A 113689-nucleotide genomic window follows, 5' to 3' on the forward strand; every position below is an offset into this window, starting at 1 on the left:
ATTTTCTTTCGCGGCACTGAACCCGTCAGCGCGACGGCACATTCGGATATTTCAAATACACCAGTTCCTAGATCGGTTTGCGATGGGACTGACAGTTGCCGTTGTTGCTCTCGCTTTGACGGACCGTGGCATGGACCTTTTTCAAATGTCGCTTCTGTTTGCCGTCTATTCGCTTACGACGATGACGATGGAACTGCCATTTGGTGGTCTCGCAGACAGCATTGGCCGCAAGCCGGTCTTTTTGGCAGCGGTCGTCGCGAGCTTGATTTCGCTCGCGCTGTTCCTTTCCACGAGTGAATTCTATGTGCTGGCGCTTTCATTTGCTTTCATCGGCTTTGGGCGCGCGCTCCGATCCGGGACTCTTGACGCGTGGTTCGTTGAAACCTTCAAGTCCGCAGCACCAAATGTGGACGTCCAGCCCGCACTGGCCAAAGCGCAATGGGCGAACGCCATAGGGTTGGCCATGGGTGCCGTCCTTGGGGGGCTTCTGCCTGACCTCTTCGGGGGGTTGCGATCAGCCTGGGGTTCAGCATCTATGACGCGTCCTACGTGGCAAGCTTTGCTGTGATGTTAGGCTTATTTGTTTTCACTACGGTGGCGATTATCGAAGAACCGCGCCCCAAGGACGTCACCGCTCTGCTACACAGCTTTGCGAATGTCCCAACGGTGATCAGGGACGCGAGCCTTTTAGCCCTGAAGCACCCCACGCTGTCGATCCTTCTGGCGGCGTTGGCCTTCGTTCTGATGGGCACAAACCCGGTCGAGGTGATCTGGCCGACCCACGCAAAACCCATGTTGGATGAGGGCTACGCAAACACTGTCATTGGTATCGTGACGGCGACCTATTTCTTCTCGATCGCCTTGGGCGCATCATTATCTGCCCACATCAGCCGAATGTTCAAGCGACAGCACGCCATAACGTTGGCCGCGAGTTTTGCGTGCTTGGCCATCATTCAGATCGCACTGGCGTTGCAAGGCAGTATCACCGGCTTTGTGATGGTATTCGTCCTGTATTCTGTAATGCTTGGTGTCAGCGAAACGCCAGCCAGCAGCATTCTGCATCGTTGTGTCGAGGATCGTCAGCGATCCACCGTGCTGTCCCTGCGATCGCTGCTACAACAGTTGGGGGCCGCATTGGGTCTGATTTTGGCCGGAACGATCGCCGAGATTTACGCCACACCTATCGCATGGATTGTTGGTGCGGGGCTTCTTTCCATTGCGGTGATACTGACCTTGGTTTTGGTGAGCCGGTTGGCCGCAAAGGTGGAGTAACTAACACTCTTTTGCCGTGAAGTATCAGTCAAATCAGGTGCGTAAACCAGATATTGGCTCCCAATCCCTACTTCGCCCCGAACAGCCGATAGTACATCCAGTCAGGCATAAATTGCGACAGGCGGAAGACCCACGAGAACATCAGCGGAAAGCTTTTCTTGAAAGTGTCGGTGTTCATATGTTCGAATACTTCTTTCGCAGCATCCTCGGGCGACATGATGAACGGCATGTTGAAGTCATTCTTTTCTGTCAGGCGCGTTTTGATGAAACCGGGATTGATCAGTTGTACCTCGATGGGGGACGTGCGCAGGTCTGCTTGCATGGATTCCGCGAGTGACATCATGCCCGCTTTGGACGAGCAATACCCAATCGCACCGGGCAATCCCCGGAAGCCTGACAATGATCCGACAAGCACGATGTGACCGGCATTCTTTGCGACCATATCCTTGATCACCGATCCGACGACGCGGGACGCCCCTAGAAAGTTGACCTCGCCCATCATGTCGGCTTTTTCGTTGTCCCACTCTTGCGCTTTCATCGGCCAGTAGACGCCAGCAAGATAGACGACGCCATCAATATCGCCGATCTGGGATGCGGCGGCCTCGACCGCGCTGCGGTCGGCGACATCTACGGCGACATAAGACGCTTTGCCGGGCAGTTCAGCGACCAGTTCCTTTAGACGATCCTCTGATCTGGCAGATACTATCACCTCGGCTCCTGCGCGGGACAGGCTGAAGGCCACTTCTCGGCCCAGCCCCTCGCTTGCGCCAACAAGCCAATAGCGTTTTCCTTGCCAGTCTTTCACACCTATTCTCCTGCGTAGGATTTGTCTTTCGGGCGCATCGTTGCAACCAATTCCGCCACTTTAATCCCGAACTTGCGGAACTGACTACGGTTCATGATGGTCCCGTTGGACATCAGGTACATCCAGTCAGTGACATCCAGCGCGTGGCCACCCGCCTCTTCGGTAAGCTTAATGCGGTAGTTCAGCAAGACTGCCGATCCGCGTTGTTGGCCTGTTCCGGCACCGACAACATCAGGTGCCTCGGCTTTGATCTTACCATCGTTGCCCAGTGTCAGTGTCCAGACACGGTCCTGAACCTGACCGCTGTCATAGTGAAACTTTTCCACCATCGTCCCGACGTTGCCGTTCCACGACGCTTCGAAATTTGCCACGAAACGGGATGACACTCTGCCAGTCGGGCCATAAATGACCCCCTCGCACTCGATCGGTCCGTTGAACCGTTCGCGGATGTCAAAGATGGGCCCATCGGCATAGTCATCCGATTTTTGCGCCCAGAAAGAAACGTAGCGCTCTTTCAGAAAAACAGCGATGGCCATCAAAATGGCGCCGATCAGAATGTAGGTCATAAACGACATCGTTTAGTCCTCAAGTTTCGTTACCATCAGCAACCCGATGGCAAGCAGTTTCAAAAGTGACGGCACGAGCGCGTAGAGCACCGTCAGCATCGTGATGGCTTGGGCGGGCAAATCCGTTGCACCGGCCTGAAAGCCCGATCGTTCAAGTAGCGGCAGAAGCACCACCGCGGCGAAGGCAAGCGTGAACTTGTTCACCAAATTCCAAAGGCCAAATCCCTGTCCGCCATTTGGCGAGATGGCGGCCATACGTTTCGCGAACATCGCAGGCAGCAAAGTAAGGTCTGCCCCGATAGTCGCTCCACTTAATACGCACACAATCGCAAAAGGGATCACATCGCCGGGTGACAAAGTCAGCGTGTAAGCAAATGACGCAACGGCAAGGATCATGGCGCAAAGCAAAACGGGCTTGGGTCCAAAGCGCCGCGCGAGGGCCGACCAGATCGGTGAAGATATTGCTGCGGCCAAGAAAAACAGCACTAATAAAGGGCCTTCCCAGCCTACAGCCCCCAGTTTGCTTTCCACATAGAATAGGAACAACGTCGATGAGACGGCCAGCGGCGTCGCGTTCACCAGTGCCAAGACCAGCAGCTTCCGCGCTGTATTGTCGCGGATGATTTCTTTGATCTGGGATGGTTCCTGGTTCACGCGGCCTTTCCATTCTGGCCACATGAAGAACGCTGCCATCATTGTGAGTGCTGCAAACCCGTACGCGAAGGCGGCGAAGGGGCTGGCGACCACACCGATCAGCACGGTGGGGATCACAGCGGCGATGCAGACGCCCAACAGCGCACCGCTTTCGCGCCAAGCGGCCAGACGCACATGCCCTTGCGGGTCCTCGCCTGCTTTGCTGACCCCTTGCGCGTAGAAATTGATGGTCAGAAAGCTGAAAGCGGTGAACAGCCCGGTGACCGTGATGCCGAACCACCACAACGGGTCGATCGGCGGCGCGACAGCAAACAGTCCGATCATCGACAGCGCCATAACGACTGCTGTCAGGGTGATGATCAACTTCTTCGAATTGGTCAGCCGTTCGCTGATCCACCCCAACACAGGGTCCTGGATCATGTCGAAAAGCCGCATCGCGAACAGCAAACCGCCTAAGGCCGCGAGGCTGACGCCGAACGTGTCAGCATAATATTTGGGTGCATAGATATAAATCGGCAGGCCAGCGCCGGATAACACGGCCGCAAAGACCGAGTATGCGGGTAACCGCTCTGACAGGGCTTTCATCTGCTGACCTCTTCCGCGGGCGGCTCGGGTTGCGACCGGAAGGTCGCGCCCTTCCACCAAAGTTTGATGGCTTGCCAATGGATCAGCGTCAAAACGCGCCGAGACCCGAAAGGCCTGCGAAGGGCCGCCTTGATGATGGATGCATTTGTGATCGGTTTGCGTGGGCCGGTCAGTGTGGCGATCAACCCGCCGTTGCCACGCGAATAGTCGATCCAGATGCCAATGCTGTCGGGCTGGATATCAAAGCGGAAGGTATAGCCACCCTCAACAGGTTGGAACGGTGACACATGCATTAGCTTTTGCGCTGAAAGGGTTTCATCTTTGGTGATGTCACGCCCGTCGTCATGGCGGCAAAGATAGGAATGGCGGTCTCCGAAAGTATTCGTGACCTCTGCAATGACCGTTGTCAGCGCATCCTTGGCATCATAGCAAAGCCAAAATGATACCGGGTTAAAGACGTGACCCAAAACCCGCGGTTGCGCCAAAAGCTCAATGCGTTTGGCATCGGTGACATCATAGGCTGCTAAGACATCACGCACCCACGCCGCGCCGGTGCCTTGTTTGGGTGCGCCCCCATGGTCGCTGTCTTGCAGCGACATCAGGTTTCCTGCGTTGCGTGAAAACAACGCAGGTGTCTTGGGCTCTGCCTCGGCGTCCGTCAGGACATAGTCTATGGAATAGCGAAAAGCGTTCTTCGTCGCTCCACGCCGCCCATGATAGGTTTCTGCTGCGATATGATGAACGTGTTGGGTCACTCTGCCGCGATATCGAGACGTTCAAGCGCGTTCAAAGAATGGACCACGTCCAATGCGCTCGATAGCCCATCTTCGTGAAAGCCGTTCTTCATCCATGCGCCACAGAACCAAGTGCGGTTCGATCCATTCATCGCGGCTGCGGCTTCTTGGGCTGCAATCGCCTCAAGATCATAGACTGGATGGCGCAAGGTTACCTCGTCCCAGATCAGGTCGTCCCGGATTGGGCGATTGCTGTTGAGGGTCACCATCATGTCTTCGCCCTTCAGCCACGGCTGTAGCGAATTCATCCAATAGGTTAGGTTAATCTCTTTGTCCGTGCGCTGGGCATCTTCTGAGTAGATCCAGGATGACCAAACCTGACGCCGCTTTGGCATGATCGAAGTATCGGAGTGCAGCACGACCTTGTTTGGCTGATACCGGACGGCACCCAATACTGATTTTTCAACAGCAGTCGCGTCCGATAGCATGCGGAGCGTGTCATCCGAGTGGGTCGCAAAAACGACCTCGTCAAAGCTTTCCCATCCAGCGCCGTGGGTTTTGACATCGGCACCAGCGCCAGTGCGACGTACCGCGTCAATCGGTGCGCCCAGTCGAATGTCGACCCCGCGTTGCATCATGTCCGCTCCGAGGCGGGTGACATACTCGCGCGATCCCCCGTCGACCGTATACCATTGATGCTGCCCGGTCGCACTGAGAAGCGCATGGTTGTCAAAGAACCGCATCATCGCATAGGCGGGGAAGTCAAGAATTTTTTCTTTCGGGGTCGACCAGATCGCGCCGGAAAATGGCAGCAAGTAGTGATCGCGGAAATAGTCGCTGAGGTTTAGCTTTTTCAGAAGCTGCCCGATCGTGAGCGTCTCGTCTTGGCTGGCCTCAAGACCCTTGGCGTTGAATTTCAGAATATCGCGGACCATGCGCAAAAACTTGGGACTGGCGATATTGCTGCGCTGGGCAAAGAGCGCATTCATGCTGGCCAGACCGTATTCCATCCGTCCGCCGCTGAAAGACGCCCCAAAACTCATGTTGCTTTTGGTGACAGGCACATCGAGGTGGTCGAAGAGCTTGGTTAGGTTTGGATAGTTTGCATAGTTGAAAACGATGAAGCCAGTATCAACAGCCTGATCCCGGTTTTTACCAGCCATCCGCGTGCGGGCATGCCCGCCCAATCGTGTCTCAGCCTCGAACAGCACCACGCGGTGGTCTTTTGCCAGCGCGTGCGCTGCCCCCATTCCTGAAATCCCAGCACCAATTACCGCAATTTTTCTGGGCGCAGTTGTCCCGGTCTCGAATGGCATGTCAGGGAGGCTCCAACTTCTTTTCTTTTTTGTCTGCTTCTTGTTACGGAGGGGTAACTTGTATGGATCAAAAGAAAAATGGCATGTGAAATGATCCAAACCATTAACATGTGCGTAACATCTATATGTTGACGGAACCAAACGCCCTCACAAAAGCGGATGCGCTGCCGCCTACGGTTGCCTATGGTGACATGAAAACGCAGCAAGTGCGTAGAAAGAGGACGACGCAGGTGAATTCCGAAGCAACAGCAAAGCGCATGGCTTGGGTCGTTCAAGTCTATGCCGTGCGGGATCACAAGGACCGCAAGGCCTTTGCGGAGTTGTTTGGATACTTCGCCCCGCGGGTGAAGTCTTTTTTGATGAAATCGGGGGCCAGCCCGGATCTGGCAGAAGAATGTGCACAGGAGGTCATGGCGACCCTTTGGAACAAGGCCCATATGTTTGATCCAACGAAGGCGAGTGTATCCACGTGGATTTTTACAATCGCTCGAAACCGCAAGATCGACATTCTGCGAAAACAGCGCAGGCCTGAACCAGAAGACCTGCCATGGGGACCGGAAGCCGAACCTGATCAGGTCGAGGCGATGGGTCTACAACAAGAAACGGAACAACTCGGGCAGGCCTTGGCCACATTGCCGTCCGAGCAAAGACAACTGATCGAGCGCGCCTACTTTGGCGAGCTAAGCCATAGTCAAATTGCCGCAGAGACGGGATTGCCACTGGGTACGATCAAATCGCGGATTAGGTTGGCGTTAGACAGACTGCGCCACGCAATGAAATGATGAATGATATGAAACAGATTAAACACCATCTGACCGAGCCACTCTTGATGGGATATGCCGCCGGTACGCTGCCAGAGGCGTTCAACCTCGTTGTGGCCACGCACATTACCATGTGCGATACCTGTCGCGCGGCACTGGCCGAGTACGAGGTTGTGGGTGGCGAGGTCATGTTGGACGCCGATCCGATTGATGTGGCAGAAGACGCGCTTGCCGCAACGATGGCGATGATCGAAAACGGGACGTTTGCAGAGACATCAGCACCTGTCCGCAACCAATCGAGTGTATTTCCGGGTCCATTGCAGGACTACATCAGTGGTGACATTGATAGCTTGAAATGGCGCAAAGTCGGCGGCGGCGTTAGTCAGCTCGTTTTGCAAACGTCAAAAGACGCGAGCGTACGGCTTTTGCGCATCCCAGCCGGAACGGCTGTTCCTGACCATGGTCATCGGGGGACCGAGTTGACGCTGGTACTTCAAGGTGCATTTACCGACGAAGAAGATCGGTTTGGCGCGGGTGATGTAGAGGTCGCGAACGAAGATTTGCACCATACACCGGTCGCAGAAGAGGGTATGGACTGCATTTGTCTCGCTGCGACGGATGCGCCTCTACGCTTCAATGGTTTGGTCCCACGCATTGCGCAGAGATTTATAGGAATTTAGTCGAAATTCCCTCGACCACACTGGATGCCCCGGCGAAAACTGGGGCATTTTTTTGTTAGCCGTCGTAGCCCAAACCGCGCATCAACTGTTTATGCATGACCGGTGTGGGCGATCCGTCTTCATTCCAATAGGGCCCTGGTTCCGTCATTTGGTCTTCCAGACACTTGCGATGTGGGTAGTTTTCACAAGTTCCGCCCTCTGGATCGTCATAGGCGAACAGTAGGCCGTCACGTTCCGTGACTACGCCGTAGCAGATGTAGCAATGTCCGATGAAATCCTTTGGCAGTTTTTCCTTTTTGGGTTTCTTTGCGGGCGCCTCAAATGGCTTGGTTTCGTCAAGCCGCGCGCACAACGCATCAAGCGAGGCTTGCCATGCGTCGTTCTCCCCGGATTCCTGCCAAAGTTCGGCGAGTTCTGAATTGCTGCGAATATGGGTGACTAACCCCATAGCCGTCTGCAGAAGCGCAGGCGTGACATCATCTGCGCGCAACCTCACGATCTCTGGCAGGTCCTCAGCCGCACGGCCAGTCGTCGCTGCCAGTATTTCACAGGCTGCTAGGGCGATGCAGGCATCATCTGCATCCAGATCAGGAGCAAACATGCTGTCATTTTCAATGACTGTACGGACATCGGCGAAGGCTTTGACTGCTGCAGCAAAATCCAATGCTGTGTCATTGCCAAATTGACCTACGTCCCATGCACCCATGATACTTCTTTCTTACTTCAGCTCTTTGGCGATGCGAGCGGCACAACATTCTGTTCCGGCTCCGGCGCCAGTTCTTCAAAATCAAAGTTATCCAACCGGTCTGCCCGTTTGCCCGCGCGCGTTGCCGCCGTCAGCACGCCTGATACATCTTCACCCGCCTGCCGCAGATGTGTTTCCAGCTTGCCGGCCTTTTCGCCGATAATCTCGACATCGCGGTGCAGCATGCGCAGCGCTTTGCGGATTTCACCCGTCTGTTCCCGCATCCGCGCGTCTTTCAGGATTGCACGCATGGTGTTCAGCGTGGCCATGCAGGTGGTGGGCGATACGATCCAGACGCGTGCGTCAAAGCCAGCGCGTACCACATCAGGCAGACGCGCATGCAGTTCCGCATAGACCGCCTCGGACGGCAGGAACATGATTGCACCGTCGGCGGTTTCGCCTTCGATGATGTATTTCTCTGAAATGTCTTTGATGTGTTTGCGGACGTTGTTGCCAAGGTCGCGCAGGGCAATCTTTTGCAGTTCAGGCGTGTCGGCGGCGGCATAGGCCTCATAGGCCTCAAAAGGAAATTTGGCGTCGATCACGATAGGCCCGGGGGGTTGGGCAAATGGACCAGACAATCGGCACGCTTACCGTTCGACAGCGTATATTGCAGCGCATAGCTGTCGGTTGGCAGGGCTTTGGAGACGATATCGTTTAGCTGGATTTCGCCAAACATGCCCCGCCGTTGCTTGTTGGACAGGATATCCTGCAAGGACAGAACATCACCGGACAGTTTTTCGATATTCGTCTGCGCCTTGTCGATGGTCGCGAGCCGTTCCTGCAACTCAGTCAGACTTTTGGTTGTTTTTTCGGATGAGCCGGACAGCGTGTCTTTCATGCGCTCTTGCATTTCCGCCAAGGACCGTGCCGATTTGATCGCGTTATCGGCCAACCGTTCGGCCATTTGGGCCTGCACCTCGGCCAGTCGGGCTTCCATCGTCTGGACTACATGCACTTGCGCGTTTGCCTGCGCGTCGCTGACGATCTGGATGTTGCCCGCGAGTTGATGTTGGCCTTGGCCCAGTGACTGCATGTCTTGCGATAACCGCCCAACCTGCGTCGCCACCATTTGAACGGCCTCCGCAGATTTGCCAGCGCGGCGCACCGTCATCACCAGCAAGATCAGAAACAGCAGCGTGATGATGATTGCACTGATGACCCCCAAAACAAATGGATCGCTCAGATCGTAAACGGTTTCGCCAATCTGGATCATGTGCGGCCAAAAAGCCGTTCAATATCGGCCAGTTTGAGTTCGACGTAGGTGGGCCGCCCGTGGTTGCATTGGCCCGACAGTGGCGTCGCTTCCATTTCGCGCAAGAGGGCGTTCATTTCGTCGCCCTGCATCCGGCGACCCGAGCGGATCGACCCATGACAGGCCACGCGGCTGAGGATCGCTTCGATCCGCGCTTGCACCGACGCGCTATCGCCTTGGTCCGCCAATTCGTCCAAAATATCGCGGATCATGGCAGTGGCGTTGACTTCGCCCAAGATCGCGGGCGTTTCGCGCACGGCAACCGCTCCGCCGCCGAAAGGTTCAATCGTGAGCCCCAAGCGCGACAGATCATCTGCGATATCAAGCAGCTGCGCTGCTTCATTGTCAGACAGTTCAATAATCTCAGGGATCAGCAAGGCCTGCGCGGCAACCCCGTTCTCTGCCATCTGCGCCTTGAGTTTTTCGTAAACTAACCTTTCATGCGCGGCGTGCTGGTCGACAATCACGATCCCGGCTTCTGTCTGCGCGATGATGTAGTTTTCATGCACCTGCGCGCGGGCGGCACCCAATGGTAGGTCGTCTGGTTCATCCGGGACAACCGGTTCAATGCGGGCCGAGGGTGTTTCACCAAAGCCGGGCGCCTGTGCCTGAAATGTCATGGAACGTGCGCTGAAACTCGGGCGGTCCATTTGGTAGAGGCGAGGGGTGGTTGGTTCCGGTGTGATCGCTCCCAACGTGGCGTTGGCCACAGTTGTTGACGCGCGGTGCCCGGCGTCCGCCAATGCGTGCCGCAGACCGGAGACGATCAACCCGCGCACCGTCCCGGGATCGCGAAACCGAACTTCCGACTTGGCGGGATGCACGTTTACATCCACCAACGTGGGATCACAGTCGACAAACAGTGCCGCCACAGGGTGCCGGTCGCGTGACAGCACATCCATATACGCCGCGCGCAATGCGCCGAGCAGCATCTTGTCCCGTACTGGACGCCCATTCACGAAAAGATATTGTGCCACCGCAGCGCCGCGCGAATAGGTCGGCAAGGCGGCATAGCCTGTCAGGTGAAAGCCTTCGCGTTCGGTATCAATGCGCAACGCGTTTTCAGCAAAATCCTTACCCAACACCGTCCGCAGCCGCCCATGCAGTGCGTCAAACAGATCACCGGTTTCCGCATCAGCGCGAAACACTGTGCGGTTTTCCCCTTTGGAGGTATCGCGCAGGATAAATGTCACGAACGGTTCGGCCATTGCCAGTCGCTTGACAACATCGCTGACCGCTTGCGCTTCGGCGCGGTCGGTGCGTAGGAACTTCAGCCGTGCCGGTGTCGCATAAAACATGTCGCGCAACTCGATCACTGTACCTGCCGATAGTGCTGCGGGTTTCACGCCGTCTGCTTGCCCACCCGCAACTGCAATCATCGCCGCATCTGCACCGCGGGCGCGGGATGTGATTGTCAAACGACCCGTCGCCCCCAGCGATGGTAGGGCTTCACCCCGAAAGCCGAAGGAGCGAATGTTCAGCAGGTCCGAGCCATCAATCTTTGAGGTTGCATGCCGCGACATCGCCATCGGCAAGTCCGCTGGTAACATTCCGCAGCCATCATCCGTCACCCGGATCAGTGTCTTGCCACCATCGGCAATCACGACTTCAATCCGGGATGCACCCGCATCAATACTGTTTTCAACCAGTTCTTTCACCGCAGAGGCAGGGCGTTCCAGCACCTCACCCGCTGCAATCCGGTTGATTGCGGCATCGTCCAGCTGCCGGATCACCGGGCGGGGCTGTATTTGGGGGTCTGCGATAACCATGCCACAAGTTGTAGCATGGCTTGCGTCGATTCTGCGAGGGGGAAAACCGGCCTTTGGTCTGCCTGCGTGCGGCCTATTGCGTGCTTTCCAGCCCTTCGGGTTTGCCCACGACGACAAAGTGCAGATCATCCGGCTGTAGCAACTCAGCGGCCACCCGGTTCACATCCTCAAGCGTGACTTCGTTCACAAATGCGTTGCGGTTCACAACATAGTTTGGTGACAAACCGATCATCTGCATCCCCACCATGATCTTGGCGATCTCGGCGTTGCCGTCAAAGCGCAGTGGGTATTCACCAGTCAAATATGTCTTGGCTACCTCAAGTTCCTCCGCCGTCAGTCCGCTCTCGGCCATGCGGGCCCATTCGTTACGGGTGACTTCAATCGCCTCTGCAATTGTCCCATTGGAGGAGGCGACGGATCCCAACATCATCTCAGCATGGAACTTTGGCACAAGAAAGGACCTGATGCCGTAGGTCAGTCCGCGTTTTTCGCGCACTTCTGTCATTAACCGAGATTCAAAGCCGCCTGCACCCAACACATGGTTCAGGATGAAGGCCGCAAAAAAATCGTCGTCTTCCCGTTTCAGTCCCTTATGGCCGAACAAGGCGACAGACTGCGGTGTGTCGTAGTCGATGACAGTCACACCGCCTGCCAAGCCAAAGTCGACGTCATCAGGCAATGCCGGTCCCTCCGCGGGCAAATCGCCCAGCAAATCATCCAACAGGGTGCCAATCGTTTCCGCGGTTGTATCACCGACAGCCGACACAAAGAGGCGGTCACGGGTCAGCGCGTTGCGATGTGCGTCAAACATATCTTGCTGGGTCAGTACACTGACGCTTTCGACGGTGCCATCAATGGCGGAACCATAGGGGTGATCTCCGAAGGCAGCCGTATCAAATGCAGCACCTGCGATGGAATTGGGATCCTTTGCGTCACTTGCGATCCCCGAGATGACTTGCGCGCGAACGCGGTCCAGTGCGGCCTGGTCAAACCGCGGATCAACAAGGGCCTGGCGCAACAAGGCGATCGCTTCTTCCTTGTTCTCCGTCAAAAATCGGGCCGAGATCGACAAGGTATCATCGCTCGCCCGAAAGCTGAAACTGGCGGCGAGGTTTTCAAGCTCTGTCTGGAATTCCTGCGCCGACATGTCGCCGGAACCCTCTTCCAACAAACCGGTCATCAGGTTTGTGGCACCACGTTTTTCGGGCAAATCAAGCGACGCGCCACCCCGAAAGCGGATTTCGAGTGCGACAAAGGGGATGGATGGTTCTTCAACAACCCAAGCGTTGATGCCACCGGGCGATGTGACTTGCTTAATGTCAATTTCTGCGTTTGCAGTAGTGGCAAAGACAGCGAGGCAAAGGGCGATGCATAGGCGAAACATTAGCGTGCCTCCTCTTGGTTGGCGACAACCCAGCCGGTCACAGACTGGTCCCGGTTAAAGACTTTTTCAGCAACGGCTTTGATGTCATTTGCGGTGACATTTTGCAGGACTTCGGGCCATTCCTGCACGTCGGCAATCGTCAGGCTTTGCGTCAAAGCGGCGCCGTAGCGTCGGGCCAAGCCTTGCGTGTCATCCAGCGCATATATCTCGGACGCGCGTAGTTGCGTGCGGATGCTGTCCAGACGCTCCGGGTCAATTTCACCCTCCATGAATGCGCCGATCACCTCGTCCATCGCGGTTTCCGCTTCTGAAAGGCTGACGCCCTCTGACGGAACAACGGCAAAAGAGAATGTCGCATCATCCAACCATGACCCGCTGTAGGAGGCATTGGTATACACAGCGATCTGGCTGTCGAATTGTAACGCCTGGCCCAATGCAGAGGTGAAAGGCGACCCACCCAACAACTCGGCCAGATAAACAAGCGCTGCGGCCTCCGTTTGTGCCCCTGGGTCGCGTTCGGGTGCGAGGTATGAACGGACGAGGTAGGGTTGGCTGACGCGTTGATCAACGTAAGTAATCCGACGCTCGGCCCGTTGTGGCGGTTCTTCTGGACGCTCGCGGACGGGCAGTTGGTCTTCTGCCGGAATAACGCCGTAGTAGGTTTCCGCCAGCGCCAAGACCTCATCAGGTTTCACATCACCTGCAACGACAAGGATGGCGTTATTGGGTGAATAATAGAGATCATAAAAGTCGAGCGCGTCTTGTAGATCAAGTTGCTCCATCTCGTGCTTCCAGCCGATGATGGGCACGCCGTAGCGGTGGTTTTGAAACAATGCTGCGCGGAATTGTTCGCGGGCCAGCGCATTGGGGCTGTTTTCCGTGCGCTGATTGCGCTCTTCCAAAATCACCTGACGCTCTGTTTCGATGTCCGCTTCGGTGATCCGCAGATTATTCATGCGGTTGCTTTCCATCTGCATCATCAGCTCTAGCCGGTCAGAGGCAACACGTTGAAAGTAGGCTGTATAATCATAGCTGGTAAAGGCGTTGTCGCTGCCGCCGTTGGCGGCGACCGTTGCGGAGAACTCGCCAGACTCCAAAACATCGGTTGCTTTGAACAGCAGATGCTCAAGGAAATGGGCGACACCTGAAGCCCCTACAGGTTCATCCGCAGACCCGACTTTGTACCACAGCATATGAACGACAACCGGAGCGCGGTTGTCTTCAATAACAACGACCTCCATCCCGTTGTCGAGCGTATAGGTCGTGACATCTGCGGCCTGTGCGGCAAATGCCGTCATCATCATGGCCATCGCGGCGAACAATCGTGTCATGGGCACCCTTCGTTGGTTGTTGCCAAGATACCTACGCCGCTTGGCGCGCGGATCAAGTGACCATACGCGGATGTGAGATGTGGTTATTGTTCCGGCGCTTCTTCGTCGTCCGAACAGACGCGGCGGAACAGTCCATTCGTCGCGCCGACTGTTGTGAACACGCAGTCGTCCCTGATCCCAAAGCGACGCAAAAAGCCCTCTGTGCCGCGGCGTTCACGTTCTTCAACCACCGCAACCGGCACCGTTGGCACATCCACACCTGCCGCTTGCAGGCGTTCAAGCTCTGCGGATGCATCCAATGCCTCGCGGCGGTAGGCCGGGAAATAGCGGTCACGCCCCAATGGGTTGAAAAAATTGGTCCGGCGCGCGCGCTCAAGCTTCGCTTCGTCTTCTGCTGACAGCGTGCTTCGGATCGCCGGGTCAACGCCGTTTCGACCAGAATGTGCTACCAGTGCCGCATCGCCAGCGGGGATGCCACCTGCAACCTGTGCGCCGGGTGATCCACCGAGCGCACGGATTGCATCGGCATTCGGTGTTGGATCAGTGCGGTTCGCACCGCCCGGTGTCGGATTCGGCAATGCGCGTGTTTCAGGGATGTCCAACGGTTGGAATGGAATGACTGCAAACTCATCGGGGCCACCGCCAGATGATCGCAGATCACGCAAAGGCCGGTCGGTGTTGCCACAGGCCGTCACTACGATCAGGGCCAAAACAGAAAATGAAAGCGCACGCATGAAGAAATCCCTCAGGGTCTGTAGGAAGTGTTTAGCCTAAGGTTGCGATAACGTCACGCTGCTTTCTTGTCGTCTTCTGCAAGAAAGGCCAGCCCGATTGCGCCCGCAAAAATGCAAATGTCGGCAACGTTGAATGCGTAAGGATTGTTGATGCCGCAGCACGACATATTCAGGAAATCAGCAACGGCACCGTAAAAGAAACGATCGATAACGTTGCCCATCGCCCCACCGATGAGCAGCCCACCGCACAGATAGACCCATTTGGTCCCGCCTGTCCGTTTCAGCCACCAAATGACGGCGGCCGTAATCACGAAGGCCAGCACGATCAGAACCCAGCGCATGTCGTAGTCAGCAAACCAGCCGAAATTGACGCCGCGGTTCCATGCCATGCGCAACACAAGAAACGGGGGGTACACCTCGACCGGTTGCGCGGATGGCAATTGATCCGAGGGCACAGTGACCTGTGCCCATGTCATGCCGAAGACGTTGAACAGCACGTGAAACTTGATCACCTGATCAAGCAGAAAAATCCAAAGTGCCGTAAAGAACATCAACCGCATCGCAAGTCTCCTAGTGCCGGAAATGGCGCATGCCAGTAAAGACCATTGCGATCCCGGCTTCGTCAGCCGCCGCAATCACTTCGTCATCACGCATGGACCCGCCCGGTTGAATGACGCATGTCGCCCCGGCAGCCGCGGCCTCCATCAATCCGTCAGCGAATGGAAAGAACGCGTCGGATGCCACTGCGGATCCTTTGGTCAGCGGTTCAGACAACCCCATCGCCTCCGCCATGCGCTCTGCCTTCTTGGCGGCGATTAGCGCGCTGTCGAGGCGCGACATCTGGCCTGCACCGACGCCAACGGTCGCTTTGTCTTTGACGTAAACAATCGCGTTGGATTTGACGTGCTTGGCGACTTTCCAAGCGAACAACAGATCAGACATCTGGTCGTCGGTTGGTGCAAGCTTGGTCACGACTTTCAGGTCATCCATGCCCACAAACCCGGTATCTTTGTCCTGCACCAGCATCCCACCGGCGACTTGACGATAGGTGGTGATCGGCGCTTTTACATCCGGCAGGCCCTCGGTGGTCAGCAAACGCAGGTTCTTTTTGGCGGCAAACACGGCCTTTGCCGCATCTGATGCGCCGGGGGCGATAACAACCTCGGTGAAAATCTCGACAATCGCTTTTGCGGTGTCCTCGTCCAGTGGCTGGTTCAGGGCAACGATACCGCCAAACGCACTCGTGCGGTCACAATCGAATGCATTCTGATAGGCCTCATGCAATGTGGCACCGCGCGCGACACCGCAAGGGTTGGCGTGTTTGATGATGGCAACAGCAGGGCCGTCGGCCGGATCAAATTCCGCGACCAGTTCAAAGGCAGCATCGGTGTCGTTGATGTTGTTGTAGGATAGTTCTTTGCCTTGATGGACAACAGCCGTCGCCACGCCGGGGCGCTCTGTGCCGTCGGTATAGAACGCTGCCGACTGATGGCTGTTTTCGCCATAGCGCATGGTTTGCTTGTAGGTGCCGGTAAAGGATCTGCGGCGCGGCGTCTGTGCGCCAATGGCACCGGCCATCCAATTGCTGACAGCCGTATCGTAGGCCGCGGTACGCGCATAGGCGGTTTGTGCAAGGCGCTGGCGCAAGGCGAGTGTTGTCTGCCCGTCATGTGCATCCAGCTCTGCCAGGAGCGCTTCGTAGTCCTCAACATCTGTCACGACATTGACGAAAGCGTGGTTTTTGGCAGCCGAACGTATCATCGCAGGACCGCCGATATCGATATTCTCAATGCAGGTATCAAAGTCGGCGCCTTTGGCGACGGTCTCTTCAAAGGGATAGAGGTTCACGACCAGCAGATCGATGGGTCCGATGTTATGCTCAACCATCGCGTCCCTGTGTGCTTCCAGATCGCGGCGGGCCAGCAGCCCCCCATGCACGACGGGGTGCAGGGTCTTTACCCGGCCATCCATCATCTCTGGAAACCCGGTGACATCGGCGACGTCGCGCACGTCAAGTCCCGCGTCGCGCAGGGCCTTGGCGGATCCGCCGGTCGACAGCAATTCTACGCCCCGTGCAGCCAGCGCGCGACCAAGGTCAATCAGCCCGGTTTTGTCAGATACGGAAAGCAGCGCGCGGCGCAGTGGTGAAAGGTCGGTCATCATTGGTCCCCAGAAGGCTATTCAACGGTGTCCAACGGGTCGGCTTGCTTGAGATCACGCACGGCAGTGGGCGTGTCGCTCGATTTGGCCAGCGACCAGCGGACACGCGTCGCATAGGCTATTGCGCGCCCGGATAAAACCACCTGTTGCGTGGGAACAGGCTTTAACTGCCCATTTTGCAAATAAACTGATGGGGCAAGGCTCAGATTGGCTGTGCCGTCGTGTTGAAACACCCAAACTTCGCCAGACTTTAGTGTCAGGACAACCGCGGTTGCATCTGTGGTCATCTCGGCTGCGACATCGGAATGCAGATGAAAGCGCACGACATAAGGGATACCGGCGATGGCGAGCGCTTTGGCGCAGGTCGCTTCATCCTCCGAATCCAATGTCGTCAAAAGGTCTTCGCCTTCCAGCGTCCGACCATCAACCGACAGCAACAGCATGCGCGCATGGGTCAAGCCGTGTGAGGGTTGGTAGCCGTTATGCGAAAGCTCAATTTCCCGACCGGTACTGGTCGCGTTCAGATTGCATTGCACTTGGGTTGGGACGTCGGTCAGCAGCTCTGTTTTGCCAAGCGTCCGTTTGGGTGGCGCAAGATGAGACGACGACACCCCCTCGATCATCATGGTGGAATGGCTGGGCGTGGCACGGCTGGCACGTCGCCAGTCTTCGCCAAAGCGTGCGCCGGACCCGCAATTCACGATCAATGGCCGGCGTCCAGAGGTCAGTTCAAAACCCAGCGTGCTGGCATGGGCATCGGCGGACGCAAAGCCCGTTGGTGGGGCTGCGGCGTCAACGATCAATGTAGACCGACCAGCCGCCAGTCGCGCAAACCCCATATGCCGACCGGTTCCGGGGATGTTTTTCACACCCGATGCGGCAAATGCTGCCTCCAGTCGCCCATCAATACCGCGCCCTCCCCCGTGAAAGCGCGCAAGCCCGCCGTCCGCATGACGCAAGGCGCGCAGCGTGGGTACGATGCGCTGAATGGCGTCCCGAAGCTCTTGTCGCACTGGGCGGTCTGCATCTTCTAAAGATTTCACGGTCCAGTTTAGTAAACTCAGGATTTCCAACAGTTCTTGGGGATTGCGCGAAACGATTGCACCACTTGGATTAATTTCGGTCTGGCAATCCTGTGCCAAAGCGGCAAGCGCCGGAGGAATATACGCGGCCATGTCCTTGAGCGATACGCCTGCATAGATGGTGCCAGCCAGCGCTTCGAACCGCCGAATGCCCGGTGTGGTGACCTGCCACCTTCGCGATAGGAAAAGAACCTGCCGCGCGAGACTTTGGTGAAAATAATACGCGGTGTTTTTATCCTGCCCGCGCAGCAGGAACATCCCGTGATTGATCCAACGGATCAGACGCCGCCCGGTGACACCGGGGGTCCATCCGTCGCTACGGCCAGTGCCGTAACGGTCAATCCATTCAAAGACCCATGTCTGCGCGCAATTGCGTGCACCCTCGTCACCCAAAGCAGCAAGATCATCCAACCACGCGCAGCCGTGGATTTCATCAGCGACCGCGCGGTGGTTCTGTGCGATGTCCCATATCGACCGCTCCTTGTCCTCGATCAGCAAGCCTGAAAACAGGAAGGTTCCCGTGGTGAGTTGCTGACCCCGTTCAACAATGCCAATTGTCCGCGGTTCGGGCGCTCTGACAAAGGCTGTTGTTACTTTGGTACGCGCGGCGCGGCGCGCATGAAACCTGTGCATGAGCCGCAATCGTCGCTGTTGCCATGTGGTCGTGCGTGACAATTCCTGCAGCCTCGATTTGCACGGTTTGGGATGTCTTTCCCGGACCATAGAAAAAGGATGACCTCAAGTCACGCGGGCTTTCTGAAAACCGCCATATAGAATCCGTCCATGCCGCCCCGATCAGCCCAGTAATCTGGTCGCAGGCGCAAGCCGCCCTCTGACGTCACCCAGGTGGGGTCAATTCCGGGCCTATTCAGTGCTTCTTTGTCGGTTGTCAGCCCCGAGTGACGCAGCAGCGCCTCTTCCGCCTGAACCTCACCTTCATCTGGCAACAGCGAGCATGTGCAAAACACCAGCCGTCCGCCGGGGTTCAAGAGTGACAGAGCATGGTCAATCATCGTTTCCTGCTGTGCGATCAAAGCACCAAATTCGGACCCATCCTTTGCATATGGCAAATCCGGGTGCCGTCGGATGGTTCCTGTTGCAGAGCAAGGGGCGTCCAGTAAGACAGCATCGAACCCGCCTTTGGTGAATGCAAAGGCGTCTTGTGCGACGCATCGTGCTTTCAGGCCCACGCGGGTCAGGTTTTCGCTGACCCGCTCCATACGTTTTTCAGAAATGTCGACGGCGGTGACCTCAGCGCCAGATGCGGCAAGCTGCATTGCTTTGCCACCGGGTGCCGCGCATAAATCAAGAACCCTGAGGCCTTTGACATCGCCCAGCAATTTCACAGGGATCGCAGCAGCGGCATCTTGCACCCACCAGTCGCCATTGGCGTAGCCCGGTAAAGCGGAAACCTGGCCAACATTGCCCAGTCGCACCGAACCGGTTGGTAAAACGTACCCGCCGAGCGTGTCGGCGATTGCGGTCGCATCACCCTTCACGGATAAATCCAACGGCGCGCCTGCGAAATGTGCGGCTTCCATCGCTGTCGCCGCATCACGCCCCCATGCCGCGACCAACGGCTGACGCAACCATCCCGGGGTCAGAGGTATGGCGCGTTTTGTCCAGCCAGCCGGACCCTCATCAGCGATCTTGCGCAGTACAGCGTTCGTTAGCCCCTTCATGGCTTGGGTTCTTTTGTTGCGGGCAACGATTTCGACATAGGCATTCACCACGCCATGTGCGGCCTCGCCGCTACAAAGCTCGATGACCCCCAAACGCAATGCATTCATAACATGTTCAGGTGGCATTTTCTTAAGGTAGGGCTTTAGCATCCGGTCGGCGCGATCCAACCCGCGCAACGCTTCGGTCGCAAGGCGCTGTGCCCGGGCGCGATCCTCGGTTTCCAGACGTGACAATGCGCCACCAGCGATCAGTTCCGCCATCAAACGGCCTTCGCCCGTGATCTGCATCAGCAGATAATGGGCGGTGCGTCGGGCAGGCAAACCTGTTTGGTTCATGGATATCTCACTTGAAGCGGTGTGCGCGCGGCGTATATCAAACCTATGTTGCCGACAAGGAGGGTGCCGCCCATGACCGATCAGCCCAAAGATCTGCCGCCAGCCGCCCAACGTGCATTGGCGGAGGCAGAGGAACGACGCAAGGCCGCAACGGGCAAAGTCCTGCCAACCGAGCTGGGCGGTCGTGATGGACCAGAGCCTGTGCGGTATGGCGATTGGGAAAAGAAAGGCCTCGCAATCGATTTTTGATCGGTACAGGACACCTAAAGTTATCCACTGATTTTGCTTTGCCAACGCTGTTGCTTGGCCGTTTCACGGTGTAGGTTGCGGGTGCTGCTCGAAAGGAATCAGGTTTGCTCGTCCAAAGATGTGTTGCCGTTATCGCGTGTTTCGCCCTCGCCAATTGTGGTCTGCCGCGTGGTGCTGGATTTCAATCAGAGGTGCTGGCCGCATCCAATGCCAACACGGCAGCCGAAGGCGAAGAACCTGTTTACGACTTTGCCGTTTACGAAGTGAACCGCGACACGCTGCCGGTTTTGCAGGGTTGGCCTGTTACGGGTGACACCACGTTGCCTTGGATTGTCGCTCAGGAACAACCAGAGTCGCTGTTGATCGCTACAGGTGACGCCGTTCAGCTGACGATTTGGGATGCCGAAGAGAATTCGATCTTTGGCTCTGCTGGTGTGACGCCGCTGCAACCTGCGTCAGTCAGCTCTGACGGAAAGATATTCGTCCCGTACATCGGGGATCTGCGCATTTCGGGAATGTCGCCGACAACAGCGCGGGCACGGATTGAAGAAGAACTCATTCGCACCGTGCCCTCTGCACAGGTGCAACTGACGGTCGAGCCGGGACGGTCAAACACAGCAAACCTCGCCGCTGGCGTCTCGGCGCCGGGGCTTTATCCCTTGCCGGACCGCAACTTCAAAATTCTCGATCTGTTTTCACAAGCGGGTGGGCCCAGTGCCGAGTTCAATTCGCCGCAGGTGCGTTTGGTGCGCGGCGGGAAAACCTATGGCATTCCGTTTGAGCGTTTGCTGCGCGAACCCCGTTTCAACATCGCCATGCGTGGCGGTGACCGTATTTACGTTGAAGACGACCCGCGTAAGCTGATCACCCTTGGTGCGACGGGCACGCAATCAATTGTCGATTTCCCAGAGATCGAGTTTTCCGCTCTCGAAGCGATGTCATTCATTGGCGGCGTCAACGCCGGGAGCGCAAACCCAGAAGGCATCTTGATCTTACGTGAATATGACAGCAGCGCGGTTTCCGACGGTATCTCGGGTCCGCCAAAGGAACGCGTCGTTTTTACCATTGATTTGACATCTGCGGATGGCTTGTTCTCTGCCGGCAATTTCATGCTGGAAGGTGATGATCTGATCTATGGGACCGAAAGTGCGCTTGGTCCCGCGCTCACGTTATTCAACCTTGGCAACAGCCTGATCGCCACCGCGAACGCGAACTGAGCTAGCCTTAGAACAGGTTGATGTCGTCGGCGAAGGCCGCGGGATCAATGATGCCATTGACGATCAGCACGTTCCCGTCGCCAAAGTCGATCGTGGCTTGGCCATCTGCGATCGTTCCGTAAATGAACAAGACATCTGCGGCGGACGTCAGCCCGGTCCAAAGGCTCGGATCAAGCGTGATTTGATCAATGCCTTGTTCGAAATCATCAATCAGGTCAGCGCCACTATTGAAAATGAAGGTGTCCGCACCGCTGCCACCTGACAAAACGTCGTCTCCGGCGCTGCCATCTATGACATCGGCGCCATTACCGCCGCTTATCCGGTCCTGCCCATTGCCGCCGCTGATCGTGTCAGCACCATCACCACCCAAGAGAGTGTCTGCACCATCGCCGCCATATAGCATATCATCCCCAGCGCGCCCCAAGATCGTATCATCACCGCCCAGACCTTGCACCAGATCCGCCCCACCACCTGCGAGGATAAGGTCGAAACCGTCACCTCCGACCAAAATCTCGGCGGCGGCACCGCCATCAATGACGAGGCCGCCTGATATCGTCGACCCATTGCCGTTCATCGCATCACGCAATTGGTCAATGTTGCCCGCTTTGATCATCTGCCAGGGGGTCAGAATATTATTCGCCTCGCCCTGATCTGCCGGTGGGTCTTGTGGCGGTCCGTTCAGTGGCGGTGTGGGTGTCTGCGGACCTGGATAGCCGGGTGTGATGCTGGTGGGCAGGCGCGACGCACCAATCAGATCGTCGGTTGTCAAAAGCCGATAGTCGATGGGATTGCCATCGGCACTTTGAACATTCAGAACTTCTTGTCCGTAAGTGATTTGCATGCCGTCATCTTGGATGGTGATAAACAGTTGGCTGATGTCGCGCAGCAAGGGCCAAAGCGACAGATCGATCATGTCTTCGCCAAGCGTGAAATCCATAATCGTATCCGCTTCGCCGTCAGCCGAGAGGATGAAAAGATCTGCGCCAGCACCACCCGCCATGAAATCACCTCCGATACCATCGCGCAGTATGTCATTGCCAAGGTCGCCATTGATCATGTCATCGCCATCGTAACCTTGCAGGATATCGTCACCTGCGGTGCCGTTCAGCAGACCGCCTTGTGGTGTTGCGGTCTGTGTGACCCCCTCTGGCCCGGTCTCAAAGCGCAGTTGCGTGATCCCAGTTTCGCTGGTACTTGCCACAAAAATATCAAGCCCACCGGCGCGCTGTAACGCCGCCAAAGCGCTGACATTGTCCAATCCGAAATCATCGGTGTCTTCAATTGTGGCCCGATGCACCAAAAGGCCACCTTCCAATAAGACGAAGACGGATATGCCATCGTCTGCACCGCCCGCGATGACGTAGGTCTTGCCAGCGGCTGCGATGACCTCAAGCGACGTGACACCACCAAACCGGGTATCGCGTTCATCGAGGATGTGATCGCGCACAATCATGCTGCCATCTGCCGCGATTTCAATCACGCTTAGGCTGCTGGTCCCGGCAGAGGCCAGAACCGCAAATGTACTCTCGCCAACATTTGCGATCTCCAACGCCGTTGGCGCGCTGATCCAGAGGCTATCATCAGCGCTGATACTTTGCTCTGCAATGACGTCGCCTGCGTTATCAATCGCATGGGATGTGATCCCGTTGTATTGGCCGCTGGCCGAAACAACAAAGTCCTGACCACGGATTGTGATCGTAGCTGTCGCGGCGATCCGTGCCGTCGTCTGCGGGAGAATACCCTGCAACACCGCGTGGTCCAAAAGCAGGCCATCGTCATCAAAGATCAGACGTGCCAAGCCGGATTGTCCGGCCAAAGCACCAAAGACGGCCTGTCCACCATCCGCAAGACCTACGGTTGACGTATGCTGGAACCCGCCAAAGGCGGTTGGTAATGATGCGAGAGAAACCACCGACCCAAATGTTCCATCGGCACCAAGCGAAACGGTCTGTAGGGCGCCACCGTCCGCCCCGCCGATCAGAATGTTGGGTGTTCCGCCAAAGGTCAGTTCGGTCACGCTGCCAACGCCACCAGCAATCAGGCTCCCCGAGAACGCGAGGTTCCCTTCAATGGTCAGAATACCACTGTCGATTCCCCAATGCCGGAGAACCCCATCATACCGCGTGCTGCTATAAAGCTGCGCCACGCCATTGACCTCGATGATTTCGAGGTCAGTGATATGCGAAAAGTCACTGTCGCCGGAACCGGCGACGTAATCTGCAAAAGATAAAGAAGACATGTAAGGTCCCCCCGGAACCGATTGTCGACAAATTATCTTTTTGGGAATGAGCTTCGGGGTTGGCCTGGCCGTGACCCAATTGGGGCACAAGCATGGAGCTTGGTCAGGAATTTTTTCAAAAAAGAGGGGTGTTTAAGGTTTCCGAGTCGTCAACCGTGTTAGTTCAAGATGGCTGGACTTTTGAAAAATTCCGCAAGTTTTTTCAATTTTGTGACAAAACGCACAGAGCGTAAGGAGCACTTAAGATATCCAGATCGCGGGGAAGTACTAGTGGTGACGGTTAACGATTTTCTTCATTGTGCCTTGGACTTTCGGGTCCAAGGCACTTTCACTTTTTGGGGGCGCCGTATCCATTCGGGTTCGCTGACTGCCACGCCCAAGTGCTCGCTGTCATATCATCCAGATCATGCGTGGCTTTCCAGCCCAGTTCGGCATTCGCACGGCTTGCATCGGCTTGCATTGCGGCAATGTCCCCGGCGCGTCGGGCGACCTGTTTGGTCATAATCGGCTTGCCGCAGGCCCGCTCAAACGCCGCGACCATATCGCGGACGCTATAGCTTTGGCCGGTGCCAATATTGAAATGACGCGCACCGGTCGCATTTTCGGCGTACCCGATTGCCGCCACGTGCGCGCGGGCCAAATCGACGACATGAATATAGTCGCGCAGACCGGTGCCATCGGGGGTGTCGTAATCATCGCCAAAAATCTGCAACGCATCACGTTTGCCTACAGCCACCTGAGCGATAAAGGGCATCAGATTGTTAGGGATATCCTTGGGGTCTTCGCCAATCTGGGTCGAGGGGTGCGCGCCAACGGGGTTGAAGTATCTCAACAAGACGGCCGTGTTGTCGGGGCGTGCCGCAATCCAGTCGGTCAAAATCTGCTCAGCCATCAGCTTAGAACGACCATAGACAGAGGTTGGGTTGGTTGGGTGCGCCTCGTCATAGGGCAGATAAACGGGCTCACCGTAAACTGTTGCCGATGATGAAAAGATAAGGCGCTTGCAATCTGCGCGCTCCATCGCATTCAGCAGGGTCAGCGTGCCGCCAACATTGACGTCATAATAATAGAGCGGTTTTTGCGTGCTTTCGCCAACGGCTTTGAGGCCGGCGAAGTGGATCACGGCCTCTGGTTGGAAGTCTAGCATCACCTCATCCAGCTTGGCCGCGTCCCGCACGTCGCCGACATAATCATGGACGATCCCGTTCGACAGGGCACGCACGCGGGTCATGACCTCTGGCGTGGCGTTGCTATAGTTGTCCAGAACGCAAACCTCATGGCCTTGCGCCATCAGCTCAAGCAAAGTGTGGCTGCCGATATACCCAGCGCCGCCCGTGACCAATACGCGCATGCGTTCCTCCAACAAGTGTTGCAGGCGTTCTATGCAGTCGGACGCGTAGGATCAACAGCGCGCTCAGGCACGCATATAGACGTCTTGATGGCGGATGATGTCATCCTCACCCAGATAGGCGCCCGTCTGGACCTCGATCAGAACCATCGGCAGCTTGCCGGGATTTTCCAGCCTGTGCCGCGTGCCCAGCGGGATGTAGATTGATTGGTTTTCCGTCACGAGATCAATCTTGTTGCCGACCGTCACGGACGCGGTGCCTTGCACAACGATCCAATGCTCGGATCTGTGGTGATGCGATTGCAGTGATAGGCTTGCACCAGGGTTCACAACAATGCGTTTGACCTGAAAGCGTTCGCCGATTGCAAGGCTCTCAAACCAGCCCCATGGGCGGTGATCTTTTGGAAAAACCTCAGCTTGTGCAGCGCCTTTTTCCTTCAGCGTTTGCACCGCGATCTTAACGTCCTGCGCGCGATCTTTGTGGCTGATCAACACCGCGTCAGGCATGGCAACGGCGACAATATCATGCAATCCAATGCCAACGATGCTTTGTCCGTCTACCTCTGAGCGTAGCAGCACATCTTTGCAATCAATCGCGGTCGCGTCGCCGGCAACCGCAATACCTTCTTCTTGGGTCTCGCGCCAGACGGCCGCCCAATCCCCAAGGTCGGACCACGCTCCACCATAGGGAACAACGCTCAGGTTGCTGGCCTTTTCCATAATGGCATAGTCGATCGAGGTCGCTTTGGTGTCCTCCCAAGGGGTCGATGCCAGCCGCAAGAAAGATAAATCCGTTATGCCGTTATCAAGTGCCGCTTTGACCCCGGCATGGATGTCCGGGGCATGATCGCGGTAAGCGGCGATGATGGCCTTCGCCGTGAACAGAAAAATGCCGGCATTCCACAGATAATTCCCGGCGCGCAGCATGTTTTGGGCCTGCGACACGTCCGGTTTTTCTACAAACTTTTTCAGGGCGACGGGTTGGTTTCCGGGGCCATAGGGCGTTGTCAGCTCCAGGTATCCATAACCCGTTTCGGCATGATCAGGCGTGATTCCGAAGGTGACCAATTGCCCGGCCCGTGCGGCTGGAAGGGCTGCATCGATACTTGCCCGAAAAGTGGCTTCATCCGGGATCAGATGATCAGAAGGCGCGACCAGAAGTAAGGCGTCAGGATCGCTTTCGGCGATCTGCAAGGCCGCCGCGATAACGGCGGGTGCGGTATCACGTCCAACCGGTTCAATCAAAACCGTATCGGGTTCGATCCCAGCGTCCTGAAGCTGTTGCAGAACGATAAAGCGGAACGGATCGCCGGTGACGATAACGGGGGATGTAAAGGCGTCCGTTCCGAGACGTTTGGCACAGGTCTGAAATAGGCTGTCACTCCCGATAAAGGATGAAAACTGCTTGGGATAGCTTTTGCGGGACAGTGGCCAGAGCCGTGTGCCTGATCCCCCACAAAGAATAACCGGTGTGATTCTGGGTGTCATCATGATGCGCGCAGGGCGCGCCCTGCCTCCTGCATGTGGCGATACCAAGCATATGTCCGCGCGAGGCCATCTTTGAGTGAAATCTGCGGATACCAGTCCAAGTTCTGCATGGCAGAGGTGTCGAGCAGCTTGCGTGGCGTCCCGTCAGGTTTTGTTGGGTCAGTCCGTGTTATGCCGCGAAACCCGGTAAGGTTTGCAATCAGCCGTGCCAGTTCGGAAATCGTGATACCCTTGCCGGTGCCCACATTCAGATGGCTTTGCATGGGGTGGGTCGCCGCAGCATAGCGCGTCTGATCCAGCCTGATCATGAATAGGACTGCATCGGCCAGATCATCCACATGCAGGAATTCGCGGCGCGGCGTGCCAGAGCCCCAAAGCGTCACTGTAGCTTGGCTGCTCTCTGCCGCTTCATGGTATCGCCGTAGCAGGCTTGGCAGGACATGCGCATGTTCGGGGTGAAAATTGTCGCCGGGGCCATAAAGGTTTGTCGGCATAAGCGACCGATAGTCCCGCCCGTACTGACGGTTGTAGCTTTCACAGAGCTTGATCGCAGCAATCTTGGCGATGGCGTAGGGTTCGTTTGTGGGTTCCAGCGGGCCGGTTAGCAGCGCGCTCTCAGGGATCGGCTGCGCGGTGTCGCGCGGATAGATGCAGGACGAACCGAGTTGTATCAATCGATCTACTCCTGCGGCATGTGCTTCGTGGATCAGATTGCTGGCAATCATCAGGTTGTCGTCAATAAAGTCGGCGGGCCTTGTGCTGTTGGCCATGATGCCGCCGACTTTGGCTGCGGCAACAATCACGAGATCGGGGCGTTTTGCCTGCATAAAGCCACGCACTGCGCGCTGATCTGTCAGATCGAGCGTGCTGCGTGGCGCGGTGATCACGTCAAAGCGGCGTTCCGCAATGAGCTTGCTTAAAATCGCGCTTCCCACCATGCCCCGATGGCCAGCCAGATAGATCCGCATGTCTAGACCTCCAATGCGATGGGTATTTCCATGTTGTGTTCTTTAAGCAGGGCATGGCGCTGGGCGATTTTCAGATCTTTAGAGACCATCTCGGCGCACATTTCTTGCGGGGTGACTTTCGGTGTCCAACCAAGGTTCTTGCGCGCCTTTGAGGCATCACCCAAAAGGGTTTCGACCTCTGCGGGACGAAAGTATCTTTGGTCAACGCGCATCACGACATCGCCGCATCGGACATGTGGCGCGCGGTTGGTATTGACCGCTGCAACTGTTGCAACCTCGTTCACGCCCTGACCGCTGAATTCAAGGGTCATGCCCAGCTCTGCCGCTGTCCAAGCGACGAAGTCGCGCACAGAATGCTGTGTCCCCGTCGCAATCACATAGTCCTCGGGCTGGTCCTGCTGCAACATCAGCCACTGCATTTGAACATAGTCCTTGGCATGGCCCCAATCACGCAAGGCGGCAACATTGCCAAGATACAGGCAGTCTTGCAGTCCAAGCGCGATATTTGACAGACCACGCGTGATCTTGCGGGTCACGAACGTTTCGCCCCGGCGTGGGCTTTCGTGATTGAAGAGAATGCCGTTGCAGGCATACATGCCATAGGCCTCACGGTAGTTCACACAGGTCCAATAGGCGTGAAGTTTTGCGACTGCATAAGGGCTGCGGGGGTGAAAGGGTGTATCTTCGGTTTGTGGGGTTTGCCGGACCTGACCGTAAAGCTCTGAGGTTGATGCCTGATAGAACCGCGTCTTCTTTTCAAGCTTGAGAAAACGAATGGCTTCCAGCAAGCGTAGGGTGCCAAGCGCATCGACGTTCGCCGTATACTCGGGCGTTTCAAAGCTGACGGCGACATGTGACTGGGCGCCAAGGTTATAAACTTCGTCAGGCTGCACCTGCGCGACAATGCGCGTCAGGTTCGAACTATCCGTCAGATCGCCGTGGTGCAGGAAAAAGCGGGCGTTGTCGGTTTGTGGATCCTGATAGATATGATCGACGCGCTCGGTATTGAGTGATGACGACCGGCGTTTGATGCCATGCACCTCGTACCCTTTTTCAAGCAGAAGTTCGGCAAGGTAGGATCCGTCTTGGCCGGTCACTCCGGTGATGAGGGCACGTTTTGTCATGGGTTTTCTTACGATTCGTAAAGCTTCGGTTAACCATTGGTGCCATTCAACGTCTTAAAGTTGTGTTAACTTACACACGGTGGTGTAAGGTTTTGTTGACAGGTTGTTCGAATACTGCGCGCGAATTCACCCCCAGCGGAAGGCGCGACAGACATGCCAGAACAGACCCCCAACCTTGAATTGCCTCTCATCATGCCCGCTCAGGCGCAAAAGCATGTGACGCACAATGAGGCAATTGAACGACTTGATACGGTGACGCAAATGACGCTGGAGAGTGTCGGAGCAACCGCACCTCCGGCATCGCCAAGTGAAGGACAGGCATGGGCCTTGGGCACATCACCATCAGGCGATTGGGCGGGGCAGGGTGGCCAGATCGCGACTTGGCGCGGCGGTGGGTGGCTTTTTGTCGCGCCACTTATCGGTTGGATCGCTTGGGTCAAGGATGATGCTGAACTACAGGTCTACCTTGGCGTTGCATGGGTGACATTGGCCCGACCAATCGCCTAGCGACCACCAAGCGATTCTTCCTTGGCGGCAAGAGATTGTCAGCGGAGAATAAGCAAGAGTGTGAAATCCAGTTGGGTTTTGCGCTCTTTTGCATTTGTGGGGTTCAAATCCGATAATTCGCACTCTTTTTGCGCGGAATCACTGTTCGTTCCGAACCATCGCACCATATGCGGCGAAACGCGGTGGATTCTTGTCCTTGGGTGCTTGCGGCACCAAGATGGCTCTGCTACATCGCGCAAGATTTTGCCGCTCTCGCATCCGTGAGAGCCATAGAAGTTGCCCATTCGCATACCGTCGCTCACGGGTGTTGCGGGTCCGGGCCCAAGATATCGGAAGGCTCCACGTGTCCGAAACTGCTGGTATTTCGACAGGCATCGCTGCGCGCTATGCAACCGCTGTGTTTGACCTCGCCAAAGAAGGCAAGGCGATCAAGGCACTCGAATCAGATGTTGCAACTTTAGAAGCAGCAATGGCCGAAAGTGCAGATCTGCGTACTCTGCTGACCTCACCGCTGTATAGCCGTGATGAACAGTCTGGCGCGATCACTGCCATCGCCAAGAAAATGAAACTCTCTGACACCACAAGCAATGTATTGGCGCTGCTCGCAAGCAAGCGCCGCTTGTTTGTGTTGCCACAGCTGTTGGCCGTTCTGCAGGACATGCTGTCCGAAGAGCGTGGCGAAGTGACCGCAGAGGTCACAACAGCCAAGGCGCTGACCAAGGCGCAGGCAGACAAGCTGGCGAAAACACTCAAGGCCCAAGTGGGCAAATCTGTCACCATCAAAGAAACCGTCGATGCATCCATCATCGGCGGTCTTATTGTCAAAGTGGGCTCCAAGATGATCGACACGTCGATCGCCTCCAAGCTCAACGCACTCCAGAACACAATGAAAGAGGTCGGATAAATGGCGATCCAAGCGTCTGAAATTTCTGCGATCCTGAAGGACCAGATCAAAAACTTCGGTCAAGAAGCCGAAGTGGCCGAAGTTGGCCGCGTATTGAGCGTAGGTGACGGTATCGCCCGTGTTTACGGTCTTGATAACGTCCAAGCCGGTGAGATGGTTGAATTCCCCGGTGGTATCCGCGGGATGGCCCTGAACCTTGAAGCCGACAACGTGGGTGTTGTTATCTTCGGTTCCGACCGTGACATTAAAGAAGGCGACACTGTTAAGCGCACCAAGTCCATCGTGGACGTGCCTGTTGGTGACGAACTGCTGGGCCGCGTTGTTGACGGTTTGGGTAACCCGCTCGACGGCAAAGGCCCGATCAAGACAAAGACGCGCGCCGTTGCTGACAGTAAGGCTCCCGGCATTATCCCACGTAAATCGGTACACGAGCCGATGGCGACTGGTCTGAAATCTGTTGACGCGATGATCCCGATTGGCCGTGGCCAGCGCGAATTGATCATTGGTGACCGCCAGACAGGTAAAACGGCTGTGGCGCTGGATACGATCCTGAACCAGAAGTCTTACAACGACGCTGCCGAAAATGAATATGACAAGCTGTACTGTGTGTATGTTGCTGTTGGTCAAAAGCGTTCGACAGTTGCGCAGTTGGTGAAGAAGCTCGAAGAGTCGGGCGCGATCGAATATTCCATCGTTGTGGCTGCAACCGCATCCGACCCGGCACCGATGCAGTTCCTTGCACCTTACGCTGCAACTGCGATGGCGGAACACTTCCGCGACAATGGCCGCCACGCGCTGATCATCTATGATGATCTGTCCAAGCAGGCTGTGTCCTATCGTCAGATGTCCCTGCTGCTGCGCCGCCCACCGGGGCGTGAAGCCTACCCAGGTGACGTTTTCTACCTCCACTCTCGTTTGTTGGAGCGTTCTGCGAAGCTGAACGAAGACAACGGCGCTGGTTCCTTGACCGCTTTGCCGATCATCGAAACTCAGGGTGGTGACGTGTCCGCGTTTATTCCGACCAACGTGATTTCGATCACCGACGGTCAGATCTTCCTTGAAACGGAACTGTTCTATCAAGGTATCCGCCCTGCGGTGAACACTGGTCTGTCGGTGTCGCGTGTGGGTTCATCCGCGCAAACCAACTCGATGAAGTCGGTTGCCGGTCCTGTGAAGCTGGAGCTTGCACAGTACCGCGAAATGGCCGCCTTTGCGCAGTTCGGGTCCGATCTGGATGCCGCGACACAGCAGTTGCTGAACCGTGGTGCCCGCCTGACCGAGTTGATGAAGCAGCCACAATATGCGCCGCTGACCAACGCCGAGATCGTTTGCGTGATCTACGCTGGCACCAAAGGTTACCTCGATAAGATCGACGTCAAGCAAGTTGGCCGTTTTGAAGCGGGTTTGCTCAAGCACCTGCGCACAAACGCATCTGACGTGCTGGACATGATCACCAAGGAAGACCCGAAGATCAAAGGCGAAGCCGAAGACAAGATCAAAGCGGCAATCGACGCTTTCGCAAAAGACTTCGCTTAATCTTTGAGACAAAGGAGACTTTGCTTTGCCAAGTCTTAAGGACCTGAAAAATCGGATCGAGTCGGTCAAATCGACCCGCAAGATCACCAAGGCCATGCAGATGGTCGCGGCAGCAAAACTGCGCCGCGCCCAAGATGCAGCCGAGGCATCGCGCCCGTACACCGAACGGTTTAACGCCGTGATGGCTGGGCTTGCTGCGTCGGTTGGCGGATCAGAGTCTGCACCAAAATTGCTGTCCGGTACGGGCAGTGATCAGGTGCAACTGCTGATCGTCATGACCGCTGAACGTGGCCTGTGTGGTGGCTTTAACGGTAACATCGCCAAGCTGGCCAAAACACATGCGCAAAAGCTGTTGGCCGAAGGCAAGACTGTGAAAATCATCACAGTCGGTAAGAAAGGCCGCGATGCGATTAAGCGCGACTTGGGCGATCACTTTGTCGGTCACGTTGATCTGACAGAGGTCAAGCGCGTGGGCTATGCCGATGCGCAGGGTGTCGCCAAGGACATCCTTGGCCGTTTCGACGCCGAGGAATTCGATGTCGCGACGATCTTCTTTGCGCGTTTTGAAAACGTCGTGACACAGCACCCCACGGCCCAGCAAATTATTCCTGCGAAGTTTGAGCAGGAAGAGGATGCTGACGTCACGCTGTATGACTACGAACCCGGTGAGGAAGAAATCCTCGCGGACCTGCTGCCACGCGGTGTGGCCACGGCGATTTTCAGCGCGCTGCTGGAAAATGCCGCGTCCGAGCAGGGCGCACGTATGTCAGCGATGGACAACGCGACACGCAACGCTGGTGAAATGATCGACAAGCTGACGATCCAGTTTAACCGCTCACGTCAGGCCGTGATCACCAACGAGCTGATTGAAATTATTTCGGGCGCGGAAGCGCTCTAGACCCCGGAGAATACCATTATGGCAAACGCAAAAGGCAAGATCACGCAGATCATCGGCGCCGTCGTCGACGTGCAGTTCGATGACCACCTGCCCGAGATTCTGAACGCCCTGACAACTGACAACAACGGCAAAGAGCTGACACTCGAGGTTGCCCAGCACCTTGGTGAGAACACAGTTCGCGCCATCGCGATGGACAGTACCGAGGGTCTGGTCCGCGGTCAGGATGTGACCGACCAAGGCAGCACAATCACGGTTCCCGTGGGCGACGCCACTCTGGGTCGCATCATGAACGTCGTTGGCGACCCCGTTGACGAAAAAGGCCCGATTGGCGAGCAAGAGCGTCGCTCGATCCACGCTGAAGCCCCACCTTTCGAAGCGCAGTCGACAGCGTCCGAGGTTCTGGTGACCGGCATCAAGGTCATCGACCTTCTGGCCCCTTACGCGAAGGGCGGTAAAATCGGCCTCTTCGGTGGTGCGGGTGTTGGTAAGACCGTTCTTATTCAGGAATTGATCAACAACATCGCCAAAGTACACTCCGGCTACTCCGTGTTTGCGGGTGTGGGTGAGCGGACCCGTGAAGGGAACGACCTTTACTACGAATTCATCGAATCCGGTGTTATCGACGCCGAAGACTTGACAAAATCCAAAGTGGCGCTGGTCTACGGCCAGATGAACGAGCCTCCGGGTGCGCGTATGCGTGTGGCGCTGTCTGGTCTGACCATGGCGGAATCATTCCGCGACCAATCCGGTACGGACGTTCTGTTCTTCGTTGATAACATCTTCCGCTTCACGCAAGCGGGTTCCGAGGTTTCCGCGCTTTTGGGTCGTATCCCATCTGCTGTGGGTTACCAGCCAACACTGGCGACAGACATGGGTGCGATGCAGGAACGTATTACATCCACCAAGAACGGCTCGATCACATCCGTTCAGGCGATCTACGTGCCTGCGGATGACTTGACCGACCCTGCGCCAGCGACATCCTTTGCGCACTTGGACGCGACAACCGTTCTGAACCGTGCAATTTCGGAAAAGGGTATCTACCCTGCGGTTGATCCGCTCGACAGCACATCGCGTCTGCTGGACCCAGCGATTGTTGGGGAAGAGCACTATGCGGTTGCCGCTGACGTGCAGCAGATGTTGCAGCGCTACAAGTCATTGCAGGATATCATCGCCATTCTGGGCATGGACGAACTGTCAGAAGAAGACAAACTGACCGTGGCCCGTGCGCGTAAGATCGAACGCTTCCTGTCGCAGCCGTTTGACGTGGCACAGGTCTTCACCGGTTCGCCCGGCGTTCAGGTGCCATTGGAAGACACAATCGCGTCGTTCAAGGCTGTTGTTGCAGGCGAATACGATCACTTCCCCGAAGGTGCCTTCTACATGGTTGGCGGGATCGAAGAAGTGAAAGCCAAAGCCGAAAAAATGGCTGCAGACGCAGCTTAAGTAGAGCGGTAAGGAGCCTATCATGGCAAACCTACAATTCGATCTGGTCTCGCCCGAACGCCGCCTGGCGTCGGTCGAGGCGTCCGAGGTCCAGATCCCCGGCGCAGATGGTGATATGACGGCCATGGCCGATCATGCGCCAACGATCACAACACTACGCCCCGGCGTTTTGACAGTGATCCATAGCGGCGGGTCTGACGCCTATGTGGTCTCCGGCGGTTTCGCCGAAATCACCGCGACAGGCGTGTCGGTTCTGGCCGAACAGGCGCTGCCCAAGGATGAAGTGACACAAGAGGTCTACGACCAAATGGTCGAAGATGCGAAAGCGGCCTACGGGCGTGCGCAAGAGACCTTCAAGAACGAACCCGGTCCTGTCGATGATGCAGCGAAGCTGTTGTCAGACATGGTAGCGATTGGTGGACACATCGGGCTGACCGCCAAGAACTAAACGATTGATGCTGAAACGAAAGGCCTCGCTTGCGCGGGGCCTTTTTCGTTGCGCTATTGCTTGAGCCCCCAAAGGGTTGCAATACCGTTGACGCTGGTCCCGTCAACAACGGTGGTAATGTCTGGTGTTGCCCCAAAGTTGCTGCCGGTTGCGAAGACACCGTTCGCCTCGGGGCCATACAAATGGCCGTTGATTTGACCTGCAATAGTCAGATCCTGAACGCCGTTGTTGAACGCCCCATCAATTTGAATACCCAAGGCCGCTTCGCCATTTGGGCCAGCAGTCAGGCTGTTACCTGAAAAATTCACGTCACCCTCATAGCTGACAATGGGGTTTGACATCGTTGTTTCATCGAACACAGGCCCCATGAAATTCGTGGCACTTCCGCCTATGGCACCCGATTGGAGGTCGACAGTCAGATTGGCCTCACCTTTCATGTTCGCGCCCAACGCACTGAAAAAGCTGATTGCCATGTAGCCGTCATAGTTCAGACCACCGCTGTCAGGCTGATCCGCTAGCGTCGCAGTACTGCCGATCCGGGCGGTATCTCTGACAAAGGCGAATTCGTCCTGGAATTCGTTCTGAAAATAAGCGGCCTCTTCGGCGGTCACCACATTGAATGGGCTGACAACGGGTGGATCGCCACCTCCGCCGTCATCACCACCCCCGCCGTCATCACCCCCGCCGCCATCTCCGCCGTCGCCGCCGCCGTTACCGACGCTTTGACCAGAGGTCCCACCGCCGCCGCCCCCACAGGCAGCTACCGCCGACAATAGGACCAGACATCCAAGCACACAGTACCAACGACGCAGCAGCATGATTATTCACCTAACATTTTACAAAAGTTAAGGATGAGTTATCAGGAAGTTCTTAACCAAATGTTATTATGGCTTAAGAAAACCATAGGTCTGTTAATGCGTAAGTTTGAAAATGGTATGATTGGGATAGATCACGGCGACGTGGTTCTGTTTTCTGACTTTGAAGATGATGGCCAAATGTGGCGCGGCGAAGGTCCGCGCCAATCCCGCGCAGAAGTTGTGTTTTCACAGAGCTATGGCAAACCACCGCATGTGCAGGTTTCAATCTCAATGTGGGATATTTCAAACAACACAAACATACGCGCTGACGTGCAGGCAGAAGACATCACCAACGAAGGCTTCAGCATCGTTTTTCGCACATGGTCTGATACACAGGTTGCACGTGTCAGGGTCGCTTGGACATCCTTTGGTGAGGTTGGTCACGACGAAGGGTGGGAGCTTTACTAAGCCTTACGCCTACTCGGCTGCGTAGAGTCCTTCATAGATTGGTCCCAGCGTCTTATGATCAAATAGTGATGATACCGACGTGCCGTTCCATGTGTTTAGAATAGCTTGTGCAAACATCGGTGCAGTCGGCACAATGCGGATGTTCTTGCAGGCCTTCACGGCCTCTGTCGGCGCGATCGTGTCGGTGATCACAAGGCTTTTCATCACCGACTTGGACACACGCTCAACCGCAGGGCCGGATAACACACCGTGGGTGATATAAGAGTGCACCTCCTTGGCGCCATTCTCCATCAGCACCTCAGCCGCCTTGCACAGCGTCCCAGCGGTATCAACGATATCATCCACGATCACGCAAACCTTGTCCTTCACGTCACCAATCACGGTCATCTCAGCCACTTCACCGGGTTTCCCGCGGCGTTTGTCCACGATGGACAAAGGCGCGCCAATCCGTTGTGCCAGATCACGGGCACGGGCCACACCGCCCACGTCGGGTGACACGACCATGACTTCGTCCATTTTGCCTCGGAAATTGTGCATCGCATCTAACGCATAAATGGGCGAGGCATAAAGGTTATCGACCGGGATATCGAAAAAACCCTGAATTTGCGTGGCATGCAAATCCAGGGTCAAAACGCGTTCAATACCGGCTTCTACGATCATATTCGACACCAGCTTGGCTGTGATCGGGGTGCGGGCCTTGGACCTGCGATCCTGTCGGGCATAGCCAAAGTAGGGGATCACGGCGGTGATGCGTGCCGCTGACGAACGGCGCAGCGCGTCCGCGATGATCAGCAGCTCCATCAGATTGTCGTTGGCTGGGTTTGATGTGGGTTGGACGATATACATGTCCTCGCCGCGGACGTTTTCGTAAACTTCGACAAAAATCTCGCCATCGTTGAACCGCTCAACACGGGCGTCGCATAGGCTGACCTCCATACCGCGATGCATCGACATCCGCCGCCCGATAGCAGTTGCAAGCGGCTGGTTTGCGTTACCGGAAATCAGCTTGGGCTCGATCATGGTGGGCATATGTTGGGGTCCTTTGGCAGAAGGGGCTGCTACGCGCTTGTAACAGAATCGTGGCGTTGACACCGGGTAACACAAGCTTACCGTCTCGCAAAGAATTCAGCAGCTAAAGGAGCCGCAAAATGCCCCATATCGACTATTACTTCGCAACACTGTCGCCATTTACCTACCTCAGCGGGACACGTCCGGCGGAAATTGCGAAAAAACACGGGGCCACGATCACCTATAAGCCGCTGGATATCATGGCGCTGTTTGGTCGGACGGGCGGGACGCCACCCAAAGATAGGCATCCCAACCGGCAAGAGTACCGACTGCAAGATATGGCGCGCCGGTCTAAGGGGCTGGGCATGCCGCTGAACCTGAAACCGATGTTCTGGCCGACCAATGGTGCGCCGTCGGCCTATGCGATTATCGCGGCCCAGAACGCGGGCGAGGATGTTGCCGAACTGGTCAAAGCTTTCGGTGCGGCCTGCTGGGCAGAAGAGCGTGACATTAGTCAGGATGATGTGGTGCGCGACTGTTTGCAGAAATGCGGATTGGATCCAGCACTGGCCGACAAGGATATGCTGACTGCTGCCGATACCTTTGCCAAAAATCTTGAGGATGCGGTCAGCGCGGGTGCCTTTGGTGCGCCGTTCTTCATTACTGACACGAACGAACGGTTCTGGGGCGAAGACCGCATTAACGATCTGGATGCGTATCTGTCTGGCGAGCTCTAGTGCCTGACGTCGCAGGTCATCACGTGCATGCGGTCACGGTGGGCGCCGGCGCGCCCGCCGTGATGGTCCATTGCGCCTTGTCACGCCACGAAACGCTGCTGCCTTTGGCAGAGGCTATTGGCGGACGGACAACGCTGATCGACATGCCGGGGCATGGGCGCAGCGATGATTGGGACGGGAAACACGACTATCAGACGCTCGTGACCGAGAGCGCAGCGGCCTGTTGTGATGGCCCGACCCATCTGATTGGGCATTCCTTTGGCGGGACCGCTGCCTTGCGGGTGGCCGTCGAACGCCCCGATTTGGTCAATCGTCTGACCCTGATCGAACCAGTTTATTTCGCGGCCGCCAAAGGCAGCGCCGCGCATGCCCAACATGCTAAGGACTTTCGCCCCTTTGTCGGTGCGATGTTGATGGGCGAAGAAGAACGTGCTGCTGAAATCTTCAATAATCTGTGGGGTGAGACGGTATGGGCCGACATTCCTTCACCAATCCAAGCCAAGTTGACCAAACGCATTCACCTGATCGTCGCAGGCGGTGCCGCGATTGAAGAAGATGCTGCCGGGATCACATCTGCAGAGCGGCTTGGTGGCCTGAATATTCCAGTGACCCTGATACGGGGCCAAGAAACGCAGCCGGTGATGACAGCAATCCATGATGCGCTGGTAGACCGCATTCCGAACGCGCGCGACCATGTGATTGTGGGTGCGGCGCATATGGTTCCGCTCACGCATATGGAAGAGGTCGCTGCGATTATTCGCGCAGCAGATCAAGGAACTGGCTGACGCCGTCCTCGGTCATTGACCAATCACAGACGAGGCGTCCAACAAGCTGTTCGTCGGGGTCGCCCACTTGAGGATCGCCGCTCATCACATAGTAGACGGCACCGCCATCCAGCATGCGTTTATGTTCGCGTCGCGCCATATTGAAAAAGATCATATTGGCCTGCGGTTCAAACAGTATTTCAGCGGCGTTGTGTCCGCGCAGCCCAGTTGCCAGTTGCGCACAGCGGGCATTGGCCGAACGGGCCATGTCGCGCCACAGGTCATCTGCCAGATAGGCCTGCATTTGGGCAGATAGATAGCGGTGCTTGGACAGCAGGTGGCCGCCCCGTTTGCGGCGCAACTCGAATTCCCACGCGATCTTGGGGTCGAAGATCACGCAAGCCTCAACCCCCAGCAGACCATTCTTGGTGCCGCCAAAGCTGACGGTATCGACGCCTGCTTTCCACGTCATCTCGGCCGGGGTGCAATCAAGGGCCGTGACAGCATTGGCAAAGCGCGCGCCGTCGAGATGGGTTTGCATCCCGAACTCTTGCGCGGTGGCGGTCAGCGCGCGCATTTCCGTCAGACTGTATAACGTCCCTTTTTCAGTCACTTGCGTGATTGAAAGGGGACCGCGTTGTGGTCCATGCACGCCACGGTTTTCCTCGCCCAGTATTTTGGCTCGCAGGTCGTCGGGCGTGATTTTCCCATCGGTGCTGCGGACCAACGTCAGCTTGGCCTGGGTGTAGAATTCGGGCGCGTTGCATTCGTCTTCGTGGATATGCGCGCAGTCGGAACAAAAGATCGTCTGCCACGGCTGCGTCATCGCGGCGAGCAGGACTGAATTGGCAGCGGTGCCATTGATGATCAGATAGACGGCAGCTTCGGGGGCCTCGAAAATCTCGCGCACCTGCGTGCGGACGTCTTTCATGATCGGGTCGGCGCCATAGCCCATCGCGTAGCCTTCGTTGGCCGCGATCAGCGCTTCCATCACGCCTGGATGGGCGGGGCCGGCGTTGTCTGAGGCGAAATTCATCTAAAGCGGCTCCTCGATGATGTGGTCATCCCAATCGTCTTCATCGACTTCAAATTCCGGGATCGTCATGCCCTGCACTGACACGCCCGCGTCATGGACCGACGCTGGGTCACCCGAAATTAGCGGATGCCAGTCGTACAAGGAACGCCCCTCGTGGATCAGCCGGTAGCCGCAGGTCATTGGCAGCCAATACAGGTTTTCGACGATGGTTTTTGGGGTCAAAACGATGCATTCCGGCACGAATTGATGGCGGTTTTTGTAGTTGCTGCACAGGCAACTTTGATTGTCGAGCAAGCGGCACGCGATCCGGGTCATCGCGACCGTACCTTCGTCATCTTCCAGCTTATTCAGGCAGCATTTGCCGCAACCATCACACAGCGCTTCCCATTCCTGCTGGTTCAGCTTGTCCATCGGTTTGGTTTCCCAAAACCTATCTTGCAGTCCATTGCGGGGGATCTCAGCCGACATCGACAAGGATCTTTCTAGCGGTATCGCAGTCGGCATCCATCTGGGTGATCAGCGCGTTGAGCCCGTCGAATTTCAGCTCTGGTCGTAGGTAATCCACCAAGGCAACGGAAAGGGTCGTGCCATAAAGATCGCCTTTGAAATCGAAAATAAAGGTCTCGCAGTTGGGCATGTTTTCACCAAACATCGGACGGACACCGATGGAGGCGGCACCGTCGTAGGTGCCTTTGTGTGGACCATCCAATATATCGACCTTCACCGCATAGACGCCAAATTTGGGCGGGTGCAGGCCGGTGATTGACATATTCGCCGTAGGATAGCCAAGGTCGCGTCCACGTTGATCGCCGCGGATCACCTCGCCCTCGATCCGGTGCCAATGCCCCAGCATTGCGGCGGCATCGCGGGGTTTGCCGTCGGTCAGTGCTTGGCGGATCGCGGTAGAGGAGACGTTGGCCGTGTCGATCGCGACGATGGGCGCGATGGTGACGCCAAAGCCCATTTCGTCCCCGAAGGCTTGCAGGTCCGTGACCGTCCCTGCGCGCCCTTTGCCAAAGCAGAAATCGGCGCCCACGACGACGTGTTTCAGGCCAAGTTGATGGGCGATGATTGTTTGCGCAAAGTCGCGCGGTGTCAGACTGGCAAGGGTATCGTTGAACGGGACCTCATAGAGTTTTTCAACGCCGAGTTTCGCCAAACGGTTGGCGCGCGCTTCGGCGTTCATCAGGCGGAAGGGCTTGGGATCGCGCGAGAAATAGCTGCGGGGATGGGGTTCAAACGTCATAATGCCCAAGGGTGCGTTGGCCGCTTTCGCAGCGTCGCTCGTCAGGTCGATCACGGCTTGATGCCCAATGTGAACACCGTCGAAATTCCCAATCGCCGCAGCGGCGCCACGGTCGGATGGATCAACAAAAACGGTGTCACGAATAATGCGCATAGCTTTGGGTAACGGACGCTGTGGAGGCGTGCAAGCGCCGCTTATCAGCCCTTGCGGGCTTCTTCGCGTGGAAAGCTGAAAGCTTGATAAGCGCTAGTCGAATTTGCGCGATGGTGCGAGGACAGTGGCATCGCCAACCAGCACCTTTTTGTCGTTCACCAGACAGCGTGTGTTCATTGTCACACGACGTCTGGAATGGTCGATATCGGTCACTTCAACCTCGGCCAAAACCATGTCGCCGGGGCGCACGGGGGCGAGGAATTTCAGGCTTTGCCCCAGATACACCGTTCCATGACCGGGCAGTTGTTCGCCAATGACCGCGCTGACCAAACCAGCGGTTAGCATGCCATGCGCGATGCGGCCGCCAAAGATGGTGTCTTGCGCATAGTCTTCGTCCAGATGCACAGGGTTTCTGTCCGTGGACACCTCTGAAAACATCTCAATATCGCGATCCGTGATCACCTTGCGGAGCGACCTGGTCATGCCGATTTCGATGTCTTCGATGCAGATCGTTCCGCGAGGGGCGTTGTCCAACATATCAGGCTCCATCAAGTAACAAAAAATCCAGTATCACGTAGATATTGAAATTTTATTACTTTGCGATCGCAGAAAGATCAAGTGATTCCTCTACCGAAGGTGTCCGATTGTGTAGGTCGCGCTCATTTGTTGCGCGTTGAGGTAATTGGTTAACGCTTCCGGGTCCGGTTGCGTGACCGTCTTCGTCTCGGCGGCGGCCAATCCGCCAGAGATGAACAGCACATCGAGGTCTTCCTGCACGCCGCCCAACACATCGGTTCCAATCCCGTCGCCGATTGCAATGATACGCGGATCAGATGGCGCGTTGGTTAATGCCGCGAGCCTGCGCCGCGCGAGGTCATAGATGGGGGTGCGGTTTGCCGAAATAGAGGCTTTCACCGCCCATTTCCGTATAAAGCGCCGCGAGTGCGCCCGCACACCATTCACGCACCTCGCCCCGGTCCACGATGATGTCGGGATTGGCGCAAAGCAGCTTGAGACCCTTTTGCTTGGCATAGAGGAATTCGGGGCGGTTCACGTCCACATCGGCCAATGGATCAAAGGGGCCGCAGCAGACAATCCCTTCGGCCTGATCCAGCGGAACCTTCTGAATTGTCACCGGATCGTTGATGATTTGCAGCGGTTTGAAAAAGTCGTCATCGCGGGGGCTTTCGCCCATGAACCAGATCTTTTCGCCGACAATCCCACGGAACATCGCCGCACGCGCGCTGTCGCCGGAGGTCGCGATTGCGTCCCATGCATCATCAGGCACACCAAAGCCGTTGATCTGGCGCGCGACGCTGTCCCACGGGCGGGGGGAGTTCGTGACCAGTACGACGATCCCGCCAGCCGCGCGGTACTTTTGCATGGCCGCGACCGCCCCGGGTAGCGCTTCGATCCCGTTGTGCATGCAGCCCCAAAGGTCCACGAAAGCGGCATCATATTGCCCCGAGATTTCTGAGAATTGGTCGATAATCTGGGTCATATGTTAACCTTTTTGGGCGGTATGTATGGCGTACAGACGCTGTACAGAACCTGTACGTACAGATGTACATAAAGTGCGCTGCCCCGGATTATTGTCCGGGGCGCGGGATATCAGGCCTTGAGGGCAGGAACGATCTGCTTTTTGCGGCTCATGATGCCCGGCAGGACGACGCTGTCGCCATCGACCGTCGCGTCAAAGGATTTTTCAGCGACTGTTTTGACCTTGTCGTTGGGGATCAGCAGCGTGGCTTCTTCGTTGATGATGTCCACGACAAAAAGCAGCACCTCATCGACTTTGTCTTCCTTGGCGATCTTGGGCATTTCACTCATCAATGAGGCTTTGCGATCCAGCACGATCTTGGGCGCCGTGGTCTCGAGTACCGACACGCGGAACTTCTTGCCATCCACGTCGAATTCCTTGCTGTCCATGCGCAGCAGTTCCGCGTCAGAGAAGGCAGAGACATCTGATTTCGCCTCGAACATTTCGCCGGCGTATTTTTCGATGTCGATTTTAAGGTCTTTGGCCAGTTTCTCGGCCAGGTCCTTGTCCATCTCTGTCGTTGTGGGCGACCGGAAGGCGAGCGTATCGGACAGGATGCAGGACAGCATCAGCCCTTTGATGTTGTCAGGCATATGTGCGGCGTGAACGCCCATCATCTGATGCATGATTGTAGCGGTGCAGGCCAATGGACGGATCGTGATGTTGATCGGCTTTTTCGTCTCTAGACCGCCGGCAAGCATATGGTGATCAATGATCGCGAGCACATCGGCGTTGTTGATATTGGCGGGCAGTTCGGCGGGGTTATTGGTGTCCACGATCACGCAGGACTGGCCATCTTCGACGTCCGCGATGACATCAGGCAGATCGGTATTCCAGCGCTTTGCCACAAACGCCGCTTCGGTGTTCGGTGCGCCGAGCAAGGCCGCTTTTGCCTCGATCCCTGTGTGATTGAGGAACCATTCCCAGATCAGCGGCGAACCGGTGCTGTCTGTGTCAGGGGATTTATGGCCAAATACGAGCGTTGTCATGTGCGTCACTTTCAGTGGGATCAAAGGTTGGCCTGTATATAAGAGCGCGCGCTGGGGCTGTCACCCCATGCTGTCGGTTTGACGGGTATCGGGCGCGTATGGTATGATAACAGCTCTTGATAGGAGGACGCTGACAATGGACAAGCAAGTTTAACCTGCTCGCATGACCTTGGGCTGCCACAAAGCCCGTTCGTATTCCGACAAGAGGAGCACTCTGACAATGGACTTGATGCTGTAACGCCATTTTGGCGCTGTGCTTGGCCGTTCGGCCAAATGATCAATTTCAGACAAGAGGTGCAAAAGATGCCCCGTAACATACCAAAACCCCGCAAGGCGGGACCTAACCCTGTGACCACCACAAAGAACCGCCGTGCGCGCGGGCCTGCCCCCGCGGGCACGCCGCCCCGTGCGCCGGTCGGAGTGACCCGTGACAAACGGTTCGATCGCAGACCACCGAAGTTTCCCGGTCGTCTGGGCGGTAGATAGTAAAAGGGCCCCGCTACCTCTTGGTGGCGGGGCTTGTCAGGTCAGCGTTTTTCCAGTTGGTTGCGTAGGCAGCAGGAGCCAACACATATGCCACGCGAGGCTGATCTTTATCCCCCTATCAAAGCCTTCCTGCAACGGCAGGGATATGAGGTGAAAGGCGAGGTGGGTGCCGCCGATGTGGTTGGGCGGCGCGGTGATGATCTGGTTGTGGTCGAACTCAAGTTAGGGTTTTCGCTGGCGCTGTTTCATCAGGGTGTGGAACGGTTATTGACCACGGATCACGTGTATCTGGCGGTCCCAGCGGGCGGAAAGGCCAAGGCGCTGAAGGCCAATGTGAAACTGGCCCGTCGCGCGGGGCTGGGTGTGCTAACGGTGCGATTGCGCGATGGGCATGTTGAGGCGCTTGCTGATCCCGGCCCCTATGCCGCCCGACAATCGAAGAAGAAAAAGGGGCGTTTGTTGCGGGCCTTTGAGCGATTGCAGGGCGATCCGAACGAGGGCGGTGCGACCCGGCACGGGATTGTCACGGGGTATCGGCAGGATGCTTTGCGCTGCGCCCGGTTTCTGGCGGTGCATGGCCCGTCCAAGGGCGCGCAGGTCAAAGAATGGGCCGAGGTTCCACAGGCCACGCAGATCATGGCGGCAGATCATTACGGTTGGTTCACGCGGGTTTCGCGCGGTGTCTATGATTTGACGGATGCCGGCCGTCAGGGGTTGTCAGACTATGGCGATGTCTGATCAGGGCTGACGTGTTAGCGACCAGCCTTCATTCTCTAGCAGTTGCAAAATACCTTGGGTCCCGACCAGATGTGCAGCGCCGACAGCGACCACAATGTCGTCATGCATTTCTGTTGCGTCGGTGATCACCGGGATCCAGTTGCGGTTGCGCTGGTTCAAGAGCGCCTCTTCCATCTCTGCGAACATCGCTTCGCCCTCTGCGGGGTCCATTTCGGGCAGGTCGCTGATCGCAATCCGTGACATTTCCCAAAGCCGCCCGACATCTTCGGCAAAGTAGCGATCCAGCATCGCCACAAACATCTGCTGTTGCAGATCTGGGACCAGCATGTTCACGCGCAGCATGTCCACCTGTTCGTCAAAGCTGTCGTTGCCGAATGTGTCAAAGAGCGTGGTGTAGGGTTCAACCGCCTGCATCGGCACGCCCGCGGCTTCGGCGTCTTCGATGATCATGTGATCAAGGCCGCGCACACCCTGTAGCATATCGGACATCGCGCACGACGGGACCGCAAGCGTCAACGACAGATACCACGGCTGCATTTTTGCGGCCATGAAGGATGGGATGCCACGCTCCGTTGCAGCAGCGGCGATCAGTTGCCATGTGTCCTCGTCCAGAAGTTCCGGCAAGGTCGGGCCGTCAACGATGAACAGGCGACTGGGGTCACTGACCAAGAGTTCCTGCAGCTTCTCTTCATCTTCGGGCGTGGCTTCGAGCATGATCAAATCTGCGCTGGCAACCGTATCGGCGAGCTTTGCGCGCAATGCCTCAAGTCGTGGATCATAGATGTGCATCGTGCCGACGACGGTCAGGGTGACGTCGTTTTTTTCGGCCGTCCAGACCAGCCCTTCGGCGTAGGGCATGTCGGCCACTGCGACGGACAGCGCGGTCCGTTGGTCATCTGACATCGTATCAAGATAGCTGTCACCCGCGCAGGCCGCCGCGGCTGGCACGGCTGTCATGGCGAATAGAAACGTTGCGGCAGAGCGAAGGAACATGTGCCATCCTTTATGTGATCGGATATAGGATAGGTAAGGGCTCCGCGCTGAGGGTCAATTCCCTCAGACGCGGTTTTCCATGATCATCCTTTGACCGGCGCGGATCAGTAACCGACCAACAACGTCGCGCCACGTTCGTTGGGGTGGTGGTACGATCCGCAAAATAGCCTGCGGTGGCAGCGTTGCACCGCTTGGCAGTTGCAATGCGCCATTGTCGATAAATGCACCCGGCGACAGTGGTATGGGGGGCCAGCCACTGGTGCTGGGCCGCAACGCCAACCGCGCGGGCAAGCTCCGCCTGGTGACAGGTTTGCTGTCACCGTTGTGATGAATATCGGGGCCGATCTTGTGATCGACGGTGTAGAACGGGGGATGCATTGAAGTATCCGATCTGAAATCTTGTGGAGAAAATTGCGCTGGGCCAAGAGGCGCAGCTGCACTGCAAACTGGTGTTTAATACCAGCGGTGATTGAGAACCTTTCTCGTCATTGCAGTCTCCTTGATTCGGGATCGAACACGCATGGTTTAGCGCAAGGGTTGTATTTGCCCCAAGGGAAATTTTCGGAAATGTCGAAAAAGACCCAAAGCCGTTGTTTCAGATCCAGCTGATCGGCAAGGCATAGCCTGTCTTGGACAGTGCCTTTACTAGCTGATCATCAGGAAAATCAGGCCAATTGTTCCACCGATCAACATCAGTGAAACCTCACCACCCAGAATGCCAAAAATGCGTGCCAAACCGCTTACTCTCACTTGTCACACCCTTACGTTGCTAGAGATAGTGATCTGTTTTGGCAAAATCAAATAAAAATCTGATTAATTCAGTCCAGGTCAGCCGACAACGCCTCGGGGTCAAGGATCTCGATTTTTTGGCGCGCCGACTTAATTACACCGCGCTTTGACAGCTTGCTGATCGAGCGGCTGACCATTTCACGATTGGCACCGACGGATGCGGCGATTTCGGAATGTGTCGGAGCATTTTCAATCAACGCTCCAACCTCAAGCTTGCCCTCTTCAGCCGCCAGCCGCAGCAAATATTTGCTAACCCGTTGTTCCACCGACAACGTCGTCATTTCCATATTGCGGCGGGTGAGTTCGCGTATCCGATCGACCAAGTTTTGTGTGATCCGCTGACGGATCATTGGTACTTCATTAAAGAGCTCTATAAAGCATTGCCGTTTCATGGCGAGGACGGTTGCTTGCGTCTTGGCCACCACAGCAAGAGATCGCGGTGTGGCGTCAAAGGCAGCAAGTTCGCCAAAATATGCACCTAGCGGGAACCTCGAAAACACGATTTCGCGCCCTTGGGTCGTCCAGAACACAGCCAGCAACGACCCCGACAGCAAAAAATACAGATCATAAGAGTCGTCTTCTTGGTCAAAAATTGTTTGCCATGGATCCAGCACCTGCTCGGTCGCTGCGATGGTGATGCCATCAAAATCCGCAACACAGAGCCCTTCAAAGAGCGGCAGGTCATAACCAAGCAGCGTTTCGGGGGTCATGCCGTCGCCAGTATGTCTTGGGCCGCGGTGATCTCTGGAAGCGTTACAGCAGGGTCAAACGTGGCCAATGCGCCTTTGAGGTGTTCCTTGTCGATTTGTCCTGCACGGCTTTGGTCCAGTCGCGTCCGCAGCAGCCATAGTTTGGCGTTTTGGTCGGACGCCAGTGCGGCGGCCTCCTGGCGGAACCGGGCCGCATCGTCTTTGCGTTCAACCAACGCGCAAATCTGCGCATGGATACGCATGACCTCGGCATACCAACACAACAGGCCGTTTGCCTCGTTTTCCCGTGTCGCTTGAAGGGAGACCTGATAGGCCTCGTCAATCCTGTCCTGTTTGGCCAAGGCGAGCGCATAATATGCCCGGAAGTAGGGCAATCCGATATTCGCGCCGATCATTTCGTGGGTCTTGATCACCTGATCAAAGCCCGCCAACCCGTCTGGTGTTTCACTGGCCGCAGGGTTCATCACATTCATCCATGCCGCGCCGGTGACCTGCCAAAATGCTGCCGATTGGCTGGTGGCTGTCTCCAGGCCAAGGGCAACCCGCGCAATCGCAGTTTCAGTTTGCCCGGCATAGAAGAGCGGAACGGCACCCCAGATTTGGGCCCACGGCAACATGACGGGGATATTCAGCAGCTTTTGGTGGGCATCCGTTTCTTCAATCAGGTCAGGCACCAGATGTGCGTCACCGCGAATGGCGCGAGTGACACCTTCGAACATCTGTGCCGCTGCGAAGGTGTCCACGCCATAGCTGGAGATCATCGCGCCATGTTTTGAGATATCGTAAATGTCACGCAATGCTGCGAATTCTGAAGAGACTTTGTCAAAGTCACCTGCATAAAAGTGCAAAGACGTATCGACATTGCGCGATGCCAAAAGCAGCTCACTGTTTGTTTCCTGCGCTGGTATGACTTGGGCGGCTTCGCGCAGCATGCTGCTGAATTGATCTGCTGCCGGCCGGTCCGCAGAAAGGATCGCATGCGTAAAGCTGCCATAGAACGCAGGCCCGTTTGCCGCCGAATAGGCATTCTGCCCGGCGGCGAGGGTGGCAACCGTTTCAAAGGCTTCTTTCACAGGATCTGCCGTGAACCCCTGAATTTGCATTCTGATGGATCCAAGTGCTGTATGACAGGCGATTTCGAGTGCACGCACATCAACGTCGGTTGGCGCCTGTTCACAAAGTGAGATTGCCGCGAGGACATGCGCTTCGGCGTCGTCGAATGCGCCCTGAAACAGAGCCCATTGGCTGACCGTCAGATAGTTCTGGATCGCAGGGATATGTTGCTGTGCAAGGCTGAGGTGATCTGTCAGCAACGCGGGATTTCGCATCACGGCGTCGGCGTGATTGTTCTGAAGATGGGCTGCGATTTCGCCGTGATAGGCGACCCGCGTTCGGCGCAACATGCCTTGATAAGCGGCCTGATGCAAAAGCGCGTGTGCAAAGCCCCAGTTCGTGCTGTCAATCTGTTGTAGCACACCCTGTTGGCAGGCCGTCTGCAAATATCCTTCGAGGGGGGCATGGTCTGCGGCGATCGCCGTCAGCATATCAAGATCGAATGTCGCCCCTATGATCGATGCGCATTGCAAGACGGGTTTTGCGGGACCGGTTGCGTCGATTTGCTCGGCAAGCAGATCCATCAGCGAGCCCGGGATATTTGCCGATGGTGCGCCGCCGGTTGCGTCACGTTTGAACAGCTGTTCAATGAACAATGGGATACCGGCAGCCCGCGCGATAACCGATGCACGGTTGTCCGATGTACCCTCACCTTGGGTCAGCGTGTCCAGCATAGCGCCGGCTTCGGCGTCTGTCAGCGCTTCCAACGGGACGATTGTCACTGGTAAGCGGCCAAGATATTTGCCGATCTTTGTATCTTCGCGGCTGGTCATCAATATCTGATAAGTGTCTGTTGCGTTGCCTTGCAGAATATGGACCAGCACGCCAAAGCTGGCGTTATCAAGCCAATGCAGGTCTTCAAAAACAAGAAGCCCATCTGTCTGCTTGGCTTGAATGGCTTGCCACAAGCTTTCCTCGATCAGCGCTTTCAGCGCGACATTGCTGCGTTCTGCAAGCAAGCGCTGACCTTCCGCGAGGCCCAGAACGAGCGCGAGCGCTTGAAGCGCACTTTCTGCAAGGTCAGGAAACTGGTTTTGGAGATCTTGAAATTCCGGCAGGCTGCTGCCGGTCAGTCGCATCAGCCACTGCGCGAACGGCTGATAGCTGGCACGGGTATGCACACCGTCCGCCGCAAAGACTGTTGCAGCGCTGGTCTGTTGGACCAAATAGCGGGCAATGGCGGATTTGCCGATCCCGGCCTGCCCAACGACAAGGGACGCGTCGGCACTATTGGCGATGCGTTGTAGCTCTGGCGCGCGTCCGACAAAGAATGACTGTGCTTGCGCAGATTGTGGCCCTACCCCGAGAGGCCGGAACAATGTGTGCGGTTCCGCAAAGCCTTTGAGCACCTGATCGGGGAAAGGCTGTGTTGCCATTGTATCGCGCAGCAAAAGCTTGGTGCTTTGCGAAATCATGACGTTGCCGGGTGCCGCCTTTTCCTGAACACGCTGTGCCAGAGTTGTGACCATACCGGTCGCGCGGGGCAGGTTATCGTTGCCGCTGTTGCTGCGAATGGCCACTTCGCCCGTGGCGACGCCAACACGCAATTTCAAATCAATGCCGTTCTCGCGGCCAGCATCAATGTCTTTGATCGCTTTCAAGGCCGCATTCACTGCTTTCGACGCAGAAAGCTCGTCCGCGCGCGCCAGTCCAAACAGTGCGACAACACCGTCGCCAAGATATTCGGTGACTTCACCATCATGGGCGTCAACGACGGCTTTGGCTTGTGCATAGAACTCCTCGAGCCAAAGCTGGAGGTCTTCTGCATCCGCAGTGCTGGCAATATCGCTAAAGCCGACGACGTCCATAAAGACGGCCGTGATCTGTTTGCGTTCCCCACCGTTAATTTGGGCGCTGCCTGTCTTTGGCTCGCTCATCCGACCACCCTTACTCCCGCGGTACACTATATGCGTGTTTTCGCTGCTTCCAAGCGTGCAATGCGTCCGCTATCGAATGGGTTGGAAAGTGTCCAGCTTGTCCAGATCCGGAATGCACCCGGTAAGGCATGACCCGCTGACGCCGCATCGTTGCGCAATTGCAGCGGCTGGGCGATCATTTTTCCGGCTGGAAGATTGGCAAGACCCGCATCCTGAACATCAATTTGTGCATGGATTCCAGCACCATGCGCCGCAGTCAGGCCGAAATCGAGGTTGGAGAACTGCCATTTTCCAAGTTTGTTTTTGGTCACAACAACCTGATTGGCCAGCCGATCTACGGCACCCAAAGTGGCGTAATCCGTCATTGGTCTGGCCATATCGCGCTGGGCATATTTGCCTGACCAAACAGGTGAACCTGTTGCAGATTTGACAGCATATCGGTTGTTGCCCATCGTAAGTTGGCCCATCCGTTTGTTGTAGCCATAGAACCATACACCCGCGAGTTGTGGTAATTTGCTGTTCAGATACAGGTTCGGCAGATAGGCATAGGCCCCGTCGTGCCCGTCAACCTGCACGTAGTTGATCGCGATAATCGCCTCATAGTAGTCGCGGAACCCGAACAGCTTTGGCATGATCGTGGGTCGGACGCCCATCTGCTGATTGGCCAGAATGGATACCGGGTGTGTCCCTTCCGGGGTGATTGACTGCGGGTGCAGTTTCATCCCAGCAGGCAGGCATTTTTCCAGTTCTTTGGCGTCCACGGCGTGGAAGCTGAAGAAACCATCCAACTCGCCCACGCCAAAGAAGGGCGTCAGTGGCCAGTTGGCGTTTTGGGCATAGGGGCTTTGCAGTTTGGCGGCGTCTGTGGGCCCAGCATCAGGCGCGATGTCACCTTCGCCGACAATTTCAATGTCGGCCCCGGTCAATCCACGCGCGGCAGAGAGGCCAGAGATGGTCGCTGCCTCAACACAGCCTGCGTTGATCCCGCAGCGTGTCCAGTCGCCCGCGATAAAGAGGTTTTCAAAGCCTGTACCGTCGGCGGGCAGGCGATACTTCACCGATCCCGGCACGGACAGCACATAGCGTTCTGAGCCATAGAAGTTTTCGCGGAAATATTGTGCCTTGAACTTTGCAGCACCGGTCTTGGCCCCTTCGGCATGCAAAAGCGAGGTGTCGAATTTGCCGTTCTTCAGCGCACCCGGCCACATGCGTGTCAGATCATTGTCAGCCCAGTCTTTCACCCGGTCTTCGAACGTGCCGGCGTCAACGCCTGCGTCATGTGCCGGGCTACAGAAATAGGCGATGGATTTGGGGCCGGGGTCTTTCCAGTCTTCGCGGTTGATCAGATCTGACATATCTGCCCAGGTATCCAGCGGTTCGACGAAACTGGTGATCACGGTTTTCAGATCGGCGGGGATGTCGCCGATATTGTGTTTGGCGACCAGATCGTTCCAGCCCATTTCTGCCGCTGTTTTGTCCAACCAGAACTGCGCGGCCTGAGTGGCGACCGTGCCCACCTTTTCCGTCATCATTTTCCAGCGGTTGCTGGCGGCGATCAGCTCTTTGGCCATATAGGGGAGGGACCCAAGTGATGCGCCAAGGATGATTTCATCAAAGTCCGTACCGCGTTTCAGGCTGTAGGCCTTGCCGGTCGGTGCCTCTTTTTCGCATTCGAAGTCTACACCGGATTTTTCCAGCTTATTTCCGTCAACCAATTGATCCCAAAGCGGTTCTGACGGCCAACAGTTGAGATCTTTGACAACGACAAACGGGTCGTAGTCGCCGGATTTGATGACCGCCTGTTCGACCATGTCGATCCGATCAACATAGGTTTTTGTCTCATCCAGTGCCAAATGGGTGGCGGCGTTGAAGAATTTGAACTTCACCCCGCGGTGGCGCAGGATTTCGTAGTAGGGTCCAAAGATGGTGTCGCCCATTCCTGCCATCATCTTGAAGAAAAGCGAGCCTTTGTAGGTGAAGGCCAACCGCAACAACCCGCGAATGGCCGTGCCGGCGCCCACGCTGCGTTTGTCCGTGTTGCCGCCGGGATAACCAAAGACGTAGTCATAGCAGCCACGGAAAACAGCCGAATAGACGGCGTCGGGGCTGGCCCCGTAGTGCAGCAGCCAATCACTGATTTCCCAATCGTCGATGGCGTCGAAGCCATGGCGGAAGAGGCCACTGTCCAGCGTCCCTTTGAAGAACGCCAGCGATAGGCTGATCAGGTATTTGGCCCGCCGCGCCTCGTCTGACAGTACACCTTCGGGGAAGGCTTGTTCGTCGAACCAGTGTTGCGCGTGATGTGTGATACCACCCAGCGTTTGGGTCTGGCTGTCGGTATGATCGAAGGCGTTTTTGGGCAGTGATTTCACATAGTCGCGCAGGTGATGCAGCGGCGAGCGGTTCTTGATCGCAACCCCTTGCGCCCGCAGCGGCCCTTCAAAGCGGGGGGCAAGGTGTGCGGGACGTCTTTGTCCAGCTCTTCGAGGATTTTTTCGATGAAACCGGTGATGGCTTCGACCGCCATTTCGAAATAGGCAAATGGGGTTGGCAGCACGCCACCGGTGCCGGGCACTTCGTCGTTTGGTGGGAATTCAAGGAACCACGGATGGACTTCTTTCACCCCATCTTTTTCGATCTCTTCGGCCAGCAAAAAGCGGTTCAGGCCGGTGAAAGCTTTGTCCAACGTGCCCAATGGCGCGTCCGGGCTGCGCAGGCCTGTTGCGTTCAACTGGTCATAGCAGTCCCGCATCAGACGGAAGCCGTTTTCGTAGAAACCGGCCCAGATGTGCAGGCCATGTTCTTCGATCCGGCCTGCATGTTTCATATTGCGCCCACTGGCACCCTTGCCGCCCAAGCGCCAACCCAATTGATATAGGGTGACATCATAGTCGTCCTGCCAATTGGCCTGCTGGGTGATTGCATAGGCTGCCGTTATGGCACCAACGCCGCCGCCAATGATGGCAATTTTCTTTTTTTCAGACACCTGAAATCACTCCCGAAATAATCGCATAGGTTGTACGCGGAAAATTTGTCAAAAGTTTTACGCGAATGCGACGGGTTTACGTGTTTGTTGTGCAGTCTTAGAGGCCTTCAAACGGGCAGTGCCAGGGTGCTGCAACGCTGATTGACAGAAGCGGCCCGCGGGTTTCGCGTGCAAGGAGCCCAACGGCACCATGATGTGTCGTGCCCTGCGGCGCGGGTATCAGCTGGTCCGCAAGGGCGGTATAGGTTGCGACATGATCGCCGGGATAGTTCTTGACCCGGTCGGCGATGACATCATCTTTTCCAAAGATCGCTTTGGTCGACATCTGCAAAGTCAGCGTGGGCGGCACGTCGCCTTTGTGAAGCGTATAGCTAAAGCTGAGCTTGCTGTTTTGACGCGCATTCTTGACACCCGCGTCCAGCATGAGGCCCATCTCAAAAACCAGTGGTTCAGCCGGGACATTTGCCGGAATAGCCAGTTTCGGAATAGCTGTCGTAAAGCCCTGCTGCGTCTCGCAATAAAGCGTCACTTCGCCAGTGTCGGCGTGATAGCCCAGCATCGTAATGCGGGTATCATCGCCCAGCTCTTCGAGGACCGGCGCGATCTTGTCAGACAGCATCAAGTCTTTCAGATCAGATGCAGCAGCGGGTACTTCGGCGTATAAAGTCGTCTGTAGCCCTTTGGGTGAACTTTGTAGACCCAACCACGCGCCAAATCGCAATGGCCCGGCACCCTGTGCGGCGCTGATGATATCGCGCAACGCGGCGGGTGGAGGCGTGCCGCCAAACTGAGCGATCAGATCGCAGGCTCTTGCGACGCGGTTTTGTGGGCTTTTCGCAGGATCATCGACTTCGGTCCGCAGTGAGAGTGACGCCCGGTCTGCCGTGAACAACATTTCTGTTGGCGCGCCTGTGTCTGTCATTGTGCTGTGGGCCCATGGTGCCCAACCACCGGGCTGCATCACACCAATGTCGTGCAGTGCGCGTTCCAACGTGTCGCCAGCCCGCCCTTGCCGCCTGAGATACCAACACCAGTCCAGATCGCTACGGGAGGGGAGGGCAGGTGCAAGTTCAAACATGGGAGAGCCTTTAACTGGTGATCATGGCCGGCGGTGTTCCACACCATAGAAGATGCAGATCCGGCTCACTGTGTGATCAGATACAGACCGAAACAATTTAGCAAAAATACGGCAGACTGTTGCCCATTGTCGGGCAATTCAGCAAATCGTAAAAGTCAGTTCCGCGCCGGGAACATACCCTGCACAGCAATGATGTAATTCAGGCATAAAGTCGGTTGCATGTTTTCGTGCGGTGCGCTGCCGCCGGTCAATCCGACCGTCTTGCTGTTCAAAGCCGTTTTCGGTTCGCTTTTCTGACGATGCGTGCCTTCGGCGGCATTTACATATGTCTTGGCGGCACCAAGTGTGGCACTTGCCGGTTGATCCGTATCCGCTGGTGTTTCTGACACGAGAATTTCGTGGCGATGTTCAGGCAATTGCGTCGCTGTGAGTGCCACGGTTTCCGCCCCCATGTTCTGACCAATGTCGCGCGGCGTCAGATTGGGCCCATCACCGGCATGCATTGCCACGCGTCCGCGTAAGTCGGGCAGACAAAAGGATGTCCGGCCGTCCCCGCCGTAGGTGGTTCCCAGAATAGCAAAGAGCGCCTGATTTTCCGCGATATCAAGGGTTTGCCCATCACAAAAGGCCCAGCCTCGGGGGGCAAAGTTACCACTGAAAAGAATAATTTGACCGATTAACGGTTCCATGAGAGTTGCGGTCCTGAAAATCACGCGCGTTGTTTATGCATGATGCAGGATGGGTCACGCAGTCTGTGATTTTGCGCACAGACATGCAGAGAATCCCTTTTGCGCCAGAAACTTAGCCGGCCGCTTGCCCGGCGCGACGACCCGAGTGGATGCACCCGCCAAGGAAAGTGCCTTCTAACGCGTTGTTACCGTGATAGCCCCCGCCGCCAAACCCAGCTGCTTCCCCAGCCGCATAAAGCCCGTCGATGGTCTGGCCGCCGGGCGCAAATACCTTGGCGTCCAGATCGGTGTGAATGCCGCCCAGCGTTTTGCGGGTCACCACATGCAGTTTGACGGCGATCAACGGGCCTTTGGATGGATCGAGGATTTTGTGCGGTTTGGCCGTGCGGATCAGTTTGTCGCCCAGGTAATTGCGCGCCGTATGGATCGCTGTGACCTGCGCATCTTTTGTGAACGGGTTGTCGATTTGCGCATCCCGCGCTTCGATCTGCGCGTGAAGTTTCGCGCCATCTATCAGGTTCCCGCCCAATTGGTTCATCCCGGCAACCAGCGCGTCGAAGTCATTGGCAACGACAAAATCCTCGCCCTTCTCCTTGAATGCCTCGACCGCAGGGGTGGCACCCTTGCCCAAACGTGCCTTGAGAACGTCTTTCCAGCCGCCTTCCGTCAGGTCGAAATTCTGTTCGGACCCTGACAGTGCGAATTCTTTTTCGATGATCTTTTGGGTCAGGACAAACCATGTGTGGTCGTGCCCGCGCCTGCAAATTTCATGCAGGGTCGACATAGTATCAAAGCCGGGCATGCAAGGGGCCGGTAGCCTGTCACCTGTCGCATCGAACCACATCGAGGACGGCCCCGGCAGAATGCGGATGCCGTGGTGCGGCCAGATCGGATCCCAGTTTTGCACACCTTCGGTATAGTGCCACATGCGGTCGGTGTTGATCAGTTCGGCACCAGCATCCTTGACGATATCAAGCAGCAGGCCGTCGACATGTTCGGGCACCCCCGACACCATTTTTTGCGGCAACGGCCCTGATTTCGAGGCGTCCCAATTGCGCCGCACCAGATCAAAGTTGCCCCCGATGCCGCCCGACGTGACAATGACCTGATCCGCACGGATGTTGAAACTGTTGACGACATCCCGGTTTGTGGCGGCCCCCCGAATGGCGTCGTCAGGGGCGAGGATTTCGCCAGTTACCCCTGCCATTTTGCCGTTGGTGATGTCGAAACCGGTCACACGGTGACGGAAGCCGAAGGTGATTTTGCCGGCCTTTTCGGCCTCAAGCACACGGTCTTCAAAAGGCCGCAGAACCCCCGGCCCGGTCCCCCACGTGATGTGAAACCGTGGCACGGAATTGCCGTGCCCATTGGCAAAGCTGCCGCCCCGTTCGGCCCAGCCCACAACGGGAAACCAGCGCATGCCCAACTGATGCAGCCAAGGCCGCATTTCACCTGCGGCGAAGTCCAGATAAGCCTCTGCCCACGCGCGGGGCCAATGATCTTTGGGGCGGTCAAATTGTGCGGATCCCATCCAGTCGTTTGTCGCCAGCGCGACGCCATCCTTGATCCGCATTCGGCGCTGTTCGGGCGTGTCGATCATGCAAAGCCCGCCCAAGGACCAGAACGCCTGACCACCCAAGTTTTGGCGTCCTTCTTGGTCAAGGATCGTCACCGTCTTTCCGCGTGCGACAAGTTCGTTGGCGGCAACCAACCCGGCCAATCCAGCCCCGATGATGACAACGTCACTTTGCATCTGATCGCCTCTTTATTTGCCTTGCCACACAGGTGTGCGCTTTTCGATAAAGGCGCGTGCCCCTTCGGCAGCATCTGCTGTTTGCCCAATTTCCACAATCAGCTTGTCATTTTCTGGCCACTGCGCCGCGTCGTTGGCGGCATGCGCCCGATTGGCAATGGCAAGGGTGTGGCGTACGGCAAGTGGCGCGTTGGATGCGATGTCGGCCGCGATGTTCTGTGCGGTCGCCAGTGCGGTTCCGTCGTCGCATATTTGGTTGATAATGCCCCAATCAGCAGCTTCTTGCGCGCCGAAGGGTTTGCCGGTCAGCAAAATTTCGTTGGCACGCACGCGAGGGATGGAAACGGGCAAACGCACAGCGCCCCCTGCGCCGGGGATCAGGCCGATGCGGACCTCTGGCAGCGCAAACTGCGCTGAGGTGCCAGCGACACCCATGTCGCAGGCCAGCATCATTTCGAACCCGCCTGCAAGTGCAGCCCCTTCGACCGCCGCAATGACGGGTTTGGTGCGGGGGCGTTTGACGAAACCGCCAAAGCCGTATTCGCCAAACAGGATCGTGTCGCCAGCCCCACCGGCAAAGGCCTTGAGGTCCATGCCCGCACAAAAGAGCGTGCCAGCCCCGGTCAGGATTGCAATGCGGATGTCTGGATCGGTCTCGACCTCATCAAAGGCGGCGCGGATGGCGTCGCAGACTTCGGGGTTGATTGCATTGCGCTGGTTGGGGCGGTTCAGCGTGACTGTCGCGACACCATTTGCAGCGTGGTAAAGAACAACGTCATTGCGCATCTTTGGCTTCCTTTTCGGCGCGCTGTCTGAGGTTGGCGCGGATGATCTTACCTGTTGTCGTCATCGGCATGTCGTCGATAAAGCGCACAATACGCGGAAATTCATAGGCTGCGAGTTTGCTTTTGACGTGGGCGGCGATGTCGGCGGCCAGATCGTCAGAGCCTTTGGCGCCTTTCGCAAGTTGAATGTAGGCGGCGACGATTGATCCTCGGATCGGATCAGGTTTGCCCACAACGCCTGCCATCTGAACGGCGGGGTGGGTCAGCAAGCAATCTTCGATCTCTGCCGGGCCAATACGGTATCCACCTGAACTGATGATATCATCGTCACGTCCGATAAACTGGATCCGCCCGGTTGGAGTTTTGCGGCCTTTGTCACCGGTGAGTAGCCATTTCTGTCCCGCGACGTCGATAAATTTGTCATGGGTCGCTTTGGGGTTTTTCCAGTATTCCAGAAACATCACCGGGTCCGGTGCACGTACGGCAATGCTGCCTTCTTCGTTCGTTGCACAGAGGCGTGCTGCGCCCTCATCGACGATCTGGACCTCATGCCCCGGCACCGCAAATCCCATGACCCCTGGGTCGGCAGGTTCCAGTGCCGCGCATGACGACACGATCATGTTGCACTCTGTCTGCCCATAGAATTCGTTGATCGTTGTGCCGAACACCTGCTGGCCCCACGCGATCAGTTCCTTGCCCAAGGTTTCGCCGCCACTGGCCACCGACCGCATGGGAACGGGGGTGTCCGGTGTGGCCAGACGCATCAGTTTCAGCGCAGTTGGGGGAAGGAATGCGTTCTGGATGCCGTGATCGCGGATCAGATCAAATGCGGCTTGGGCCGTAAATTTGCGAAACCTGCAGGCAACGACGGGGACGCCGTGGTGCAAGGCGGGCATCAGCACATCCAGCAGCCCACCGATCCATGCCCAATCCGCTGGCGTCCAGATTTTATCATCCGGTTGCGGAAAGAAATCATGGCTCATTTCCACACCCGGCAGATGGCCGAGCAGGACCCTGTGTGCATGCAAGGCACCTTTGGGTGCCCCGGTTGTGCCGGAGGTGTAGATCAGGATTGCGGGATCATCAGCCTTCGTATCGACAGGGGCGAAATCAGTGGATTGCGCCGCGCAAACGGCGTGAAAATCCTCGGCCTTGTCTGTCGGACCATCAACGCAAAGAATGCGTTGCAGAGCCGGCAACCTAGGCCTGAGCCCGGCGATGACCCTCGCGCCAGCAGCGTTGGTGATGACGGTGTTTGCCTTGGCATCGTCCAACCGATGCAACAGTGCGACTGGTCCAAACAACGTGAACAGAGGTAATGAGATACAGCCAGTTTTAGTAATCGCAATATGCGCAACAGCGGTTTCCAACGCTTGCGGCAACAAGACCGCGATGCGGTCGCCGCGCGCTGTGGTTTCAGCCAATGCGTTCGCCAGCTGATTTGACAGGTCCCGCAACTGCCCAAAACTGGTTTCGCTTTTGCTGCCATCATCACCGATGTCGATGATGGCGACCCGATCTGGTGTCTGATCGGCGTGTCGATCACATATATCAAAGCCGATGTTGTAGTGCTCGGGGATGTCCCAAGAAAACCGCGCGGATGTTTCAGAAATGGTGGGAAATTTGCTGAGCATTTGGCAGTCAGAATCGACGATGGTTGATTTTGAGTCAATCTGTTCTCGAATTGCGCACAATGGCGCGGGATTGTTCGAGGGAAGCAGTGGCAAAAGATGGCTCAGGTCTCAGTGTCGCCAAATTTCTGCCATGACATCCGAATAGCTGTTGGGCATGCGTATTTTGCTTGCAGAAGACGAGCCCGTGCTCGCCGGTCAAATCAGAGACACTTTGCGCTCTGAAGGGCTGACCATTGATATCGCGTCGGATGGCGCAGAGGCCCAGTATCTGGGTGAAACAGAGCCTTATGACCTGATTATCCTTGATATCGGGATGCCAATCCGTGACGGTTTGACTGTTCTGCGAAATTTGCGAAACGGTGGAAACGACGTGCCAATCCTGATGCTGACAGCCCGCAACGACTGGACCGATCGTGTTGACGGGTTGGATGCGGGTGCCGATGACTATGTAACCAAGCCGTTCCATATGGCCGAACTGTCGGCGCGTGTCCGCGCGATGATCCGACGCAAAGCGGGCAAAACGAACCCCGTCTTTACGAAAGATGACGTGACTTTCGACAGCCGCACAAATCAGGTGATGGTTTCTGGTGTTCAGGCAAGCCTGACGTCGCAGGAAATTGCTGTGCTGTCGTACCTGTTCCACAATGCGGGCCGCTTGGTGTCGCGGACAGAGCTGTCGGAACATATCTACCAATATGAAGGTGACCGGGACTCCAACACAATCGCCGTTTTTGTGAACCGTTTACGCAAGAAGCTGGGGAATGACCTGATCGATACCGTCCGCGGACGTGGCTATGTGATCAAAGCGGCGGCATGACGTCGCTGCGCGCCCGTGCGGTATCGGGCGGTATCCTATGGGCCGTCGTGATTATCGTGCTGGGTCTTGCGGGCATTTCGTCTTACATGACCTCGCAGACGCAGGTCCGCTTTACCGATCTTTTGCAGAACCGTCATGCGCAGGCCGTCGTCGCTGTTGCCAATAACAACATCACAAAAGACGACCTTGCACGCGCCATTGGTGATCCGGTCTATCAGCGCTTGCTCTCAGGTCAGTATTGGCAGGTTGAAGGCAACGATGGTCAGGTGTTCACCTCACCTTCGCTGGGTGAAGAATTTCTACCACGCCCTGAAACATCCCAGGGTGGGGTGCGTATAAGCGAATATCGCGGCCCCGGTGGTGACATGGTGTTTGGCATTGACGAATGGCTGACGCTGGCCGATGGATCGCAGTGGCATATTCAGGTGGCATCGTCGCTGCGCAGCCTAGAGGCTGATACGGCTGAGTTGCGTCAAACCCTTTTGACCGCCTTTGCGATCATTGCTTTTGTCGGGGTTTTGGGGGCGTTGACCCAAGTTGCTGTGGTGCTGCAACCATTGAACACACTGCGCAAAGAGGTATCGACCCGGTGGGAACATGAAGATGGTCTAAGCATTGAAAGCTACCCGATCGAGGTTGCCCCGCTGGTGACCGATATCAACAGCCTAATGGACCGCAATCGTGACATCATGAGCCGCTCGCGTCGTCAGGCCGCCGACTTGGCCCATGCGATCAAGACACCTTCGGCGATTATGCGCAATGAACTGGATACATTGCGGTCCAAGGGTATTGCTGTGCAGGATTCGATTGACGCGTTGGACCGGCTTGATGCGCAGCTTAAGCGATCCTTTGCACGTATGCGCGCCGATGGCACGGATAGTTCGGTTGGCGTTGCGACGGAACTGAATACCGCACTTGGCCGCATGGACCGCGCCTTTACGGCGCTCGCACGCAATATCGACAAGGATTTTGAAGCGACCTTTGATAGCGGTTTGCGTGTGCGTATGGACCAAAGCGACTTTGAAGAGGTCATGGGCAATCTGCTGGACAATGCGCTGAAATGGGCGGTATCGCGCGTCTGTCTGATGGCGCACCGCAAAAAAGATGGTTCGATTTTGATTGAAATCTCTGACGACGGTCCGGGTATTCCCAAAGAGGAACGGGGCCGCGCGACCCAAAGTGGCCAACGTCTTGATACGTCCAAGCCGGGGACAGGTCTGGGATTGGCGATCGCCTCTGATCTGATCCATGCTTATGGTGGCAAGATCATATTGTCAGAAGATGAAACCCTTGGTGGTTTGGCTGTCCATCTGAGCCTGCCTGCGGCTGCCAGACCACGTGCTGATTAGGTTTTGCCGAACAAACCGGTCATCGCGCGGCCGACAAGACCGCTGACCGATGGTTTCTTGGCCGCGTGAAATGGCAATGGGCGGGAGACTTCGATTGCGGCAACGCCGACCCGTGCGGTTAGCGCACCGTTGACGATGCCCTCGCCGAAGCGTCTTGAGACCTTGGACAGCACCCCACCACCCGCCACTGATCCGATCAGGTCATCGCCCACGGCAACGGCACCGGTTGCCACAAGATGGGTCAGCACGCCCCGCGTCAGTCGCCAGCTGCCCAAGGTGCCGGACCGTCCGCCGTAAATCTCGGCGATCCGCCGGATCATGCATAGGTTGGCGGTGAGCGCGGTGAAAAGATCAGCGAGCGCCAAGGGCACAATCGCTGTGACGGTCGCGACCTGCCGTGCTGCCGCTTCCACCTCGCGCTGGGCGCGTGCATCGAGCGGGGCCAGCAGTGTTGTTTCGGCAAGCCCCAGCAAACCATCGGCATCCAGCACCTCGCTTTGCCGTGATGCGAGTTCGGCCCGCCCCCACGCGGTGTCTTCGCGATTGGCGTAGAGTGAGGACAGGCTGCCAACGACATTGCGCGCTTGGCCCAGATTGCTGTTGGCCAGCGCCTCTTTGGCCTGATGCTGGATGGTGTCCAGTTTCCGCAACCTGCCGAAAGCGGCCAATTCCCGCAGACCAATCACAAGTAATACGAGGCACAAAAGCCCAATCAGCCCTGTTGCGATCCCGCCCAAAATGGGCGACCGCGCCAAAAGCCCGGTGATGTAATCCCACGCTGCCAGCGAGACAACAAAGCCAACCAATGCGACGCTCAGCGACCAGAACCAGCGGGCGAGCGGAGAAGGTTTGCGTGCGGCGAGGGCGGCAACCTGTTGCATCGCAACGCCTTGGGGTGCGTCGATGTCATCCTGCACCGCTGGCGCGCTGTCGGGTTTTGCGGCCTCGGTCCCTTCGAGGTCGATCAGTATCGGTCCACGGGTCATAGCCGATCCCCCAGCAAAAACTGTGCCGCTTTATCAAGCCGAATATGGGGGGGCCGTCGCCCGGTCGGCGGTCAAGCGGGGCGGGCGCGAAGTTCATCACGCTATAGTCGGCGTCCAGCCAAGTGTCTGACCCTTCGCGCGCTGGGGCCAGCAGATGCGCGGGGTCGGATGGTAGTTTGCCGGGGTAGAAGGCCGCTTGTTTGTTGGTTTCCAGCAAGCGCCCGCGCACCACGTCGAGCGGCCCGTCCGTGTGGTCAATGGTTTCTTCCACGGTGGTCCGCAGTGCCGCAATCGACATTGCAGCGGTTTGCGCGCCTGCGAAATCAGCGCGGTCTTTCGCCTCGCGCAGAAGCGCCTCTGTGATCGCGGTCAGTTGCGGGTGTTGGCTGTGATGCAGGTGGTCCGCCTTGGTGGCGGCAAAGAGTATTTTTTCGACCCTGCGTCCTTGGAAGATACGCGTCAGGAAGTCATTGCGACCGGGACGGAACGCCCCAAGGATACGCGCCATTGCGCTGCGCAAATCGTCCAGCGCCGATGGTCCTGCGTGGATTGCGCCCAACACATCGACGAGCACGATCTGGCGGTCGATTTTGGCAAAATGGTCCTGAAAGAAGGGCCGCACGATATTGCGTTTATAGCTTTCAAACCGGCGTTCGAATTCACGCCCCAGCGATCCGCGTGGATAGCGCGCATCAGGCAGCGGTGCAAAGGTCAGGACAGGCGATCCTGCAAGGTCGCCGGGCAGCAGGAACCGCCCCGGTGAGCAGTCGGAAAACCCCGCCTCGCGCGCCTCTTGCAGGTGGGCCGTGAACCGTTCGGCCAAAACCAATGCTTGGGGTTCATCCAGCCGGACGGTGGGGTCCGTGCCCGCAACAAGCGCTGCGTAATCATCGCCACCGGGTCGGCCCTGTGCGCGTTCGAGGGATGCTTTCGACCATTCTGCAAAGGATTGATCCAAAAGTCCAAGGTCAAGCAGCCATTCGCCCGGGTAATCGACGATATCTACGTGAACCGTGCGTGGCCCCGACAGCCCAGACAGCAACCCGCGGGGCTGGACCCGCAAGGACAGGCGCAGTTCGCTGATCTGGCGGGTGCCATCGGGCCAGCTTGGCTCGGATGCAGTGAGTTGCGACAGATAAGCCTCGTAGTTGAACCTTGGCACAGTATCGTCGGGCTGCGGTTGCAGGTATGCCGTGCGGATTGCGCCACTGGCAGCAGCTTCCAGTTGCGGCATGCGTCCACGGTCCATCAGGTTTGCGACCAGCGATGTGATGAACACCGTTTTGCCTGCGCGCGACAGCCCCGTCACCCCAAGGCGGATCACCGGATCGGTAAAGGGGGCGGTGAGCGTGTCGCTGACGCCCTCGACAGTGCGCGTAATCTGATCGGCAATTGCGGAGATGACCAAAGTGGGCCCTTTCAAAGCTTTCACAGCAAGATAGGCGTGCGGCGGCGTGATGTGTAGGGATTGATTTTGCGTGATGCTCCCCCTAATCGGGGCGGATGCCACGTTATGCCCTTCTTGTTGAATATCACGGCGCCCCCTTTGCGGGGTGGCAGCGGCAGAATGATCAGCCGTCCGTGCAAGGTGCTGTTGAGGCGGCATTGGCCAAGTTAGAGCCGCGCGCCCATACGATTGCGGCAGCAGGCCGGACCGATGCGGGTGTGCATGCCACCGGCCAAGTGGCCCATTGCGATATGGAGCGGGATTGGGATCCGTTCCGTTTGTCAGAGGCGCTGAATTTCCACCTGAAGCCCGCGCCGGTGGCGATTGTGAACTGCGCCCGTGTCGCGGACGGTTGGCATGCGCGGTTTGATGCGGTCGAGCGTCAGTATCTGTTTCGGCTGATGTCGCGCCGCGCGCCCTTGACGTTTGAGGCAGGCCAGATGTGGCGGGTGAACCATGCGTTGGACGCCGCAGCGATGCAGGCGGGGGCTGATCAGTTGATCGGCAACCATGATTTCACGACCTTCCGATCATCGATCTGTCAGGCGAAAAGCCCGGTGAAGACATTAGATGCATTGCGGGTTGAAACCGTGCCGCATGCCAATGGGACAGAGTATCAGTTTCACGTGCGGGCGCGGTCATTCCTGCACAATCAGGTACGTAGCTTTGTTGGTACGTTGGAACGTGTTGGTGCTGGCGCATGGACCCCGGCTGATGTCGGTGCCGCTTTGGCGGCCAAAGATCGCGGTGCCTGTGGGCCGGTATGTCCGCCACAAGGGCTCTATCTGGCGGCGGTGCGGTATCCGGCGGACCCGTTTGCGGGTTAGTCGTTGTCGGTCAGGCCTGCCCCGGCACCACTGATCCGCGAGTCTTCGGTTTCTGGTACATAGGTTTTTGCGGCCAGCCCAAGCCAGATTTGCCAATCTTCGTCGGGGATCGCGACGGGTCCGCAGATGGGTTTCAGAACGGTTGTGTCGCTGATGGTCACCGTCATGCCGTCCCATTTTTGGGCGACACCGCTTTGCGCAAGGAATGCGCTGATGAGCGGGGCGTGGGTGACGTTGGCCAAAACGGCGGTCGTGCAGCCCATCGCGAAGGCATCGCGAATGATCGGCCCGATCAGGATCGCGGGGCCATGTTGGACCGTGACGCGGCCATCGTCCCATCGGACATCAACAGGATCGGACGCTTCGGCCAAGGCTGCAGTGACGGGTTTGATGGATGCGCTTGTCCCAGCGAGATATGCCGCAACACGACCAAGGTCTTCGGCTTGGCCGCTGGGAAAACCAGCGCCGCGGGCGGCTTTCTTTACCAGCCCTTCAACTTCGTTCAGTGCCCACATCAGATTGTCGCAACGGGCAACCACCAATCGTCGGCATTGTCCAATTCATCAAAAAGCGGGGCACCCTGGGCCAAGGTGATCCGGGTCCAGCGGTCTGACTTGGGGTCAAATTTGGCAGCCCCGAAAAACGCCAGTTTGCAGCGCAGGATGTCGATGGGCAGGCAATCCTTGCCAATCAGATTGTCGCGGATTTCGGCGTAGGGATGCCGTTGCATCGTTTGCACGCGCCGGGTGGCGGCGCGGTGTTCGGGATGCAGGGCGAGGAATTGGCCAACGGGCGTGGCATCATCGGGAACGTCTTGCGCCAGCGCTTTGACCTGTCGCCCGATATCCAAAGGGGCCTCGCGGTCGGCACCCGGTTCGATGTGCCGGTTACCCAGACGTGGTTCCAGTTTTTCCTCAGAAACGTACCAAAACTGTGCGCAGGCGGCGGGTGCTGTATAGTCGATATCGCAGGCCCAGCCCCAGTCTGCGGCGATCAATGCCTTCAGTGCGGCGCAGGGCATCACGGGGTCAAGTTCAGGCACAAATGGCGTGGCCATACAGTCGGTCAGCCCGTCGATCAGGTCGCCAAACGGTTCCAACACCAGGGCCGCGATCAGTTCTTGCGTGTCGATGGACCAGCGCGCGCTGTCGGTGAGGATTTTGTCGATGGGTTTGTCTGCGCTGAGTGCCTCGGGTGTCAGCGTCGCGGCGAATTCGGGCCATTCCTGCCGCAAGGCCGTGATGCGCTTCGCTGCGATCTCATCCGGGACGTCCCATTCGGCAAGGTGTGTCGCGGCGCGGATGACAAGGTTGTAGATCCGCCCGATCTGGTCGGCATCAAGGCTGGGAACCGCGCGCACCCGCGCGATAGCCGTTTCGCGGACCTGCATCCATGCATCGAGTAACAGCGGGTGGTTCACCAAGAATGGCGCCATGCCCAGACCGGTCGAATTCCCGATCCCAAGGTGGCGCTTTGCCTCGCGAGACAGTTCCGCCCCGCCGACGTGCTCCGCCAGATCATGGGTGAACCCTCGGATCAACCAAACGGTCAGCATCTCGGCCATGAATGGCCCGCCCATGCCGGGACGGTCGGCGATATGGCCGCGATCTGCGATGCCGAATTTGCCATTGCCATAGACGGCGGTGGTGCGCATCAGATAGCCGGTGTCGCGGATTTTCTGCGGGTCTGGTTGCTGACCTGCTTTGAGTGCGCCCGTCACATGATCAAAAAGCCGGACAGATTTATTCGCCCGGCTGAGCACCAGATCGCGGACGGTAAAGCGTGCGGCTTCTTGCAACGGCGCGTTGGCGACGATGCGGTCAATCTCGCTTTGATCCGGGATACCGTCATAAAGGACATAGGCCGTGTCCCATGCCGTTGCGATCACACGGTCGGTGCGCATTTCAGGTGGCAGATCGGTGGAGACGGCAACAAGCGCGTAGTCATATCCGCCAAAGCGCAACGTGTAGACAGCGTGCCCGAAGCCCGCGTCATTCATGGCCCAAACCGCACGCTTCACTTTGACATTGTCTGCCGCAAGCGCCCGCATCAGCGTGCGCAAGAATGACAAGCGGGTCGGAAACGCCGCCCCCATGCGACGCAACCGCATCACAATATCAGGGGCCCGCATTGGCATCTGTGCAGGGGGAGCTAGATCTTTCATAGATGCTAATCTAGCGGGTGGGTGTCATGCCACCTAGTACAAAAACGACGCATGTGGTCGATGTGATTGGTAAATGTTTCGTTGCTTGGGTAAACCAACGGAACCGAAGACCCGTGACTGCTTTAATCGCTATGAAAAGAGCCATGTTGAGATGATCAAACGCCTAAGCGCAGCGCTATTGATGTGTGCCACGGGGGCGATTGCGCAGGACGTCATTCTGGTATCCCCGCAAGCGCGCACAGCCCTGAGCGAAGCGTCATTGTTGCGGTCGTTGGATGAAACGGCCGCGCCGCAGGACTATGTTGCCGCGGCCCGTGCCGATTACCGGCGCTTGCTGACGGCTCTTTATAGCGAAGGGTATTATGCGGGTGATATCTCGATCACGGTAAACGGGGTTGAGGCGTCGAATATCGCACCGCTTGCGGCACCAAGTGTCATTGAGGAAGTGCGGATTGTTGTGCGACCCGGCAGGCGGTTCACTTTTGGGCAGGTACAGGTTGCACCTTTGCCCCCACAGACAGCAATTCCAGAGGATTTAGGTCCGCGACGCACCGCGCGGTCAGCGCGTATCAGCTCCGCTGTTTCAACCAGTATCAGCAATTGGCGCGCGTTGGGTTATGCCAAGGCCCGTGTTGCAGGGCAGGCAGTTGTCGCCCGCCATCGTGATGCCAAGCTGGATGTTGATATCCGTATTGATACCGGTCCGCGTCTGACGTTTGGGATACTGAACGTATCAGGCAATCAGACCGTGAGCGATGACCGCATTCGCGAGATCGCTGGCCTGCCGACCGGCAAGGTTTATGCACCCGAAGATATCACAACAGCAGAGCGCCGCCTGCGCCGCACCGGAACATTCGAGAGTGTGGCCCTGACGGAAGCTGAAACCGTCGGTGCCGATGACACGCTCGCCATCAACGCGCAATTGTCAGAGGCCAAGCCGCGCCGCATCGGTTTTGGGATTGAGCTCTCGACGATTGAAGGGCTGACGCTGTCCAGCTTCTGGCTGCACCGCAACTTTCTGGGTGGCGCGGAACGGTTCCGCGCTGAGGCCGAGGTGTCGGGCATTTCGGGCGAAACCGGTGGTACTGACTATCGTCTTGGAGGGACATTTACCCGTCCCGCGACCTTTGGCCCGGATACGGAGTATTTTCTGAGCGGCGAGATTTCACGCGAAGATGAGCCGGAATTCCTGCTGGATAAGATCGGCTTTGAAACCGGATTTTCCCGCATCATTACCGATGATCTGACCGTGCGCGCCGGCGTCGGCGTCTTACGTGCCAGAGAAGAAACCGACATCGAGGTTCGCGAATATACGCTGTTTACGCTGCCTTTGGATGCGACGCTGGACCGGCGGGATCAGCCGTCTGATGCACGTGATGGGTATTATGCCGATCTTGATGCGACACCTTTCATCAGTACGGACGGCGAAATCAGCGGCGCGCAGCTATATGCGGATCTGCGGGCCTATCGGACTGCGTCCGAAGGGTCTGGTTTGACTTTTGCCGGACGTGCGCAGATCGGCAGTGTCGTGGGGGCCGGTTTGAACGAGGCACCCGCGGACTTTCTGTTTTACTCGGGCGGTGGTGGAACGGTGCGCGGGCAGCCGTATCAGTCGCTTGGTATTGATCGCGTCGAAGGCGAGGAAACCGTGACGACCGGCGGCGCCTCCTTTGTTGGTGCACAACTGGAAACACGTTTTGAAATCCGGGAGAATATTTCCTTGGTCGGTTTTTATGACTTTGGGCATGTTGGTGCCGGTGCCACGCCGGGCGAAGATGGTGATTGGCATGCCGGTGCGGGTCTTGGTCTGCGGTATAACACCGGGATCGGGCCGATCCGCCTTGATCTGGGCACACCCGCAAATGGCGATGATGCCGGCGGCTCCTTGCAAGTCTACATCGGGATCGGGCAGGCATTTTGAAGCGGTTCATTTGCATATGTGCGTTCATTGCCCTGCCTTTTGGGGCGGTTGGGCAGTCCCAGGAGGACGAAGACAAAGGGTATCTGACAGAGCTTATCGAAGAGAACCTTTCAGGTGTCAGCCGTCAGGTGAATGTGCAGGGTTTCCAAGGCGCGCTGAGTTCTGAGGCCACGATTGAGCAACTGACAATTGCTGATGAAGATGGCGTCTGGCTGACCCTCGAAGACATCGTGCTGAGTTGGAGCAGGACTGCTTTGCTGCGCGGCGCGATTGACGTGCAGGAACTCAGCGCTGGGCGCATTATCGTGGCCCGCCCCCCTATTTCCGAAGATACCGGGCCAACCCCGGAAGCGGCCCCTTTTGCATTGCCGGAGTTACCAGTCAGCGTCGCACTTGACCAACTGCGCATTGACCGTGTGGAACTGGGTAAGGCGTTCCTGGGTGAACCAATTGTTGTTTCGCTGAACGGGTCCGCGCAGTTGGCGGACGGGGAAGGCACCGCAAACCTCGTTGCAGAGCGGTTGGGTGACAAGACAGGCATTTTTGAGGTCAATGGCAGCTACGTGAACGCGACGCGGGTGCTGAATCTGCTGTTGAACGTTGAAGAAGGCCCCGACGGGATTGCGGCGCGTCTGCTTGAATTGCCGGGCCGTCCGTCGATCAAGCTTGGGGTCGCAGGCACTGGGCCGTTGGATGACTATGCCGCTGATATTACGATTGCCACGGACGGAGAGGACCGTTTATCCGGCAGCGTTGCCCTTACGAATACTGGTGGCGAGCAAGAAATTACCGTTGATCTGGGGGGTGATATCTCGCCGCTTTTTGCATCGGAGTATCAGGGCTTTTTCGGCAATGACGCGCGTCTGGCCGCGCAAGTGGTTCAGACGGTTGATGGTCGGATTGATATCCCGCAGGTCGCACTTGATGCCGGGCGTGTGTCGCTGGATGGTGCGATCAGGATTAGCCCGGAAGGTTGGCCAGACCTGATAGATCTGACGGGGGGCATCACGCCGCTTGGCAATGAGCCGGTGTTACTGCCTTTGTCTGGGCCGAAGACGTTTGTTGATGGCATGGACCTAGCTATCACCTATGACGCCACATTCTCTGAAGATTGGCGTGCTGATATCGCCATTGAAGGGTTCGACCGTCCGGGGCTTGGGATCGAAACGCTGCGTTTGCAAGGCGGTGGCGTCTTGCGCAGCGGTGACGGCGCGCAGCGTGGTCTTGTGACTGCCGACCTGTCTTACAATGCGGCCGGATTACAGTTGAGTACGGTTGGTGCGGCAGAGGCCTTTGGTGATGAAATCGGCGGTGTGCTTGTGGCGTCGCGGTCCGAGGACGATATCACCCGGATCACGCGTTTGACAATCAGAGGTGCGGGTCTGGACGCGCAGGCAGACGCGACTATTGCCGGTCCTGAGGCGGGTTTTGAGACCGCCGCAAACCTGAGCGCTGAAATCGCCGGAATTGAGCGGTTTGCGACCTTGATTGGTCAGGATATCGGCGGTGGTGCGTCTGTTGGTGTATTGGCATCAATCACCCCGCTTGAAGGCCTGTTTGACATTGTTCTGACGGGCGAAACAGATGATCTGTCTATCGGCATACCAGAGGCGGATCGCGTGCTGGCGGGCGTGGGGACAATTGCGGCGAAGGCGGTGCGGGACGCCGCCGGTACGCGGCTGGAGAACCTTGCTGTTCAAACGGACGCAGCCAGCATTCGCGCCACCGCCGATTTAACAAGCGAGGGTGCCGACGCGCGCATCAATGCAAGTCTGCGTGACGTACGTTTGGTTGTGCCAGAGCTTTCCGGACCAGTGGGGGTCATGGGTGATGTGACGCAAAGCAGCGATGGTATGATCGCGTTTTCGTTGAACGGCACCGGCCCGGCTGCAAACTTTGAGACAAGCGGGACGGTCAACCCCGCCGAGACCGGCCAAACCGTCAATGCGGCGTTGAGTGCGCAGGTGCGTGATTTGTCCCGCTATGCCGTCCTTGCCGGGCAGCCATTGTCGGGTGCCGTTGATCTGGATGTCAGTGGCGTGCTTCTTGGCGATGGCTTGCGCTTTGACGCGGATATCAGCGGTACGACGCGAAATCTGGTGACAGGCGTGGACCGGATTGATCCGCTGCTTGCAGGAGACGGCGGTTTCTCTGCGGCGATTGCGCGGCCTAATGCGCAAGGCTTTCGAGTTAGCGACCTTTCGGTTGCGACACCGCAAATGTCACTGCGCGGTGATGCCGATGTGTCTCTGAACGGGTCAAATACGGCTGACCTGCGGTTCCGTATCAATGATGCCGTACTTCTGGACCCAAGCCTGAGCGGTCCAATTACCTTGTCGCTGGATGCGGTGCCAGCGCCGGACGATGCCACTGAGGTCGCGCTTAACATTCTTGGTCCGGACACGGACCTGACTTTGGATGCTCTTGTCGCGTCCCCGGCAAATGACCGAGAAGTCACAGGCGAGCTTAAGGCGCAGGTTGGCAGCCTTGCCACATATGCCACGCTGATTGGGCAGCCAGTTGCAGGGAGCATTGATTTGACTGCGTCCGGTAGTGTGCTGCCAGATCTGACCCGCTTTGAAACGAGTGTGAACTTGCGCAGTGAAGACCTGCGCATTGGGAACCCAACGGTTGATCCGTTGTTGGCGGGAACAGGGCGGATCAACGCGACGATTGGCTTGGAGGACGAGGTGCTTGGCGTGCGCACGCTCGAAGTGTCGACCCGCGAAGTATCGATTGTAGGCGCGTTGAATGGTGCTGCTGGGCTTGGGCAGGGTCGCTTTAACGCCAGTTTGCGCAATGTTGGGGTGCTGACCGATCAGATCAGTGGACCCGTGCGCGCCCGTGGCAGCGCATCTTTGGATGAAGCAGGCAACTGGAGCGTTGATGCAACCGGGACCGGCCCCGGTGGTCTGGCTGCGCAGATCGTGGGTGAGATCAGCCAAAACGGGAACTTGGCGGTTAATGTGGACGGCAGCGCGCCGCTGGCCTTGGCAAATGCCGCACTTGATCCACGCCGTCTGAGCGGGCTTGCGAACTTTGATTTGAACGTGAATGGCCCGCCTGAGGTATCTTCGCTTAGCGGGCAGGTGACTTTCTCTGATGGGCGTCTGGCTGCGCCGACATTGGGCGAGGCTTTGACAGATATTGGTGGTGCGATCCGGCTGACCAATGGCAACGCGCAGATTGATCTGAACACGCGTGTCGAAAGCGGCGGCCGTGTGACGGTACGCGGACCGGTGGCTTTGACCGGAACAAATCAGGCTGACATCACGGTGGCGCTGGAGCGGGTCGTGCTGCAAGATCCTGAACTCTATTCGTCGGAAATATCGGGTGCCATCAATCTTGATGGACCGCTGCAGGGTGGTGCACGTATTTCGGGCCGCCTTGAGTTGGGCCAAACCGACGTACAGGTGCCATCCTCTTCGATCAGCAGTTTGGGTGAATTGCCAGAGGTGACCCATGTCGGAGAAAGTGCCGTAGTGCGCCGTACGTTGCGCCGTGCAGGACTATTAGAAGAAAGTGATCAGGACAATGGCGCGGGGAGCGGCCGCGCGTTCCCGTTGGATATCGTGATCAACGCACCCTCGCGTATCTTTATCCGTGGTCGTGGTCTTGATGCGGAACTGGGTGGTAGGCTGACGATTGGTGGCACATCGGCCAATGTTATCCCCGTTGGCCGGTTCGCCCTTGTGCGCGGCCGGATTGATATCCTGCAACAGCGGTTCGAGTTAACCGAAGGGGTGGCGTCGCTACAGGGTGATTTTGTGCCCTTCATTCGGTTGGTTGCCCGTACCGAAACCGACAATGGCACTGTGATCAGCATTATTGTTGAAGGACCCGCAGGCGAGCCGGAGGTGAGCTTTGTCTCGGTGCCAGAGTTGCCGCAGGATGAAGTCCTGTCGCAACTGATCTTTGGTCGTGACTTGGAAAGCATCAGCCCCTTGCAGGCTGTCCAACTGGCTTCGGCGATCAGTACGTTGGCGGGGCGGGGCGGTGGTACGCTGGATAATTTTCGCGAAAGCATCGGCTTGGATGATTTTGATGTCACCACAGATGATGAGGGCAACGCTGCCGTACGTGCGGGCGCCTATGTGTCAGAGAACGTCTATACTGATGTGACCGTGACAAGCGAAGGCAATACAGAGATTAACCTGAACCTTGACATCACCAATGAGATTACGGCCAAAGGCAGCGTTGATCAGGATGGTGAGACGAGCGTTGGTGTGTTCTTTGAGCGCGACTACTAGCGTGTCGGATCGGGCCATGATGGCGGCGCAAAACAACGCCGACTGGTATGCGATGATGTGGGATGCGCGCGGGCTGCAATATACACGAGATTGTCACGGTTTTCGCGCGATTGATCCGCCGCCGCCTTATCATGGATGGGCCACGGTCGTACCGGGTGCGCCGATCAAAGAGTTGATTGCGCCGTTGCTAGATAGGCCCGGGTTTGCCGTGAAGGATGGCAGCGGTCAGTACGATTTCACGGACGTGGGCTTGGACAAGATGTTTGATGCGCAGTGGCTTTGGCATCGGGGTGCAACCAATACGCTGGCCGATGATTGGGAGCGGATTACCGAACCGGCTGCGCTGTCGCAGTGGGAAGATGTTTGGGGAGAGAGCTCCCCGTCAGATCAGCGACAGTTTCCTGATGCGATCCTTGGGCGTCGTGATGTTGCTTTTTGGGGGCGGCGCAGTGCGGGTGGCTATGACGCAGGTGCGATTGCTAACCTTTCCGACAACTGTGTTGGTCTGTCCAATGTATTTGGTGCAGATGCACGTCTGGCTGCAACGGCACTTTGTACGCACTTTGGCAATGGCCTGCCTGTTGTGGGGTATGAGCGCGGCGAAGACCGAGTGCAGGCATTAGCCTCGGGGTGGGAGGCGACCGGCGACCTCGCGGTTTGGGTGAGGTCACGGTAGCGAACAATTTTCACGAAAATTGTTCTGCGCAAAAGATTTTTAGTCAAAAATCTTTGCTACTGTCCAACAGCCAACACATGCTCTGCCTCGTGGAAGGGGCAAGCGACGAGGTGGTTGCCGCCGATGTCTTCCAGCATGGGTCGGGCGTCGGCACAGAACGCTTGCGCTTTGGGGCAGCGCGTGCGGAACACGCAGCCTGAGGGTGGTGACAGCGGCGAGGGCAGCTCCCCTTCGAGGATGGGCCGGGCGCGCGCCCGTTCCAGCACCGGATCAGGGATTGGCACCGATGCGATCAGTGCTTGGCTGTAGGGGTGTTCAGGTCGCGTTGTCAGTTTGTGGCTTTCGGCCGTTTCCATAACCCGGCCCAGATACAGCACCAGCGTGCGGTGGCTGATGTGTTTCACGACGCTGAGATCATGCGCGATAAAGATCATCGACAGCCCCATGTCGCGTTGCAGCTCCATCAACAGGTTGATGACCTGCGCCTGCACCGACACATCAAGTGCCGAGACGGGCTCGTCGCAGATCAATAGCTTTGGCTTGAGGATCAGCGCCCGCGCGATTCCGATGCGTTGGCATTGCCCGCCGGAAAATTCGTGCGGGTAGCGGTTGATTAGGTTGGGCAGAAGCCCCACCCGTTCCATCAACTCGCCCACCCGTTTTTTGACGTCGGCGCGGGACGTGCCCGGTTCATGCGTGATCAACGGTTCGGCGATAATCTCGCCCACCGTCATGCGTGGGTTGAGGGCTGCCAGCGGATCTTGAAAGATCATCTGCACATCGCGCCGGTGCACCCGCCGTTCGCGTGTGTCCATGTTGGCCAGATCATGCCCTTCGAACATGATGTTGCCCCCCGATGACGGGATCGTGCCAACGATGGCGCGGGCGATGGTCGATTTGCCTGACCCGCTCTCGCCTACGATCCCAAGGCATTCGCCGGGCTGGATGCTGAAAGATACCTCTGACACCGCATGCAGTTTGCGCGGCGGTGTCCACGGCCAAGAGCCGGGTTTGCGGACATCGAATGTGACGGACAGATTGCGGACAGACAAAAGCGGTTCCATTACGCGACCTCCTCCACTGGCAGGTGGCATGACCGACGCCGTTCGCTCGTTGTTTCAAGGGCGGGGCGCTGGGTGCTGCAATGATCAAGCTGCACGGCACAACGGGGTGAGAAGGGGCATCCTGCGGGCAGGTTGGACATATCGGGGGGCTCGCCCGCGATGGTGATCAACGCGCCCTCGTCTTTGTCCAGACGTGGCACCGCTTTCAGCAAGCCACTGGTGTAGGGGTGCGATGGTTTGGCGAAAATGTCGTCGGTTGTGCCTTCTTCCATCACCTGTCCGCCGTACATGACCAGCGTGCGGTCGCAGAACCCTGCCACAACGCCAAGGTCATGGGTGATCAGGATGACGGCGGTGCCAAAGTCTTGGCGGATATCGCCGAGCAGTTGCATGATTTGCGCTTGGACTGTCACATCGAGCGCTGTTGTGGGTTCATCCGCGATCAACAGGCGCGGTTGGCAGAGCAGCGACATCGCGATCATGATCCGTTGGCGCATGCCGCCGGAAAACTCATGCGGGTACATCGTGACCCGCGCGCGGGCGTCAGGGATGCGTACGGCGTCCAGCATGCGTACGGCTTCGGTCACCGCTTGGCTTTTGCTGATCCCGTTGTGCAGCATCAACACCTCGGCCATCTGGTCACTGACCCGCAGGTAGGGGTTCAGCGACGTCATCGGGTCTTGAAAGATCATTGCCATGTCTTTGCTGCGGATCTTGTTGAACTCGCGCTGTGACATCGACAACAGGTCCTTGCCGTCAAACCGCGCCACGCCAGAGGCGCGCCCGTTCTTGGCCAGCAATCCCATCGCCGCAAAGGCGGTCTGGCTTTTGCCTGACCCGCTCTCACCGACGATGGCCAGCGTTTCACCTTTGTCGATGTTGAGTGACAACCCGTTAACCGCGTGCACATCGCCGTCCGCAGTCGTGAAGGTGACCATGAGATCTTCGATTTCCAGAAGGCTCATATCAACGGTCCTTGGGGTCAAGCGCGTCGCGCAGACCGTCGCCAACAAAGAAGAAGGCGAAGATCGTGACGACGAAGAAGAAGAGGGGGTAGCTGATCTGCCACATATAGCCGAACTGCATGGTGCGTGACCCTTCGTTGATCAGCGCACCCAGCGATGTGGCCGGTTCCTGTACGCCAAGGCCAAGGAAGCTGATGAAGCTTTCAAAGATGATCATATTGGGCACCAGCAGTGTTGCGTAGACGATCACGATCCCCAGCAGGTTGGGCACGATATGACGCAGGATGATCTTGCTGGGGCGCACGCCGGTGGCGACGGCGACCTCGACAAATTCCTTGTTCTTGATCGTCAGCGTCTGTCCGCGCGCGATCCTTGCCATGTCGAGCCATGAGATCAGACCGATCCCAAGGAACAGCATGAAGATCGACCGCCCGAAAATCACCAGCATCAGGATCAGCACGAACATGAACGGGATCGACATCAGCACATCCACGATCCGCATCATGATCCCGTCAACGCGACCGCCGTAGTAGCCTGCCGTCGCCCCATAAAGTGTGCCGACGATCACCGCGACCAATGCGCCGACAATGCCGACCATCAGCGAGATACGCGTGCCCTGCACCGTGCGCGCATAGAGGTCACGCCCGTTGCTGTCGGTTCCGAAATAGTGGCCGGTTTCGATGGAGGGCACGCCAAGGTAGGCGTTAGAGCCGATCAGGCTGAAGTCAACGAAATCGGTTTCATATTGGGCGAAGATGCCGCCAAAAAGGGCGAAAGCCGCGACTGCCGCCAGCATGACCAATGAGATTACCGCGGCGCGGTTGCGAAAAACCGTGTGCGGGCGTCGGCCCAAAGGGACCGGCCTTTGACCTCGGCCAGTTGTATGGAATCTGCGACACCTTCGACGGCTGCTCTGTTCGGTAACATCGCGTGCGCCCCCTTAATAGCGGATCTTGGGGTCGATCCACGCGTACAAGATATCGACCGCAAGGTTAAACAGGATTGTCAGGGTGCCCACCAGAATGGTGATCCCCATGATAACGGAATAATCGCGGTTAAAGGCAGAGTTCACAAAGAACTGTCCGATGCCGCCCGTGGAAAAGAACACGTCAATGATGACTGATCCGGTGATCATGCCCACGAAGGCGGGTCCAAGATAGGACAGAACCGGCAGAATAGTCGGCTTCATTGCGTGTTTCCAGATCACCTGGCGCATCGGCAGACCTTTGGCTTGCGCCGTGCGGATGAAATTGGTGTTCAGAACCTCCAGCATCGAAGACCGCGTGATCCTTGCGATGGAGGCCATGTAAGATGTGGAGAGCGCGATCACGGGCATGATCAGGAACTGCCATTGGCCACCGTTCCAGCCGCCGCCCGGCAGCCAGCCGAGCCAGAGGGTGAAAACGAGAAGCAAGATTGGTGCCATAACAAAGTTGGGCAGGACTTGTGCGCCGATGGATACGCCAACAGCGAAATAGTCGATCCATGTGTTTTGCTTGATCGCCGCTGCAACACCAAGGGACACACCGATAGTGACCGCCACAACAAAGGACCAGAACCCGTAGGTCAGCGTGACTGGAAAACCTTGTGCGATGACGTCATTAACCGAACGGTCTTTGTATTGGAACGAGGGGCCAAAGTCGAAAGACGTCACAACGCCGGATACGTAGTTAACGATCTGCTTCCAAAACGGTTGATCCAGCCCATATTTGGCCTCGATATTCGCGAGCACTTCGGGCGGCAAAGGGCGTTCTGAATTGAACGGGCCGCCGGGAGCCGAATACATCAGGATGAACGACAGGATGACCAATATCAAAAGGGTCGGGATGGCCACAGCGAGGCGGCGAACAACAAAGCTCAGCATGTGTCAGGTGTCCTCACAGAATGGGAGAGCCGCGCCCCCTTGGACAAGGGAGCGCGGCTTATCACGTGATGTGATTACTCAGCGATCTTGTAGAGATCTTTGGAGTACCATTGCTGTTGGAAGTTCTCGAAAGGCCAGCCTTCGAGGTTTTCGTCATACATATACACGGATGCATAGTGGTAGATCGGGATGATCGGTGCTTCTTGGGCGATGATTTCTTCGACCCGGTCATAGTTGGCTTGTGCGTTGTCAGAGGTTTTTGCCTCTTCCATCAGCGTATCCACTTCGGCGCTGACGAATTTGCTGTCGTTGTAGCCGGACTCGGATTGCATAAGGTCAAGGAAGGTAGACGCCTCGTTGTAGTCGGCGCACCAGCCGCCACGGGCCACTTCGAAGTCGCCATTGCTGCGAGCCTCAAGGAATGTCTGCCATTCCTGATTGGCCAGCACGGTTTCAACACCCAGCGTTTGCTTCCACATCTGGCTGATGGCCACGGCGACAGATTTGTGGCTGTCGGATGTGTTGTAGACGAGATCAATCTCAAGCGGATTGTCCGGGCCGTAACCCGCCTCTGCCATCAATTCCTGCGCCATTGCGTTGCGCTCGGCTTGGGTCATGGATGCCTTGGGAATGTCGGGTGTTTCAAACCCGGCTGTGGCCCAGTGCGTGAATGTGTAGGCTGGTTTCTGACCACCGGCGAGAACGTTTTCGACGATGATATCACGGTCGATTGCAAGGCTGAGCGCACGGCGGACGTTCACGTCTTGCACGTCTTCAGATGCACCGTCACGCAGGTTGAACATGTAGTAGTAAGAACAGGCCTCTGGGACTGAAACAGCTTGATCAGGGAATTCTGCCGACAGACGCGGGAATTGGCCTGCGGGCACATGCGTGCGATCAAGCTCGCCTGCCAGATAGCGGGTCAGTGCGACGTTTTCATCATTGATCACCAGCGATGTGACCTTTTCGATGATCGTGTTGTCATTGTCCCAGTAGTTCTCGTTCCGCTCACGAACCAGACGTTCTTGCGGGACATGTTCGGTCAGGACGTAGGCGCCGTTGGACACCATGTTGCCGGGCTTGGTCCAGTCAGAGCCGAACTCTTCGACCGTCGCCTGATGCACAGGGAACGTCGTGAAGTGTGTCAGCATCAGCGGGAAATATGGCAGTGGCTGGGTCAGACGAACCTCAAGCGTGGTGTCGTCGATTGCAGTCACGCCCAGCTCGGATGGATCAACTTCGCCCGCGATGACTTCGGATGCGTTTTCAAGCGCCATGATTTCGATGAACCATGAATAGGGGGATGCCAGTTCTGGAGAAGCCGCACGTTTCCAGGCGTATTCAAAGTCGCCTGCGGTCACTGGGTCACCGTTGGACCACGTCGCATCATCGCGCAGTGTGAACGTATAGGTCAGGTTATCATCGCTGACCGTATGGCTCAGGGCGACGCCGGGGGCCAGATTGCCTGCCGCATCCTGATTATAAAGTCCTTCGAACAGATCGCGCAGGATGTCCCCACCTGCACTGTCTTCGGCTAGACCCGGATCAATCGACGGGCTTTCATCGAGATCGCGGTAGGTGAATGATTGATCAGAGGCTAGCGTCTCGCCAGTTTCTGGGTGTGTGGCGTGACCGTCAGCATAAAGCGCACCGGTCGTTGCGATCAGGACTGCAGAGGTTGTCGCCAGAAGTTTTGTTCTGAGTGTCATTAGATATCTCCCTGTTGTTGTATCTATTGGCGATACAATCATTGGCTTTGGGCGCATGTGCTGCGCTGGTAGTACTATCTTTTGACGCGAATTTCGAAATGGCAAGGCTAATCCGACTTGACCTTGCGACAGTTCCTTACGTTTGCGTAAACTTAGCTAAATGCACAATATATAGTTTGTTTATCGGATCGAGGAGTAACTTTGAAATGCGGCCGACAGTGTTTGACACTTTCGATTCGCGAGTTGCGCCGTCTCAAACAACGGGTAGAGGTGCCGGACTAAACATCCGGCACTTATGTTGTTTTCGTGAACAATCTTGTTGCGTGGGTGCCGGCTATTGCAGCCGGAAAGACGCGGAATCCCCTGCCCCCTGATCGACCGTAAAGCGCAAGCGATCATCGCCGCGCGCTTCGACCAATTGGCAGTTATAAGGGATTGGATCGCCGCCCCAGCTCATTTCACGACAGAAAAACCCGTCCTGCCATGACCATGTTCCTTGGATTTCCCAGCCCACAGCGGATCCGGCGATCTGGCCGTTTTCCAGCACATTGAGCCGCACACCATAAAGAAGGTTGCGCAGTTCCTTGCCTTCAATGAGCGACAGGAATGTTGCTTGGTCTTTGACCGGGACGTAACTGTCGGCAAGCGCGGGTGCCGCACTTGTCGCTAAGATCAATGACAGAATCGCGTGTTTCATAAGGTCCTCCGTTTTGGACAACGTACCCTTGATACGCGATGATCCCGCGATTGGTTCACTTGATGGAATTTGCGGATGATCTGATCGGTCAGTTTCCGCCGACTGCTTGCTGTCTGCCCTTAAATCTCTTTGTTTGTGTAGGGCAAGTCGCCCAGTGATACATTGATATGATCAGGTTTTGGTGTGACGGGCAGACGGATGGCCTGAATGTGGGTGCGGCCTTCGACCAGTGCTTTGACGACACGGTGCATGCCGTCCATCAACCGCCCATCGGCACAAAGCAGGATCGGGTGTTTCAGGTCTGTCTTTTGCACCAGCATCAGGTGTTCGGCAAAAGACCGGGGTGTCGGACTGATATGCTCTTCCTGATACCACCAGTTTTCATCCAGTTCTGCGATGTCGCTGAGCGGAACCGAGATAGGCGCAATATCCTTGGACAGTCTGATCAGCCGGTGCACATCCCAGATGTGACGGTCGGTGCCGACGAGGCGGTTGTGATATTGCGTTCGCATCTCAGATACCCAAAACGTCCATCATATCGTATTCGCCGGGGTCCTTGTCTTGCCCCCAAAGTGCCGCTTTCAATGCGCCGCGGGCAAAGATCGCGCGATCGGTCGCGATGTGCCGCAGCACGATCCGCTCTCCTGCAGCGGCAAACAGCACGTCATGTTCGCCGACGATATCGCCACCGCGAACGGCACTGAACCCGATGTCGCCTTTCTTGCGCGCACCGGTGATCCCGTCGCGTCCGCTGTCGCTGACGTCTTTCAGCGACACGCCACGCCCTTCAGCGGCGGCCTCACCCAACATCAGAGCAGTCCCGGAGGGCGCATCGACTTTCTGGTTGTGATGCGCCTCGATCACTTCGATGTCGAAATCTTCATCAAGGGCGGCTGCGACCTTTTTGGTCAGTTGCACCAGCAGGTTCACACCCAAAGACATATTGCCCGCCCGCATGATCACCGCATGGCGGGATGCGGCGTTGATGGCTTTGAGGTCGTCATCCGACAGGCCGGTTGTCCCGATTACATGCACCGCACGCGCTTGGGCGGCGAGCCCGGCAAAACCGACCGTGGCAGCAGGTGCGGTAAAATCAATGATCGCCTGTGCCTTGGCAAAGACCTCAACCGCGTCATCGGTGACGTTCAGACCGACGGGTTGTCCGCCCATCATGACGCCGACATCCTGCCCGACCCAGTCATGTCCCAACCGTTCCAGCACACCGACCAGACGGCACTTATCAGATGCAAGCACTGTCTGGATCAACATCTGCCCCATCCGCCCCGATCCGCCGGTGATCACGATGCCTGGTGTGTCTGTCATGTCGTTTTTCCTTCTCTTCGCCTCTCGTTTAGCGCCGCTTTGCCGCTGACGCAAAGCCTTGCTTGGCAATGGCTTCGGCAATGACTAAATGAACGGTATGGCAAAGCAATCAAACCGAGACGGCAAGGCCCCCACCCAGCGCATGTTGCGTGTGGGCGAGGTGATCCGCCGCACCCTGTCCGAAGTCCTGCAACGCGGCGACGTGCATGACGATGAATTGGCGCGCATGTCCATCACCGTGGGCGAGGTACGGATGACGTCCGACTTGCGCATTGCGACCGCTTTTGTGCTGCCCCTTGGTGGGCAGGGCAAGGAAGAGGCATTGGAAGCGTTGCGCCGCAACCGCCATGAAATCCGGCATCTGGTTGTGAAAGGCGGGACGATGAAATTCGCCCCGGAATTGCGGTTTGAGATTGACGGCACCTTTGATCAGATCGACGCCACGCGCGCCTTGCTTGCCGAAGATCATGTGCGTCAGGATTTGGACGACTAATGCGTTGGCTGGCAGCAGTATTGCTGTTCTGGGCCGGGCCTGTGGCGGCAGTGACTTGCGAAGACGTTGATTATGAGGGACGCAGCTATACCGCCTGCATCGTTGATGCGACGTCCGAAAATCTACGTCTGTTTCACCACGATACAGACGGTACGGTGCTTGGCCACTTCAGCGCGGTCAAAGCTTTGCCGGATGTAGCGAACCTGCCTTTTGCGATGAATGCCGGGATGTATCATGATGACCGGTCTCCTGTGGGCCATTATGTGGAAAATGGTGTGCAAGCGATGCGCGTGGTCACCAATGCCGGGCCGGGCAATTTTGGTCTGCTGCCCAATGGTGTGTTTTGCATCAATGACACCAGCGCGCAGGTTTATGAGACGCTTGATTATGTCGCGACCGAACCCGTTTGCCGCGATGCCACGCAGTCAGGTCCGATGCTTGTCATTGATGGGGCGCTGCACCCGCGATTTTTGCCGCACAGTACGTCGCGCTTTATCCGTAACGGGGTCGGTACAAGTGCGGACGGTACCGAAGTTATCTTTGTGATTTCCAATGACAGCGTCACGTTTCATGAATTTGGCAGTTTCTTTCGGGACTATCTGGCGCTGCCCAACGCGCTCTATTTTGATGGCAAGATATCGCGACTACATGCCCAGGCCCTGGGTCGTAGCGACTTTGGTTTTCAGTCATTGGGTCCGATGGTCGCAGTGATCGAGTAGAGACCTTTGCGCAGCACCCTAGGCCATCCGATTGATGATCTGTTGCAAGTTCGGGCTTTGATCCAGTTCGGATGCTTGTGCCGGTGTGAACCAACCCGCATCGCTGACATCATCTGCGGCCAGTGGTGAACCGCTTTGGTAGGTGCAGACAACAACCGCCAACAGATAGTGGAATAAAACGGCCCCGTGCGCATCGCGCGTGATGGCATCAACATTTGTCAGATAATATTCCGCAGTCCCGATCACGCCCGTTTCTTCGGCAAGTTCGCGCACCGCGGCCTCCAACGCCGTTTCACCCAGTTCGACATGCCCGCCGGGAAACCCCCAGGTGTTGGCGTTGGGCTCCTTTTTCCGTTTCACCAGCAAGAACTGTCCCTGATGCTGAACCACCGCAATCGCGCCAAGCTTGGGATGCATCACATCGCCTCGATCTTGGCCGCGACGGCTTGGGCAAGGGCGATGTGATCTTCTGCTGCGAAATGCAGCCCATCAATGGGGCTGGATTTGATATGCGCCCCCGCATCAAGAAAGCTGATCCCCCAATGGTCGGCCAACTGTGCAATCGCAAAGCCCAGATCGCGCGACTTTTGGTGTGCGCCAAGCAGCGTGTCACGAAAGGTCCCTTGCTCAAGTATGACGGGTGGCGCAATCAAAAGGATGTCAAATCCACCGTGGCGCAGTTGATAGGGTTCTGTGCGGGCAATCGCCAAAAGCCCGGCCAACCCGCCAACAACCTGATCAACCGTCCGCGCTTGATGGGTCTGAAGGTCGTTGGTGCCAAGCATGAGAACAAGTAAATCAATCGGACCGTTGCTTTCAAGCGCGATGCGCAGCCCCAGTTGGCCATCCATATGCGCGCCCATCACCGGGTCAGCGCAATTGGTCGTGCGCCCCGGCAACCCATCTTCGACCACGCACCATGCAGGGCCCAATATGGACTGCATGACCGTCGGCCATCTGGTGTCAGACGCAAACCGGCGAAACTCTCCTCTCGCGTGGGCGGGCGGGGTGCCGTAGGTATTGCTGTCACCAAAAGTCAGGATCGTTTTTGTCATGCGGTCAAGCTAGGTGCGGCTTGCAGAATGGTAAAGCCTGTTTGCCCCTTGGCCTTGCGCCCCATTGCGCACATATAGGGGGCAACTGATAGTTGAAGGAGACAGGCCATGCTTGAATTGGATGGAGGCGCTGAAGCCCCTGCAGATCTGATCAAAGACGGCACAGACGCCAGCTTTGCGGCAGATGTGATCGAAGCATCACAAACCGTGCCCGTTATTGTGGATTTCTGGGCGCCCTGGTGTGGCCCATGCAAAACACTGGGCCCTGCGATCGAGGCGGCTGTGACCAAGGCCAAGGGTCGGGTCAAGTTGGTCAAGGTCGATGTGGATGCAAACCAAGCCTATGCAGGTCAATTACAGGTGCAATCAATCCCAACCGTCTATGCGTTCTTTCAGGGGCGGCCGGTGGATGGTTTCCAGGGGGCAATACCCCCGTCCGAGATTGATGCCTTTGTTGAAAAGGTTGCCGCAATGGGTGGTGAACCCGAGGATGAAGGTCTTGGGGCCGCGTTGGAAGCAGCAGAGCAAATGCTGCAAGAGGGTGCGGCAACTGATGCCGCGGAAACCTTTGGCGCGATCTTGCAGGAAGAGCCAAACAATGCAGCGGCCTATGCCGGGTTGGTGCGGTCATATCTGGCGCTGGACGATGTTGATCAGGCCGAAGCTGTTCTGAATGGTGCACCGGCAGAGATTTCCAATGATCCTTTGCTTGAGGCCGTGCATGCTCAGATCTCTCTGGCCCGTGAGGCCGCCAATGCGGGGCCGGTGGGTGAATTGCAGGCAACAGTTGATGCAGAACCCGACAACCATCAGGCCCGGTTTGATCTGGCGATTGCATTGCATGCAAATGGTCAGGCTGAAGAAGCAGTGGCGGAGCTGCTCGAGCTCTTCCGCCGTGACCGGGAGTGGAATGATGGTGCCGCAAAAGCGCAGCTTTTCACTATTTTCGACGCGCATGACGCCAAGGATCCGATTGTTCTGAACGGACGCCGCAGGCTTTCGTCGATGATATTTGCCTGATCACATGTTCGGCCTACCATTGTATGCATGATATCAAAGACCGATTTGCCAGACACCATTCCGGTGTTTCCGTTGCCGGGTGCGCTTTTGCTGCCGCGGTCGCGTTTGCCGCTGCACTTATTTGAACCGCGGTATCTGGCGATGCTGGATGATGTGCTGAAAACCTCATCCCGCCTGATTGGCATGGTGCAGCCATATGACGGGCCTGACGGCGGTGGCAAACTGCACGCCATCGGTTGCGCCGGGAAAGTCACGGCCTTTTCCGAAACCGAAGACGGGCGCTATATGATCACGCTGTCGGGTGCGTCGCGGTTCCGTATTTCACAAGAGGTAGAGGGTTTCACACCCTACCGGCGATGCAACGTCAATTGGCAGGGTTTTGAACGCGATTTGGGCCCGGTTGAGAAAGACGACAGTTTTGATCGCGACGCTTTCATGGATGCGCTGGGCCGCTATCTTGTGGATCAGGGCCTGTCGACAGACTGGGAAAGTCTGGGCGAAGCGGAAGATGAGTTGCTGATCAATTCGCTATCCATGCTTTGCCCGTTTGAGCCTGAGGACAAGCAAGCCTTGCTTGAGGCCCCATCCTTGACCACCCGACGTGAAACACTGATGACACTGATTGAATACGCCCTGCGCGGCGGATCCGGCGAAGAGGTGATGCAATGAGTGACGCAGCGTTCGACCCTAAAATGCTCGAGGCATTGGTCTGCCCCATGACGCAAGCCACGTTGGTCTATGATGCGGACAAACAAGAGTTGGTGAGCAAGGCCGGTAACATGGCATTCCCGATCCGCAATGGCATCCCCGTGATGCTGGTCGATGAAGCGCGGGTGCTGGAGTAACGCGTGTTGGTTGGTGGTCTGCATTGCTTTTATGCATGACCGCATTGCTAGCGACGCACAAACTATTCATTGATTAAAGATGTGTCGTTTGACATTGCCTGCCAAAAGCTGATGGCTCTCGGCATGATGCGTAATGCTGCGGTATTCGCATCCTCTGGGGTCAGGTTCAGTGTGGATATGGCGCCTTCGACACCCTCTGCAATATCAAACCCAACGCGACAACTGAGACCTGCCCAATGCTCGAAACAGATGATCGTATCAATCGGCTCAGGAAAATCGTGGATGGTATAGATGTCTGGATCAAGCGGACGTGCTGTCTCGGGTAGTCTTAGGGTTAGATTATTGTCTGGCGGTTGCGCGCACCACACCGTGTCTAACATATGCTCTCGCGCAGCACACCAAATGCTCCACTCCTTTAGGATAATATCATCAGTGCGAAAACGCATTGATGTAATCTCAATGCCTTCTGGCGAGGCCTGGTTCAGTCCGGTGCTGCTCCAGAAATGCGTATGACACTCTCTGGTCCTGTCACGACATGCGTGCGTGATTTGCACAGATGGTACGACGGGCAATGTTACGGAATGATCCCCGAATGATCCAACAAGAGTTTGATTTTGGAATGCGGCACGGGCTGCTATCTCAGCCTCTTTTTCGGCGACCCTGCTGGTTTCTAACGAATACAGTCCCGAACCCATCAACACAGGAGGCCCAATGATCACCACCGCAGCAACGATGCGTTTTGCTTTGCTTCCTCTCTGTAATAGCCCAGTCAGGCTTCCGACAAGTTGACCAAGACCAACTAAAAAGAAGCCCATAGGCAAGCAAAAAAGAAATAATAAACCTACCGCAGCTGCCGGTGCGGTGATGCCTTTTGCCAATTGTGCAAAAGCACTGCCTAGAACAAGGGATATGATCAGTTTTCCGACACCGCGCATGCGAAGCGCGTTGTCTCTTGGCGCGATACCTTGACTTAGTCCAAGGTAATAAACGCCGAGGACGGCAGCTGAAACACCTAAAACGCCCATCGTAGCTTTCTACTCCCAGACGACTGAAACATGAAGGCGTGGCTGGTCGACTTCGATGGTTTGCTACCCCCGCATCAATCGTGGCAAGTCCCCCGACAACCCTGCTGCCCGCCGCATAAACCCGCGCCGCAGTCCCGGTGCTGCGTTCACCATACCCATCCCAATATCACGTGCCGCGCGCAGCAGCGGGTTGTCGTTTGAAAACAGCCTGTTGAACGTATCAGTCGCCAGCGCCAAGGTTGTTGTGTCGAACCGCCGCCACTCTTGATACCGTGCCAGCGTCTGGGCGCCGCCGATGTCTTCTCCGCGCGCGCGTGCGCTTTCCAGCACGTCCGCCAACGCCGCCACATCCCGCAATCCTGCGTTCAGCCCTTGCCCCGCAATCGGATGCACGCCGTGGGCCGCGTCCCCTATCAACGCGAGGCGGTCCGCAATGAAACTATTCGCCAACGTCAGCCCCAGTGGATAGCTGAACCGCGCACCCGTCAGGCTGATTTCTCCAAGGAAACTGCCGAATGCCGGGCGCAATGCGTCAAGGAAATCAGCGTCGTTCATCGCCAAGAGGCCGGCGGCCTTCGCGTCCGCCTCGCTCCAGACAATAGAACTGCGGTCTTCGGTCAGCGGCAAAATCGCGAGCGGTCCGCCGGGCATGAAGAACTGATGCGCGATGCCGTCATGTGGTTTGTCATGCTTGACTGCGCAGACGACGGCCGTTTGCCCATAGCCCCAGCCGGTACGCTTGATACCCGCGCGTTCTGCGGTGCCGCTCTGGCGCCCGTCTGAGCCGATCAGCACGCGCCCTTTCAGGTGCCCGCCAGACGCCAGCGTCACGGTCACCCCTGCCGCATCAACCGCTTGCGCCACAACGGTTTCACCAGACAGATGGGTGATCCGGTCCTCCCCCGCCATCGCATCGAGAAACGCGCGGCGCAGATGACGGTCTTCGACCATATAGCCCATCGGCCCTTCTTCGATCTCGGCATGATCAAAATGCATGATCCAAGGGCTAGGGCCTTCGCCAGCCCGTCCATCCGTGACCTTGATCTCTAACATGGGTTGGGCGTTTTTGGCGATGCCATCCCAAATCCCGATCCCGCGCAGCAGCCGCATGGAGGCATGCGCCAAAGCATAGCTGCGCCCGTCGAAATCAACACGTTTGCGCGTATCAAGCGGCAAGCTGTCGATGATGGTCACGGTAAACCCGGCCTGCGCTGCGGCAAGTGCAAGCGCGGGGCCGTTCAGCCCGCCGCCCACGATGATCATATCACTTTTCATATCCCGCAATATGCGCGCCTCGCCGGGATTGTCCATGCGCCTGATGGCCGCTACCGTCGTGCCAAACGAAAGGGACGACATGCAAGATTGGCGATGGATGACGGCGGCGGATCTGGGCCGTGCGATTGGGGCGGGTGATATTGATCCGGTGGCGTTGACCGACGTGTATCTGGCGGCCATCGACGCCCATGAATTTCGTGATCGGATTTATGCGCGGGTCACACATGATCGCGCGTGGGCCGAGGCGAAGGCAGCATCCGCGCGCGCGCAGTCAGGCATGCGGCGCGGCCCGTTGGACGGGGTGCCGGTGTCGTGGAAAGACCTTTTTGATACGGCAGGCATTGGGACCGAAGCTGGCACGAAGTTGATGGAAAACCGCGTACCGGACAGGGATGCGGTCGTATTGCGGGCGGGGACGGCTGCGGGTCTTGTCTGTCTGGGCAAAACCCATATGTCCGAGATCGCCTTTTCGGGTTTGGGACTGAACCCTATCACCGCAACGCCCCCTTGCGTGAATAATCACGACGCTGTGCCGGGTGGGTCTTCGTCTGGGGCAGGGGCCTCTGTCGCCTTTGGATTGGCTGCGGCTGGTATTGGGTCTGATACAGGCGGGTCCGTGCGTATTCCGTCCGCCTGGAATGATCTGGTGGGGATAAAAACAACGCATGGGCGGTTGTCCTTGCAAGGGGTCGTGCCGCTGTGTTTGACTTTTGATACGGTCGGCCCGCTTTGTCGTTCGGTTGAGGATGCCAACCTGTTGTTGGCGGCCTTGGAAGGCACAAAGCCTAGCGATCTGACCGGTGGTTCGCTCGATGGTGTGCGGTTGATGGTCCTGGATACCATCGTGCCAGAGGACGTGCGCGAGGCCCCGCGCGATGCCTTCAAAGGCGCCGTTGAAAAGTTGAAAGCAGCGGGTGCCCAGATCGAACACCGCTATTTCGCGCAGCTTTTTGATGCGTTTAATGTCGCAGGCAATCTTTACGCTGCCGATAGCTATGGCTGGTGGCGTGATCTGGTTGAGGCGCATCCTGAAAAGATGTTCCCGCAGATTTTGGAACGGGTGCGGGGCGGGCAGACGGTCACTGGTCCTGATTATTGTGCGGGCTGGAATATGCTGCGCGACATCCGCAAACAGTATCATGCGGAAACAGCGCAGTTTGATGCGGTGATCATGCCGACTGCGCCGATTTTGCCGCCTAATGCAGAACGGCTGTTAACAGATGACGACTATTACAAATCCGAGAACCTGCTGGCGCTGCGCAACACACGGGTCGCGAACCTGATGGATGTGTGTTCGATCACCCTACCGACGGGAGTGCCGTCGTGTGGGATCATGTTCAACGGGCAGAACGGGAATGAGGCGGCGCTGTTGCGGGTGGCGGCTGCGGTGGAGCGTGTCTTGGAGTAGTTGACCGCTGCGACGATGTCTGCTTTGCGGGACGAAGCGGAAATCGGACTCACTTGCTCTGATGTCTGCTTTGTAGTGGTATCCGCCTGAGATGCAAAACCAACAAAAACTCTACGTGCCAGAAACCTGGACTGAAGCCGAATGCGATCTGATGGTTCAACTCTGTCGGTACCATGCACAGGTTCTGTATTCCGTCAGGAACAGATTCGACTTCGACAACCGTTATGGCGAGGTAAAGCTCCCTCCTGATGGTTTCGTGCCCAACGGAGCGGTACTTCTGGATGGTCACCTTCGCGCATACCAATCGGCCGCCGGTACACTGATAACTTGTGGCTTCGCAGTCCAATCCGAAGTGCATTCAGACGCATGCAAGCTATTGACTTCAAGCGCACAGTTCGAGCTCAACAATGAGCCCAATTTGCCGATAACCAACTTTTCCCACTTGGGATGGGCATTTTTGGCGGTATTCAGAGTTTATCGTCAAAACGGACGGCTCGGGCATCCTGCAACCCTCAAACGAATCTTAGAGTTGTTCCTAGCGGCAGGCTTTACTGAGGAACGCCTCGGCTATCTTGAATGGTCAACTAAAGCCCTTGATTTGGCATATCCACGCCGAATGACCGACTGGCCGATACCGCGAGACGGGCGTTTGTGGATCACAGACACGCTCGACGCCTACATTGATGAAGCGAAAGATCAGTGGTCTCATGCGTAAGTTGACATTCGTTGCGCTGCAGAAAGACGGAACTTTGGGCTCAAACCGGACGCTAGCCCTGTTTCAACTTATGCCACGTTTTTCGGCCAGCTGAAATATACCAAACCTTGAGGCAACTGACCCAAAAGCCACAAAAACCGCCCGACTCATCCCTTGTTCTGGACAGCACAGCGTCTCACGCGTTAGTTTAGTAAAAAGCCGGGCGAGATGATCCGGCATATTGAGGCAGTTATGGTATTTCCTGAGCGGTTTTCGGACCTCCCAGCAGCAACGTGGCCGCGTTTACGCGCGCTCTTGGATGTCCCGACACGGGCGTCCGAGACCATCAACATGACAATTGGCGAACCGCGCCATGCCTTCCCTGCGTTTGTGGGGGATATCATTGCGGACAATCTCTCTGGATTTGGCAAGTACCCGGACAACAACGGCATTCCGGCACTTTTGGATGCGATTGGCGGGTTTCTGAAGCGCCGCTATGGGCTGGATGTCCCTGCAGACCAGATCCTGACACTCAATGGCACGCGCGAGGGGCTGTACAACGCGGCGATGGCGCTTTGCCCCGAAGTGAAGAACGGCAAGCCCGTTATTCTGACGCCGAACCCGTTTTATCAGGTCTACGCGGTCGCCGCACTGTCTGTTGGCGCAGAGGCAATTTATGTACCAGCAACCCAAGCGACGGGCCATCTGCCTGATTTTCATGCCTTGCCAGAGGATACGCTGAACCGCACAGCCATTGCCTATATTTGTTCGCCGGCCAATCCGCAGGGCGCAGTAGCGGATGAGGCCTATTGGCGTGACCTGATCACATTGGCCGAGAAGCATGATTTCATCATCTTCGCCGATGAATGTTATTCCGAGATTTACCGAGAGACGCCACCTCCCGGTGCGTTGCAGATCGCTGCACAAATTGGTGCGGATCCAGAACGGGTGGTGATTTTTCATTCGCTGTCGAAGCGGTCCAACTTGCCCGGGTTGCGTTCTGGCTTTTGTGCCGGTGGGCCAAAGTCGATTGCGCGGTTGCGGCTGTTGCGTGCTTTTGCGGGCGCACCTTTGCCGGGGCCGTTGCAGGCGGTTGCGGCTGCGGCCTGGAATGATGAGGCACATGTGGAAGAGAACCGCGCCCTTTATCATCGCAAATATGAGATTGCAGACGATATTCTGGGTCATCTCAACGGCTATCAATCCCCACAGGCGGGGTTCTTTTTGTGGTTGCCGACGGATGACGGTGAAACATCAGCGGTAAAGCTTTGGCAGGAGACGGGCGTGCGGGTTCTTCCCGGTGCTTACCTGTCTCAAGAGGCAAACGGGGAAAACCCCGGCAAGACATATATTCGGGTCGCAATGGTGGCCCCAACACAAGAAATGCAGCGCGGTCTCACCCTGATCCGCGACTGCTTGTATAGTTGAGGAACGGCAGTATGGCATCTTATCAATCCCGGCGGCGCGACCCGCTTTTGGATAGCACAACGCAGGCAGCGATTGAAAAACGCACCAAGGAGTTGCTGGGCCTTGGCCTGATATTTGCTGGCGTTTTGATTGCCGCGATGGTGGGGAGCTATTCGCCCAATGACCCTAGCTGGATTTCCGCAACCGATGCGCCGGTGCAAAACTGGTTGGGTCATTTTGGGGCGTCTGTTGCTGCGCCGTTGATGATGATTATCGGTCTGGGCATTTGGGTGGTGCCCGTCGTTTTGATCGCGTGGGGTGCACGTTTTGTGATGCATCACGGGCAAGAACGCGCCATCAGTTGCCTGATCTTTGCGCCGGTGGCGATTGTGCTTGCTTCTGTTCATGCCGCGACGTTGACACCGGGCGGGCAATGGCCTGCCAACTTTGGTCTGGGTGGCCTGTTTGGTGATACGGTTCTGGGCGTTATCCTGACAATCGTACCTTTTGGTGCTGTGTTTGGTGTCAAGCTTCTGTCCTTGCTGACGGGTCTTGCCCTATTGGCTTTGATGGCCTTTGTGCTGGGCTTCACCCGCCCTGAACTAAAGATCGCAGGGCGCTTTGTTTTGCTGGGCACGGTCATGCTTTATGCGATGATCCTGCGCGCATTGGGCAAGGGTGCGTCCCTTTCTGCGACTGCCGCCCAAGGTGTAACCGCGACCGTTCAGGCCCGCCGCGAACAGATGCAAGAGGCCCGTGCCATCAACGCAGAAGAACCGCGTTTGGTTGAACCTTTCCCAACCCCGCAGCCGCTTGATACGGCACGTGCCCGTGCCGCGGCTGTTGTGCGCTCTAACCCTGCTATGCCGACAGCGATGCCAGAGATGAAATCGACGTTGCCGCCGGCCCCGCCACTGGCGGCACCCAAACGTGCAGCGCCTGAACCTGAAGCGCCGCAAGGTGGGTTCCTGTCTGGTCTGCTCAAACGCAATGAAATGCCGGAACCAGAACTGGTGACCCCAGAACCAGCCGACGCCCCTGTGCCGCAGGCCGGTGACGGTGACCGTGTCAGCGCGCGCATTGCCGACGCGATCAAGAACCGCACCCCCGCGCCATCGCCAACAGGCGTGCGGATTGAGCCCTCTTTGACCGCAGGTCGTGGACCGGCCCCCTTGGTGTTTGCCGATCTGGAAGAGGATACATCCGACCTCGAAGAGCTGATCGAAGTGCCGGTCGAGGCCCCCACGATGGCGGCCCCCCATATGCCGATCCCAGAGGTGAATGTTCCAACCCCCGCCGCACTGGCCCCAACGCCAGAGCCACGCAGTGTTGTGCAGCATCCGCCAAAGCGCGCACCGCAGCCGTCCAAGCAAGCGAAAGCTGAGGCACAGCCCGCGCTGAGCTTTGAGGACAAGTACGCCGATTACGAGCATCCGCCGCTTGGCCTCTTGTCCAACCCGATTGATATTCAGCGTCATCATCTGAGCGATGAAGCACTGGAAGAAAATGCGCGCATGCTGGAAAGCGTGCTGGATGACTATGGCGTGAAGGGTGAGATCGTTTCGGTCCGTCCGGGTCCTGTTGTGACCATGTACGAGCTAGAGCCAGCTCCGGGCTTGAAGGCCAGCCGCGTGATCGGCCTGTCCGACGATATTGCCCGTTCGATGTCCGCTTTGTCTGCGCGTGTATCTACCGTGCCGGGTCGTTCCGTCATCGGTATTGAATTGCCGAACGAGAACCGCGAAAAGGTGGTGCTGCGCGAAATCCTGTCGCACCGCGACTTTGGCGACGGAAACCAGAAACTGCCGCTGGCGCTGGGCAAGGACATCGGGGGTGAGCCGATCATCGCAAACTTGGCCAAGATGCCTCACTTGCTGATTGCCGGGACAACTGGTTCGGGTAAATCCGTGGCGATCAACACGATGATCCTGTCGTTGCTTTATAAGCTGACACCTGAAGAATGCCGGATGATCATGATTGACCCCAAGATGCTGGAACTGAGCGTCTATGACGGCATCCCGCATTTGCTGTCCCCGGTTGTGACCGACCCCAAAAAGGCGGTTGTCGCCCTGAAATGGGTCGTGGGCGAGATGGAAGAACGCTATCGCAAGATGTCCAAGATGGGCGTGCGCAACATTGATGGTTTCAATGGCCGGGTGAAAGACGCGCTCGCCAAAGGCGAGATGTTCAGCCGCACAGTGCAGACCGGGTTCGACGATGAAACCGGTGATCCGATCTTTGAAACCGAAGAATTCAAGCCTGAGGTGCTGCCCTACATCGTTGTCATCGTTGATGAGATGGCCGACCTCATGATGGTTGCCGGCAAAGAGATTGAAGCGTGCATTCAGCGTCTGGCGCAGATGGCGCGGGCCTCGGGTATTCACCTGATCATGGCCACGCAGCGCCCGTCGGTGGACGTCATTACCGGTACGATCAAGGCGAACTTCCCCACGCGGATTTCGTTCCAGGTGACGTCGAAGATCGACAGCCGCACCATCCTTGGTGAAATGGGTGCCGAACAACTGCTGGGCATGGGTGATATGCTTTATATGGCTGGTGGGTCCAAGATTACCCGCGTGCACGGGCCGTTTGTCAGCGACGAGGAAGTCGAGGAAATTGTGAATCACCTCAAGGGCTTTGGCCCGCCAGAGTACATGTCAGGCGTTGTCGACGGTCCATCAGAAGACGCGGAAAGCAGCATTGATCTGGTGTTGGGCTTGGGCGATGGATCTGACAGCGAAAACGCGCTTTATGACACGGCCGTGGCGATTGTGATCAAGGATCGCAAATGTTCTACCTCTTACATCCAGCGTAAGCTGGCGATCGGCTATAACAAGGCCGCGCGTCTGGTTGAGCAGATGGAAGATGAAGGTGTCGTCAGTTCGGCAAACCATGTCGGTAAACGCGAAATCCTTGTACCTGAACAACATTAGCGCTGTTCACTAAGTCTTAGAAACTTGGTGTCACAAGGACCCGAACCAACGAATGAATGGGTTCGGATATGAAACTACGTGTCGTGATGATTGCGATCATCCTCCCCTTGCTGACTTTGGCAACCTATTTTGCCGTGATAACCATCACCGCTGAGCAGGCGCGATTGGCGGCTGCCGCAGATGCGGCCGTGCAGGCCGAACAGCAGGCAAGCATCAATGATCTGGTGCATGAATTGCAAAAGGAACGGGGTTTTTCTGCTGGCTTTGTTGGGTCGGGCGGCAGCAATTTTGCCAGCGCGCTGGCACAGCAAAAGACGGCAACTGATCGGGCCGTCAGACCGGCCATGACGCGAACAGACGCGTTGGCTGCCAGTCGCGCGCGAGAATTTCGCGCCGCTCGGCAGGGGCTTGAGGGCTTGGAAACCTTCCGTAGCCAGGTCCAGTCGCTGCAGGTTCAAGTACCTGACGTTGCCAGCTTTTATACCGAAATAATCGAAAATCTGTTGCAGGTGTCCTATCCGAAAAAAACGGCCAGCGACGATGACAGAATAACAGTTCTACAAGGGACGCGTGCCTTGGTGGCTGCCACAAAAGAGCGGGCAGGAATTGAACGGGCGATGGGTTCGGCCGGTCTTGGAAACGGATTTTCGCCAACACTCTATCGAAATTTCCAACAAAATATCGGTGCGCAGAGCTCTCTACTTGGGGAAATTTCCAAGCTTTTGGAAGATCCAAATCTGGTGATGACACTTTATGCAACGCCCGAGTTTGGCGCTTTGCGATCAGTGCGCGATACCATTTCTGAAGGTGTGCAGGACGGCGTTTTTGGTGACTTGAACGCGGCCCAGTGGTTTCGAACATCAACCGCTTGGTTGGAGGTTCTGCGGCAAGCAGAGATTACGAAAACACGCGAAATCCGTGAACTTGCCACGACGCTTGAGGCGGAAAGTGCGTTAGCGCTGCGCAACAGCGTGATATTTGGAGTGAGTCTGATCTTGTTTGTGGGCATCTTTGCCGTTGCGAGCTTTGAGTTGATGATCAAGCGTATCAAAGCTTTGACAGATGTTGTCTATGGATTTGCAAAGGGTGACTTCAACAAATGGGTCCCAAGCATTGATCGCAAGGACGAAATCAGTCGCATGGCGCGCGCGATCTATCATTTCAAACAAGAGACCCTTGCGTTGCGGCGCGAAGCCGAAGACATGAAAGCCAACGACGAGGCGGCATTGAACGCAAAACATGGGAAAGTCGTCGAATTGGTGACAGAGGGACTTGCCGCCTTGGCGCAAGCCGATTTGACCTGCCATTTCGATGAACCGCTTGATCAGGATTATGATCAGATCAGGGTTGATTTCAATTCAGCATCTGACCGTTTGCGGCAAGTATTGAATTCCATTGCAAAGACGGTTGCCGAACTTGATCAGGCTGCGTCTGTTATGAATGCGTCTGCCCTTGATCTTGCTTCCCGGACCACCGAGCAGGTGGAAACGATCCGCGACACAACGGAACGGGTGAACACGCTATCGTCGGAAGTCGAAGTATTTGGTCAAGATATTGTGCAAGCGTCATCATTGGCGGGACATGCGCGTGATCAGGCAAGCGCATCGGCGACCCTGATGCGGGACGCCGTTGCCGCAATGGACCGAATTCGAACATCGTCGGAGCAAATTGGCGCAATCATCTCCATGATTGAAGACATCTCTTTTCAGACCAACTTGCTCGCGCTGAATGCTGGTGTCGAGGCGGCACGCGCTGGATCTGCGGGTCTTGGTTTTGCGGTTGTCGCGTCCGAAGTGCGCGCACTTGCGCAACGTGCAAGCCAGGCAACGATGGATATCAAGGCGCTGGTCGATGAAAGTGGTGGCCATGTCAAAGCGGGCGGCGATCTGGTTGATCAGACAGGCGCTGCATTGGACGAAATCTCTAAGGGGATTATGGAGGTCGATGATGTTCTGACGCGTGTTGCTGCGGGTTCGCAGGATCAGGTTTCCGGATTGCGCAGCCTTGCTACGTCGATGAAAGTGATCAACGATCTTGCGGGGCAAAATACGGCGATGGCGGACGAATCAAAGCTATCTTCGCAGGATATCGCCTTGCGATCACAACAGCTTGCCGGGTTAATTCAGGACTTCAAACTTGATCCCCATGGCCGCACGACGTCTGCAAGGGACGCGGCCTGACATTGGTGCATGTTGCGCCATCCCCAGCGTTCGCATTACCTAATGACTTGCGCCGGGTTGGCGCACTCAAGGACTTGGATAGCGTTGCGTTACCCGAGGGCGCGGGACAGTGCAATCCGCATGAAGCGGGCCGCCACCCAGCCGAAGACGCCAACCTCGAGATCAAAAAAACCCCCGCCTGATCGCTTAGCCGGGGGTTCTTTGATGTGACGTCGAACGGTTGCTTTACAGCAGACCTTCACGCTGGAGCTTTTTACGTGCCAGCTTGCGCTGACGACGGATAGCTTCTGCTTTCTCGCGCGCTTTGCGCACGGACGGTTTTTCGAAATGCTGCTTAAGCTTCATTTCACGAAAAACGCCCTCACGCTGGAGCTTTTTCTTCAGAGCACGCAACGCCTGATCGACGTTGTTATCACGAACACTAACCTGCATGTGGTTTACACCACCTTTCTAAGTTGGATTTGCAAAAATTGCAGGAAGTGGGCAGATAGCAAGGGTGGGCTAGTTTGTCTAGTACCACCGTTGCAGGAGACTTTGACCATGACCACGCAAATTGATCCGCTGTTGAACCGCTTGCTCGACGCTGCTTTGCCGCATGTGGCGTTTGATGGTTGGTCTGCCGCCACCTTCGGGGAAGCCGTCAAAGATGCCGACATCGACCCAGCTGTCGCAAAGGCACTGTGCCCGCGCGGCGCTGTTGATCTGGCGATGGCGTACCACCGGCGTGGTGATGCCGCGATGATCGCCGCTTTGAAAGCTGCTGACCTTGGCACCATGCGGTTTCGGGACAAAGTGGGCCATGCCCTGCGTCTTCGCCTGCAGGTGATCGACGACAAAGAGGCTGTGCGCCGCGGAACTACTCTTTTTGCCTTGCCGCATATGGCGCCGGATGGGGCCAAGCTGATTTGGGGCACGTCTGATGCGATCTGGACTGCTTTGGGTGATACGTCGCGAGATGTGAATTGGTACACCAAACGGATGACGCTGTCGGGTGTCTACAGTTCCGTCGTCCTGTATTGGCTTGGGGATGATAGCCTTGATACGCAAGCGACGGATGCCTTCATTGACCGCCGCATCGACAATGTGATGCAGTTTGAAAAGCTCAAAGCGCAGGCGAAGGCGAGCCCGCTATTGAAGCCGTTTACCGGGGCGCTGGATCGCATGATGGGCTCTGTGAAGGCACCTTCGGGCACCGTTGACCCCGATCTGCCGGGGATATGGCGCGGCCCTCAGTAGGCGAAAGATGCCAATGTGACCATGTGAAATGCTGCGATGATCACGTTGGCGCGGACAACCGGGCTATTCAGGCCCACCGTGAACACTGTCAGCATTTTGTATGCAATTTGGGCTGGTATGATCGTGAGCGCGGCTGTCCCCGCCCATGCTTGCCCGCCGGCAATCGCCCCGAGAACAACCAAGCTGATAGCAAAGATCGCGATGTAGAACGCCAAGACAATGCCGCGGGCGGGTGACGCCGGCCCATATGCTTGCACCATCGCGGGGCTGTTGCGTCTGATTGCAGGAATAATCAGACCAAGCACGGCGATGTTGATCAGCATTGAAATTGTCAAAAGCATCGTCATGCCCCATAGCTAGCGTGACGACACAAAGAGGCCAGTGATGCGCGCAATTGAGATTTCCCGACCCGGTGGGCCAGAGGTGCTGACCCTTACGGACCGTCCGATGCCAGAGCCGGACAATGATCAGGTTGTGGTCAAAGTGGCCTATGCAGGTGTGAACCGCCCCGATGCCCTGCAACGTGCCGGGCTTTACAATCCGCCAAAAGGTGCCAGTGATCTGCCGGGTCTGGAAGCAGCGGGCGAGGTTGTGGCGTGTGGTGCTGGCGTTGCGAACCTCAAGCCCGGTGATCAGGTCTGCGCCCTACTGCCCGGCGGCGGCTACGCGGAGTATGTGACCACACCAGCCGCGCATTGCCTGCCCATTCCGGGTGCCCTGACATTGAAACAAGCGGCATGTTTGCCAGAGACATTCTTTACGGTGTGGTCGAATGTTTTCATGCGCGGGGGGTTGTCAGGCGGGCAACGGTTCTTGGTGCATGGGGGCAGTTCGGGCATTGGGACAACGGCGATCCAACTGGCGAAGGCCTTTGGCGCGCGAGTGTTCGCGACGGCTGGGTCTGATGACAAGTGCGCCGCCTGCGTTGCGTTGGGGGCAGAGGCCGCTTTCAACTACCGCGAAGATGATTTCGTTGAGAAGATGCAGGCGCTTGGCGGGGCCGATCTGATTCTTGATATGGTCGGTGGTCCGTATATTCAGCGCAATTTGAAGGCGTTGGCGGATGACGGAACGCTGGCCCAAATCGCATTTCTGCAAGGCCCGAAGGTGGACTTGAACCTTGTGCAGCTGATGACCCGGCGGCTAACGATCACCGGATCAACCCTGCGCCCACAGTCCGATCTGGCCAAAGCACGCATCGCGGATGAGTTGCGCACGCATGTCTGGCCATTGATCATGACAGGCAAGGTAACCCCGGTCATGGATCAGGAATTCACGCTGGAAGATGCCGCCGCCGCCCATGCGCGCATGGAAAGCAGCGCGCATATTGGGAAGATTGTGCTGAAGGTCGGTTAAGTGATTTAGCCGGTTGTTAGCAACCGATCTTCCCCGGGGTTCTGCGTTCGCACGTTTCGCCGGTCAGGGTGTCGCGGAAATATGCATCGCTCAGATCACCGTCAGGCGTCGGGTCAACAATTTCCAATCGCGACTTTTCAAGGCTCTCTTCCAGTGACCAAGAGCAGGCTGCTGCCATTGTTAAGGCCAGTACCGATATAATGATTTTCATAGTTCTTTCTACCTTATGTCCGCGCCTTCTCAAACGCGCTCCATGCCTCAAGCAGCTTGTCGAGATCAAAGTCCGGCTGTTTCGCTGGCTCAAGGATGATCTGCTCACCCGCCCACATTTTTTTAATTGCGGCCTTCAAGTTCGGGATCACTTCGGGTGGGATCACCAAACCACCATGCCTGTCCGCATGTACCAGATCGCCTTGGTTTACGGTCATCCCCATGACGTTCACCGGGGTGCCCAATTCGCGGACATGGACAAAAGCATGGCTGGGCCCGATGGACCCCGCCACCACAGGAAACCCATCCGCAAGATCGCCAAGGTCACGCATAACACCGTTGGTCAGCGCACCGTTCAGGCCCAGCCCTTTATGCACGTTCGTGTGCACCTCGCCCCACCATGCGCTGACGCAATGGGGGAAGTCGACGTCCTCAAGCACGGCAATTGCGGGTCGGGGGCCGCCTGCCATGTTGCGGAAATAGTCTAGGCGGCGCGCGCGGATCACATCGGGCGCTTCGGTCGGTGCCTCGCGTCCGGCGATTTTGGCAGTCCGCGCAAAGCCGACCATGGACTGGCCGGGGGCCGAGCATTGCATCGTGCCTTTGGTGTAGGCGTCGAACCCGCGTTTGCCTTGGGCCACTTCGATGGCGTTGCAAACCGTCGGCGTGTCGACCCGCTGCAGCAGGTCCAACAGATCGGCGGGGATTACTGGTTCAGCCATTGTGCCAAAGCCTCATTCGTTGCGTCGGGTTGTTCGAGTGTAGGTAAATGCCCTGCGCCTTTGATGATCGTCAGGGTCGATCCGGGGATCAGGTCGTGCATCAATTCGTGCCGATGGATCGGGCAGAGCGTGTCGTCTTCACCGCAAAGGATCAGCGTAGGGACTTTGACCCCGCGCAATGTCTCTTGCTGGTCAGGCCGCGATTGTAGCGCACGTGATTGGTTGATGAAGACGTCCGGTCCCAGTGTCGCTGACATCGCCATACACAGATCAAGGATCTGTCCCATACGCGGCCCGTCTGTCAGGTAATTCGGCTTCATCTCGTCGCGCATGACCGCGCGCAGATTGCCGGCACGCACCCTATCCATTTGCGGTTCACGGTTTTGCGCAACCGTGGGATGCTCCGCCTTGGGATTTGTGTCCAGCAACGCCAACCGGCTGATGCGTTCAGGGGCTTGGCGAAACACCTCCATCGCGACGATGCCGCCCATCGAAAGACCGGCCAGCGCAAAGCGGGGTGGCGCGGTATCAAGGATATCCTGCGCAAGTGCGGCAACCGTGTCATGGTCATTTATCGGCGCTGTCATCACCGCACGTTCATGGGAAAATGCGTCGATTTGCGGCCCATAAAGCCGGGCGTCGCACATCATGCCGGGCAGCAGGAGGAGCGGGTCTTTCACGGCTTGAATGGCTCCATACCTGCGCGTGCCAATTCATCGGCTTTTTCGTTTTCGGGGTGCCCGGCATGCCCTTTGACCCATTCCCATGTGACGTCATGGCGGGCGGCGGCCACATCAAGCCGCTTCCAAAGCTCTTCGTTCTTTACGGGCTTCTTGGCGGCTGTTTTCCAGCCGCGTGCCTTCCAGCCATGGATCCACTTGGTAATCCCGTCTTTGACATAGGAACTGTCGGTCACCACGGTCACATTTGTGGGCCGGTCCAGCGTTTCGAGCGCGGTGATCGCGGCCAGCAGTTCCATCCGGTTGTTGGTTGTTTCGGCCTCGCCGCCGCAAAGTTCGCGTTCCTTCAGAACCTTGTCACCGTCACGCGCGACCAACAGCGCACCCCAGCCACCGGGGCCGGGATTGCCTGAACAGGCGCCGTCTGTGTAGGCAAAAAGCTCAGGCATTGGCTTTTGTCCCGCGCATAATCACGAATGGGTCCATCGTGCCGGCCATGCCGCGTTCGACCCCCTCTTTGGTATAGGTCACCGTGAAACCAGCATCCGTGATAAGGTCCGCCAGTTCATCGACGGTCACATAGGTATAGCGCCGGTTGATGGCGTCGCGGTCTGTTCCTTCGCCCGTTTTCATGCCGATATGCAACGTACCGCCGGGCTGCATCGCCTGATGCAGCATTTGCAGATAGCGCGGTAAGTCTTCGCGATCTGCGTGCAGCAGACTGAAGTTCGCCCAGACACCTGCATAAGTCCCGTCGCCTGCAATATCGTCAAACGTGCCCAGCCGGGCATCTAGGCCGAATGTGTCTACGGCGATGTCGATCATGCCTTGGGACGCATCGACCGGATCAGGCACCAACCCCGCGTCACGCATGTGCGCCGAAGCCGTCCCCGGCCCGCACCCAAGGTCAAGCACGCGCCCACCCTTGGGCATAAGACTAATGAAGGATTGCAGGGTGCTGTCAGGCGCATCGGTGGCAACCAGATCAGCGTAATCCGCGGCCTTGGCGTTATAGGTTGCGATGGTTTCTTTGTCGGCCATCAGAACACCAACGGCAGGTAAGTGATAATCACGATGACAGTTAAAAGACCCCGCAGATGCATCCACCATGGTGGTGCAAGGCCCAATCGCCAGAAATGCCAGTCGAGCAAGAGAAGCCCAAGAAAGCCGACGATCAGATTGACCGCGGCTGCGGTCGGTCCGCCACCGGTCATAAAGAACGCCCAAAGCGCGGGGATGACCGATAGGATATAGCTAGCCGTCGCGATCTGGCCGGTCGCCTTGGTCGCAAACCCCCAAAGAACCCCGGACATGAACGACAGGATAACCGCACCGTAGAACAGTTGGACGTAGGGGCCGACAAAGCGGCCACCGACGTTCATTTGCCCCCACGCCCCCAGATCAGGCAGCAGGATCGTCACCGCACCCCAGACAAACGGGATCAGACCAGCAAGGCCAAGGATCAGGGCAGAGCGTGGGATGTCGCTCATGCTTTTTCAAACGCCAACCGCAGGCCAAGGGCGGCAAAGATGCCTGCAAACGACCGGCTGAGCCATTTCATTACGGTTTCGCTTTGCAGTAACCAGTCGCGCGCGAAGGCTGCAAAGACGCCGTATAGGACGAAAATCACAAAGGTCAGAGCCATGAAGATACCGCCGAGCAGCGCCATCTCAGCCGTGGCCGTTGAAGGGTTTCCTGACAGGAATGGTGGCAAGAGTGCCAGAAAGAAGATTGACAGCTTCGGGTTTAGAATGTTGATCAGCGCACCGCGCCGCGCGATTTTGAAAGCGGCTTGTGGTGTCGCGTCAGGGCGGATAGCCAAGGCCCCGTCTGCTTTCAGCGCTTGCCACGCGAGGTATAGCAGATAAGCAACGCCCGCGAATTTCACGATCTGGAAGAGCACCGCGCTGGTATGCAGCAATGCTGCAAGGCCCAACGTCGCTGCTGCCAAATGCGGGACAATCCCCAATGTACACCCGGCCGCTGCGGCGATGGCCGCGCGTCGTCCTTGCCCGAGACCGAGGGCGAGTGTGTAAATGACGCCCGTGCCGGGTGCGATGCAGACGATGATGGCGGTGAGCAAGAATTGCAGGCTGATCATTAGGCAGGTTCCCGCAAGACGCGTGGCACTTTGAATTCCACATTTTCCTCGGCGGTTACGACCATTTCGATTGTGGTGTCGAACCGGTCTTTGAACGCGTCGATGACTTCGGTGATCAGCACTTCGGGTGCAGAGGCCCCGGCCGTGATGCCCATTGAAGTGATCCCCTCTAACGCGCGCCAGTCGATATCGGTCGCCCGCTGCACCAGCTGCGCATATTCGCAGCCCGCCCGCGCGCCCACTTCGACGAGACGTTTGGAGTTTGACGAGTTTGGCGCCCCTACGACCAGCATTGCATCGCATTTCGGGGCCATTGCCTTGACCGCTTCTTGCCGGTTGGTCGTGGCGTAGCAGATGTCTTCCTTGTGGGGGCCAACGATCTTGGGAAAACGATCATGAAGGGCTGTTACGATATCTGCGGTATCATCAACCGAAAGCGTCGTCTGGGTCACGAACGCCAGCTTGTTAGGGTCGCGTACAGTGACCTTTGCAACATCGTCGACAGTTTCAACCAACAGCACTTCGCCGTCGGGCAGTTGGCCCATCGTTCCCACCGTTTCTGGGTGGCCTTCATGGCCGATCATGATCATTTGCAGGCCATTGTCGGCATGCCGCTGGGCTTCGATATGGACTTTGCTCACCAGTGGGCAGGTGGCGTCCACAAAAACCATCTCGCGTTTCGCGGCGGCGGCGGGCACTGATTTCGGCACGCCATGGGCGGAAAATATCACTGGGCGATCGTCGGGGCAGTCATCCAGTTCTTCAACAAAGACCGCGCCTTTGTGGCGCAACGTATCAACGACGAATTTATTATGTACGATTTCATGGCGCACATAGACGGGCGCGCCCCATTTTTCCAACGCCATTTCAACAATCTTGATCGCGCGGTCCACGCCCGCGCAGAACCCGCGTGGTGCGGCAAGATAAAGTGTCAGAGGTGATTTTGTCATCTTATGCTCCGGTTCCAGGACCAGAGGTAAGGGTTTGATGCGAACAGGTCCAGCACCAGATGCCGCGACCTATTGGAGCGCATCAGCCGCGCTCCAATAGAAAATGGCTTTAGGTTTCTTGCGTGACTTCTTCTTCAACCGAAATTTCGCGTGGTTCACGTGTCGGGCGACCGACAACATCACGCAACTCATCCAGCTCGATAAAGTTGTCTGCCTGGCGCCGCAGTTCGTCCGCGATCATTGGTGGTTGGCTGCGAGATCGTTGAAACGACAGAGACGCGCACGCCTTTGCGTTGCAGTGCTTCGACCAACGGACGGAAATCACCGTCACCGGAAAACAACACAACATGATCCACATGCGGGGCAAGTTCCATCGCATCGACCGCAAGTTCGATGTCCATGTTTCCCTTGACCTTACGCCGGCCCATGCTGTCCGTGTATTCTTTGGCCGGTTTGGTCACCATCGTGAAACCATTGTAGTTCAACCAATCCACGAGTGGGCGGATCGGGGAATATTCGTCATTTTCGAGAAGTGCGGTGTAGTAGAATGCCCGCAACATTTTGCCGCGACGCATAAATTCTTGCCGCAGCAATTTATAATCGATGTCAAAACCGAGCGACTTCGCCGCTGCATAAAGATTTGATCCATCGATGAAGAGCGCCAATCGCTCATCCCGATAAAACATGGGGTGGTCCTTCCAAATATAGACCTTGCGCGTCGTTTATCCGTGAGTGTTATGGTTCGCGCAAAGATTACACTTATCTAATGTATTACAGATTTGAGGCAAGCCATCATAATGCGCGAAATAAGCCAGTTAACGCTGATAACCCTTGGTAGTAACGAAAAATCAGTTTGGGGTGACGCTAGGGAAACTGTCCAAAAGGCGATGTCCGCTGTTGCGCAAATGTCCGACAAAGCTGCCAAATTCAGCCGATTGTTTGCGACGCCGGCATTTCCGGCAGGGGCCGGGCCGGATTTTGTGAACGCTGGAATGGCCATCTTCACAAAGCTGTCAGGGCCGGAGTTGCTGGACCATTTACATCAAATCGAAGCCTCGGCCGGTCGAAAACGCGCCAAGCGCTGGGGACAGCGCACCCTTGATATTGATCTGATCGGGATGGGCCCCGAAGTGTACCCTGATCCGGCAGAACATGCCCGCTGGCGCAACCTATCGTTGGATGCGCAAACACAGATGACCCCCGCTGAATTGATCCTGCCGCACCCGCGATTGCAGGATCGGGCGTTTGTGCTGGTGCCACTGTGCGATGTGGCGCCCGACTGGGTGCACCCGCTACTAGACCGATCGGTTGCGCAGATGTGTGCCGCATTGCCAGCAGAGGCGCGATCCGAGGTACGGGCTTTGGACGAAAAAGACCCGTCCTAGAAAACGCATGCGCAACGCTTGAAGCCCTTGTCAACTTCGCCCGAAGCCTCTAAGTAAGCGGCTTCCAAAGTCCCTCTTGCTCGACTGGAGTACGCCCATGGCCCGCGTCACCGTAGAAGATTGCGTCGATAAAGTTCCGAACCGGTTTGAACTGGTGATGCTTGCGGCACATCGTGCCCGTGAAATCTCGGCTGGTGGTCCGATCACGGTGAACCGCGACAACGACAAAAACCCTGTCGTTTCCTTGCGCGAGATTGCGGAAGAAACACAGCAGGCCGCTGATCTGCGCGAGCGCATGATCGAAGCGAACCAGACACAGATTGAAGTTGATGAACCAGAAGAGGACAGCATGTCCTTGTTGATGGGTGCAGAGACCGACAAACCTGCCGAAGACGATATGTCAGAAGAGAAGCTGTTGCGCGCATTGATGGATGCGCAAGGGCAGCGCTAAGGCCGCCTTACCGGCCTGCCAGAGATAGGCGCGGGACCAGATGACGACTGCTGATGATCTGATCGCACTGGTCCGCACCTACAACCCGAATTCAAATCAGGTCCTACTGCGTGATGCTTACGGCTTTGGTGCAGAGATGCACGATGGCCAGTTTCGTCATTCCGGTGAGCCGTATTTCACCCACCCTGTTGCCGTTGCCGGTATTTTGGCCGAGCAGCAGATGGATGATGCCACCCTTGTCACGGCCCTGCTGCATGACACCATTGAGGATACAAAAGCGTCTTTTTCCGAGGTCGAGAAACGTTTTGGCCGTGAGATTGCCGAGTTGGTTGATGGTGTCACCAAACTGACCAACTTGCAGCTAACCTCGACGCAGACCAAACAGGCAGAGAATTTTCGCAAGTTGTTTATGGCGACGTCCCGTGATTTGCGGGTAACGCTGGTCAAGCTTGCGGACCGTTTGCACAACATGCGCACGATCAAATCCATGCGCCCCGAGAAGCAGGCACAAAAGGCCCGCGAAACGATGGACATTTTTGCACCGCTGGCTGGGCGCATGGGGATGCAATGGATGCGCGAAGAGTTGGAGGATTTATCCTTCCGCGTCTTGAACCCCGAAGGTCGCAACTCGATCATTCGCCGCTTTATTACCTTGCAGCGCGAAACCGGTGATGTCGTCCAAAAGATCACGGCAGACATGCGGGTGGAATTGGAAAAGGCCAGTATCGTCGCCGACGTCGTCGGCCGTGCCAAGAAACCCTATTCTATCTGGCGCAAGATGCAGGAAAAGGAACAGGGGTTCAGCCGCCTGTCCGACATCTATGGCTTCCGCATTATCGTGGCGACAGAGGCTGATTGCTATCGTGTGCTGGGTGCGATCCATCAAAGATGGTTGGCGGTGCCGGGACGGTTTAAGGATTATATCAGTCAGCCAAAGTCAAATGGCTATCGCTCAATCCATACCACGGTTTCGGGTCGCGATGGTAAGCAGGTTGAGGTCCAAATCAGGACCCGCGAGATGCACGAGGTAGCCGAGACTGGCGTTGCGGCGCATTGGTCGTACAAGAACGGTGAACGCGTCGAAAACCGCTTTGCGGTTGATCCGGTCCATTGGATATCTTCGCTGACCGAACGTCTGGATGATGATCAGGATCACGATGAATTCCTCGAAGCTGTGAAGCTTGAGATGTATCTTGATCAGGTGTTTTGCTTCACCCCGAAAGGTGACGTGATCAAACTGCCCCGTGGGGCAACGCCGATTGATTTCGCCTATGCGATCCACACCCGGATTGGGTCTGCCTGTGTGGGGGCCAAGGTGGACGGCTTGCGCGTGCCGCTGTGGACCCGTTTGAAGAATGGGCAATCTGTGGATGTGATTACGGCTGAGGGACAGACACCGCAGGCCACATGGATTGATATCGCCGTGACGGGACGCGCCAAAACGGCGATCCGCCGGTCTTTACGCGAAGAAGACCGTGAACGATTTGTGCGGTTGGGCCGCGAGCTCGCGCGCGTTGCATTCGAAAATGTTGGTAAGAAAAGTACGGAGAAAGCGCTGAAGACCGCAGCCAAAGCGCTGGCGATTGAGAATGTTGAAGAGATGCTGGCCCGCCTTGGCAGCGCTGAGTTGACAGGGCGTGCGGTTGTCACAGCGATCTACCCCGAGCTTGAGCATGCCCAGGGCGATGAGATTGATCAGGGCCGTGCCGTTGTTGGGCTTGCCGCCGATCAGGTGCAACAACGCGGGGCCTGCTGTCAGCCGGTGCCGGGAGAGCGTATTTTGGGGATCACCTTTCGCGGGCAGGGCGTCGTCGTGCATGCGATTGATTGCGAAGCACTGGCCGATTACGAGGACCAGCCCGAACGCTGGATTGATCTGCATTGGCAGGAAGGCACCCATGGTGCGGTCAATACCGTCACTTTTGACGCCACGATTGCCAACGACTCAGGGGTGCTTGGCCGCATTTGTACATTGATTGGTGAACAGAACGCCAATATTTCTGACCTCAAGTTCATTGACCGGAAACCGGACTATTTTAGGTTACTGATAGACGTGGATTTGCGCGATGCTGAGCATTTGCATCGTGTGCAAACCGCGTTAGAGGCAGAAAGCAACGTGTCGACGATCTCGCGGCACAAAGATCCGGGGCTTGCGGCCTTGGGTGCGGGCACACCCCGCAGAGAAGGATGACGGTCTTTGGTATTCAAACGCAGGGATAGACGCGCGGTCTGGCAGATCGTGCTGGATTTCTTCTATCCTCGTGGTGGTTGGACCCGTGCCTTTGAGTATGTCAAACACCGTGTCCGCCGCCTGCCAGACACGCCTGAGAAAATCAGCCGCGGCATCTGGGCGGGTGTGTTTATCTGTTTCACCCCGCTTTTTGGTCTGCATTTCGTTTTTGGCGCAATCATCGCACGACTGATCCGTGGCAATATCCTTGCCGCACTGATGGCCACGTTCTTTGGCAACCCACTGACGTTTCCCCCGATTGGATTTTTGTCGATCAGTCTGGGATCGTGGATGCTTGGCCTGCCATCGGAACGCAATGATCGGCTGGGTGAAAAGTTCGCCGCGGCCAGCTATGATTTGTGGAACAACATCGTGGCGATCTTCACACCTGACCGGATTAATTGGCGTGGGCTGCAGGTCTTTTATGATGATGTATTCTTTCCGTATCTTATCGGGGGGATCATCCCGGGGCTGATCACGGCGACGATTGCCTATTATATCGCGCTGCCTTTGATCGCCGCTTATCAAAAACGTCGGAAAAAGGCGCTGCTGGCAAAGCTTGACCAGTTGAAGAAAAAGACATCACCTAGTCGAGACGTTGCCGATTAAGTCGAAGGAATTGAGCCGATGACACATAAACTGCGCCTTGGGGTGAACATTGACCATGTGGCAACTGTTCGGAATGCCCGTGGTGGGGCTGTGCCTGACCCGGTGCGCGCTGCCGTGATGGCCGAAGAGGCGGGCGCTGACGGGATCACCGCGCATTTGCGCGAAGATCGTCGCCATATCTCGGACGCTGATATCGAAGGGCTGATGGCCGCAATGAAGGGCCCGCTGAATTTTGAAATGGCCGCGACGCAAGAAATGCAGCAGATCGCACTGCGTCATAAGCCACATGCCGTTTGCATCGTGCCTGAAAAGCGCGAAGAGCGCACTACAGAAGGCGGGCTAGAGGTCGCGCGCGAGGAGAATTCGCTTGCCCACTACATCGCCCCTCTGCGTGATGCAGGATGCCGCGTTTCCATTTTCATCGCCGCAGACCAGCGCCAGATTGAAGCGGCCCACCGGATCGGTGCCGAGGTGATCGAGCTGCACACCGGTGCCTATTGTGACGCACATGCCGAGGGGCGGTTTGACGAACGCGACGCAGAACTGCGCAAGCTGACCGATATGGCCGCTTTCGCCGATGATCTGGGGTTGGAAGTCCACGCCGGTCACGGGCTGACCTATGATTGTGTCTCGCCCGTTGCCGCGCTCCCGCAGGTTATGGAACTCAACATCGGGCATTTCATTATCGGCGAGGCGATCTTTCGCGGCCTGACCCCGGCCATAGCAGAAATGCGCCGGATCATGGACGAGGCGCGCGCATGATCAAACATATCGTTCTGCTGGATCTGCCAGCCGACTATGACCGTAGCGAACTCGCCGCGATCATGGCGGGGCTGAGCGAACTGCGGGGAAAAATCGCGGGCTTTACCCATTTCGCACATGGCCCCAATCTTGATTTTGAGGGGATGTCGCAGAACTTCGCTTACGGTTTTATCTGCAGCTTTGCGAATGAAGACACCTCGCGCGCTTACATCGTTGATCCCGATCATGGGGCGTTGGGTCAAAGGCTCGTCACGCTTTGCAATGGTGGCGCTGATGGCATCACCGTTGTTGATATGGCGCTGACCGCATGATCCTTGGTATCGGTACAGATCTGGCAAACATCGAACGGATTGCCGCAACGTTGGAGCGTTTCGGCGACCGCTTTCGCAACCGCGTGTTCACGGACGTTGAGCAAGGTAAAGCAGAACGCCGCAAAGATGTGGCCGGAACATATGCAAAACGCTGGGCCGCAAAAGAGGCCTGTTCCAAGGCGCTGGGCACCGGCCTGCGCATGGGCATTTCGTGGAAAGACATGGCCGTGTCGAACCTGCGTACCGGGCAACCGGTGATGGCGGTCACGGGCTGGGCCAAGGAACGGCTTGATCAAATGACGCCCGAAGGCCACGAAGCCATCATTCACGTGACTTTGACCGATGATCACCCTTGGGCGCAGGCCTTTGTTGTCATCGAGGCGCGGCCCATCGCTTGACAGCACAGGCCTGCACCCTCATGTAGCCTCAAACCTAGCGCAAGGATCTGGCAATGGCCGAGAAAGCCGAAAAAACAGGATTTATCCCCTGGTTGACCGAGACAGTGAAGACGGTGTTTTGGGCGCTGATCATTGCCGGGATATTCCGCACGATTTTCTTTCAGCCGTTCTGGATTCCGACAGGGTCAATGAAGGACACGTTGCTGATTGGCGATTTCCTGTTCGTCAACAAGATGGCCTATGGTTATTCCTATGCGTCCTGCCCATCGATCCGTATTCCGCAGGTTGGGATTGATCTGGGGGCTGATGATTTTTGTGGTTTCCTTGAGGACCGCGAAGAGCGCATTTTTGGCGCAGATCCTGAACGTGGTGATATTGTTGTGTTTCGTCATCCCGTCGATGGGCGGGACTTTATCAAACGCCTGATTGGCGTGCCCGGCGACCGTGTTCAGATGATCGACGGATTGCTGCATATCAATGACGCGCCTGTGACAGTTGAAGCTGCGGGAACATTTAGCGAAATCATGGAACCGCAGGGGCCGCTGGGTGTGCGACCGCAATGTGCCAATGGTGCGGTTGGTTTTGGGGCAAGCTGCGAAAAACCCCGGTTCATTGAGACACTACCGAACGGCGTCAGCCATGCGATCTTGGATATTGGCAATCGCAGATCAGACAATACGGGTGTCTTCACTGTCCCGGAGGGTCAATTTTTCTTTATGGGCGACAATCGCGATAATTCGACCGACAGCCGTTTTCTTCAGGCGTCCGGCGGCGTGGGATTTGTTGAACGTAAAGATATCGTAGGCCGGGCTGATCGTGTGATGTTCTCATCTGCGGGTCGTTCAATGCTGGCGTTCTGGACCTGGCGCTCCGACCGTTTCTTTAAGGCGCTCGATTGAAGCTCTCAGCCGAACTGACTGCCTTTTCCCAAAGGCTGGGGCATGACTTTGCCAAGCCCGAGATCCTGATCCGCGCTGTCACCCATTCCTCGATTGTCAGCCCGCACCGTGATGACAATCAACGGTTGGAATTTCTGGGTGACCGGGTTCTTGGTCTTGTGATGGCAGAGGCGTTGCTGAAAGCGGACCCGTCCGCCCCCGAAGGCCTGCTTGCCCCGCGCTATAATGCAATGGTGCGCCGTGAGGCCTGCGCTGATGTGGCCCGCCAGATTGATCTTGGTGCTGTGCTGAAGCTGGGCCGGTCCGAGATGAAATCCGGTGGCCGCCGCAAAGAAGCATTGCTTGCTGACGCGATGGAAGCGGTGATCGCCGCGATCTATCAGGATAGTGGTTTTGATGCTGCGCGCGCTGTGGTGTTGCGGTTGTGGGGTGATCGCATTCACAATGTTGCGGCGGATGCCCGGGACGCGAAGACTGCTTTGCAGGAATGGGCGCAGGCACGGGGCGAGGTTCCGCCGCAGTACGTCGAGGTGGCGCGCAGTGGACCAGACCATCAGCCTGTGTTTACCATTGAGGCCCGTTTGGCCTCGGGTCCGTCCGAACAAGCGACGGCGGGTTCCAAGCGGCAGGCCGAACAGGCCGCGGCAAGCTCTCTTTTAAAGAAAGTCGATACATGACTGACGTCCCAACCAAAGCTGGATTTGTTGCCCTGATCGGTGAGCCGAATGCCGGGAAGTCGACGCTGCTGAACCGCATGGTCGGCGCGAAGGTTTCTATCGTGACCCATAAGGTGCAGACGACCCGCGCGCGTATTCGTGGTGTTGCGATGGCAGAGAATGCACAGCTGATCTTTGTCGACACGCCCGGCCTTTTTAAACCGCGCAGGCGTCTGGACCGTGCCATGGTCGCCGCTGCGTGGGGAGGGGCCGCAGATGCAGATGTTGTCGTTCTGATGATCGAGGCCCATCGTGGCGTCACCGACGGCGTCAAGGCGATCTTGGAAACACTCAGTGAGCGTGCGGGCAAATCGCCCGTCGCCTTGGCCATCAACAAGATCGACAAGGTAAAGTCAGAGGTTCTGTTGGCACTGACCAAAGAGATGAACGACGTCTATCCATTCGCCGAAACCTTCATGATCTCGGCAGAGCGGGGACACGGCTGCGATGCTTTGCGGGACTGGTTGATCACACAGGTGCCGGAAGGTCCGTACCTTTATCCCGAAGACCAGATTGCCGATCTGCCGTTGCGCATGATTGCTGCCGAAATGACGCGTGAAAAGCTGACGCTGCGGTTGCATCAGGAACTGCCCTATGAACTCACCGTGGAAACCGAGAGCTGGGAAGAACGTGATGATGGATCGGCCCGCATTGATCAGCTGATCTATGTTGCCCGCGATGGGCATAAGGGGATCGTGCTGGGCAAAGGCGGCGAGACGGTCAAGGCGATCAGCCAAGCCTCGCGGTTAGAGTTGGAAGAATTCCTTGGGCGCCGGGTGCATCTGTTTGTGAAGGTCAAGGTCCGGCCAAATTGGTTGGAAGAGTCCGAGCGCTATTCGGAGATGGGCCTTGATTTTAAAGACGGTAACGCTTGAAACTGACTGCAGATATATGGGTTGCGGCCTATCTGACCCGCCTGCGCCTGATCGAAATACCTGCCTTTGTCGTGCACCGCGGTGACAATACCGCCGGTGCCGTCCTGATCAAGCTGAATACGTTGGACGGACAGGCCTGTTGTTATCAGCGGAGCTTTGATCTGCTGACAGGGGAACGCAAATGGATGATCTTGGTTGAGGGTGCCGAGGTGGATGTTGATGCGTCCATTACCAAACAACGCGGGTTTGACCCTGATCTTTGGGTGATCGAGGTCGAGGACAAAGAGGGCCGTCATTTGCTGGACGAACCGGGGCTCGATTAACTTTTTGCCTCCGGCCCTTGCAACAGGCACGATCCCTTGCAACTGACGCGCATCCGGTCTGTTATGTACCCCATGTGGCGGTCACTCCAAAATGATTGAATGGCAGGACGAAGGGGCGCTTTTGGCCAGCCGTCCTTTTGGTGAAACATCGGTCATCATCGAGGTGTTCAGCGCGGCGCATGGCCGTCATGCAGGGGTGGTGCGCGGTGGCACCAGCCGCAAGGTGGCCCCGATCCTGCAACCCGGCGCACAGCTTTCGGTGACATGGAAGGCGCGGCTGGATAGTCATTTGGGTAGTTTCTCCGTTGAGCCGATCAGAAGCCGTGCAGCGGCGGCGATGGGTGACAGACTTGCCCTTGCGGGGCTTAATGCGGTGTGCAGTCTGTTGGCCTTTGTCCTGCCGGAACGCGAAGCGCACCCGGATCTGTATGAGCGCACGATTGCTTTGCTTGATCTGCTGGGCCATTCCGATGTCTGGCCTTTGGCCTATCTGCGCTGGGAACAGGCGCTGCTGGAAGACATGGGTTTTGCCCTTGATCTGAGCGCTTGTGCGGTGCGCGGTGTGAACGAGGAGCTGATCTATGTCTCCCCAAAATCCGGTCGTGCGGTCAGCCGTCAAGCAGCGGGTGAATGGGCCGACAGGATGTTGCCCTTGCCAGAGGTGCTGGCAGGCAAGGGTGATGCGTCAAATACGGAAATCGCCAAAGCTCTGGGCACAACGGGGTATTTTATCGAAAACCGTTTGGTCAAAAGCCTGGGCGACAGACCGATGCCCGTCGCACGCGCACGATTGATCGACGCGATTGCGCGCGCTGGTTAGACCAATTTGTTGTCGATCAGATAGGCAGCGGACGACACTGCCGCCTTTTGGGCCTGTCGCATACCGCGCCCAAAGATCGCTGTCGCGCGGGTATTGTCGGTCTTATCGATACGTCCAAGCCCCGGCACGATGGATTTGATCGCAGGATCGAAAAGGCCCAGCAGCTTAATCACGACATCCGGTGCCACCCGTGTCGGGATTTTCCGATCCGGGTAGGCTGTCTTGATCGCTTGCGCGAGTTCCTGAAAGGTCACGAACCGATCAACAACCATGACGCGCTGACCTGCGGTGTCGGACCGTTCCATCGCTGCAACATGCATCTCTGCGACGTCCTGCACATCTACTGTTGAGAAGCCGATATTTGGCAGCATCGGATCTTTGCCGCGTATCAGCCGTGCGATGACCGCGATGGATGTTCCGAATTTGTCGTCGAGCGGTGCCCCCAGCACAAATCCTGGATTTATCGTCGTCAGCTGCATGTCCGGTGCTTTGTCTCGCACAAAATCCCAAGCAGCCCGTTCTGCCAAGGTCTTGGACCTTGTGTATGGGCTGGCGGCGGGATCTGTCGGATCCGTCCAGTTGGTTTCATCAAAAGCGGCATCACCGGGCGGCAGGTTGGACCCGCTGATCGCTGCGGTGGACGAGGTCAGAATGACGCGCGCCACGCCTGCCTTTTGCGCTGCGCGAAGCGCCCGTAGTGCGCCATCAACCGCCGGGCGGATCAGGTCGTCTTCGTTTTTGGGCTGGGTCATGGGGAAAGGTGATGCCGTGTGCATGACGACATCAACGCCAGCCATAGCGTATTCCCAACCGTCGTCTTTGGTCAGGTCGATTGCGACAAACGTCAAACGCGCTTCAAGGTTGCTCGCGGTGCGCAAGTGCGGCCGAACTGCATCGGCCACTTCCGCGCCGCGTGATAAGTCCCGCACGGTTCCGCGCACATGATGCCCCGC

At 57.0% G+C, this 113689-nt stretch carries 108 protein-coding genes and 5 pseudogenes (1 of these 113 only partly in view); 46 read left to right on the forward strand and 67 right to left on the reverse strand.

All coding sequences use genetic code 11. From position 1 onward, the window contains the following. The first annotated feature begins 82 nt into the window (after positions 1–82). The gene (locus ACZ1G5_RS10090; protein ID WP_472732711.1) at positions 83–568 is read left to right on the forward strand and encodes an MFS transporter; all 486 of its coding nucleotides are present in this window, start codon (positions 83–85) and stop codon (positions 566–568) included. Next, entirely contained in the window at positions 568–1272 is a 705-nt protein-coding gene (locus tag ACZ1G5_RS10095) for an MFS transporter (RefSeq protein ID WP_472732712.1), read from the forward strand. Before ACZ1G5_RS10090 ends, ACZ1G5_RS10095 begins: the two co-directional genes overlap by 1 nt. A 67-nt stretch (positions 1273–1339) precedes the next feature. Here the strand turns inward: ACZ1G5_RS10095 and ACZ1G5_RS10100 are convergent, their stop codons facing one another. Genes ACZ1G5_RS10100 through ACZ1G5_RS10120 form a run of 5 tightly spaced genes read right to left on the reverse strand, consistent with a single transcriptional unit; the run spans position 1340 to position 5932 of the window. Next, positions 1340–2077: an SDR family NAD(P)-dependent oxidoreductase gene (locus tag ACZ1G5_RS10100; protein ID WP_472732713.1), complete on the reverse strand. Its 738-nt coding sequence runs from the start codon at positions 2075–2077 to the stop codon at positions 1340–1342. Positions 2078–2079: 2 nt separating this feature from the next. Beyond that, positions 2080–2652, reverse strand: a complete 573-nt coding sequence (locus tag ACZ1G5_RS10105; RefSeq protein WP_472732714.1) for a DUF3833 family protein — start codon at positions 2650–2652, stop codon at positions 2080–2082. Positions 2653–2655: 3 nt separating this feature from the next. Then, positions 2656–3882, reverse strand: a complete 1227-nt coding sequence (locus ACZ1G5_RS10110; protein WP_472732715.1) for an MFS transporter — start codon at positions 3880–3882, stop codon at positions 2656–2658. Then, positions 3879–4637, reverse strand: a complete 759-nt coding sequence (locus tag ACZ1G5_RS10115; RefSeq protein WP_472732716.1) for a DUF1365 domain-containing protein — start codon at positions 4635–4637, stop codon at positions 3879–3881. Before ACZ1G5_RS10115 ends, ACZ1G5_RS10110 begins: the two co-directional genes overlap by 4 nt. Then, positions 4634–5932 carry an NAD(P)/FAD-dependent oxidoreductase gene (locus ACZ1G5_RS10120; RefSeq protein WP_472732717.1) on the reverse strand — a complete coding sequence of 433 codons (1299 nt, stop codon included), beginning with the start codon at positions 5930–5932 and terminating at the stop codon, positions 4634–4636. Before ACZ1G5_RS10120 ends, ACZ1G5_RS10115 begins: the two co-directional genes overlap by 4 nt. 257 nt (positions 5933–6189) lie before the next feature. On the opposite strand from ACZ1G5_RS10120, the gene ACZ1G5_RS10125 reads away from it, so the two are divergent. Beyond that, the gene (locus ACZ1G5_RS10125; protein WP_472734316.1) at positions 6190–6714 is read left to right on the forward strand and encodes a sigma-70 family RNA polymerase sigma factor; all 525 of its coding nucleotides are present in this window, start codon (positions 6190–6192) and stop codon (positions 6712–6714) included. Positions 6715–6722: 8 nt separating this feature from the next. After that, a complete protein-coding gene (locus ACZ1G5_RS10130) occupies positions 6723–7373 on the forward strand; it encodes a ChrR family anti-sigma-E factor (protein ID WP_472732718.1) in 651 nt (216 codons plus the stop codon). Between the two features lie 55 nt (positions 7374–7428). Here the strand turns inward: ACZ1G5_RS10130 and ACZ1G5_RS10135 are convergent, their stop codons facing one another. The 10 genes and pseudogenes from ACZ1G5_RS10135 to ACZ1G5_RS10180 all read right to left on the reverse strand — a co-directional run bounded on the left by ACZ1G5_RS10135 (position 7429) and on the right by ACZ1G5_RS10180 (position 19851). Next, positions 7429–8079 carry a DUF4259 domain-containing protein gene (locus tag ACZ1G5_RS10135; RefSeq protein WP_472732719.1) on the reverse strand — a complete coding sequence of 217 codons (651 nt, stop codon included), beginning with the start codon at positions 8077–8079 and terminating at the stop codon, positions 7429–7431. 17 nt (positions 8080–8096) lie between these two features. Further along, positions 8097–9334, reverse strand: a pseudogene (locus ACZ1G5_RS10140) (DNA recombination protein RmuC). Continuing rightward, positions 9331–11142, reverse strand: a complete 1812-nt coding sequence (gene mutL / locus ACZ1G5_RS10145) for a DNA mismatch repair endonuclease MutL (RefSeq protein ID WP_472732720.1) — start codon at positions 11140–11142, stop codon at positions 9331–9333. Before mutL ends, ACZ1G5_RS10140 begins: the two are co-directional and overlap by 4 nt. Before the next feature lie 73 nt (positions 11143–11215). Continuing rightward, positions 11216–12526, reverse strand: coding sequence for a M16 family metallopeptidase (locus ACZ1G5_RS10150; RefSeq protein WP_472732721.1), 1311 nt, complete (start codon positions 12524–12526; stop codon positions 11216–11218). Further along, positions 12526–13857, reverse strand: coding sequence for a M16 family metallopeptidase (locus ACZ1G5_RS10155; protein ID WP_472732722.1), 1332 nt, complete (start codon positions 13855–13857; stop codon positions 12526–12528). Before ACZ1G5_RS10155 ends, ACZ1G5_RS10150 begins: the two co-directional genes overlap by 1 nt. Before the next feature lie 83 nt (positions 13858–13940). Continuing rightward, positions 13941–14591 (reverse strand): DUF3035 domain-containing protein, encoded by a 651-nt coding sequence (locus ACZ1G5_RS10160; protein ID WP_472732723.1) that lies wholly within the window; start codon positions 14589–14591, stop codon positions 13941–13943. Positions 14592–14644: 53 nt separating this feature from the next. Next, the gene (locus ACZ1G5_RS10165) at positions 14645–15151 is read right to left on the reverse strand and encodes a signal peptidase II (protein WP_472732724.1); all 507 of its coding nucleotides are present in this window, start codon (positions 15149–15151) and stop codon (positions 14645–14647) included. Between the two features lie 10 nt (positions 15152–15161). Continuing rightward, a complete protein-coding gene (gene purH / locus ACZ1G5_RS10170; RefSeq protein WP_472732725.1) occupies positions 15162–16751 on the reverse strand; it encodes a bifunctional phosphoribosylaminoimidazolecarboxamide formyltransferase/IMP cyclohydrolase in 1590 nt (529 codons plus the stop codon). Between the two features lie 17 nt (positions 16752–16768). After that, positions 16769–18508, reverse strand: a complete 1740-nt coding sequence (locus ACZ1G5_RS10175; RefSeq protein ID WP_472732726.1) for a heparinase II/III family protein — start codon at positions 18506–18508, stop codon at positions 16769–16771. A 68-nt stretch (positions 18509–18576) separates the two neighbouring features. Beyond that, positions 18577–19851: an RsmB/NOP family class I SAM-dependent RNA methyltransferase gene (locus ACZ1G5_RS10180; RefSeq protein ID WP_472732727.1), complete on the reverse strand. Its 1275-nt coding sequence runs from the start codon at positions 19849–19851 to the stop codon at positions 18577–18579. A gap of 72 nt (positions 19852–19923) precedes the next feature. Here ACZ1G5_RS10180 and ACZ1G5_RS10185 point away from each other — a divergent pair, with 72 nt between their 5' ends. Both ACZ1G5_RS10185 and ACZ1G5_RS10190 read left to right on the forward strand, forming a co-directional pair. Then, entirely contained in the window at positions 19924–20100 is a 177-nt protein-coding gene (locus ACZ1G5_RS10185; RefSeq protein ID WP_472732728.1) for a DUF1674 domain-containing protein, read from the forward strand. Between the two features lie 104 nt (positions 20101–20204). Continuing rightward, entirely contained in the window at positions 20205–21317 is a 1113-nt protein-coding gene (locus tag ACZ1G5_RS10190) for a polysaccharide biosynthesis/export family protein (protein ID WP_472732729.1), read from the forward strand. A gap of 7 nt (positions 21318–21324) precedes the next feature. Here ACZ1G5_RS10190 and ACZ1G5_RS10195 read toward each other — a convergent pair whose 3' ends face one another. From ACZ1G5_RS10195 to gmd, 5 genes are all read right to left on the reverse strand, one after another. Then, positions 21325–23556 carry a calcium-binding protein gene (locus ACZ1G5_RS10195; RefSeq protein WP_472732730.1) on the reverse strand — a complete coding sequence of 744 codons (2232 nt, stop codon included), beginning with the start codon at positions 23554–23556 and terminating at the stop codon, positions 21325–21327. Between the two features lie 328 nt (positions 23557–23884). Beyond that, positions 23885–24907 (reverse strand): UDP-glucose 4-epimerase GalE, encoded by a 1023-nt coding sequence (galE, locus tag ACZ1G5_RS10200; protein WP_472732731.1) that lies wholly within the window; start codon positions 24905–24907, stop codon positions 23885–23887. Positions 24908–24970: 63 nt separating this feature from the next. Continuing rightward, positions 24971–26395 (reverse strand): mannose-1-phosphate guanylyltransferase/mannose-6-phosphate isomerase, encoded by a 1425-nt coding sequence (locus tag ACZ1G5_RS10205; RefSeq protein WP_472732732.1) that lies wholly within the window; start codon positions 26393–26395, stop codon positions 24971–24973. Then, the gene (locus ACZ1G5_RS10210; RefSeq protein ID WP_472732733.1) at positions 26392–27360 is read right to left on the reverse strand and encodes a GDP-L-fucose synthase family protein; all 969 of its coding nucleotides are present in this window, start codon (positions 27358–27360) and stop codon (positions 26392–26394) included. Before ACZ1G5_RS10210 ends, ACZ1G5_RS10205 begins: the two co-directional genes overlap by 4 nt. 2 nt (positions 27361–27362) lie before the next feature. Next, positions 27363–28484: a GDP-mannose 4,6-dehydratase gene (gene gmd, locus ACZ1G5_RS10215; RefSeq protein WP_472732734.1), complete on the reverse strand. Its 1122-nt coding sequence runs from the start codon at positions 28482–28484 to the stop codon at positions 27363–27365. Positions 28485–28637: 153 nt separating this feature from the next. Here gmd and ACZ1G5_RS10220 point away from each other — a divergent pair, with 153 nt between their 5' ends. From ACZ1G5_RS10220 to ACZ1G5_RS10245, 6 genes are all read left to right on the forward strand, one after another. After that, positions 28638–28991, forward strand: a complete 354-nt coding sequence (locus ACZ1G5_RS10220; RefSeq protein WP_472732735.1) for a DUF2793 domain-containing protein — start codon at positions 28638–28640, stop codon at positions 28989–28991. Between the two features lie 343 nt (positions 28992–29334). Then, a complete protein-coding gene (locus ACZ1G5_RS10225; RefSeq protein WP_472732736.1) occupies positions 29335–29895 on the forward strand; it encodes a F0F1 ATP synthase subunit delta in 561 nt (186 codons plus the stop codon). Then, positions 29896–31431, forward strand: a complete 1536-nt coding sequence (gene atpA / locus ACZ1G5_RS10230) for a F0F1 ATP synthase subunit alpha (RefSeq protein ID WP_472732737.1) — start codon at positions 29896–29898, stop codon at positions 31429–31431. Positions 31432–31456: 25 nt separating this feature from the next. After that, positions 31457–32329: a F0F1 ATP synthase subunit gamma gene (locus ACZ1G5_RS10235; protein WP_472732738.1), complete on the forward strand. Its 873-nt coding sequence runs from the start codon at positions 31457–31459 to the stop codon at positions 32327–32329. Between the two features lie 18 nt (positions 32330–32347). Then, on the forward strand, positions 32348–33772 hold the full coding sequence (gene atpD / locus ACZ1G5_RS10240) for a F0F1 ATP synthase subunit beta (RefSeq protein ID WP_472732739.1): 1425 nt from the start codon (positions 32348–32350) through the stop codon (positions 33770–33772). A gap of 22 nt (positions 33773–33794) precedes the next feature. After that, positions 33795–34220, forward strand: a complete 426-nt coding sequence (locus ACZ1G5_RS10245) for a F0F1 ATP synthase subunit epsilon (RefSeq protein ID WP_472732740.1) — start codon at positions 33795–33797, stop codon at positions 34218–34220. 53 nt (positions 34221–34273) lie between these two features. On the opposite strand, the gene ACZ1G5_RS10250 is transcribed toward ACZ1G5_RS10245, so the two are convergent. Next, positions 34274–35038 (reverse strand): hypothetical protein, encoded by a 765-nt coding sequence (locus ACZ1G5_RS10250; RefSeq protein WP_472732741.1) that lies wholly within the window; start codon positions 35036–35038, stop codon positions 34274–34276. A gap of 96 nt (positions 35039–35134) precedes the next feature. Between ACZ1G5_RS10250 and ACZ1G5_RS10255 the strand changes: the two genes are divergently transcribed. Further along, positions 35135–35485, forward strand: a complete 351-nt coding sequence (locus ACZ1G5_RS10255) for an H-type lectin domain-containing protein (RefSeq protein WP_472732742.1) — start codon at positions 35135–35137, stop codon at positions 35483–35485. Between the two features lie 9 nt (positions 35486–35494). Here ACZ1G5_RS10255 and ACZ1G5_RS10260 read toward each other — a convergent pair whose 3' ends face one another. Continuing rightward, positions 35495–36514, reverse strand: a complete 1020-nt coding sequence (locus ACZ1G5_RS10260) for a ribose-phosphate pyrophosphokinase (RefSeq protein WP_472732743.1) — start codon at positions 36512–36514, stop codon at positions 35495–35497. A 119-nt stretch (positions 36515–36633) separates the two neighbouring features. On the opposite strand from ACZ1G5_RS10260, the gene ACZ1G5_RS10265 reads away from it, so the two are divergent. Both ACZ1G5_RS10265 and ACZ1G5_RS10270 read left to right on the forward strand, forming a co-directional pair. Then, entirely contained in the window at positions 36634–37230 is a 597-nt protein-coding gene (locus tag ACZ1G5_RS10265; protein WP_472732744.1) for a DsbA family protein, read from the forward strand. Further along, positions 37230–38015: an alpha/beta fold hydrolase gene (locus ACZ1G5_RS10270; protein WP_472732745.1), complete on the forward strand. Its 786-nt coding sequence runs from the start codon at positions 37230–37232 to the stop codon at positions 38013–38015. Before ACZ1G5_RS10265 ends, ACZ1G5_RS10270 begins: the two co-directional genes overlap by 1 nt. Here ACZ1G5_RS10270 and ACZ1G5_RS10275 read toward each other — a convergent pair. The 6 genes and pseudogenes from ACZ1G5_RS10275 to ACZ1G5_RS10300 form a co-directional block, all read right to left on the reverse strand. Beyond that, on the reverse strand, positions 37984–39030 hold the full coding sequence (locus ACZ1G5_RS10275) for a threonine aldolase family protein (protein ID WP_472732746.1): 1047 nt from the start codon (positions 39028–39030) through the stop codon (positions 37984–37986). The genes ACZ1G5_RS10270 and ACZ1G5_RS10275 overlap by 32 nt on opposite strands. Then, on the reverse strand, positions 39031–39498 hold the full coding sequence (locus ACZ1G5_RS10280) for a YcgN family cysteine cluster protein (protein ID WP_472732747.1): 468 nt from the start codon (positions 39496–39498) through the stop codon (positions 39031–39033). Next, positions 39488–40429 carry a bifunctional riboflavin kinase/FAD synthetase gene (locus ACZ1G5_RS10285; RefSeq protein ID WP_472732748.1) on the reverse strand — a complete coding sequence of 314 codons (942 nt, stop codon included), beginning with the start codon at positions 40427–40429 and terminating at the stop codon, positions 39488–39490. The genes ACZ1G5_RS10280 and ACZ1G5_RS10285 overlap by 11 nt, the downstream gene beginning before the upstream one ends. 93 nt (positions 40430–40522) lie before the next feature. Then, positions 40523–40966: a MaoC family dehydratase gene (locus tag ACZ1G5_RS10290; RefSeq protein ID WP_472732749.1), complete on the reverse strand. Its 444-nt coding sequence runs from the start codon at positions 40964–40966 to the stop codon at positions 40523–40525. A 90-nt stretch (positions 40967–41056) separates the two neighbouring features. Further along, positions 41057–41930: pseudogene (locus ACZ1G5_RS10295) on the reverse strand (TIGR01459 family HAD-type hydrolase). A gap of 110 nt (positions 41931–42040) precedes the next feature. Beyond that, on the reverse strand, positions 42041–42958 hold the full coding sequence (locus ACZ1G5_RS10300) for a manganese-dependent inorganic pyrophosphatase (protein WP_472732750.1): 918 nt from the start codon (positions 42956–42958) through the stop codon (positions 42041–42043). A gap of 573 nt (positions 42959–43531) precedes the next feature. On the opposite strand from ACZ1G5_RS10300, the gene ACZ1G5_RS10305 reads away from it, so the two are divergent. Next, on the forward strand, positions 43532–44182 hold the full coding sequence (locus ACZ1G5_RS10305; RefSeq protein ID WP_472732751.1) for a DUF2161 domain-containing phosphodiesterase: 651 nt from the start codon (positions 43532–43534) through the stop codon (positions 44180–44182). Here ACZ1G5_RS10305 and ACZ1G5_RS10310 read toward each other — a convergent pair whose 3' ends face one another. From ACZ1G5_RS10310 to ACZ1G5_RS10360, 11 genes are all read right to left on the reverse strand, one after another. After that, positions 44183–45175 (reverse strand): TraB/GumN family protein, encoded by a 993-nt coding sequence (locus ACZ1G5_RS10310; protein ID WP_472732752.1) that lies wholly within the window; start codon positions 45173–45175, stop codon positions 44183–44185. Positions 45176–45238: 63 nt separating this feature from the next. Further along, on the reverse strand, positions 45239–45553 hold the full coding sequence (locus ACZ1G5_RS10315) for a hypothetical protein (RefSeq protein ID WP_472732753.1): 315 nt from the start codon (positions 45551–45553) through the stop codon (positions 45239–45241). 440 nt (positions 45554–45993) lie between these two features. Beyond that, positions 45994–46674: a Crp/Fnr family transcriptional regulator gene (locus ACZ1G5_RS10320; RefSeq protein ID WP_472732754.1), complete on the reverse strand. Its 681-nt coding sequence runs from the start codon at positions 46672–46674 to the stop codon at positions 45994–45996. After that, a complete protein-coding gene (locus tag ACZ1G5_RS10325; protein WP_472732755.1) occupies positions 46671–49664 on the reverse strand; it encodes an ATP-binding protein in 2994 nt (997 codons plus the stop codon). The genes ACZ1G5_RS10320 and ACZ1G5_RS10325 overlap by 4 nt, the downstream gene beginning before the upstream one ends. Positions 49665–49690: 26 nt before the next feature. Next, positions 49691–52036, reverse strand: a complete 2346-nt coding sequence (locus ACZ1G5_RS10330; protein WP_472732756.1) for an acetoacetate decarboxylase family protein — start codon at positions 52034–52036, stop codon at positions 49691–49693. Then, entirely contained in the window at positions 52033–52650 is a 618-nt protein-coding gene (locus tag ACZ1G5_RS10335; RefSeq protein ID WP_472732757.1) for an NAD(P)-binding protein, read from the reverse strand. Before ACZ1G5_RS10335 ends, ACZ1G5_RS10330 begins: the two co-directional genes overlap by 4 nt. 97 nt (positions 52651–52747) lie before the next feature. Continuing rightward, positions 52748–53728, reverse strand: a complete 981-nt coding sequence (locus tag ACZ1G5_RS10340) for a hypothetical protein (protein WP_472732758.1) — start codon at positions 53726–53728, stop codon at positions 52748–52750. 155 nt (positions 53729–53883) lie between these two features. Further along, positions 53884–54417, reverse strand: coding sequence for a phage tail protein (locus ACZ1G5_RS10345; RefSeq protein WP_472732759.1), 534 nt, complete (start codon positions 54415–54417; stop codon positions 53884–53886). A 112-nt stretch (positions 54418–54529) separates the two neighbouring features. Then, a complete protein-coding gene (locus ACZ1G5_RS10350) occupies positions 54530–56170 on the reverse strand; it encodes an FAD-binding dehydrogenase (RefSeq protein WP_472732760.1) in 1641 nt (546 codons plus the stop codon). A 12-nt stretch (positions 56171–56182) separates the two neighbouring features. Next, positions 56183–56956 (reverse strand): crotonase/enoyl-CoA hydratase family protein, encoded by a 774-nt coding sequence (locus ACZ1G5_RS10355; protein WP_472732761.1) that lies wholly within the window; start codon positions 56954–56956, stop codon positions 56183–56185. Next, positions 56946–58589: an AMP-binding protein gene (locus ACZ1G5_RS10360; RefSeq protein ID WP_472732762.1), complete on the reverse strand. Its 1644-nt coding sequence runs from the start codon at positions 58587–58589 to the stop codon at positions 56946–56948. The genes ACZ1G5_RS10355 and ACZ1G5_RS10360 overlap by 11 nt, the downstream gene beginning before the upstream one ends. Positions 58590–58743: 154 nt before the next feature. On the opposite strand from ACZ1G5_RS10360, the gene ACZ1G5_RS10365 reads away from it, so the two are divergent. Next, entirely contained in the window at positions 58744–59406 is a 663-nt protein-coding gene (locus ACZ1G5_RS10365) for a response regulator transcription factor (protein WP_472732763.1), read from the forward strand. Continuing rightward, on the forward strand, positions 59403–60755 hold the full coding sequence (locus ACZ1G5_RS10370) for an ATP-binding protein (RefSeq protein WP_472732764.1): 1353 nt from the start codon (positions 59403–59405) through the stop codon (positions 60753–60755). Before ACZ1G5_RS10365 ends, ACZ1G5_RS10370 begins: the two co-directional genes overlap by 4 nt. On the opposite strand, the gene ACZ1G5_RS10375 is transcribed toward ACZ1G5_RS10370, so the two are convergent. Beyond that, positions 60752–61741, reverse strand: coding sequence for a YcjF family protein (locus ACZ1G5_RS10375; RefSeq protein WP_472732765.1), 990 nt, complete (start codon positions 61739–61741; stop codon positions 60752–60754). The genes ACZ1G5_RS10370 and ACZ1G5_RS10375 overlap by 4 nt on opposite strands. Then, positions 61738–63149: pseudogene (locus ACZ1G5_RS10380) on the reverse strand (YcjX family GTP-binding protein). Before ACZ1G5_RS10380 ends, ACZ1G5_RS10375 begins: the two are co-directional and overlap by 4 nt. Before the next feature lie 95 nt (positions 63150–63244). Here ACZ1G5_RS10380 and truA point away from each other — a divergent pair. After that, positions 63245–64015 carry a tRNA pseudouridine(38-40) synthase TruA gene (truA, locus tag ACZ1G5_RS10385; RefSeq protein WP_472732766.1) on the forward strand — a complete coding sequence of 257 codons (771 nt, stop codon included), beginning with the start codon at positions 63245–63247 and terminating at the stop codon, positions 64013–64015. Here truA and ACZ1G5_RS10390 read toward each other — a convergent pair. Together ACZ1G5_RS10390 and ACZ1G5_RS10395 are read right to left on the reverse strand one after the other, a co-directional pair. After that, the gene (locus ACZ1G5_RS10390) at positions 64012–64530 is read right to left on the reverse strand and encodes a DUF3726 domain-containing protein (RefSeq protein ID WP_472732767.1); all 519 of its coding nucleotides are present in this window, start codon (positions 64528–64530) and stop codon (positions 64012–64014) included. The genes truA and ACZ1G5_RS10390 overlap by 4 nt on opposite strands. Continuing rightward, positions 64530–66179, reverse strand: coding sequence for a hypothetical protein (locus ACZ1G5_RS10395; protein WP_472732768.1), 1650 nt, complete (start codon positions 66177–66179; stop codon positions 64530–64532). The genes ACZ1G5_RS10390 and ACZ1G5_RS10395 overlap by 1 nt, the downstream gene beginning before the upstream one ends. Before the next feature lie 85 nt (positions 66180–66264). Here ACZ1G5_RS10395 and ACZ1G5_RS10400 point away from each other — a divergent pair, with 85 nt between their 5' ends. Genes ACZ1G5_RS10400 through ACZ1G5_RS10410 form a run of 3 tightly spaced genes read left to right on the forward strand, consistent with a single transcriptional unit; the run spans position 66265 to position 73026 of the window. Further along, on the forward strand, positions 66265–68100 hold the full coding sequence (locus tag ACZ1G5_RS10400; RefSeq protein WP_472732769.1) for an autotransporter assembly complex protein TamA: 1836 nt from the start codon (positions 66265–66267) through the stop codon (positions 68098–68100). After that, entirely contained in the window at positions 68097–72350 is a 4254-nt protein-coding gene (locus tag ACZ1G5_RS10405; protein WP_472732770.1) for a translocation/assembly module TamB domain-containing protein, read from the forward strand. Before ACZ1G5_RS10400 ends, ACZ1G5_RS10405 begins: the two co-directional genes overlap by 4 nt. Continuing rightward, on the forward strand, positions 72334–73026 hold the full coding sequence (locus ACZ1G5_RS10410) for a hypothetical protein (RefSeq protein ID WP_472732771.1): 693 nt from the start codon (positions 72334–72336) through the stop codon (positions 73024–73026). The genes ACZ1G5_RS10405 and ACZ1G5_RS10410 overlap by 17 nt, the downstream gene beginning before the upstream one ends. A 56-nt stretch (positions 73027–73082) precedes the next feature. On the opposite strand, the gene ACZ1G5_RS10415 is transcribed toward ACZ1G5_RS10410, so the two are convergent. The 8 genes and pseudogenes from ACZ1G5_RS10415 to dapB form a co-directional block, all read right to left on the reverse strand. Then, a complete protein-coding gene (locus ACZ1G5_RS10415) occupies positions 73083–74090 on the reverse strand; it encodes an oligopeptide/dipeptide ABC transporter ATP-binding protein (protein ID WP_472732772.1) in 1008 nt (335 codons plus the stop codon). Continuing rightward, complete coding sequence (locus ACZ1G5_RS10420; RefSeq protein ID WP_472732773.1) at positions 74090–75055, reverse strand: oligopeptide/dipeptide ABC transporter ATP-binding protein; 966 nt, start codon at positions 75053–75055, stop codon at positions 74090–74092. The genes ACZ1G5_RS10415 and ACZ1G5_RS10420 overlap by 1 nt, the downstream gene beginning before the upstream one ends. Position 75056: 1 nt before the next feature. Next, positions 75057–75982: pseudogene (locus ACZ1G5_RS10425) on the reverse strand (ABC transporter permease subunit). Between the two features lie 13 nt (positions 75983–75995). Then, positions 75996–76919, reverse strand: coding sequence for an oligopeptide ABC transporter permease OppB (oppB, locus tag ACZ1G5_RS10430; protein ID WP_472732774.1), 924 nt, complete (start codon positions 76917–76919; stop codon positions 75996–75998). Positions 76920–76993: 74 nt separating this feature from the next. Then, positions 76994–78628 (reverse strand): peptide ABC transporter substrate-binding protein, encoded by a 1635-nt coding sequence (locus ACZ1G5_RS10435; RefSeq protein WP_472732775.1) that lies wholly within the window; start codon positions 78626–78628, stop codon positions 76994–76996. A gap of 334 nt (positions 78629–78962) precedes the next feature. Next, positions 78963–79325, reverse strand: a complete 363-nt coding sequence (locus tag ACZ1G5_RS10440; RefSeq protein ID WP_472732776.1) for a dihydrodipicolinate reductase — start codon at positions 79323–79325, stop codon at positions 78963–78965. Positions 79326–79444: 119 nt separating this feature from the next. Then, positions 79445–79837, reverse strand: a complete 393-nt coding sequence (locus ACZ1G5_RS10445; protein ID WP_472732777.1) for a hypothetical protein — start codon at positions 79835–79837, stop codon at positions 79445–79447. Between the two features lies 1 nt (position 79838). Next, a complete protein-coding gene (gene dapB, locus ACZ1G5_RS10450) occupies positions 79839–80648 on the reverse strand; it encodes a 4-hydroxy-tetrahydrodipicolinate reductase (protein ID WP_472732778.1) in 810 nt (269 codons plus the stop codon). 97 nt (positions 80649–80745) lie between these two features. Here dapB and rbfA point away from each other — a divergent pair, with 97 nt between their 5' ends. Together rbfA and ACZ1G5_RS10460 are read left to right on the forward strand one after the other, a co-directional pair. Then, complete coding sequence (gene rbfA, locus ACZ1G5_RS10455) at positions 80746–81141, forward strand: 30S ribosome-binding factor RbfA (RefSeq protein ID WP_472732779.1); 396 nt, start codon at positions 80746–80748, stop codon at positions 81139–81141. Beyond that, on the forward strand, positions 81141–81860 hold the full coding sequence (locus tag ACZ1G5_RS10460) for a phosphodiester glycosidase family protein (protein ID WP_472732780.1): 720 nt from the start codon (positions 81141–81143) through the stop codon (positions 81858–81860). Before rbfA ends, ACZ1G5_RS10460 begins: the two co-directional genes overlap by 1 nt. Before the next feature lie 18 nt (positions 81861–81878). Here the strand turns inward: ACZ1G5_RS10460 and ACZ1G5_RS10465 are convergent, their stop codons facing one another. Further along, complete coding sequence (locus tag ACZ1G5_RS10465; protein WP_472732781.1) at positions 81879–82277, reverse strand: NUDIX hydrolase; 399 nt, start codon at positions 82275–82277, stop codon at positions 81879–81881. Then, positions 82277–82915 (reverse strand): GDSL-type esterase/lipase family protein, encoded by a 639-nt coding sequence (locus tag ACZ1G5_RS10470; protein ID WP_472732782.1) that lies wholly within the window; start codon positions 82913–82915, stop codon positions 82277–82279. The genes ACZ1G5_RS10465 and ACZ1G5_RS10470 overlap by 1 nt, the downstream gene beginning before the upstream one ends. A gap of 108 nt (positions 82916–83023) precedes the next feature. On the opposite strand from ACZ1G5_RS10470, the gene ACZ1G5_RS10475 reads away from it, so the two are divergent. Genes ACZ1G5_RS10475 through ACZ1G5_RS10485 form a run of 3 tightly spaced genes read left to right on the forward strand, consistent with a single transcriptional unit; the run spans position 83024 to position 84780 of the window. Beyond that, positions 83024–83935 carry a tetratricopeptide repeat protein gene (locus ACZ1G5_RS10475; protein ID WP_472732783.1) on the forward strand — a complete coding sequence of 304 codons (912 nt, stop codon included), beginning with the start codon at positions 83024–83026 and terminating at the stop codon, positions 83933–83935. A 27-nt stretch (positions 83936–83962) separates the two neighbouring features. Next, complete coding sequence (locus tag ACZ1G5_RS10480; RefSeq protein ID WP_472732784.1) at positions 83963–84604, forward strand: LON peptidase substrate-binding domain-containing protein; 642 nt, start codon at positions 83963–83965, stop codon at positions 84602–84604. Beyond that, positions 84601–84780, forward strand: a complete 180-nt coding sequence (locus tag ACZ1G5_RS10485) for a Trm112 family protein (protein WP_472732785.1) — start codon at positions 84601–84603, stop codon at positions 84778–84780. Before ACZ1G5_RS10480 ends, ACZ1G5_RS10485 begins: the two co-directional genes overlap by 4 nt. A gap of 62 nt (positions 84781–84842) precedes the next feature. Here the strand turns inward: ACZ1G5_RS10485 and ACZ1G5_RS10490 are convergent, their stop codons facing one another. Further along, entirely contained in the window at positions 84843–85805 is a 963-nt protein-coding gene (locus ACZ1G5_RS10490) for a hypothetical protein (protein ID WP_472732786.1), read from the reverse strand. A 63-nt stretch (positions 85806–85868) separates the two neighbouring features. Beyond that, positions 85869–87116: a UbiH/UbiF/VisC/COQ6 family ubiquinone biosynthesis hydroxylase gene (locus ACZ1G5_RS10495; RefSeq protein ID WP_472732787.1), complete on the reverse strand. Its 1248-nt coding sequence runs from the start codon at positions 87114–87116 to the stop codon at positions 85869–85871. Positions 87117–87159: 43 nt separating this feature from the next. On the opposite strand from ACZ1G5_RS10495, the gene ACZ1G5_RS10500 reads away from it, so the two are divergent. The 5 genes from ACZ1G5_RS10500 (at position 87160) to ACZ1G5_RS10520 (ending at position 95702) form a co-directional block, all read left to right on the forward strand. Then, a complete protein-coding gene (locus ACZ1G5_RS10500) occupies positions 87160–88488 on the forward strand; it encodes an amidase (RefSeq protein WP_472734317.1) in 1329 nt (442 codons plus the stop codon). 91 nt (positions 88489–88579) lie between these two features. Beyond that, the gene (locus tag ACZ1G5_RS10505) at positions 88580–89203 is read left to right on the forward strand and encodes a hypothetical protein (protein ID WP_472732788.1); all 624 of its coding nucleotides are present in this window, start codon (positions 88580–88582) and stop codon (positions 89201–89203) included. A gap of 231 nt (positions 89204–89434) precedes the next feature. Further along, complete coding sequence (locus ACZ1G5_RS10510; protein WP_472734318.1) at positions 89435–90610, forward strand: aminotransferase class I/II-fold pyridoxal phosphate-dependent enzyme; 1176 nt, start codon at positions 89435–89437, stop codon at positions 90608–90610. A gap of 11 nt (positions 90611–90621) precedes the next feature. Continuing rightward, positions 90622–93522, forward strand: coding sequence for a DNA translocase FtsK (locus ACZ1G5_RS10515; RefSeq protein ID WP_472732789.1), 2901 nt, complete (start codon positions 90622–90624; stop codon positions 93520–93522). Between the two features lie 68 nt (positions 93523–93590). Next, a complete protein-coding gene (locus ACZ1G5_RS10520; RefSeq protein ID WP_472732790.1) occupies positions 93591–95702 on the forward strand; it encodes a methyl-accepting chemotaxis protein in 2112 nt (703 codons plus the stop codon). A 225-nt stretch (positions 95703–95927) separates the two neighbouring features. Here ACZ1G5_RS10520 and rpsU read toward each other — a convergent pair whose 3' ends face one another. Beyond that, positions 95928–96134, reverse strand: a complete 207-nt coding sequence (rpsU, locus tag ACZ1G5_RS10525) for a 30S ribosomal protein S21 (protein ID WP_008231221.1) — start codon at positions 96132–96134, stop codon at positions 95928–95930. Positions 96135–96242: 108 nt separating this feature from the next. Between rpsU and ACZ1G5_RS10530 the strand changes: the two genes are divergently transcribed. Continuing rightward, on the forward strand, positions 96243–96938 hold the full coding sequence (locus tag ACZ1G5_RS10530) for a COQ9 family protein (protein WP_472732791.1): 696 nt from the start codon (positions 96243–96245) through the stop codon (positions 96936–96938). Here the strand turns inward: ACZ1G5_RS10530 and ACZ1G5_RS10535 are convergent. Continuing rightward, on the reverse strand, positions 96932–97279 hold the full coding sequence (locus tag ACZ1G5_RS10535; protein ID WP_472732792.1) for a hypothetical protein: 348 nt from the start codon (positions 97277–97279) through the stop codon (positions 96932–96934). The genes ACZ1G5_RS10530 and ACZ1G5_RS10535 overlap by 7 nt on opposite strands. Before the next feature lie 43 nt (positions 97280–97322). On the opposite strand from ACZ1G5_RS10535, the gene ACZ1G5_RS10540 reads away from it, so the two are divergent. Beyond that, entirely contained in the window at positions 97323–98294 is a 972-nt protein-coding gene (locus ACZ1G5_RS10540) for an NAD(P)H-quinone oxidoreductase (RefSeq protein ID WP_472732793.1), read from the forward strand. A 16-nt stretch (positions 98295–98310) separates the two neighbouring features. On the opposite strand, the gene ACZ1G5_RS10545 is transcribed toward ACZ1G5_RS10540, so the two are convergent. The 9 genes and pseudogenes from ACZ1G5_RS10545 to ACZ1G5_RS10585 form a co-directional block, all read right to left on the reverse strand. Further along, positions 98311–98505, reverse strand: coding sequence for a hypothetical protein (locus tag ACZ1G5_RS10545; protein ID WP_472732794.1), 195 nt, complete (start codon positions 98503–98505; stop codon positions 98311–98313). A gap of 13 nt (positions 98506–98518) precedes the next feature. Continuing rightward, positions 98519–99226 (reverse strand): RraA family protein, encoded by a 708-nt coding sequence (locus tag ACZ1G5_RS10550; RefSeq protein ID WP_472732795.1) that lies wholly within the window; start codon positions 99224–99226, stop codon positions 98519–98521. Continuing rightward, positions 99211–99906 (reverse strand): alpha/beta fold hydrolase, encoded by a 696-nt coding sequence (locus ACZ1G5_RS10555; protein WP_472732796.1) that lies wholly within the window; start codon positions 99904–99906, stop codon positions 99211–99213. The genes ACZ1G5_RS10550 and ACZ1G5_RS10555 overlap by 16 nt, the downstream gene beginning before the upstream one ends. Continuing rightward, positions 99903–100355, reverse strand: coding sequence for a ribonuclease HI (rnhA, locus tag ACZ1G5_RS10560; protein WP_472732797.1), 453 nt, complete (start codon positions 100353–100355; stop codon positions 99903–99905). Before rnhA ends, ACZ1G5_RS10555 begins: the two co-directional genes overlap by 4 nt. Beyond that, positions 100348–100947 (reverse strand): class I SAM-dependent DNA methyltransferase, encoded by a 600-nt coding sequence (locus tag ACZ1G5_RS10565; RefSeq protein WP_472732798.1) that lies wholly within the window; start codon positions 100945–100947, stop codon positions 100348–100350. The genes rnhA and ACZ1G5_RS10565 overlap by 8 nt, the downstream gene beginning before the upstream one ends. Beyond that, entirely contained in the window at positions 100947–101396 is a 450-nt protein-coding gene (locus tag ACZ1G5_RS10570) for a DUF3429 domain-containing protein (protein WP_472732799.1), read from the reverse strand. The genes ACZ1G5_RS10565 and ACZ1G5_RS10570 overlap by 1 nt, the downstream gene beginning before the upstream one ends. Then, positions 101393–102007, reverse strand: a complete 615-nt coding sequence (locus ACZ1G5_RS10575; RefSeq protein WP_472732800.1) for a LysE family translocator — start codon at positions 102005–102007, stop codon at positions 101393–101395. The genes ACZ1G5_RS10570 and ACZ1G5_RS10575 overlap by 4 nt, the downstream gene beginning before the upstream one ends. After that, positions 102007–102957, reverse strand: a complete 951-nt coding sequence (ispH, locus tag ACZ1G5_RS10580; RefSeq protein WP_472732801.1) for a 4-hydroxy-3-methylbut-2-enyl diphosphate reductase — start codon at positions 102955–102957, stop codon at positions 102007–102009. The genes ACZ1G5_RS10575 and ispH overlap by 1 nt, the downstream gene beginning before the upstream one ends. Before the next feature lie 109 nt (positions 102958–103066). Beyond that, positions 103067–103643, reverse strand: a pseudogene (locus ACZ1G5_RS10585) (LabA-like NYN domain-containing protein). 111 nt (positions 103644–103754) lie between these two features. Here ACZ1G5_RS10585 and folK point away from each other — a divergent pair. The 12 genes from folK (at position 103755) to recO (ending at position 112736) form a co-directional block, all read left to right on the forward strand. Next, a complete protein-coding gene (gene folK, locus ACZ1G5_RS10590) occupies positions 103755–104342 on the forward strand; it encodes a 2-amino-4-hydroxy-6-hydroxymethyldihydropteridine diphosphokinase (protein WP_472732802.1) in 588 nt (195 codons plus the stop codon). A 97-nt stretch (positions 104343–104439) separates the two neighbouring features. After that, entirely contained in the window at positions 104440–104793 is a 354-nt protein-coding gene (rpoZ, locus tag ACZ1G5_RS10595) for a DNA-directed RNA polymerase subunit omega (protein WP_247228206.1), read from the forward strand. Positions 104794–104833: 40 nt separating this feature from the next. Continuing rightward, positions 104834–106984, forward strand: a complete 2151-nt coding sequence (locus tag ACZ1G5_RS10600; protein WP_472732803.1) for a RelA/SpoT family protein — start codon at positions 104834–104836, stop codon at positions 106982–106984. A gap of 6 nt (positions 106985–106990) precedes the next feature. After that, positions 106991–107632 carry a DUF2062 domain-containing protein gene (locus tag ACZ1G5_RS10605; RefSeq protein ID WP_472732804.1) on the forward strand — a complete coding sequence of 214 codons (642 nt, stop codon included), beginning with the start codon at positions 106991–106993 and terminating at the stop codon, positions 107630–107632. 18 nt (positions 107633–107650) lie between these two features. After that, positions 107651–108394 carry a pyridoxine 5'-phosphate synthase gene (locus tag ACZ1G5_RS10610; protein ID WP_472732805.1) on the forward strand — a complete coding sequence of 248 codons (744 nt, stop codon included), beginning with the start codon at positions 107651–107653 and terminating at the stop codon, positions 108392–108394. Next, the gene (locus ACZ1G5_RS10615; protein ID WP_472732806.1) at positions 108391–108705 is read left to right on the forward strand and encodes a Dabb family protein; all 315 of its coding nucleotides are present in this window, start codon (positions 108391–108393) and stop codon (positions 108703–108705) included. The genes ACZ1G5_RS10610 and ACZ1G5_RS10615 overlap by 4 nt, the downstream gene beginning before the upstream one ends. Next, a complete protein-coding gene (acpS, locus tag ACZ1G5_RS10620) occupies positions 108702–109103 on the forward strand; it encodes a holo-ACP synthase (RefSeq protein ID WP_472732807.1) in 402 nt (133 codons plus the stop codon). Before ACZ1G5_RS10615 ends, acpS begins: the two co-directional genes overlap by 4 nt. Positions 109104–109156: 53 nt before the next feature. After that, on the forward strand, positions 109157–110002 hold the full coding sequence (gene lepB / locus ACZ1G5_RS10625; protein ID WP_472732808.1) for a signal peptidase I: 846 nt from the start codon (positions 109157–109159) through the stop codon (positions 110000–110002). After that, on the forward strand, positions 109999–110679 hold the full coding sequence (gene rnc, locus ACZ1G5_RS10630) for a ribonuclease III (protein WP_472732809.1): 681 nt from the start codon (positions 109999–110001) through the stop codon (positions 110677–110679). The genes lepB and rnc overlap by 4 nt, the downstream gene beginning before the upstream one ends. Continuing rightward, on the forward strand, positions 110676–111593 hold the full coding sequence (era, locus tag ACZ1G5_RS10635; RefSeq protein WP_472732810.1) for a GTPase Era: 918 nt from the start codon (positions 110676–110678) through the stop codon (positions 111591–111593). Before rnc ends, era begins: the two co-directional genes overlap by 4 nt. Further along, positions 111590–111916: a DUF1491 family protein gene (locus ACZ1G5_RS10640; protein ID WP_472732811.1), complete on the forward strand. Its 327-nt coding sequence runs from the start codon at positions 111590–111592 to the stop codon at positions 111914–111916. The genes era and ACZ1G5_RS10640 overlap by 4 nt, the downstream gene beginning before the upstream one ends. Positions 111917–112007: 91 nt before the next feature. Continuing rightward, a complete protein-coding gene (gene recO, locus ACZ1G5_RS10645) occupies positions 112008–112736 on the forward strand; it encodes a DNA repair protein RecO (protein WP_472732812.1) in 729 nt (242 codons plus the stop codon). Here the strand turns inward: recO and ACZ1G5_RS10650 are convergent. Continuing rightward, positions 112733–113689: the 3' portion of an SDR family oxidoreductase gene (locus ACZ1G5_RS10650; RefSeq protein ID WP_472732813.1), read on the reverse strand. Its footprint extends 72 nt past the window's final position; only the last 957 of its 1029 coding nucleotides appear in the window; the start codon falls outside the window, past its right edge; its stop codon occupies positions 112733–112735. The genes recO and ACZ1G5_RS10650 overlap by 4 nt on opposite strands.

This window comes from Yoonia sp. JB2-21 (assembly GCF_055693545.1).

Coding starts and splice junctions, on each gene's coding strand:
- ACZ1G5_RS10465 (WP_472732781.1), bottom strand. CDS start 82,277: ATGCATCCCAAGCTTGGCGCGATTGCGGTGGTTCAGCATCAGGGACAG.
- ACZ1G5_RS10395 (WP_472732768.1), bottom strand. CDS start 66,179: ATGAAAGATCTAGCTCCCCCTGCACAGATGCCAATGCGGGCCCCTGAT.
- lepB (WP_472732808.1), top strand. CDS start 109,157: ATGGCCGAGAAAGCCGAAAAAACAGGATTTATCCCCTGGTTGACCGAG.
- rpsU (WP_008231221.1), bottom strand. CDS start 96,134: ATGCAGGTTAGTGTTCGTGATAACAACGTCGATCAGGCGTTGCGTGCT.
- ACZ1G5_RS10420 (WP_472732773.1), bottom strand. CDS start 75,055: ATGAGCCTTCTGGAAATCGAAGATCTCATGGTCACCTTCACGACTGCG.
- ACZ1G5_RS10255 (WP_472732742.1), top strand. CDS start 35,135: ATGCGTAAGTTTGAAAATGGTATGATTGGGATAGATCACGGCGACGTG.
- ACZ1G5_RS10130 (WP_472732718.1), top strand. CDS start 6,723: ATGAAACAGATTAAACACCATCTGACCGAGCCACTCTTGATGGGATAT.
- ACZ1G5_RS10150 (WP_472732721.1), bottom strand. CDS start 12,526: ATGTTTCGCCTATGCATCGCCCTTTGCCTCGCTGTCTTTGCCACTACT.
- acpS (WP_472732807.1), top strand. CDS start 108,702: ATGATCCTTGGTATCGGTACAGATCTGGCAAACATCGAACGGATTGCC.
- atpA (WP_472732737.1), top strand. CDS start 29,896: ATGGCGATCCAAGCGTCTGAAATTTCTGCGATCCTGAAGGACCAGATC.
- ACZ1G5_RS10210 (WP_472732733.1), bottom strand. CDS start 27,360: ATGCGGATCTATCTGGCTGGCCATCGGGGCATGGTGGGAAGCGCGATT.
- ACZ1G5_RS10275 (WP_472732746.1), bottom strand. CDS start 39,030: ATGAATTTCGCCTCAGACAACGCCGGCCCCGCCCATCCAGGCGTGATG.
- ACZ1G5_RS10290 (WP_472732749.1), bottom strand. CDS start 40,966: ATGTTGGACAACGCCCCTCGCGGAACGATCTGCATCGAAGACATCGAA.
- ACZ1G5_RS10180 (WP_472732727.1), bottom strand. CDS start 19,851: ATGAACCAAACAGGTTTGCCTGCCCGACGCACCGCCCATTATCTGCTG.
- ACZ1G5_RS10285 (WP_472732748.1), bottom strand. CDS start 40,429: ATGCGCATTATTCGTGACACCGTTTTTGTTGATCCATCCGACCGTGGC.
- ACZ1G5_RS10570 (WP_472732799.1), bottom strand. CDS start 101,396: ATGAGCGACATCCCACGCTCTGCCCTGATCCTTGGCCTTGCTGGTCTG.
- ACZ1G5_RS10265 (WP_472732744.1), top strand. CDS start 36,634: ATGCCCCATATCGACTATTACTTCGCAACACTGTCGCCATTTACCTAC.
- ACZ1G5_RS10305 (WP_472732751.1), top strand. CDS start 43,532: ATGCCACGCGAGGCTGATCTTTATCCCCCTATCAAAGCCTTCCTGCAA.
- ACZ1G5_RS10300 (WP_472732750.1), bottom strand. CDS start 42,958: ATGACAACGCTCGTATTTGGCCATAAATCCCCTGACACAGACAGCACC.
- ACZ1G5_RS10350 (WP_472732760.1), bottom strand. CDS start 56,170: ATGCAAAGTGACGTTGTCATCATCGGGGCTGGATTGGCCGGGTTGGTT.
- gmd (WP_472732734.1), bottom strand. CDS start 28,484: ATGACAAAACGTGCCCTCATCACCGGAGTGACCGGCCAAGACGGATCC.
- ACZ1G5_RS10365 (WP_472732763.1), top strand. CDS start 58,744: ATGCGTATTTTGCTTGCAGAAGACGAGCCCGTGCTCGCCGGTCAAATC.
- era (WP_472732810.1), top strand. CDS start 110,676: ATGACTGACGTCCCAACCAAAGCTGGATTTGTTGCCCTGATCGGTGAG.
- ACZ1G5_RS10375 (WP_472732765.1), bottom strand. CDS start 61,741: ATGACCCGTGGACCGATACTGATCGACCTCGAAGGGACCGAGGCCGCA.
- ACZ1G5_RS10355 (WP_472732761.1), bottom strand. CDS start 56,956: ATGCGCAATGACGTTGTTCTTTACCACGCTGCAAATGGTGTCGCGACA.
- ACZ1G5_RS10575 (WP_472732800.1), bottom strand. CDS start 102,007: ATGATCAGCCTGCAATTCTTGCTCACCGCCATCATCGTCTGCATCGCA.
- ACZ1G5_RS10125 (WP_472734316.1), top strand. CDS start 6,190: ATGGCTTGGGTCGTTCAAGTCTATGCCGTGCGGGATCACAAGGACCGC.
- ACZ1G5_RS10435 (WP_472732775.1), bottom strand. CDS start 78,628: ATGACACTCAGAACAAAACTTCTGGCGACAACCTCTGCAGTCCTGATC.
- ACZ1G5_RS10320 (WP_472732754.1), bottom strand. CDS start 46,674: ATGACCCCCGAAACGCTGCTTGGTTATGACCTGCCGCTCTTTGAAGGG.
- rpoZ (WP_247228206.1), top strand. CDS start 104,440: ATGGCCCGCGTCACCGTAGAAGATTGCGTCGATAAAGTTCCGAACCGG.
- ACZ1G5_RS10565 (WP_472732798.1), bottom strand. CDS start 100,947: ATGGCCGACAAAGAAACCATCGCAACCTATAACGCCAAGGCCGCGGAT.
- ACZ1G5_RS10485 (WP_472732785.1), top strand. CDS start 84,601: ATGAGTGACGCAGCGTTCGACCCTAAAATGCTCGAGGCATTGGTCTGC.
- ACZ1G5_RS10540 (WP_472732793.1), top strand. CDS start 97,323: ATGCGCGCAATTGAGATTTCCCGACCCGGTGGGCCAGAGGTGCTGACC.
- ACZ1G5_RS10370 (WP_472732764.1), top strand. CDS start 59,403: ATGACGTCGCTGCGCGCCCGTGCGGTATCGGGCGGTATCCTATGGGCC.
- ACZ1G5_RS10495 (WP_472732787.1), bottom strand. CDS start 87,116: ATGGACAATCCCGGCGAGGCGCGCATATTGCGGGATATGAAAAGTGAT.
- ACZ1G5_RS10470 (WP_472732782.1), bottom strand. CDS start 82,915: ATGACAAAAACGATCCTGACTTTTGGTGACAGCAATACCTACGGCACC.
- ACZ1G5_RS10505 (WP_472732788.1), top strand. CDS start 88,580: ATGCAAAACCAACAAAAACTCTACGTGCCAGAAACCTGGACTGAAGCC.
- ACZ1G5_RS10475 (WP_472732783.1), top strand. CDS start 83,024: ATGCTTGAATTGGATGGAGGCGCTGAAGCCCCTGCAGATCTGATCAAA.
- ACZ1G5_RS10245 (WP_472732740.1), top strand. CDS start 33,795: ATGGCAAACCTACAATTCGATCTGGTCTCGCCCGAACGCCGCCTGGCG.
- ACZ1G5_RS10185 (WP_472732728.1), top strand. CDS start 19,924: ATGACCGATCAGCCCAAAGATCTGCCGCCAGCCGCCCAACGTGCATTG.
- ACZ1G5_RS10315 (WP_472732753.1), bottom strand. CDS start 45,553: ATGCATCCCCCGTTCTACACCGTCGATCACAAGATCGGCCCCGATATT.
- ACZ1G5_RS10105 (WP_472732714.1), bottom strand. CDS start 2,652: ATGTCGTTTATGACCTACATTCTGATCGGCGCCATTTTGATGGCCATC.
- purH (WP_472732725.1), bottom strand. CDS start 16,751: ATGACCGACCTTTCACCACTGCGCCGCGCGCTGCTTTCCGTATCTGAC.
- ACZ1G5_RS10095 (WP_472732712.1), top strand. CDS start 568: ATGTTAGGCTTATTTGTTTTCACTACGGTGGCGATTATCGAAGAACCG.
- ACZ1G5_RS10515 (WP_472732789.1), top strand. CDS start 90,622: ATGGCATCTTATCAATCCCGGCGGCGCGACCCGCTTTTGGATAGCACA.
- mutL (WP_472732720.1), bottom strand. CDS start 11,142: ATGGTTATCGCAGACCCCCAAATACAGCCCCGCCCGGTGATCCGGCAG.
- ACZ1G5_RS10510 (WP_472734318.1), top strand. CDS start 89,435: ATGGTATTTCCTGAGCGGTTTTCGGACCTCCCAGCAGCAACGTGGCCG.
- ACZ1G5_RS10165 (WP_472732724.1), bottom strand. CDS start 15,151: ATGCGGTTGATGTTCTTTACGGCACTTTGGATTTTTCTGCTTGATCAG.
- rnhA (WP_472732797.1), bottom strand. CDS start 100,355: ATGCCTGAGCTTTTTGCCTACACAGACGGCGCCTGTTCAGGCAATCCC.
- ACZ1G5_RS10340 (WP_472732758.1), bottom strand. CDS start 53,728: ATGTTTGAACTTGCACCTGCCCTCCCCTCCCGTAGCGATCTGGACTGG.
- ACZ1G5_RS10325 (WP_472732755.1), bottom strand. CDS start 49,664: ATGAGCGAGCCAAAGACAGGCAGCGCCCAAATTAACGGTGGGGAACGC.
- dapB (WP_472732778.1), bottom strand. CDS start 80,648: ATGACAGACACACCAGGCATCGTGATCACCGGCGGATCGGGGCGGATG.
- ACZ1G5_RS10415 (WP_472732772.1), bottom strand. CDS start 74,090: ATGGAACCGCTTTTGTCTGTCCGCAATCTGTCCGTCACATTCGATGTC.
- ACZ1G5_RS10460 (WP_472732780.1), top strand. CDS start 81,141: ATGCGTTGGCTGGCAGCAGTATTGCTGTTCTGGGCCGGGCCTGTGGCG.
- oppB (WP_472732774.1), bottom strand. CDS start 76,919: ATGCTGAGCTTTGTTGTTCGCCGCCTCGCTGTGGCCATCCCGACCCTT.
- ACZ1G5_RS10390 (WP_472732767.1), bottom strand. CDS start 64,530: ATGTGGGCACTGAACGAAGTTGAAGGGCTGGTAAAGAAAGCCGCCCGC.
- ACZ1G5_RS10610 (WP_472732805.1), top strand. CDS start 107,651: ATGACACATAAACTGCGCCTTGGGGTGAACATTGACCATGTGGCAACT.
- ACZ1G5_RS10155 (WP_472732722.1), bottom strand. CDS start 13,857: ATGACACGATTGTTCGCCGCGATGGCCATGATGATGACGGCATTTGCC.
- rbfA (WP_472732779.1), top strand. CDS start 80,746: ATGGCAAAGCAATCAAACCGAGACGGCAAGGCCCCCACCCAGCGCATG.
- ACZ1G5_RS10500 (WP_472734317.1), top strand. CDS start 87,160: ATGCAAGATTGGCGATGGATGACGGCGGCGGATCTGGGCCGTGCGATT.
- galE (WP_472732731.1), bottom strand. CDS start 24,907: ATGCGCGTATTGGTCACGGGCGGCGCTGGGTATATCGGCAGCCACACT.
- ACZ1G5_RS10220 (WP_472732735.1), top strand. CDS start 28,638: ATGCCAGAACAGACCCCCAACCTTGAATTGCCTCTCATCATGCCCGCT.
- ACZ1G5_RS10490 (WP_472732786.1), bottom strand. CDS start 85,805: ATGGGCGTTTTAGGTGTTTCAGCTGCCGTCCTCGGCGTTTATTACCTT.
- ACZ1G5_RS10280 (WP_472732747.1), bottom strand. CDS start 39,498: ATGTCGGCTGAGATCCCCCGCAATGGACTGCAAGATAGGTTTTGGGAA.
- truA (WP_472732766.1), top strand. CDS start 63,245: ATGCCACGTTATGCCCTTCTTGTTGAATATCACGGCGCCCCCTTTGCG.
- ACZ1G5_RS10535 (WP_472732792.1), bottom strand. CDS start 97,279: ATGCTTTTGACAATTTCAATGCTGATCAACATCGCCGTGCTTGGTCTG.
- ACZ1G5_RS10360 (WP_472732762.1), bottom strand. CDS start 58,589: ATGCTCAGCAAATTTCCCACCATTTCTGAAACATCCGCGCGGTTTTCT.
- ACZ1G5_RS10260 (WP_472732743.1), bottom strand. CDS start 36,514: ATGCCCACCATGATCGAGCCCAAGCTGATTTCCGGTAACGCAAACCAG.
- ACZ1G5_RS10160 (WP_472732723.1), bottom strand. CDS start 14,591: ATGCGTGCGCTTTCATTTTCTGTTTTGGCCCTGATCGTAGTGACGGCC.
- ACZ1G5_RS10445 (WP_472732777.1), bottom strand. CDS start 79,837: ATGCGAACGCAATATCACAACCGCCTCGTCGGCACCGACCGTCACATC.
- recO (WP_472732812.1), top strand. CDS start 112,008: ATGATTGAATGGCAGGACGAAGGGGCGCTTTTGGCCAGCCGTCCTTTT.
- ACZ1G5_RS10120 (WP_472732717.1), bottom strand. CDS start 5,932: ATGCCATTCGAGACCGGGACAACTGCGCCCAGAAAAATTGCGGTAATT.
- ACZ1G5_RS10195 (WP_472732730.1), bottom strand. CDS start 23,556: ATGTCTTCTTTATCTTTTGCAGATTACGTCGCCGGTTCCGGCGACAGT.
- folK (WP_472732802.1), top strand. CDS start 103,755: ATGCGCGAAATAAGCCAGTTAACGCTGATAACCCTTGGTAGTAACGAA.
- ACZ1G5_RS10135 (WP_472732719.1), bottom strand. CDS start 8,079: ATGGGTGCATGGGACGTAGGTCAATTTGGCAATGACACAGCATTGGAT.
- ACZ1G5_RS10205 (WP_472732732.1), bottom strand. CDS start 26,395: ATGATGACACCCAGAATCACACCGGTTATTCTTTGTGGGGGATCAGGC.
- ACZ1G5_RS10520 (WP_472732790.1), top strand. CDS start 93,591: ATGAAACTACGTGTCGTGATGATTGCGATCATCCTCCCCTTGCTGACT.
- ACZ1G5_RS10600 (WP_472732803.1), top strand. CDS start 104,834: ATGACGACTGCTGATGATCTGATCGCACTGGTCCGCACCTACAACCCG.
- ACZ1G5_RS10480 (WP_472732784.1), top strand. CDS start 83,963: ATGATATCAAAGACCGATTTGCCAGACACCATTCCGGTGTTTCCGTTG.
- ACZ1G5_RS10550 (WP_472732795.1), bottom strand. CDS start 99,226: ATGGCTGAACCAGTAATCCCCGCCGATCTGTTGGACCTGCTGCAGCGG.
- ACZ1G5_RS10345 (WP_472732759.1), bottom strand. CDS start 54,417: ATGGAACCGTTAATCGGTCAAATTATTCTTTTCAGTGGTAACTTTGCC.
- ACZ1G5_RS10310 (WP_472732752.1), bottom strand. CDS start 45,175: ATGTTCCTTCGCTCTGCCGCAACGTTTCTATTCGCCATGACAGCCGTG.
- ACZ1G5_RS10545 (WP_472732794.1), bottom strand. CDS start 98,505: ATGAAAATCATTATATCGGTACTGGCCTTAACAATGGCAGCAGCCTGC.
- ACZ1G5_RS10615 (WP_472732806.1), top strand. CDS start 108,391: ATGATCAAACATATCGTTCTGCTGGATCTGCCAGCCGACTATGACCGT.
- ACZ1G5_RS10110 (WP_472732715.1), bottom strand. CDS start 3,882: ATGAAAGCCCTGTCAGAGCGGTTACCCGCATACTCGGTCTTTGCGGCC.
- ACZ1G5_RS10250 (WP_472732741.1), bottom strand. CDS start 35,038: ATGCTGCTGCGTCGTTGGTACTGTGTGCTTGGATGTCTGGTCCTATTG.
- atpD (WP_472732739.1), top strand. CDS start 32,348: ATGGCAAACGCAAAAGGCAAGATCACGCAGATCATCGGCGCCGTCGTC.
- ispH (WP_472732801.1), bottom strand. CDS start 102,957: ATGACAAAATCACCTCTGACACTTTATCTTGCCGCACCACGCGGGTTC.
- ACZ1G5_RS10090 (WP_472732711.1), top strand. CDS start 83: ATGGGACTGACAGTTGCCGTTGTTGCTCTCGCTTTGACGGACCGTGGC.
- ACZ1G5_RS10440 (WP_472732776.1), bottom strand. CDS start 79,325: ATGAAACACGCGATTCTGTCATTGATCTTAGCGACAAGTGCGGCACCC.
- ACZ1G5_RS10530 (WP_472732791.1), top strand. CDS start 96,243: ATGACCACGCAAATTGATCCGCTGTTGAACCGCTTGCTCGACGCTGCT.